Source organism: Muribaculum intestinale, assembly GCF_002201515.1.
Lineage (GTDB): Bacteria > Bacteroidota > Bacteroidia > Bacteroidales > Muribaculaceae > Muribaculum > Muribaculum intestinale.
The window spans coordinates 2,304,242-2,419,584 of the sequence record NZ_CP021421.1 but is presented as its reverse complement, the minus strand read 5'-3'; the positions used below and the strand labels follow the sequence as shown (position 1 = coordinate 2,419,584).

The following is a 115,343-nucleotide window of genomic DNA, read 5'->3' as shown; positions in this document are numbered from 1 at the left end:
ATACCGACCCGCTGGTCAGGCAAAGTGGGCGAGCAGTTCGGAGCCACACTGCGTATCATCGGAAACGACGACATCGGTATCGTCACCTCGATTACCTCCATTATCAACAAGGAATCCTCGACCACCCTGCGCAGCATATCCATCGACAGCAACGACGGAATTTTCCAGGGATTTCTCGGAGTCGGTGTCAGAGACACAGCGGCTCTCAACACTTTAATAAAGAAACTCAAAACCGTAAAAGGCGTAAAAGATGTACAACGCAGCAAATAAACCGCTATTCATTACCACCATCGCATCGGCCATAATATCGGCCGGGATATTGGCAACATCATGCTCCGGCTCTTCGGCAAATGAAGAGAAGGAAGCCTCACTCCTACTGCAACAGGCCGACAGCGCCGCAACAACTCATGATTTCACTCTTGCGCTTGAACTGCTTGACACCATTAAAAGCAAATATCCCGCACAGATTGATATCCAGCGTCAAGCTATGGCTCTGCGGCCCAAAGTAGAAGAGGGCGCCATCATACGCGAAATCGAACAGACCGACTCCCTCTCTGCATATATCGCTTACCGTATCGACTCCATTATGCCGCAGTTTCAGCTCGTACATGACCCTTCGCTCGGAGAAGACTACGACTACTACGTCATAAAGCAATATGCCAAGTCCAACCTATTTTCACGCACGGGTGTAGAGGGACGCGTAGAACCCTCGGGACAATACAAGATACTCTCTTCCCTCACTGCATCGCCGGTCAAACACACATCGATTGCACTCTCTGGCTCCGCAGGAGAAGTCGCGTCAGCCTCAGTGCCCTACGACGGCGAACGCAACTACCGCTCCGGAGGCACCGAGATGATAACCTTCATCGGCGCGGATTGTGACACTCTCGGATACTGGCTCAACAACTCAGCCACTTCCGGCACGGTGAAGCTCATATTCAAAGGCGAGCGCAATTATTCCACCCCGCTTGCAGCCAACGACCGACGTTCGCTTGCCGAAAGCTGGAAACTTGCATCATTCATGAAAGAGCGCCGCATGCTCTCGGTAAAACGCGATTTTCTTGAACGTAAACTGGCTCTCACACGCGACCAGATGGCGCGCACAGCCGGCGAACACAACGTACAGTAACATACACAAACTACGCGCAGCGACATACGGACTCTTCCGGGATGTCGCTGCGCATGCTATAGTTAGTCAGACATGGAAAAATGGACCACTACCGATAGCCGCTACATAATAAAGCGGCCATGGCTCACCGCCAGATGCGATACAATGCGCATGCCCGACGGGCAAATAAAGGATGAATTCTATGTGCTCGAATATCCTGACTGGGTAAATATCATAGCAATCACCACCGATGGAAAGATGGTGCTTGTAGAACAGTATCGCCACGGTCTCGACGATATATTCATGGAATTATGTGCAGGCTGTGTAGAACCCGGAGAGGATCCCCTCGCCGCAGCAAAGCGCGAACTGGCCGAGGAAACAGGATTCGGAGGTGGCGAATGGGAGCTAAGTATGGTGCTCAGCGCCAATCCCACAAGTATGAACAACCTAAATTACTGCTACATCGCCACCGGCGTGGAACTCATAGGCGAGCAACACCTCGACCCGACAGAAGACATCAATGTACATGTACTCGAGCCCGACGAAGTAAAGCGCCTTCTCGTCAACGACCGCATCAAGCAATCGCTTATGGCAGCTCCGCTATGGAAATACTTCGCCCAGCGAGGCGAATGCCCCATAAAATAAGACCCCGTTCCCCAATATTTGTTAACGCTGGGGTCGCATATCTCTGAGTGATTTTTGTCTTGTGATGAAGGAGCGTAGCCGTAGCTACGTGACTGAAGAACAGGGCAAAAAGCGCCAGAGATATGCGATGATAAGGTAATTTTATACATCAGCACACAATTAATTTCACCCCAATTCAGTTATATGATTTTAAGCATTTATAACTTGTTGGATTAGGTTGGGATATACTACAGATTTGACACTTAGACAGCGCAACTTTATTTTAGAAAAATTTCCAGAAATTTTCAATACGAAATCAAAGGCTGATATATTTAAGATTATTAATGCCTTGTTTTTCTTAATCAAAACAGGGAAGTCATCTTGACTTTTTGAGTCTGTTAATGTGTTTAAGAAATATCACATGGAATGCCAGAAGATTCCACCCTTTCCAGCTGGAAACCGTTTTGTCGAAACGATTGAGCACGGATCGGAAAGAGTCCATCCAGGCATTTGTCCTCTCAATGCTATATCTGAGAGACAGGAGTTTTCTGTCCAAAAGATATTTCTCATCGTTTTTGGTATGATTGTTGAATCTACATTAGCAATGATTCCGGCACTGTCACATTTTTTCTGAAATCGCGACAATCAAATCCGGCATCGGCATTGAGGAAAAGGCCGTCAATGGAAATTCCTGCGTTATCCATCATGCTAAATATGCACTGGATGACCTCGCAAAGGTCTCCCTTGCATGGGTAGCCTCGTTTGACGGTTGTCAGATACGGCAGGATTTCCATTCTTATGGTGTCTTTATCTATGAGTTCTATCAATTCAAGGAGTGTTTAGGTGTGTTTTTATCATTACACTTAACACTCCTTATTGTATTTTGTATGTTTAAAATAAGTCAAGATGACTTCAGGGTGTCAATGGAAACTTCTGCCAAATGATTTTCCAAAATGGCGTACCGTGTATGAATTTTACCGCAAGTGGATTTCTATAGGATTTTTTGACTGTTTGACCCAAGAATTGAATGTCACGGCAAGGGATTCGCTAAGAAAATCGGCTCAACGACTGTTGCCGTCATAGACAGCCAAAGCGTGCGTACCGGACTGGACCAATCAGTAAAGGGAATAGACGGAGGAAAGAAAATCAATGGTATAAAAAGACATCTTGCCGTAGATTTAAATGGATTCCCGCTGACTATATTTAGGGATATTCAGTTAATGGCTTGATTTTTCAAGCTGAAAATGGAGCGTGGTCGCCCTATGGCGGTGCTGTTTTGATTATGAGGGCAAATTTTCAATTCTCGGCGCATAAAATATGACATTTCGGACAGATAGGGATACACTGATTCGCCTCCGATATGTTTCGGAGGTGAGGTGACAGTATGATTTTTCACGCTCGCTGTTTCTTCTTTTCTTCGATGGCGAGTTGTCGGGCGGCAAGCGTTGCGGCATTTGCCATGTGGATGCCGAAAAAGAGCAGCAGCGTCTCGCTGCGGGAGTTGCGTGCAGCAATCCGGCTGACACCGTAGTGCTGTTTCTGGTTTCCGAAGCTGCCCTCCATGGCGGTAGAGCGCAGTGTCCCGATTATTCGTCGGGCTGTGCTTATGTCGGTGTTTTCATCCTTTGGCTTCGGGCCTTTGCGGACAAAACATGTCGTTATGCCGTTTTCGGTACAGTACCGCCGGTTGTCGTTGTTGGCATAGATGGTGTCAGCTCCGACTTTGGCGACTTTGACTCCGGTCAATTCCTGTTGATATTCAATACACTCCTGTAATCTCACGCCCTCGTTGAAGGCTTCGAAGGAATGATGCTCGATGAATGATATTCCATCAATCTGGATGTTGTTGACCTTGGCTCCGAACTCCACTCGCTTGTTCTCCTTGCCTCTGACGATGGGCCGGATGTACGGACGGTCTATGCTGACGATGCGTTTCTTCACCTCCTTTTTCTGAGCAAGCGCTCTCTGCTGTCGATACACCTCTTTAAGAGCGAAGAGACGCTTGCTTTGCTCGGCGGTGAGCGCGATGTCAACGGTGTGTATCTTGCAGATTCTGTTCCATTGCCCTATCTGTTTGGAAAGCAAGCCGAGCAATCGACGGCGGAGTTTGACAGTGGCCGCCCTGCTGTGTTTGCGATGCTTGGCATAGGTGAGTCTGGCGCGGTCAATATCACGATACTTGTTGCGCGGCAGCCGTTCCTTCAGCGCCTTACAGGTCTTTGCAATTAGAGATTGAAGCCACTCGCAGCATTCCCACAACAGTTTTACATCTGTCGGGAACCGCAGATGGCTCTCGTAGCAGGTGGCATCGGTCAGACACAAATCCTTGTTTCTCAGCGAGCCGCCCCATTTGCCATACAGGATTTTCTGCAGTTCTCTGATGTCCAGAACTCCGGCTATGCGCTGACGGATAGCACTGACTATCTTGCCGTTCTTTATGGGCTTGGCGGGATCTATGAGCACCCCGCAGAACATCTGCATGTGTATGTTGCCGTTGAGCATCTCGATCAGGCCGTCATCCGATTGTCCGGTATATGGTTTGAGGAACATCAGCGCCACCTCTCCCTCCGGCGGGAACATCGGCGTGTTGCCTTGAGGATGCGTTTTGGGAAAATGCGAGCGGATTTTCTCTGCCAGCTCCTTCAATGGCAGTTGCGCATGGATGCGCCCGAGCTCGCTTACGGCAAAACTCTCGCGATATTTTTGCATAAAATCGAACTCGGTAAACGGCAACGTGGCCGTAATCTCAGATATTTTCCGTAACTTCACGAACATTTATTTTTAAGAATTACCCCCGAATAAGCCCGTGATGGGTTCATCGGGGGTTCTTTGTAAAGTTACAAAATATCTATAACTCTGCCAAATAATCAGTTAGCCATTAACTGAATATCCCTATTTATATCACGCGCAAATGTCCACGACAGCAAGGGGGCGATTGGATTGGCAATTGACACGGCCTGCAAATATCCGACGATCAGATTATTAAAGGCAGACAACGGCTATCGCGGACCTTTAGTAAAAAACTTGAAAGAGGGATTGCTTGTGGAATTGGAGTGTGTGAAATCGAATTTCGTCACATCGGAATTCAAGCCGATTAGCGGCAGGTGGGTTGTGGAACGTACCTTCTCGTGGCTTGAATCTTTCAGACTATTAAATTCTTCACACCGCCAACGCGATTGCGATGGCAGCGTGTGCAATGTTTATGTTGCGGTTCCTTTAATTCAACTTCATCCCGAGTTCATCACAGACATATTTATTCTCGGCTGTCCGTGGCAGAAATTACCTTCGCCTCGGCCAATCGTCATACATCTGCGTCCGCTTGTTTCGGTCACAATGCAACCGCATTGCTCCCTCACTGCGCGAACACATCTGCTCGATGCTTGACCGCCCCAGCGTTAACAAATATTGGGGAACGGGGTCTAAGCCCGTCACATGATTGCAGTCGCATAATACGCTCCTCAGCGCTTACGCAACTGCCAGAAAGCCACGGCCGATGCAGCGGCTACATTGAGCGAATCCACACAATGATGCATCGGTATTTTTACCACATAATCAGCGCTATCGATGACATCGCGTGGCAAGCCGTCCCCCTCGCTGCCCATCACTATGGCCAGACGCGGCTCAGCCATCAACTCCGCGTCATCGATACTGACAGAGTTGTCGCTCAGCGCCATTGCCGCCGTCTTGAATCCCATCTCCTGAAGGCTACGATAGCCCTCGGCAGGGAGCCGGCCCCACGGCACAAGAAATACCGAACCCATCGACACACGTATCGAGCGACGGTTGAGCGGATCGCACGAGGTCGAGGTAAGGAGCACCCCGTCGATACCGAGGGCCGCCGCCGACCTGAATATGGCGCCGATATTGGTAGTGTCGACCACCCCGTCGATGACAACTATACGCGACGCGCCATCACACACCTCGCCCACACTCTTCTCTACGGGGCGACGCATGGCGCACAGCACACCGCGTGTAAGCGTATATCCGGTGAGGGCTGCAAGAAGCTCGCGGCTACCGGTGTATACCGGCACCTCATCGCCACATCGGGCTATAATGCCCGCAGCATCTCCTGCGATATGCCGCTCCTCGCATAACAGCGACACAGGTTCATAACCCGCGTTCAAGGCTACATCAATGACCTTCGGACTCTCTGCGATAAACATCGCCTGCGCAGGGTCAAGACGATTGCGCAACTGTGCCTCGGTAAGAGAAGCAAACACCTCCACTCCGGCGGCGTCAAGGCTATCGATTCTGACTATCATCTATTTAGAGCTTGTTTAATAATAAATGAGAAATTGCGACCCGAAGCCACACCCAGAGCGCGGGCTGAAAAATACCGGTCGCTCCGGCATCGCGTACACTCTCCGATATCGGTTATATTTTCTCTTGGCACACCCTTTGACACGAGTATGCGCACAACCGCGGCAGAAAGGTTTACATGAGGTTTCTCATCTGCAAGATGCACCACATCTTCCGGATGAAACCTGCACGCCACCTCGTCGCCTACCTCGAAACAGCACACACCGATATGAGGCGCGATAAAGCCATGTATATCGCCGGCAGACGCACCGGCACGCACCATACAGTCTACCGCATTTTCCACGACGCCGCCCACAGTACCACGCCATCCGGCATGCACCGCACACACCACACCTGCCTTCTCATCGCAAAGGAGCAGAGGCAGGCAGTCGGCTGTATTCACACCTACAGCCACTCCTTGCAATGCGGTGACCACAGCATCGACACCATCAATATCACGGCTATCGACAGGCACACTGTCAACCACCGCCACACGCGCGCTGTGTGTCTGTCTTGGCACCACAACCATATCAGCGGATATACCGAGACATGACGCGAGCTCATCCCGACACTGCTGCCAGTGCGATGCCTCATCACCGACATAGTGGCACAGCGAAAATCCGGAGTAAGCATCATCAGCCTTGCTCAATCCACGGAAAGTAGTTGCAGCATACACCTCGCCTGAATCGTAAAGAGACACAAGCGGAACAGAGGTTACAGCAACGGAATCAGCCGCCATACTCATCAAGATATGCCTCACAGGCCAATTTCAGTTCGTCGTACCACTCCTTTCCGAAATATTCTGTAAGCGGCCCTTCGAGGAACTGATACAGGCGTATCCCCTCTTTGCGGCCAAGCACCTCGGCGGCACGGCACACCTTCCAGCGATGATAATTCACAGCGGTAAACGACGGATACCGGGTGAGCCTCACAGGATACAGAGCACACGACGCCGGTTTGCGGAAATCCTTGATACGGCCTTCGCGATAAGCCTTCTCGACAGCACACAGACAGACGCCACCGGGACCGTATGTGCAGAACGCGCAGTCGCGTCCGTTGACAATCGTAGTGACAAGGTCGCCCTCCTCATCCACATAACCCACACCGCGCTCCTCAATCTCCTTGCGGCCGGCCGGAGTAAGGTCGTCGCTTACAACCGGCAACACCTCCTTAAGTTTCTCATATTCCTCGCGGGTAATGGGTGCTCCGGCATCGCCCTCGATGCAGCATTCACCCATGCATTTCGAAAGATCGCAGCAGAAAAAACGCTCTGCAAGGTCAAGCGACACCAATGTATCCTGAATCTGTAGCATTATTACTTCGTCCTCTTTTGTTTCCATCATTGTATTGACATTACGGTACTGCTTCCGAGCAGACGGTCGTAGCGAGAGCCCGGCGCACGGTAGTATACGTCGATTCGGTATTCGTCGGCAGTCTGGGCAAAATTGCCCTCGACAGGAGCCGTAAGCCCCGAACTTTGTCCGCGCGGCACCACTACATACTGGTAGTTGTAGCTACCCTGCTTAAGAAGCATGGCATGACGATACACACCGGCATCATTGTCATAGTGCATACGCGACGTCGCGTCAAGACGACGGTTTGCAAGATCACCGTCGATATATATTTCGCTATCGGCAAGTTCGGGCATGGCGAGAGTGAAATGCACCACCACATAGTCGGCGTCAAGTTCCGGCTCGGCTGCATTTATTTCTCTCACTCTATAGCGCCCCTGTTGGGTGCGGTCGTAGGTATATTCCCTCCGCGGCGAGTCATCTGTCAATCGGAAATGATAGTACGGATCGGCATACACCACCTCGGCCACTCCCATATTGGGATGGTCGACCGACACAGTCTCAAACCTTCGGTATTCATTGCCGGCGCTGAATATCAGCGGACGCATATGGGTATAATGCGCGCATACTCCACCGTTGCTCCCTCGACCGTCGACATATTGCGGACGCTGCAAGGTACGTATATCATCCTCGCGGCCGTTCTGTCTCACTTTCACTATCAGACGGTTGTTGATATCCTCCATATTGAGCATATCGCCACCGTCGACACTGATTTCAAGTTGCTGGTGGGCCTGCATGTAGTCAATGTCGGTAACACCCGACACCTTGGCCGAAATACCTACAGCACCCTCCTCGATTGCAAACCGTGCCTGGAGCAATATGTCGTCAGGCTTCCCGTCCTCATATACTTTCAGCAGATAATTACCGGAAAGCAGAGGATTCATGTTACCGTCGGGAATCACTATACGATAGTGAACATAAGGCACCGTAGTGGCACCTGAGAACGCCCAGTCCTCGACCTCAGCGTCATTGAATCCATCAAGATATTCGCTCCCCACCAGCGCATCCGGCTGCCAGTCGGCATTGCAATGCACAAGAGTGTAACGCAGATACTGACGGTCATCGCCAATCATGTCAAACGACACTTCTATCGAGCGCCCGCTGCCAAGTCTCACTACCGGAGGGAGCATATCGGCTCCGGACGGATGGACTTTCAAGGCACCTACACGCGAGTCAAATGCACGTGTACGGGTATCATCGGCATACGCCATCAATCCCGACAGCATGACAGCCAGCACGGCAAACGCAAAATGTGTTACACGCCACATCAGTTGCCGACAGCTTCAACAGCATTATGCAGTATAGCCACAGAGTCCTCTATATACTGCATGCAAGGTTTACGGTTTGCCCTATCGGCAAGCAACTCGCCACATACAATGGAGCCGTTACTCTCCGCAAAACGCGAGCACATATCTTTTATCGAGGCGTAGACTTTCTGTTTTTCAGCCGGATTGCCTGCAACCATAAATCCGCTTACGACAGCCATGCCGGTTATAGTGCCGCATGCCTGATGCTGTCCTCCGACTCCACCACCCAGACCTATAGATACGGCAGCGGCAGCTTCTTCTGAGAGATTGTGCACATCGTCAAATACCATGACAACACATTGCGAACAGGTATAGCCCTGTTTCCTCAATTCACGGGCGCGCTCAAGGCGCGATTCAAGTGTATGCTTCATCTTTTTTATTTCCGGTTTATCTCCAGTCGACAGGTGTCTTCCCCTGCTTTATAAGATAGTCGTTGGCGCGGCTGAACGGGCGAGAGCCAAAAAATCCACGGTAAGCCGACAGAGGAGACGGATGTGCCGACTCAATCACCAGATGACGGCTACGGTCGATAAATGCACCCTTCTTAATGGCATAGCTACCCCAGAGAATGAACACAAGCCCGTCGCGGTCATCATTCAGCCGATGAACTACAGCATCGGTAAACGTCTCCCAGCCTCGCCCCTGGTGCGAAGCAGCACGATGCGCCTCCACAGTAAGAGTAGAGTTAAGCAGCAAAACTCCCTGACGTGCCCAGCGCGATAAATCGCCATCGCCCGGCACTGACTCAAGCGCAAGATCATCCTTCACCTCTTTAAATATATTTATCAGCGAAGGAGGTAGCGGCACACCGGCATTCACCGAAAAACACAGCCCGTTGGCCTGCCCCGGTCCATGATAAGGATCCTGACCGAGAATCACTACCTTAACCTCCGGGAAAGGACAACTGTCGAACGCTGCGAATATTTTACCCGCAGGAGGGAATACCGGCGCAGCGCCATTACGGTATTCATGCCTGACAAAATCGGTCAGAGCCACAAAATACGGCTTTTCCCATTCGCCGGAAAGTTCTTCCCGCCATGTAGGTTCAATTTTTACATCCATCAAGCTGTATCGTTTTAATTAGGTAGCCAAATTTATTTTTGCAAATATACAAAATAATTCGTAGTTTTGTCGAAGATTTTAGAAACCGCTATCCGCCCGAAGCGGAATTGCATCAAAATCAACACAGCAATTATGCGCCCGTAGTTCAATGGATAGAATAATGGATTCCGGTTCCATCGATTGGGGTTCGACTCCCCACGGGCGTACCAAGGCAGCTTCCAGCTGCCTTTTTTATTTACATTTCATGCAAATACATCTTAATCTAATCATGTTCTTTTTTACACCACATGATAAATCTACGAATATGTAAAAAAAATTCAACATTTGTTTACGCCTTTATTATTCTTTTTGCCTAACTTTGCAAAAAACACAACAACTATGAAATATCAAACCATTTCATTACCACTCATCACTTTAACACTTGCCATCACTGCCGACGCACAGACTATGGTTAAGGAAATGGACAATGCGCACACCCGATTTATCCCCGGTGCATTTATGAAAAACGGAAAAGCTGCCATCTATTTTTCCGATGATGATGAATATAGCTCCCGACATGGATATAATGGATATGAGGCCCAGATATTCGACTTTGATTTAAATCCATTGAAATCTTTTAATTTCCAGATACTTCATCCATACACAGTAACAGAAAAGCGTGAATCGACCGGCTCTGTAGTAAAGACCAAAGTCATAAAAGAAGAACGCATGCAATTGTCAGATATAGTACCTCCAATATCAGATACGAATGAACTTCCGTCTACGGCTGATATGGAGTCCCGAAAATCACATTTCATAAATTGGTTTTACGAGCACAACAAATATCTGGATTCGACACTTTCTATTGAAAGTCTCACGTCTAATTGCTATATTGACGGCACCACAATCTATATCTCTCTGCAAATCCAACCGGAAGGTTATTACGAATACTCCGAGTATCTGACTAAAATCGAGACTTATATTGACTCCTCCGACATGTGGGGTTTCATATATACCTATTCTACACAAGTACCTAAATATGATGGAGAATGGGTCAGGATAACATGGTATGATGTCCCCGTCAGCACTTTATGCACTCCCCGCTGCATAGACGTGGCAAGCATGAATGTTGGTATATACCTGCCATTCTCACAGACGTTTTTCAATGAAGACTCAAAATTTGAGTATGTAAGATACATAGCTGAGGTACGTGAAGATGACGGCGCTGTTGGTGGTGACATTATTAATACATCAAATCCTGACGCCGCTGAATATCTGTTTGGCATCACAGCATCTGACCGTGATGGAGACGGTGAAGAAGATTTCCGACAGAAACATTACGGAGTTCATTATACCGGACTTGAAATCGTTTCAGAAGACAACAATACCATCTATTCATTCCATATTCCCGACAATTGCGAAGGGGATGCGTCAATCGAATTCTTTAAATCTGACAACAGTATTCTCGCACAAGCCGAATTCAGCTGGTACAACGAGAATAATGAATATTTAAAAACTACACGATTTTACCGCATGGATAAGTCATCAGGTGTAGCCGATGTTATACGTGACGAAAATCGCATATCGGCATCACCCAACCCGGCTGTCCACGGAGTTCCTGTCGTAATAACCGTTCCAAACGCCGATAAGGGCTCGCGCGCCATATCAGTCACATCATTAAATGGAGTCAACGTATATAACCGGGCTATCAATCCCGATGCAGATAGAATTTCAATCCCGACACAAGGATTCACCCCGGGAATGTACATTTTCACATTGACAGAGAATGGCAGAAATATCGAAAGTTGTAAAATAATAATTCGATAATAAAACGGCAACGCATATCACAAAGGAATAGTGAAAACCGACTGTGACACGCGTTGCCGTTAAAATTCAAGCTCTCGTTCCCCAATATTTGTTAAGAGATAGCTTAGAGCTTGTTGTCACGTTGGGTAATCTCGGCGTCGGTCATGGTATAGCCGCCAAGGCTACCCTCCTTAGCCTGAATGCAGATGTAAGTCATCGGCTCGGCGGATGAGCATTTAAGATTGCGGTCACAGCCCGTAGCTACCCTGACCACCGAACCCTCAGCGATATCAAACACATCGCCGTCGACCTGGAATCGGCCTTTCCCGGAGAGAATTATGTAGTTCTCCTCATTCTCCTTATGACTGTGGAAAAACGGCACAGACTCTCCCGCAAGAAGAGTACCAAATGAAATCTCACATGATGTAGCTGCACTGGCATCCTTTACAAACTGTTTCCCCACGTGTGTGTGTAGGTCGCCTACCGATACATGAGCATACTTATCACCACAGGCGATTGTCTTTAATTCATTCATAATCTAATTTCTTTGGAAAGTATTCATTATCTTTGCAGCCGTAAGCCGCGTTTATTTCAGTGACGCAAAGTTAACACGTACATTCCACGCATACAAGACGTTACACCAAAGTAACGCACTTACCTGCCAGTAACTATTTTTGAAAATGAACAAGTTGCCGTTGAAAGAAAATTTTGAAAAATATACCGGTATAGATTCATGCCCGGTAAGGAATGTGATTTCGCGATTCTCCGGAAAATGGTCGATGCTCATTCTGTGCGTGCTCGCCGACAACGAAGCCACACGCTTCAACGCCATAGGTAAAGCCCTGCCCGACATTTCTCCTAAAGTGCTTACCGAAACTTTGAAAAATCTTGAAAACGACGGACTGATTGTGCGCCGGCTCTATCCGGAGATACCCCCACGGGTAGAATACTCGCTATCGACGCTCGGCAAAAGTCTCATGCCACATATCTCCGGACTCGTAGGCTGGGCAATCGAACATTTCGACGAAATTATCGGTAATAAGAAATAACAGTTATTTGCCCATACTTACCCACAACAATTATGGAACGAAAATTGACATATCCGGCATGACAGGCAAAGAAGCAATTGAACTGAAAGCAGCCCAACACCAAAACAATGCTACCGGCAATTCATAAAAAGAAAGTTAGAGCTTGTAAGGTAAAGGTAAATGCAAAATATATCAACGATATGAAACAAATTACTGACCGCCCTGACGGTAACATTTATTATTAAACAAGATCTTAGAGCATCCCTACAATGGCAAAGTCGTCGACACTATCCGCTGTTACATCTGAAAAGAAGCGTGTGATATCACAAATGATAGCCATATATTGCCACAAACACCATGGCACCGCCGGCCGCACACTCTGTCCCGAGTGTGCCGACATGCTCGCTTATGCTTGCTCCAGACTTGATAAATGTCCGAGAACGCCGGCCACGCATTCAAGTTGCAGGAGATGCACAATCCACTGCTATTCACCCGCATACCGCGACAAAATAAAAAAGATAATGAGGTATGTCGGGCCTCGCATGCTTTTCATCCACCCCATATCTGCCATACGCCACTTCATATCCGAAACAAGAGGCGAATGACTTGCATAATTCATACCAACGATTTTACCCCACAATAATATATGGAAAATAAAACCGATATTCCCGAGATAAGAATAGATGTCACCCGACAGACTCCCGAAGAACTGGCTCTTGCCACCCGACAGTCGCAACTGATTTTCAAATTCAACCACACCATGCCGGGCACAGAAGAATATGACCGGCTGATGCACGACATATTCCCCACGCTGGGCAAATCAAGCATTATCCACTCCCCCGTTACCGCCGTGCGCCCTCATATGGTAAGTATCGGGAAAAACGTAGTGATAATGCCCGGATGTCTGATGATGGCTGCCGGAGGCATATCAATCGACGACGGTGCCATGATTGCCGCCAACGTTCAGCTTATATCCAACAACCACGACCTCTACGAACGCCATATCATAACCTGCAAACCGGTCAGGATAGGAAAAAATGCATGGATTGGCGCTGGAGCGACAATCCTGCCTGGTGTCACAATCGGCGAAAATGCTGTGGTCGGAGCCGGCAGCATAGTGACCAGGGATGTCGAGGCCGACACCATCGTCGCCGGCAATCCTGCCAGATTCATAAAACGCATACCGCAACATCCGGAATGTGCAGCCATGCCTGACCCTGACGAAGAATTGCAACAGCTCGGCCTCGACAGCTGCGGCGACTGACCCGAAAACATCCATACGCCTAAACTTCGGGCGGGCAATAACACAGGCAATAAACCAATCATTTTCGCTTGTTTCATTGAAATATTATCCTATTATTGCTTAACTTTGCAAGCAATGAAACCAATCACTCATACATTTCTGATTGCTGCGATTGCTATGGTCACAACCGGATGCATACGCAAAGAGCCGCTCAACGCCGAATGCGATATAATTGCGGCGACACTCCCTGGAGACGTGATGTCGCAGAACGCTGCGATACGCAACTCTGAAGTGACCCTTTTTGTAAAGAAGGGAACCGACAAAAGCGCCCTCGCTCCTGAATTCATACTCACCGAGGGAGCCACTATCGACCCGCCAAGCGGCACAGTACGCAACTTTGACGTACCCCAGCGATACACCGTTACAGCCGAAGATAAAATCTGGCAGAAAACGTATACCGTATGGGTCAACGAGCCCGGCATAACACTCTCCTATGATTTCGAGCATGTCAGACAGCAACAGTCCAGCCGATATAGCTACGATATTTTTTACGAGATAGGACCCGACGGAAATGAGAGTTTCTCATGGGCAAGCGGAAATGCCGGATATGCAATGACAGGCCAAGGCTCATCTGACCCCGCTTCATTCCCCACCTACCAGTCCGACAACGGAATCGATGGCAAATGTGCGGCAATGACCACACGCATTACCGGACTCTTCGGAAATCTACGCAATTCACCACTCGCCGCAGGAAGCCTCTTTATAGGTGAGTTCAAAGTAAATCTTTCCAATACGCTGCTGTCAACCCGATTCGGCCGTCCGTTCGACCGCAAGCCGTTGCGCCTGTCAGGATATTATCGGTATACTCCCGGCGAAATGTATTACAAACTGAACGAATCTCTGTCAAACAAACTCGAAGCCGTCCCTGGAAAAATTGACGAATTCAACATATACGGAGTCATGTTTGAACGTACAGCAGATGTGGAATACCTTAATGGCACCAACGTTCAGACATCGCCCAACGTTGTGGCGCTTGCACGATTCAACGACGGCGAAAGGATTCCAACAGAAACATGGCGCACATTCTCGCTGCCGTTTGTCTACCTTAAGGAGATTGATATGGAGAAACTCGAGAATGGCCAATACTCCATATCGATTGTAATGTCATCAAGTATCGACGGCGACCTCTTCTCAGGAGCCCCGGGAAGTACCTTGATGGTCGACCAAGTCGTATTAACCTGTGAAGAATAGTCTAAAATGAAATTCAAGATAAACGCCATACTTATAGCGGTCCTGGCCATAATAGCTCCAATCCAGGCTCAAGCCCAGAAAGAGACAACCCATGCGCTTGAATGGTCAATACTCCATGGACTGGAATATGAAATTTACGCCGGTGTAAACATCGGAGGTACGGCACCCATACCTCTACCCTCGGAAATCAGAAAAATCAACGGATACAATCCTATGCTGAACCTCGCCATCGGAGGCAATGTCACAAAATGGATTGACACCGCACCGAAATGGGGATTCTCAATCGGCATCTGCTTTGAGAACAAAGGAATGGATACCAAATCGACGGTAAAGAACTATGGAATGGAAATCATACAGGACGGCTCGCGCATAGCCGGAAACTGGACTGGACGCGTAGACACAAAATATCAGGCGTCGCTGATAACATTCCCCGTGCTTGCACGTTGGCGACCGTCATCCCAATGGAACTTCCATCTTGGTCCCTACATCGGCGTAAGCCTCAACCATGAATTCTCCGGAAATGTACATGACGGATACCTCAGAGAAGGTGACCCCACAGGCGAAAAAGTGGAATTCGAAGGAGAAGCCAGCGCTCCATACGAATTCAACAGCGACCTGCGCTCATTCCAGTACGGACTGCAGGGCGGAGTTTCATGGCGCGCATTCAAGCACCTTGCCCTGCGTGCTAACCTCAGCTGGGGATTCAACAACATCTTCAAAGGTTCATTCAAGACTGTAAACTTCCCCCTATACCCCATCTATGCCAATCTTGGATTCAACTACATATTCTAAGGGCATAGCGAAAGACAATACACCGAATCCTGACCACAAACAATAATTACAACCCACATATGATGGATTTCTCAGACATGACTGCCCGTGAAGCAGAAGGACTGATAGACTTTCTCAACGCATCCCCCTGCAACTTCTGGGCTGTAGACACCATACGGCGCATACTCGCCGACAACGGATATACCGAACTCGACATGGCCGACTCGTGGAGCGGAAAACTTAAGCCTGAAGGCCGCTACTTTGTCGTCAAAAACAGTTCGGCAATCTTCGCGTTCAGAATCGGCGACGGCACTCCGTCAAGCAGCTTCCGCATAATCTCCGCTCATAGCGATTCTCCCGGATTCCGCATCAAGCCGGCTCCGGAAATGAAATGCGACGGCGGTGTGGTAAAACTCAACACCGAGGTCTACGGTGGCCCGATTCTGTATACATGGTTCGACCGTCCGCTATCGGTAGCCGGACGCGTGATGTTGCGCGGCATCGACCCGCTCCATCCAGCCACACGCCTTGTGAGATTTGATGACCCGATGCTGACAATACCTCATCTCGCCATCCACTTCAACCGCTCTGTCAACGAAGGCAACCCCTTGTCGAAGCAGAAAGACATGCTCCCGGTGATAGGCATCATCGACCGGCAGACCAACGCCGCAGGGATGGTGCTGCGCATGGTTGCCGACCGACTCGCAGTCGACCCAGAACAGATACTCGACTGCGATTTGTCGCTCTACGACACCACTCCGGCACAACGCTGGGGCTCCAACGGCGAATTCATATCCTCCGGTCGTCTCGACGACCTGTCGATGGCATATGCCGCCATGCGAGCCATGCTGCTCTCTACCGATACCATCAAACCCGAGCCGACAGTAAGGGTAATGGCAATATTCGACAACGAAGAGACCGGCTCAGGCACAAAGCAGGGAGCAGCTTCCCCAATACTGCACACTATCATGATGCGCATAGTCGAGGCATTCGGTGGCACATTCGAAGACTTCTCGCGGGCTGTTGCGGAGTCATTCATGATATCGGCCGACAATGCTCATGCCGTACATCCCAACTACGTCGAGAAACATGACCCTACCAACCATCCCGTAGTAGGCGGAGGTCCGGTAATCAAAATAAACGCAAACTGCAAGTACATGACCGATGCCGACTCGTCGGCCGTGTTCCGCGCCATATGCGAGCAGGCTGAAGTGCCATACCAGTATTTCGTCAACCACAGCGACGTAGCCGGCGGCTCGACCCTCGGCAATATCCTAACATCCAAGATTGATCTCAGAGGTGTGGATATGGGCGCTGCAATCTGGGCAATGCATTCCGTGCGCGAGACTGCGTCCGCTGCCGACAATGCCCACATAATCCGTGCATTCACCCAATTCTACACATGCTGACACCCCAACAGCATCACTGTAAACGAGTCAGAGCGTCATTGACATGACGCTCTGACTGTTTTTTATATATTCATGACAAGCACACTACCTGACTTCTCCGGCAAGAGCCTGCCAGAGGTTGTCATGGGGCACCGGTGCGGTTATATCGATTGAATTGCCGCTTACCGGATGAATGAAGCGTATGTGATGGCTCTGGAGCGAGATGCTGCCGTCGGGATTGGAGCGCTTGTCACCATATTTCAAATCGCCCTTTATCGGACATCCGATTGAAGAAAGCTGCACACGTATCTGATGCTTGCGTCCGGTAAGCAAGCGCACTTCCAGCAGATGATAACGGTCCGATGAAGCAATATGCCGGTATTTGAGCACAGCCTTTTGGGCGCCCTCCTTTGGCTGCAGCGACGCATACGATTTATTATTGCGCTCTACCGAGGTGATATAGTGGACAAGCGTGCCCTCCGGCTCAGGAGGAACATTGCGGGTGATGGCCCAGTAGGTTTTCTCAACTTCGCCTTTGCGGAATAGATCGTTCATGCGAGTGAGAGCCTTGGATGTCTTGGCAAACACGACCAGGCCCCCGACAGGTCGGTCAAGACGATGCACCACACCGCAGAATACATTGCCGGGCTTGTCATACTTCTCCTTAAGCCAGCGCTTCAGAGTCTCGACAAGCGGCTCGTCACCGGTCTTGTCGCCCTGTACAATCTCGCCCGGGGCCTTGTTGACCACAAGCAGATGGTTATCCTCGTAGACTACTTCCATTTCAAAACTTACTTAGAGCTTGTTTAAGAGCTTGTTTAATAATAAATGTTACCGTCAGGGCGGTCAGTCGGCGAGCAGATTTCGCTTGTGATGAGGGAGTTATGGGGCTCCATAACGACCGAAGAGCGGGTGGAAATATGCCGGCGAATGACCGACTGGAAGTAATTTGTTCCATATTGTTAATATATTTTTACATTTGCTTTAAAGCAGGCAAGAGATTGAATGGTTATAAAGCTACCTTTTGTCTCGTATATCTTGGCCGCTTTTCGCCATGACCCTCAGTCATGTACATAAAGTACACTCCTTCGGCACATGTCGAAAATCGACTCAAGCTATACGACCCTGGCGGCAACATTTATTATTAAACAAGCTCTAATAAAGCGGAGACGCATCCAATACACATGTTGGGCGCGTCTCCGCTGAATATTATCTATAACGCTATAGTGATATCATCAGTCGATACCGAGATCTTTCTTGATAGCCTCGATTTTTGCATCGGCCTCTTCGATAGCCTTGCCGTAGTCCTCGGGCTTCTCCATCTTTCCGCGCACCTCAACGTAGAACTTAATCTTAGGCTCTGTGCCTGAAGGACGCACACTGACCTTTGTACCGTCGGCAGTGAAATACTGGAGCACGTTGGAGGTAACAGGCATATCCATCTTCGATACATTGCCTGTAGTCACGTCGGTGAGGTTGAGGTCGGCGTAATCCTTGATAGTCACAATGGGGCTGCCGGCAAGCTGCTTGGGCGGATTGGCACGGAAATTCTTCATGATGGCGATAATCTCTTCAGCACCGGTCTTGCCTTTGCGCACCAGAGAGATACCTGCCTCACGCGAGAATCCGTAAGTCATATAGATATCCTTCAGCATCTGGAGGAAATTCATATTCTTTGTCTTGGCCCATGCGAGCGCCTCGGCCATAAGTGAGATGGCGCTTACAGCATCCTTGTCGCGGCAGAAATCCTCGGCAAGGAAACCGTAGCTCTCCTCGCCACCGCCGAGATAACGACCGGTACCCTCGTTCTCACGGATTACAGCGGCAATCCACTTGAAGCCTGTGTAGCAGTCGTACATCTTGAAACCATTCTTGTCGGCAATCGACTTGATGGTCTCGGTAGTAACGATGGTCTTTACGATATACTCATTGCCTGTGATACGGCCAAGCTCCTTATTACGGGTCATGATGTAATTGAGGAGAATCATCACAATCTGATTGCCGTTAATCAGCACGTACTCGCCGTTGTCGTCGCGGAGCACACATCCGATACGGTCGGCATCGGGGTCGGAAGCAAGAATAAGGTCGGCGTCCACCTCCTTGGCCTTGGCGATAGCCATTGCCATAGCCGATGGAACCTCGGGGTTGGGAGAAGCCACGGTCGGGAAATCACCGGAAGTTACATCCTGCTCAGGCACGTTGATGATGTTGGTGAAGCCATAGTTGCGAAGCGAGTCGGGGATGAGCTTCACACCGGTGCCGTGGATAGGAGTGTACACGAGTTTGAGGTCGTGGAACTGCTTTACGGCTTCCGGACTGAGCTGAAGGCCCTTGATGGCGGCCAGGAACTTCTGGTCCATCTCATCGCCGATGATGGTGATAAGCTCGGGATTGCCCTTGAACTTGATTTCACCGATACCGCTGATGCGGTTTACATATTCGATTACGTTTACATCGTGAGGAGCGATAAACTGTGCGCCGTCGCTCCAGTAAGCCTTGTAACCGTTGTATTCCTTGGGGTTGTGGGAAGCGGTGATATTAACGCCGCTCTGACAGCCGAGCTCGCGGATAGCGAACGACAGCTCGGGAGTGGGACGGAAACTGTCGAAGAGATAGACCTTGATTCCGTTGGCCGAGAATATGTCGGCGACAATTTCGGCAAACTTGCGCGAGTTGTTGCGCACATCGTGGCCTACGACTACAGATATCTGGGGCTCATCCTTGAAAGCGACCTTAAGATAGTTGGCAAGCCCCTGTGTGGCGGCTCCTACCGTATAGATGTTCATACGGTTTGTGCCGGCACCCATGATACCGCGCAGACCGCCGGTACCGAATTCGAGGTCACGATAGAAACTGTCGATAAGTTCGGTTTTGTCGTCGGCGTCAAGCATGCGACGCACCTCGGCACGAGTTTCTTCATCGTAACCGTCGGCGAGCCATCCTTGGGCTTTTTCGGTCACCATCTTGATGAGGTTTTCATTTTCCATATCTTGAAATTTTTTGGTATTAAGGTATTTGGACAATTCTGTTAAGAGAGGTATTTCACAAAGGTAACGTTTCGCGCCAACTTTCGCAAGAAAAAGATGATGATAATTACAAAATATTATCTCGATTTACAGGTAATTTTACATTTTACCCTCGTCACAATAAGAAAAATATCCTCCATGGGTGATTATTATATGGTCAAGCACCCTTATGTCGAGCAATGCGCCTCCATCTCGCAACCGACGTGTGAGCGCATCATCCTCCTGACTGGGTCGCAGATTGCCCGAGGGATGGTTATGCACGAGTATGATTCCCGCCACCATGTCGCCGCGCTCCATCACCCGCTTGAATATAATTTTCGGATCCACTACCGTAGCGGCTGTGCCGCCGCTGCTTATCTGCACGCGGTCAATGACACTGTTGTTGCGCGACAGCATTACTATCCAGAATTCCTCATGATGAATATGCTGTAGCTGCCGGCGCATAAGGGCATACACTGTGTCGCTCCCCTTTATCACAGGCTTGCGCTCAACTTCCTCGTCGCGACACCGCATGCCCAGCTCGAATGCGGCAAGGAGACTGATTGCCTTGGCCGGGCCGACACCGGGATTATCTCGCACAATCTCACGCACAGAGCGCGAGGCGATATCCGACAGCTGACTGCCGTAACGGCGCAGCAACTCCTGACTCATTGTCAGGACCGATTTTCCACGCATGCCGTTGCCGAAGATTATGGCTACAAGCTCGGCGGTCGACAATGAACCGATACCGTCGCGCATGGCCTTTTCACGCGGGCGGTCGGACGGCGCGATATCCTCGATAAGGATATAGTCGCGCACTTCGGGTTGAGGAGATTCCATGTTCAAGAAAGTTTTTGATGTTATTACCGACATGCAGATACACGGCTATTTGCCGCGGCGCATGTCGATTTCTTCCGCGATATTACGCCCGCGGCCGAGCAATATCTTTGTAGTGTATGCCTTAAGGAAACCACATCCGTATCCCCCAAGCTGTATTATGCTTGCGGGGACAGCAAGCGTGGCGATTTTCACCGAATGCGTCGACACAAGAGCGGCCACCCATATCGCAAGCAGATAAAGGGCCAACGGAAGCAGGAACCATGGCGACACCAATATACCGAGCAGCAACAGAGTCATGCCACCTGCCACAGCCACCGCAGGGAGCCAGTGCACGAGTTTGAGCGAGTCGGGATACAGAAGATACAGTGTGATACGCGACATTCCGAACACGTATACCTGACGCATGAACTTGCGGAAATCGACACGTCGCTTATGATATACCGGTGCATCATGTATCAGGCCTATCGAAAACCCGGCATTGCGTATACGGGTACTCATGTCGATATCCTCGGAGAACATCTCACGGAATCCCCCTATCCGCTCGTAAACCTTGCGCGAATATCCCATATTGAACGTACGCGGAGTAAACTTTTCCAGACTTATCTTCCCGCCACGTATGCCTCCTGTGGTAAGGAACGATGTCATCGAATGATTGATTGCCTTCTGGGTAGGAGTAAACGAGTCGTGAGCGGCATCCGGACCGCCGAAGCAGTCGAGAGGACGCTCTCCCAATGCCTTGTCGAGATGCTCGAAGTATCCCGGAGGAATCACACAATCGGAATCGAAAAATATAAAATATTCACCCGATGCGCGGTCCATTCCGTAGTTGCGCGCAATCGAACGCCCCTCATTTGATTTGTAAAAGTATTTCACATCAACGCTGTCGGCATAGCGTTTTACCACCCCGTCACACGGCTGCGACGAACCGTCTTCCACAATTATTACCTCAAAGTCGGCAAACGTCTGTTGCGAAAGGCTTTTAAGCAAATCGTCGACCTCGTCAATACGATTGTATACCGGTATGATTACAGAATATTTAGGCATTGTGTATGGTAAAAGTCAATATCTGGTATTCAGGTTGCAGGCTACGGCATCTCCGGATTGGTGTCAGGCTCAGTCCATGCGATTCTTATAGTCCTCGTAAGTGAAATGGCGCAGGACCGAACATTCACCGCCGGCGTCGCACCATACGATATCGGGATGCTGTATCCCGTTGAACATCGTGGTCTTTACTGTCGTGTAGTGGTTCATATCCTCCAGGGTAAGAATATCTCCTATTTTCAGAGGCTTAGGAAAAGTCCACTCACCGACAAAATCACCGCTCAGACAGGAATTGCCCCCGAGACGGTAAGAAGGCATCCCTTCGCACGTCTCCACACTCTCTGTTATAGCCGGCTTGTAGGGCATCTCCAGACAGTCGGGCATATGACACGCGAATGAAGCATCGATAATCGCGGTCTTTACTCCCTGGTTCTCCACGACGTCAACAACTGAAGTAATCAGATCGCCGGTACGCCACATAAACGCACTTCCCGGCTCAAGGATTACCTTCAGCCAGGGATAGCGCTCACGAAATGCACGCAGGAGTCCGACAAGATGCTTTGTGTCATACCCCTCGCGGGTCATAAGATGACCGCCACCCATGTTTACCCATTTAACCTGCGGCAGATACTTTCCGAACTGTTTCTCAAATGCTTCGAGCACCTTTTCAAGATCATGTGAGGTAGACTCGCACAGAGCATGGAAATGCAGCCCCTCGATACCCTCCGGAAGAGAATCGCCAATCTGCTCGGCTGTAGCTCCGAATCTGGAGCCGGGAACAGCCGGATTGTATATGTCTGTCTCGATTACCGAACACATGGGATTGACCCTCAGTCCGGGGCTGACACGCTTGTCGGGATGCGCGGCGCTATACTCCTCCACATCCTTGCGAAACCGCTCCCACTGAGAGAGTGAGTTGAATGTAAGATGGGTGCTCCCCGCCAGAAATTTACCGATAGTGTCGGGGGTATAGGCCGGACAATAAGTGTGTACCTCTCCGCCAAGCTCATCGTTGCCGAGACGCATCTCGTTGAGAGAGCTCGCCGTGGAGTCACGCACATACTCGCGCACTACAGGGAATGTACGCCAGAGGGCATTGGCCTTGAATGCCATTATTATCTCTACACCGGCATCGCGCGCAACCGAGGTAATCAATTCAAGATTGCGGCGTATACGGTCTTCATATACTATATAATATGGTGTGGTGAGCTCAGTGGCTTTCATATATACTTATATACTTTTATTTTGAGTTATCACTTACCTGGTTCAGCTGTCGAGTATAGTAAATCTGGCGAACTTCAGAAGGAGTTTCTTCTCGCCTACGACATTGAATGCAACGGTAATCGTCGGACTTGGTGCATTTGATGTGACGGCCGAGATAGTGCCGACTCCAAAGCGCGAGTGCTCGATACGCATGCCTACTTTTATGTCTGCCACATCGTGGGTGCCGCCATCAGCCTGAGTCCCGCCACTGCTACCGACAGGATTTGATGACAGATTTACAGGATGGATATTTGACCTTGCCGGCTCGTCATCGACAAGCGGGTGGCGGAACGAACGGCGACGGTCGTCAGCCATTCTGCCCCCCATCGAATCTCGGTAATTGTCGAGAGGATTTATTACACTGTCAGAGCGGGAGAACTCACTGCCGGGCGAAATATACAGATATCCCCGGTCTATGTCTCCTATGAATCTTGAAGGGCGTGTCGGGGCTGTCTGCCCGTTGCGGTAGCGGCTCGCGGCATATGTAATCACACAATGGCGGCGCGCACGAGTTATCGCTACGTACAATAGCCGGCGCTCCTCCTCTATACCGCGCAATGTGTCGCAGCTCATTGCCGAGGGGAATAGTTCCTCTTCAACTCCTACTACAATCACATTGTTGAACTCCAGACCTTTCGCGGCATGGACAGTCATCAGTGTGACAGCCTCACCGTTGCTGTCGCTCATATCCTGGTCGGAGGAAAGCGACACGTTGGCAAGGAAATCGACAAGAGTCGTCTCCTGTGCAGACTGTTCCATGCGCTCGCCGACAAACTCCGATATGCCTTGCAGGAGCTCAAGAATGTTCTCCTGCTTCGAGATACTTTCCGGAGTATTGTCATGTATGAGGGAGGCAAGCATGCGGGTATCCTCGACGATACTGCGGGCAACATCGTAAGCCGAGGCGTTGGCAGTGATCATTCCGACGAATTTCTGCACCAGTTCGACAAAACCCGTCACCTTCTTGATTGCAGCCGATTTCAGTCCGGTATCGTAGCAATCGAGCGATGTAGCCACATTCCACATACTCACGCCACAGTGCATGGCTGTATGTATCAGCCTGTTTACGGTCGTGTCCCCTATGCCTCGGGCAGGAGTGTTTATAACCCGCTTGAAAGCCTCGTCGTCATCAGGATTGACAGCCAGACGCATGTATGCCACGATATCCTTCACTTCCTTGCGCTGATAGAATGACAGGCCGCCGTAGATACGGTAAGGGATATTGCGGTTACGCAGCGACTCCTCAAGGCGTCGCGACTGAGAATTGGTACGGTAAAGAATGGCAAACTCATTATAAGGGTCGTGGCTACGCATCTGCATCTGCGACACCTTGTTGGCCACAAGTATGGCCTCCTCATAGTCGCTGTAGGCCTGCACGACCTCTATGCGCGAGCCGACATCGTTGCGCGAGAATACCTGCTTGGGTATCTGCTCCTTGTTTTTTGCAATCAGAGTGTTGGCGGCATTTATGATATTCTGGGTCGAGCGATAGTTCTGCTCAAGTTTGAATGTGCGCAATGCCGGAAACGACTTATGCAGATTGAGTATGTTGCTGATATTGGCTCCACGAAACGAGTATATGCTCTGAGCGTCATCGCCCACAACACACAGGGCCTTTGACTCCTCGCAAAGCTGACGTATGATGACATGCTGGGCAAAGTTGGTGTCCTGATACTCGTCGACAAGCACATATCTGAAATACTCCTGATATTTCCTGCGGATATCCGGATTATCACGCAGCAGCACGTTCGTGTAATACAGCAGGTCGTCAAAATCCATGGCTCCGGCATGGCGGCAACGCGCGCAGTATGCACGGTATATAGCACCGAGCGCCGGGCGCTTCGCTCTCTCGTCGGCCGACATCTGAGCGGAATCGGCAATATACATGTCCGGCGATATCAGCGCGTTTTTCGCATTGGATATGGCAGCGATAACGGTGGCAGGCTTGTATACCTTGTCGTCAAGCTCCATATCACGCAGTATAGTCTTTACCAACGATTTGGTGTCGGCCGCATCATATATCGTAAAACTGCTCTTAAACCCGATAAGGTCGGCGTTGAAGCGCAGCAGTCTGGCGAAAATACTGTGGAATGTCCCCATCCACAGCTGCGAGGCCACAGCAGGGCCGACCATCTGCTGGATGCGCTCCCGCATCTCTTTGGCGGCCTTGTTGGTAAATGTAAGAGCCAATATACGCCATGGCTCATAGCCATGGTGCAGCAGATGTACAATCTTATATGTGAGCACACGTGTCTTGCCCGACCCGGCACCGGCGATTACCAACTGCGGGCCATCATTGTAGACTACGGCGTCGCGCTGCTGGTCATTCAGCTGCAAAAGATAGTCATCTTCTTTGGTCATATCACTTCAAGATTGCCGGCAAGTCGCTGGCGCACTACTTCATATATGATGACACCGGCCGCCACCGACACATTGAGCGAGCCGATATGCCCGAACTGTGGTATGCTTACAAATGTGTCGCACTGTTTGAGCACCTCAGGCGATATGCCAACATCCTCGGCACCCATCACGATGGCTACCGGACCGGTATAATCGGCCTGGGTGTAATTGATATCGGCCTTCTCCGACGCAGCTACAATTTTGTAGCCGTTATCCTTGAGGAAACGCACGGCTCCCGCGGCGGAACGCTCGCGGCATACAGGGATATGAAGCAGCGCGCCGGCAGAGGTCTTAACAGCGTCGCCTCCGACACTCACACTCCCGCGCTCGGGAATCACGATAGCATCGACTCCGGCACACTCGCATGTGCGGGCTATCGCTCCGAAGTTGCGCACATCAGTAATGCCGTCAAGCACTACCACAAAAGGAAGCACGCCATCCTCATACAATGCAGGCACTATATGGTCAAGACGATGATATGTGACAGCCGACAGCATCGCGAGCACACCCTGATGGTTTTTCCTTGTTATACGGTTGATGCGCTCGACCGGCACTCGCTGCACCGGCACACGGCTCCGGTGCAACTTGTCGAGCAACTCTTTGAGAAGGGCCTCCCCCTGGAGATCCTTGCGGATAAATACCTTGTCAATTTCTTTTCCGGCCTCTATGGCCTCGATTACGGCGCGTATGCCGAATATATAGTCGGTTGATTCCATTATATTTTTTGTTAGACAGTTATAACATGCTCTTATAAACTGTTTCTTAGTTATTGCTTGCACTTAACAGAGAGAGGGCGTTGGCACGGGCGGCAGCATCGACGGTAGACCCACTCAGCATTACGGCAATCTCATCGATACGCTGCTCGCGGTCGAGCTGGCGTATATGGGTATGGGTCGCGTCCTCGTCGTCAATCTTATACACCTTATAATGCGCATTGCCCAAAGCAGCCACCTGAGGCAGATGTGTGATAGCCATCACCTGGATAGAGCGTGAGATATCGCGCATCATAAGACCCATGCGGTTGGCCACATCGCCCGACACGCCAGTGTCGATTTCATCAAAAATAATCGACGGCAACTGCATGCGGCTTGCGATAATGCTCTTTACCGACAGCATCAGACGGGAAATCTCGCCGCCCGACGCAGTCGAACCAACAGGCATAAGCGGCTGGTTCTTGTTGAACGCAAACTTAAACTCGACAGTATCCATACCGGTCGATGACATGTCGCCTGTGGTAATCTCCACTTGTGCGCGCAGATTCTTCATGCCGAGCGGAGAGGCAGTGTCACACAGCAGCTTCTCGAAGCGGCGGGCCTCTTCAGTACGACGGCGTGTAAGCTCGGCGGCAATCTCCTTGGCCGCAGCCTTGGCGCGCCGAGCTTCCTTCTCCAGCTCCTCGATGGTATAAGAACTGTTTTCGAGCGAGGAGAGCTTTATCCTGAAATTCTCGCGCAGCTCGATAAGGGCTTCGACTGAACTGACATGATGCTTCGACTGCAGGGAATATATGTCGTTGAGACGCTGCTCCACGGCCTCGAGCTCGTCGGGGTCGGCATTGAGGTCGCGGTCGAAATCAGACAGGGTATCTGCTATGTCGCGTAGCTCGATATGAACTGTATTAAGCCGCTCCACGATATTGTCGGCATCGTCGAGCACCTGAGAAAGCTGCTCGCAATATTCCATAGCATCGCCAAGAAGGGCAATGGCATTGCTGGTACCGTTGGAGAGAGAATCGAGAGCACCGCCAAGTGTCGACTTTATCTCGGTGATATTGGCGAGCACGTCGCGGTCCTTTTCAAGCTGATCCTGCTCGCCTGCCTCAAGATTCATTGCATCGAGCTGTTCAAGCTGGAAGCGGGTGAAGTCCTCGTCCTGACGGTTCTGCTCGATAAGTTTCTTTGTATCACGCAAGCGCTTCAATGCGCGCCTATAGGCGACAAAGCGCCGCGAGTAGTCGGCAAGCAGCTGTTCATTTCCTGCAAGAGTGTCGATAATGCTAAGCTGAAACTCCGGCGACGCAAGCAGACGGTTGTTATGCTGGGAATGGATATCTACCAGAAGCATGGCCACGTGGGAGAGGAGGTCGAGCGTCACCGGCGAGTCGTTGATGAAGGCCCGCGAGCGTCCGGCAGGGGCAATCTCCCGGCGCAGGATACAGACATTATCATCCCACTCGATATCATTTGCCACACAGTACTCTTTCAGCCGCTTGTAGTCGTGAAGTTCGAAAGTGGCCTCGATTACCGATTTGCGACCCGAATCGCGCACAGCTTTCAGGTCGGCCCTCTCGCCAAGTATGAGCGACAGAGCGCCGAGCATGATTGACTTACCGGCGCCGGTCTCTCCGGTGATTATGTTGAGCCCATTGTGGAATGTGATATCGACAGTGTCGATAAGAGCGTAGTTTGATATATGAAGAGATCTTAACATAACGTTGGGTCTTCTAAGTCAGTCGCTGTGACGCGGCTCTATTTGTTTTTACCCTTCTTAATCTGGTCCAGGCGCTTACCCTCGGTAGGATAGAGACTGTAAAGCAACTCGTATACACGGTCGCGCTCATCCTGAGGTGCCTTGGAGTAGACATTTACCAGCTCGTCGAGCTTAGCGTCCTTGAACATGGATATCCCTACCGACATCGGAGCCACCCGGCTTACATCAGAAAGGATATCAAGCGACTGAGTGATGCGCTGGCGTCCTTTGTCGGGGCTTACCGACATCTCGTCAAGACCTGTGCGATGGTAGGCATACACCATGTCGCGCAACTTCTGTGTCGAGGGTTCGGTAAACGCGTTGAGCACCGCGGCACGGTTCTTTGTATCCTCGAATGCCTTCCATCCGCTTTCTCCGGCCGACTGTGCCATCTGCACCACATTCTTGAGCATCTCCCAGTATTGGTCGCCGCCACGTGGTGAGAAACTGTCGAAGTCGATAGCGAGAATCAGATAGACATAGTAGTTTATTATAGCGGTAAGATTGCTCTCCATCGTGTTTTCAGAGAAAATCAGCGGCTCGCCCTGCGAATAGTCAAATTCAATTTTTGTGTCCTTGAAATTGATTAACGTAGTGGTATAGTTGCTGTTGTAGACAGGTCGCGACGACTGTATCTGAAGTTCGCCGGTGATATGCGGGTCCTCATAGGTCTTGACAGTAAGGAAGAGCTTGCACTCTATCTTTTCGTTTGTCGAAAACTGGGCATTGGTCCACTTGCGGGTATTGATATATTCCGACAAGGCGTCCTGAAGAGTTGAAAACACCGCGGTATTTGTACCTGCCACCTGCGAATAGTCAATCTCGACCTTACAGTTGAGTTCCTGGGCTGCAGCCGACAGCGAGGCTGCCGACAGCATGGCAACAGCCATAACATAGCGTAAAACGAGGAGAACACACTTCATATGTCAGAGCGTAAGCATTATATCAAGAATATCGTCGGCGACCTCGCGCTTGTCCTTCAGCGGGAATGGAACAGTGCGTCCGTCGGCAGTATATATCGTAATCTTGTTGGTATCTGTCGAAAAACCTGCGCCGGCATCACGCAATGAGTTAAGGACAATCATATCAAGATTCTTGGATTTCAGCTTGGATATGGCGTTGTCACCTTCATGGTCTGTCTCCAGGGCAAATCCTACAAGTATCTGTCCGGAGCGTTTACGCTCACCAAGAGTGCGGGCGATATCCGGATTCTTTACAAGCCTTATCACCGGAGGCTCATTGCCTTCACGCTTAATCTTTGTATCCGAAGGGGCGGCGGGCGCATAGTCGGCCACAGCCGCACACATGATGGCCGCATCGGCATCGGCAAAAGCCGCCTCGCAGGCATCAAGCATCTGACGGGCCGACTCCACGCGTACTACATCGACCGACGGGCTGAAATCATGCGCGATACTTACGTGGCCACTCACCAGAGTGACCCGGGCACCACGCGCCGCGGCCTCTTCGGCAAGAGCATATCCCATCTTTCCGGAGCTGTAATTGCCGATAAAACGCACAGGGTCGATACGTTCGTAGGTAGGACCGGCAGTAATCAGTATGTGCTTACCCGCCAGGTCGAGACTCTTCCCGAAGAAACGGTCAAGCACCTCGACTATACGCTCAGGCTCTTCCATGCGGCCCTTGCCTGTAAGGTGGCTCGCCAGCTCTCCGGCTCTGGCCTCGATGATATGATTGCCATACGAACTTAGCAGCGCGAGATTGCGAGTTGTCGATGGATGGGCCATCATATCGAGATCCATCGCAGGCGCCACGAATACAGGAGCCTTCGACGAGAGATATGTGGTCACGAGCATATTGTCGGCCACACCGTTGGCCATCTTTCCTATTGTCGATGCGGTAGCGGGGGCTATGACCATAGCGTCGGCCCACAGACCGAGGTCGACATGGCTGTGCCACTCACCGGTGTTGGCGGTAAAGAACTCGCTTATTACCGGCTTTCCGCTGAGTGTCGACAATGTGACAGGCGTGATAAACTCTTTTGCATTGGGAGTCATCACCACCTGCACTTCCGCTCCGGCCTTGACCAGCAGTCGCAAAAGCATGGCCGACTTGTAGGCGGCTATGCCCCCGGTGATGCCGAGTATGATATGCTTGCCTTTTAGAGGGTGTGTCATTATTTTAGGCGCATTTTTATAGCAGTAATCACCTGTTTGGTATTGGCAGGAAACTCGCCCTGCATCATCCAGGAATAATATCCGATATCGCGGCGAAACACTTCTTCGACAGGCTGTCCCTTGTATTTTCCGAAATTGAACACCTCGGTGCCTGCGTCATTACGGATTATGCGTCCCATAAGATCCACATTCCTGTTTTGTGTGGAGAACTCGGCAAGATATGCTACATCGTTTTTCAGCGTGTCGTAACAGTCGAGCTGAGCCTTCAGCACTTCGTATGTGGCCCGTGTATCGGCATTTGCGGAATGGGCTTCGGTGAGATCCTTTCCACAATAAAATTTGTATGCGGCGACAAGTGTGCGCTGCTCCATTTTGTGGAATATCGTCTGCACGTCGATAAAACGGCGTTTTGACAGGTCGAACGCAATTCCGGCACGCAGGAATTCCTCGGTAAGGAGAGGCACATCGAAGCGGTTGGAATTGAATCCGGCGATATCCGCGTCGGCAAAAAGCTCCATAAGTTCGGCGGCAATCATGCTGAAGGTAGGAGCATCGGCCACATCGGCGTCAGTAATGTGGTGTATGGCGGTAGCTTCGGCCGGAATTGGCATACCCGGATTCACACGGAGGGTACGTTCTATCTCCGAGCCGTCGGGCATGACCTTTATAATCGAAATCTCCACAATGCGGTCGCGCATGATGCTCGTGCCTGTGGTCTCGAGGTCGAAAAATACTATCGGGCGGGTAAGTACAAGATTCATTTCTTAGAATTCAGAAACAGTCATTGGCATGAGCAACATTAGCAAGTCGGAGTCGGCGCTCTGTTCTGCGGGAACAAACACACCGGGACGGCTCGGGTCGGAGAGCTTGAGAAGCACATTTTCGGTAGAGATTGTATTGATAATCTCTATCAGATATGGCGCGCTGAATCCGATTACCATATCACTGCCTGTAAAGTCGCAGGGCACCTCCTCGCGGGCTGAAGTGCAGAAGTTGTTGTCGGTAGCCTTCATTGTGAGCTTGTCGGCGTTGATACGGAACTTTACCAGACCGTGGCCCTGGTCAACGAATACAGCCACACGGCGTATTGCGGTAAGGAACTGCTGACGGTCGAGAGTGACAACATAAGGATTGTTCTGAGGTATCACTCGGTTGTAATCGGGGAAGTTGCCTTTGATAAATCGGCAGTTGAAGCGATATGAGGGGCTTTCGAAAGTAACGCTCTTGGGCTCTACCGTAATTTTGATAGCCTCTTCCTTGGCAAACACATTCTTGATTACCGTGGCAGGCTTTACGGGCAATATAAACGAGCCTTCCTGTCCGGGCTCTGACATGTTGTTGCGATAGCGCACGAGCTTGCGTGTGTCGGTTGACACAAATACGATTCCATCAGGCTTGATATCCCAGAGGATACCCATCATCTGCGGACGCAGGTCATCGTTGCCTACTGCAAACAGAGTGTTGTCGATGCCTTTCAGCACCTGCTCGGTAGGACATACAAACGAGAAGTTGGCATCGGAAGCCTCGGCATCGGCTTCGTTGGAGGGATATTCCGAGCCGTTGAGAGCGATAAAACTGTAATTGCCGGTGGCATAAGTCAGTTCTACGGAAAGATTCTGATCATTGATGTTGAATTCCAGCCCCTGGTCAGGCATCTCTTTGAGGAGGTCGACCAGACGGCGTGCGTCGACACAGAAACGACCCTCGCCCTCAGCGTCCATAACTTCCATATGGGCTACGAGAGTATTTTCGAGGTCGGAGGCTGTGACAGTAAGTGTGTCACCGGATAATTCGAAGAGGAAATTATTGAGGATAGTCAACGCATTCTTCGAATTAATCACCTTGCTGACGGCTGACACAAATGTGTAGAGTGTCTTGCTGGAAACATTAAATTTCATGAGGCGGTATTTAGTTGATTTTTTTATTCAGTATGTGATAGTATAGAACTATTGCGGTTAAATTAACCAACCTACAAAGATACACCTTTTCCGGCACAAATCCATATACGCCGGGCAGTTTTATCATATGCGGCAGTCATCACGGGAACGGGGAACGGGAACGATGCCGGGACATAGCAGTCAGACCGGTCTGTCCCGGCAGTTCACGGTGGTAGTGGTGTGTGTAGTCATAGTCAGATGATATTAACTTTTGTTTTCCACAAAGGTACACAGACACCTGTGCAACAAATCGGCACTACAACGTTAAATAATACTAATAGCCAATTTTGATTTTTCTCTTTCTAACAGTGCCTTCACTCCATAGGTAAATAACAGCCAAATGGCTCCGTTAACATTATTTACATATCAATAACCCGAGATTAAGCCAATAGCATTTGGCTATTTTCAAAAAATATCTGTAACTTAGAGCATATTTAGAACTTGTTTAATCATAAATGCGAACTGAAGAATGCATTATAACATATTTTATTTTGCCCATGAATATGCTTTATGAATAATTATCTCATTCCTGCCATATTTTTGTAAAAATCCAACAGGATGAAATTTGCATTTATTTTCAAACATGCCCTTAGTGAATCGTTTTATAAAAGGAAAGTATACAGCTATGAAGGATCTCGACCAATTTCTCAACCGCATAGATCTGCCGCGCATCAACCCCTCGTCAGGAGCCTTACTTGTGGCCGAGCCTTTTTTACGCGAAAGCTATTTCAACCATGCGGTAATATACCTCGTAGATTACGGCGACGGAGAGTCATCGATGGGTATTGTCATGAACAAGACTACCAACTATCTGCTGTCGGATTTATTGAATAATGTGACGCGCCGCGAACCGGTACCGGTATACTGCGGTGGGCCGCTTTCGGGCGACAGGCTTTATTTCATACATCGCCTCGGTGACATAATTCCCGGAGCCAAGCATATAGCCGACGGGATGTATATAGGCGGAGATTTCGACTGCATGATAGACTATGTCAACGCAGGGTATCCGCTGGAGGGATTCGTACGGTTCTGTCTGGGCTACAGCGGCTGGGATGTGGGGCAGCTTGACGACGAGCTGAAAAACAACGTGTGGGCTGTAACCAGCATGAAGGATGCCGATACAATACTTCAGGGTTCGGAGGACGGATACTGGCACGGCCAGGTGCGTACAATGGGTGCGAAATACCGCGGATGGCTTTATCACCCACAATATCCGTCGCTCAACTGACCATGCGCCGCAACAGAGTCACATCATCACAAACATCGCGCCCCTGCATGGACAGTCCATGCAGGGGCGCGATGTATTATATTCTAACTTAATCAGGCGGGCACTGAAACTTTATTCTTGTCGCAACTCTTCACCGCACGGGAAAGAGCCATATTGGCAAGCGCCCAGAATGCGATGTCGAGAATAATCAGAAGAGTGATGTTGAGCATATTGGCAAGACAAATGTTAGCCACCGAGAAAAACAGTGCTACTCCAACGATTGTAACCATAGCTCTGCGCGAAGGCATGCCTAAAGAAAGGAGTTTATGATGGATGTGGGTACGGTCGGGGAGGAACGGATTGTTGCCTTTGCGCACACGTCCGATAAACACACGCACTACATCGAAGCAAGGCACGATAAGCGGAGACACGGCTACAACGAACGAGTTGCAGTAGAATCCTTCGAGATTGAGCGTCGGGGCTGTAAACAGATGCAGGCTCAGGAATGAGAGCAGGAGGCCTACAGTAAGAGAGCCGGCATCGCCCATAAATATTTTCTTACGCTTTGCAGGGTTGCCGAATACGTTGTAATAGAAGAACGGCACAAGCACTCCGAGCGAAGCAAACGAAAGCATGGCATATACATACTGTCCCAAAAGATAGAATGTGACGCCATAGATAATGAAGCCTGTCATTGCCAGACCGGAAGCGAGACCGTCGATTCCGTCGATAAGATTAAGAGCATTGCATACGAATACGATATACAGCACGGTCAGAGGCCACCCGAGCCATGCAGGAATGGAATCTATCCATAAAAATCCATGGAACGAGTTAATCCAGAAGCCGCCCATGATGATAAATACGGCACAAAGTATCTGAGCCACAAACTTGGCACGATAGCGCACTCCGACAAGGTCATCGCCTACTCCGACAATATACATTAGGAACAGGGAGCAGAATCCCATTGAGAGGGGAAGAGTCTGCGCCTCGACAAGCGACATGAGCCTGGAGTCGCCAACAAGCATAGTAATGCCCAGAATGAGCGATACGGTAAAACATATCACAGGAGTGAATGCGATGCCTCCGAGCCGAGGCACGATACCCTTGTGGATCTTGCGCTCATCAGGCATATCGAAAAGATCTTTCTTGAAAGCGACAAGCAAAATCTGCGGAATAAATATACCCGCAAACATCACGCAAAGTACAAATACGACAAAATTACATAGTAACCAGAAATTCATAACATTAGTGTGTAGTATTATTAATTAGTAAAGTTGAATCTATATTAACTTTTTACTGTGGGTAAAACATCAATTTAAAAATCACCGGCCGATACCATAATATATAAAGCCTTCCGATTCGACTTCGGAACGGTCATATATGTTACGGCCATCGACAATCAACGGATTTGTCATAACACGGCGCAATACAGGCCACGAAGGCATGCGGAACTGTTTCCATTCGGTAAGCAACAGCAAAGCACCGGCTCCAAGAGCGGCATCATACATATCGGATGCATATTCGATACGCCCGTCGCCAGGCAGAGAACATCCATCACCCAGACGCCGACAGCATTCAGCCATAGCTACCGGATCATATACACGGACAATCGAACCAGCTGCGACAAGGCTTTCAATCACCACCAGAGATGGCGCCTCGCGCATATCGTCGGTCTCCGGTTTGAAAGCAAGACCCCATACGGCCACGGTCATCCCGGCCAACTCAGTACCGAGCGCAGAACTGAGCTTTTCAAAAACGACTTTTTTCTGAGCCTCGTTGGTGGCCTCGACAGCCTCGACCACACGCATCACGCATCCGTTTTCGCGCGCCGTGCGGGCGAGAGCCTTTACATCCTTAGGGAAGCACGACCCTCCATAGCCACAGCCGGAGTACAAGAACTTGCCACCGATGCGAGCGTCGGTACCGATACCTTTGCGCACCATATTGACATCGGCGCCCACACGGTCGCACAGATTGGCAATATCGTTCATAAAGGAAATGCGGGTAGCGAGCATCGCATTGGCCGCATACTTTGTCATTTCGGCCGAGGGAATATCCATGAAGTAGACACGGAAATTGTTGGTAAGGAAAGGACGGTAAAGTTTTGTCATAACAGCTTTTGCCCGCTCGCTCTCCACACCGACAACCACTCTGTCGGGCGACATGAAATCCTTGATAGCGGCTCCCTCCTTGAGAAACTCGGGATTGCTTGCAACCTCGAAATCTATATCTACGCCTCTCTCGGCAAGCCGAGCGGCTATCTCGGCCTTAATCTTTGCAGCGGTGCCAACCGGTACAGTCGACTTGGTGACAAGCAGAGTGTATCGGTTGATGTGGCGTCCGAATGTACGGGCTACATCAAGGACGTAGCTCAGGTCGGCGCCTCCATCCTCGTCGGGAGGGGTGCCTACCGCGGAAAACACCACCTCCACATTGTCGAGACATTCGGCAAGCGAGGTGACGAAATGGAGGCGTCCGGCCTCTACATTACGACACACAAGCTCCCTGAGCCCCGGCTCGTAGATAGGTATCTCACCGGCATTAAGCCGCGCTATCTTTTCAGTATCTATGTCGACACATGTCACATCAACCCCCATCTCGGAAAAACATGCTCCCGAGACAAGACCGACATAACCTGTTCCGACTATCGCTATATTCATTACAATAATTGTCTATTCAAATCCTACAGCACAAATTCTCCAAGATAAGAGTCGCAACATGATGCCATAAAAAGGCATCCGAACCCCTATCCGAGAGGTAACGACGACAAAATTACCAATTATGCCGCACTTGTGCAAATTTTAAGGAATTCTATCACACTATTTCAAGCAGATATGTCCGTACAACAGCGTTTACCTCAGCCGTTCAAGCACCGACAGCATCTCTTCCGGATTGACCGCGGCAGCTCTGCATACAGCTACAATCACATCGCGAGGATAGCAATTGGCCCGCAGCCATTCCATTGACAAGGCTCTGTCGCGCTTGGACAGCCTCACGCCATCGGAATTTTTAAGAAGTGGAAGATGAGCGTATACCACAGGCTCCGGCAGTTCCAGCAATGACATGACATAACGCTGAGGGGCTGTAGACATAAGCAAATCATCTCCACGCACCACCTCCGTGACACCCATATCGGCATCGTCGACAGCCACGGCAAACTGATACGCCCAGTCACCTCCCTTGCGCCGGAGCACAAAATCGCCGAAATAACAGGACAGCGCCACATTCTGACGCCCACAAATCAAATCGTCAAATGACACCTCATCACTATCCGGCCCGCCCGGACAGGGGGGCACCATGAGACGTAGATTCGCCTCTGCGGCGACAGCACCATAGCATGGCGTCGACGGGCGACAACGCCCGGAGTAAGCCACATGTCCGTCGGAAGCATGTGGAGCCCTCGATGCCATCAGGTCGGCGCGCGTGCATACACATGGATATACAAGTCCCATCCCCGCAAGGCGCTCAAGATATGACATATATGCGTCATCGCGTGCACTTTGATATATCGGACCCTCATCCCAGCCCAGTCCAAGCCAGTCGAGATCAGACATTATCATATCGGCCCACATCTGCCGCGAACGCTGACGGTCAATATCCTCTATGCGCAGAAGCCAGCTTCCGCCCTTAGCTTTGGCCGACACATACGACATCAAAGCGGCATAGACATTGCCGAGATGCATCCGCCCGGAGGGAGAAGGCGCAAAGCGGCCTTTCCAACGTCCGCATCCGGCAGAAACAGCAGTATTACAGAGTATATCAAGCATTCCAGTCAATTTCTCAATTTATCACGGCTACTACAGAATAGCCGGGGAGCAAAGATAATCATTTTCACCGATATGCCTTCAGCAGGGATGATTGACTGGATATATCAGGCGGACAGTGAAGATTCCAAATCGAAGTGCAAAACTTTGAGATGGGCATTAGTCATTCTCCTCTCTCCTTCTGGCGAGGGGATGCCCAAGCGGCGGGGGCGGCCTAAACCGCCCCCAAGAGCGAACAGCAGCAGAACATACTGGCAATACAAAATAAAAAGGGAGACCGAAGTCTCCCTGAGATTAACTAATTTTGTATTGCTTATGTACAGACAATTAACCTCGCAGCAAAGGTCGCAAATTTTCGCCTTACTGCAAAGAAAAACTTCGAGAGAAGAAATTGCCCTCATAGTAGGGTGCAGTCAGTCAACGCTTTGTCGTGAACTGAAGCGCAATTCCACAACCAAAGGCCACTATCTGTGGGAAAAGGCTCATGCCAAAGCCCTTGAACGCAGAAAGCGCACCACATCCAACAAGAAGCTCGACAGCGTGTTGGTGTGGCGTATAAAACAGATGATTATTGACCACCAATGGTCACCAGAACAAATTCGTGGCGTGTTGGCCAAGGAAGGTGTTTCCGTATCCATACAGACCATTTACAACATTATAAACGCTGATGAAAGCGGAGAACTGCGCCGTCACCGCAGACATCCCGACTTCCGACGACGACCAAAAGGCGAACGCAAACCCACTAAAGCCACCAACATACCAAACCGCACAAGCATACACGACAGACCGGCCGAGGCCGACGGCAAACGCTTTGGCGATTTTGAGATGGATCTTATTGTTGATGCCTACGGGCACGCGATTCTAGTGCTGCTTGAACGCATGACTGGCTTTGTGATGATGGAGAAACTACCTTACGGAAAAAGAGCCAAGCCATTGTCAAAGACTGTCGTGAGAATGCTGTACGCATACCGTAAATATCTTAAAACCATCACTACTGACAACGGCAGCGAGTTCGCGGCACACCTCGACATAACCGCCGGATTACGCATCAAAGGTCTCGATGATGTGACTGTTTACTTTGCCGACAGCTACTGCTCATGGCAGAAAGGAGCGGTCGAAAACATCAACAAACTCATCCGTCAATACATCCCCAAAAAGTCAAATTTCAATGATTTCACTGACCTATACATCAAGAATGTCGCAAAGAAACTAAACCTCAGACCACGGAAAAAACTCGGTTTTTCAAACCCGAAAACCGAGTTCTTCAAACAAATCGCTAATTTTGCACTTGCCAGTTGAACCTGCGTATCAGGCGGACAGCCATAACTGACATTAAATTAACTATCATTAATTTTGTGCTTCCACATTTAACAGCTATATTTGCACGTTGAATTACGGCGGGTCGCCATAATCAGGCATATGGTACGCGCCATTTTACCGAATGAAAATCAAAAATCAACCAATAACCATACGTCATTAAATATGAAAAAATTAAGTATCTTAGGTCTGTGCCTTGTGGCCGCGCTTTCCGCATCGGCCCAGAAAAGCCTTGTAAAAGAGGTAGAAGGAAAGGCCAAAGGCTTTAACGCCGACTTCGCGGCAGCACGCGACATGCTGAAGCCCGCCATGACCAATCCGGAAACCGCCAACGACGCTCAGACATGGTATGTAGCCGGCACTATCGAATACGGCGACTATGACAATCTGCTCGGCAAGAAAGCCGTAGGCCAGAACGCAGACGGCCAGATAATGGGCAACGACCTGCTGCTCGGCTACGACTACTTCATGAAAGCCCTTCCTCTCGACTCTATCGTAGAGACCGACAAGACCGGCGCTCCCAAGCTCAACAAGGACGGCAGCAAGAAAATCAAGACCAAATACTCTAAGTATATGGTCAAGAAAATGGCCGCACACCATCAGGACTATGTATCGGCCGGACAGTATCTGTGGGATGCCAAAGATTTCGACGGCGCATATCGTGCATGGGATATCTATCTTAACATGCCATCCAACAAGATGCTCGGAAACGATGCTCCCGCAGCCCTTCCCGACAGTGTATCGGCCGAAATCTCTTATTTCCAGGCCCTCGCCGCATGGCAGGCTGAGAAACTCGACGCCGCCCTCAATGCTTTTGACTATGCTCTGAGCAAAGGGTACAACAAGAGCGACCTGTATGACTACGCAGTATCTGTAGCAGCCCAGAAAGCAGCCGCCGAGACCGACAGCGTAGCACAGGAAAAAGCCAACCGCAAGGTTGTATACTATGCCGACCTCGGCAACAAGGCTTGCGGTGACACTACCGTGAAGTATCTCAACATCATCATCAACGACAAAATCAACAACCGCAAATACGACGAGGCCAAGGAACTTCTTGAAAAAGCTATCTCCGTATCGCCCAACAATGCCGAACTTTACGATGTGCTCGGTATCCTCTATCAGAGCCAGAACGAACTCGACAAAGCTCAGGAGTATCTGACCAAGGCCGTCACCATCGACCCCACTTTCCCCAAAGGCCAGCTTGACATGGGCCGCGTGATATACGCACAGGGTGCAAAAATCGACGAGGCTTCGGCCACACTTCCCAACGCGGAATACGCCAAAATCCGCAAAGAGAAAGTAGATCCCCTGCTCCGCGAGTCAATCCCCTATCTGGAGAACGCCCTCAAGAACGAGTCGACAGAACAGGAGGCCCGCCGTCTGCTCCGCAGCATCTACTACAGCCTTGAGGACGAAGCAAACCTCAAGCGCATCGAGTCGATGTAATAAATACCCCGAAACCGTTTATACATATTACAAAGGAGGTGGCCGATACCCGCCTCCTTTGCTTTTTCTCTCAATATATTATGCCGCTCACCAACAACGACCGCAAGCTGTATGCCGACCTCGACAGAGCCAAAACACGCCGTGAACACGGACTCTTCATGGCTGAAGGCACAAAGTGTGTGCTCGATACCATCGGCCATTTCGAGGTACGGTCGCTGTGCGCCACAGATAAATGGCTTGCCATTCACGGACACGAAATTCCACATCAAGTAGAGATTATTACGGTAAAGCGTAATGAACTCGAACGCATGAGCCATCTCTCTACCGCACCTGAAGTGGTAGCGATATACCGCATTCCACAGTACACCATAGACACAGAGATGCTGTCGCCCGGCATCACACTGCTGCTCGACCGAGTGCAGGACCCGGGTAATCTGGGCACAATCATACGGATTGCCGACTGGTATGGAGTGCGCCAGATTATCTGCTCGCCGGACACAACCGATGTATGGGGTCCAAAAGTCGTGCAGTCGACAATGGGAGCAATATCCAGGGTGAAATGCCATTACACTCCGCTGCCTGATTTTATAAGCGAGCACCGGGGCATACCGGTGTACGGGACATTTCTTGACGGAGACAACATATACTCATGCCGCCTTACCGAAACGGCAATGATAGTAATGGGCAATGAAGGCCAGGGGATATCACCGGAAGTAGAGCAAGCCGTGTCGCGACGTCTGCTGATACCCTCCTACCCTCCCGGCGCCCCGACAAGCGAATCGCTTAATGTCGGTATGGCTACAGCCATAACATTGAGCGAATTCCGCCGTAACCTGCTTGAATAATAATCAAGAAACCTTACCATTTATGGCCAAACAACAGAAAACGGCATGGTTCTGCAACAACTGCGGCACCGAATCGCCCAAATGGGTGGGACGCTGCCCGGGATGCGGTGAATGGAACACCATGATTGAGGAAAAACTGCCGGCGGGCGGCTCCAAAAGCAAAAGTGCGACTTTCGACCCGTCGCGAAAAAGCGTGCCGAAACCCATCTCGCAGGTAGAGACTGTAAGCGAGACACGCATACACATGCCAAGCGAAGAACTCAACCGTGTGCTTGGCGGAGGGCTTGTAGCAGGCTCGATAGTGCTGATAGGCGGCGAGCCGGGCATCGGAAAATCGACACTTGTATTACAAAACATATTATCGATACGCGGCAAGCGCATATTGTATGTAAGCGGCGAAGAGAGCACAAGCCAGCTTAAGATGCGTGCCGACCGCATAGGGCGGCTAAGCGATAATTGCTACATAGTGTGCGACACCTCGCTTGAGAATATCCTCGGACACGCCGAGTCGCTCAATCCGGAAATCATGGTGGTCGACTCGATACAGACCATAGCTTCAGATTCCATTGAGTCGTCGGCCGGAAGCGTAAGCCAGGTGAGGGAATGCGCGGCACAACTGCTGCGATTTGCCAAATCGACAGGTACGCCTGTGCTCCTTATCGGCCACATAAACAAGGAAGGCTCTATCGCAGGACCCAAAGTGCTGGAACATATCGTCGACGCCGTGTTGCAGTTTGAAGGCGACCGGCATTATATGTACCGCATACTCCGGTCTATTAAAAACCGGTTCGGATCGACATCTGAACTCGGCATATACGAGATGGTGCAACGTGGTCTGCGGGAAGTGACCAACCCGTCAGAACTGCTTGTATCGCAATCGGGCGAAGGGGTATTGTCGGGAACGGCCATCGGCGTCACGCTCGAAGGCGTGCGCCCGTTCCTCATCGAGACCCAGGCTCTTGTGTCGACGGCCGCATACGGTACCCCACAGCGTTCGGTAACAGGCTTTGATGCCAAACGGATGAACATGCTGCTCGCTGTGCTCGAGAAGCGTGTCGGATTCAAACTGGCCCAGAAAGATGTGTTTCTCAACATTGCAGGCGGCCTTAAAGTCAATGATCCGGCGCTCGACCTCAGTGTAATATGCGCCATATTGTCATCAAACGTAGATATGGCTATAGCACGCGATGTATGCATGTCGGGCGAAGTGGGCCTTACGGGGGAGATACGACCTATCACCCGTATCGAACAGCGCATACTTGAAGCCGAAAAACTCGGGTTCAGCAACATCATAGTGCCTCGCCATAATCTCAAGGGATTCGATACGTCGAAACTCAAGATACAGATTACCGAAGTGGCGAAAGTCGAGGAGGCTTTCCGTGCACTGTTTGCATGACACTCTATACTATACGACCTACATTAGGCAATAACAGAAGCGCACCGCCGGGACAATGCTCCACTGCGATGCGCTTTTTATTCGTAAAACTAAGAGCTTGTTTAATAATAAATGTTGCCGACAGGGTCGTATAGCTTGAGGCGATTTTCGACATGTGACGAAGGAGTGTACTTTATGTACATGACTGAGGAATAGGGCGAAAAGCGGCCAAGATATACGAGACAAAAGGTAACTTTATAACCTATACAATCTCTTGGCTGCTTGTAAGGTAAATGCAAAAATATATCAACTATATGAAACAAATTACCTCCCGTCGGCCATTCGCCGGCATATTTCCGCCCGCTCTTCGGTCGTTATGGAGCCCCATAACTCCCTCATCACAAGCGAAAATCTGTCCGACGACTGACCGCCCTGACGGTAACATTTATTATTAAACAAGCTCTAAGACCCCGTTCCCCAATATTACTCTTTAATCAAGGCGTTGGGGTCGAACTCCCGCACTACCTTGACGGTCATTTTGTCAAGATTCACACGAATGCCACCTTTTTCCTCGATACTTTTCAGCTGCTCGTCGCGAAGCTCGGCAATCATTTTGGCTGCTTTCTTCGGCTGGTCGGCCATCACTTTCTTCAACATGCGTGTGTCAAGAGCTATTTTATAGAACGCGACATTGATAAATTTCCAGTTCTGGTCGGTAAGTCCATACTTCTTCTGAAGAGTATTTGCGATAGCAGCTCCTTCGGCCATTGCCTCGGCATTGTATACACCACGCCAATATTGCTGAATCTGCTCATCGTCAAGAATTGATTTCAGAGTGTTGTCGCGCATCTTTCCGAGTTGATTGTTGCCCTTTGTTGTAAGCACACCTTCATTATCATTAATCGCCTTGATAAAAAAGGCATTTTCCTTTTCTATGGCTTTGGCAAGTTTCACCTGCTGCTCGGGTGTAAGTTTCACATACCTGCACACATCAAATGTCTGGCGCATAGTAGCAGGGGAGAATTCCGCAAGAGCCTTTGTGTCGAGAGTCTGCGCAGAGACAGAGGTGGCACAGATTAATACCAATGTCGAAATGATGGCTTTAAATTTCGTCATGACTAAAATTACAGCTAATAATGTTATGTTTTGAAGAAAAATTGTATCTTTGTGCAAAATTAGCAAAAAGGGTTAATAAATTCAAAAAATTTTAGCGCCTAATCATGAATTACAGAAAAAATTTAAACCGATTGCTTTGCGGAGTCAATGTAGCAGCCATGGTGCCGGCCGTAGCCGATGCCAAGCCGGCCGACACAAAAAAGGCCGATGACCGGCCCAATGTACTTCTTATCGCCATCGACGATATGAAGCCATGGATTGGCCCTTACGGTGACCCTATCGCCAAGACACCTGCAATGGACGCACTGGCATCTCGAGCCACTACATTCAACAACGCTTATTGCCAGGTATCGCTCAGCGGGCCTACACGTTCGTCGCTTCTGACAGGCCTAAATCCCGACCATACGGGAGTATGGTGGCTCATGGGCTCATTCCGCAAGAACAACCCTGACATCGTGACCATGCCTCAGGCGCTGAAAGACAACGGCTATGAGACAGTCGGTGTAGGCAAGGTGTACCATCCTCTAAAAGACAAGGAGGTAAAAGATGACCCCATATCATGGAGCCTGCCTTATATAAAGACTTCGGGGTCGCAATATGCCCTCTCCAACGGCCGCGTAGCCACCGAATGCGCCGACGTGCCCGACAACGGCTATGTCGACGGAGTGATTGCCGAAGAGGCCGTGAAAGCCCTTGGAAAGCTAAAGAACAGTGACAAGCCGTTTTTCCTGGGTGTCGGCTTCAAAAAGCCCCACCTGCCATTCTGCGCTCCGAAAAAATACTGGGACATGTATGACCGCGAGTCGATGCCGGTGGCCGAGTTCCAGGAGATGTCGACCGACCCGGTGGAATATGCCTATCATAATTCACTGGAGCTGAAAGGATACTCCGACATACCCCCGTTTGAGAGCTTCGTCGACACCAAACATCTTGACACCGAGACTCAGAAACGTCTTCTCCATGCATATTACGCATGCATATCATATACCGACGCCCAGATAGGCAAGGTGCTTGAAGCGCTTGAAAAAGAAGGTCTGGCCGACAACACTATCGTAATCATGTTTGGCGACCACGGATACCACCTTGGCGACCACGGTATGTGGAACAAACTATCCGACTTCGAGCAGTCGACCCACGTGCCACTAATTGTATCGGCTCCGGGCATGAAGAAGGGCGTGAAGTCGGATGCCATAGTAGAGTTTCTCGACATATTCCCTACTGTGTGTGAACTTACAAAGACAGAACATCCACAGCAGCTCGACGGAAAGAGCCTCGTGCCTATCCTTAAAAATCCGAAAGCGAAGACCAAGGATTATGCCATCAGCCAGTTCTCGCGAAGCTGCACCGAGAATTATACCATATCGACCGACACCGATTTGAAAGGTAAAGCCAAGGAACTTGAAGAAGACATCACAGGATACGCATTGCGTGACTCCCGCTACCGCCTTGTAGAATGGACCAAAGGATTCAAGACCTATATGCCTTTTGACGAATCGAAGGTAGTGGCCTATGAGCTTTATGACTACAACAAGGACCCAGAGGAACGCCACAACGTAGCCAACGACCCGGCATATGCGTCAGTAGTGAAGAATCTCAAAAAGAAGCTCCACCAATACTACGCAAAAAGCTACTCCTCGCCCATGAGCGCCCCTATTGCCAAAACAGCAGCAGGCGAATAATAATACCGAGGGTTTCAATCAACTATAATAAGAGTTTTTTTCAACAAGCTCCAAGTCCCGGAGGCTGTCAGTGCAGTCTTCGGGATTTCTTATATCTCCATCCTTGAGTAAAAAAATAAGGCCGTCCACCTATGCGGCTTGCACACGGGTGGACGGGCTTCATTCTCTATATGCGGATTTTGTCAGTTGCGGAAAATCAGTTCGTCATCCTTGGCATCAATAATGATAGGATGTTCGCGATCCACCTTCTGTGCAAGTATATCCTTCGACAAGCGGTTGAGCACCATACGCTGCAGAACACGTTTGACCGGACGGGCGCCAAATTCAGGGTTATACCCCTCTTTTGCCAGATAGCTCAGAGCCGACGGTGTGACTTCAAGGTTTACACCGTTGGTAGCCAGCATCTTCTTTATAGAATTCACCTGAATACCAACGATATCCTGAATCTCTCGCTCGTTGAGCGGGGTAAACATTATAATCTCGTCGATACGGTTGAGGAATTCAGGGCGTATTGTACTCTTAAGCATTTCGAGCACCTGCTCTTTTGTTTTCTCAACGACCTCATCGTGGTTTCCGTCGGTAATCGACGCGAAGTTCTCACGTATCACATTGGAGCCCATGTTTGAGGTCATGATTATAATCGTATTCTTGAAGTTGACCAGACGTCCCTTGTTGTCGGTAAGACGGCCATCGTCGAGTACCTGAAGCAGGATGTTGAATACATCGGGATGTGCCTTCTCTATCTCGTCGAACAATACGACCGAATAAGGCTTGCGGCGCACGGCTTCCGTAAGCTGACCGCCTTCGTCATAACCTACATATCCCGGAGGCGCTCCGACAAGCCTGCTCACGGTATGCTTCTCCTGATACTCGCTCATGTCGATACGCGTCATCATATTCTCATCGTCAAAGAGGTATTCGGCGAGAGCCTTGGCCAACTCGGTCTTTCCTACACCGGTGGTTCCAAGAAATATGAATGATCCAATAGGCCGTCGCGGGTCATTAAGTCCGGCACGGCTACGGCGCACCGCATCGGCAATGGCTGCTATAGCCTCGTTCTGTCCGACCACTCTGCGATGAAGTTCCTCCTCAAGATGTAGCAGTTTCTCCTGCTCGCTGCGCGCCATCTTGGTCACTGGGATACCGGTCCATCGCGATACAACGTCGGCGATATCATCGGCATCGACCTCCTCCTTTATGAGCGACTTCTCGCCCTGCATGGATTTCAGCTGCTCCTGCACATCGGCGTTCTCTTTTTCTTTCTGCTGAATCTTAGAGTAACGGATTTCTGCCACTTTGGCATAGTCGCCTTCACGCTCGGCCCTGTCGGCTTCAAATTTAAGCTGCTCGATATCAATCTTATTCTGCTGAATGCGATTGATCAGTTCTTTCTGCGACTGCCATTTTGCCTTAAACTCCTTCTCAGTGTCGCGCAGGTCGGCAAGCTCTTTTTCAAGAGTCTTTACCTTCTCCTTGTCACCCTCGCGCTTGATGGCCTCACGCTCAATTTCAAGCTGGGCAATCTTGCGTGTGATTTCGTCAAGAGCCTGAGGCACACTGTCGCGCTCCAGACGCAGCTTTGAGGCGGCCTCGTCGATAAGGTCGATAGCCTTGTCGGGGAGGAAACGGTCGGTAATATATCGCTCGGAGAGCTGCACGGCTGCAATAATCGCCTCATCGCGTATTCTCACCTGATGATGGTTTTCGTAGCGTTCCTTAAGGCCACGGAGTATGGATATGGCACTCAGTTCGTCAGGCTCGTTTACCATTACTTTCTGGAAACGACGTTCAAGAGCCTTATCTTTCTCAAAATATTTCTGATACTCGTCGAGCGTGGTGGCGCCGATACTGCGCAACTCGCCGCGGGCAAGAGCCGGCTTAAGAATATTGGCGGCATCCATGGCTCCCTCGCCTTTTCCTGCACCTACGAGAGTATGGATTTCGTCAATAAACAATATAATGTCGCCGTCGGCCTGTGTGACTTCATTCACGATGGCCTTGAGACGTTCTTCAAATTCACCTTTATATTTTGCACCGGCCACAAGCGCTCCCATATCCAGAGAGTAAATCTGCTTGTCTTTCAGATTCTCAGGCACATCGCCACGCACTATACGATGGGCAAGCCCCTCGGCAATAGCGGTCTTTCCGGTACCCGGCTCACCAATCAGCATAGGATTGTTCTTTGTGCGGCGGCTTAGAATCTGCAACACGCGGCGTATCTCGTCGTCACGTCCTATGACCGGATCAAGTTTGCCGGAACGTGCGCGTTCGTTAAGGTTTATAGCGTATTTACTGAGCGCATTGTAGGTGTCCTCCGCACTTTGGTCGGTGGCTTTCTTGCCTTTGCGCAGTTCCTCTATCGCTGCGGTAAGCTCATGCTCGGTAAGTCCGGCATCCTTAAGTATCTGCGAGGCTGAACTCTTCACCAGGAATATGCCAAGAAGTATAGCCTCTATTGTGACATACTGGTCGCCCTGCTTTTTAGCGACATCAAGTGCTTTCTGGAGAACATCGTTCGAGGTACGGCTCAGATAAGGTTCGCCGCCCGACACTTTGGGTTCACTTTCGATAGACCTGTCAATCGAGCCTGCCACCTGCGATGCATTGGCACCTACCTTCTGGAATATGAAGGTAAGCAGCGAATCGCCTTCCGTAAGGATTCCTTTCAGCAGATGTACCGGTTCTATGGCCTGGTTTCCTGCCCCTTTGGCAATCTCGACGGCTTTTTGGATAGCCTCTTGCGATTTGATTGTGAAGTTATTGAAATTCATAATTACAGGATAATATGAATGTATTGTTTTATGATTCTGTTTTATTAACAAGCCACTCCTTTATAAAGTTAAGAGAGTGTTTTAAATTTTAACAGTATTTTTTAATGGCGCCACGATGGGGGTGTTTTGCCGTTTGTATGAAGTTTCGTATCTTTGTTTTCAAAAATCATGCCAATTATGCGCCGAATACTATATACTCTTGTTTTTATTGCCGCAACAGCCGCAGGATATATCAGCGCCGCCGCGGAAAACAACGACAACAGCCACCGAATGCCGGCTACACCGTTTGAGTATCCGCAGGCTCCCGACACGCTCAATTCGCTTGAAGCACGCACGAGCTACGTCATGACCCACTTCTGGGACAAGGCCGACATGAAGAAGATAATGGCCGACACAGCAAAATTCCATAAAGCGTTTTCCGATTTCGTAGGCTTCATCCCATATGCCTCAAAGGACAGTGTGCGCAGTTCCATCTCGTCTCTTACCGGACGATATGCCAATGACCCGAAAGCCCTGTCGCTGATTGCCTCGGAGGCCGAGCGTACACTTTTCGGCCCGCAGGCGGAGTTCTGGAGCGAAGACTGCTACCTGATGTTCCTGCGTCCGCTTTTAAGCCACAAAAAGATAAAGCCGGCTGAAAAGGAGAAATATCTCACACAGATACGCATGCTCAACTCCTCGCAGCCCGGAAGCAACATGTCTGCATTCGACTACACTACCCGCCACGGTGCGAAACACGCTCTCTACGACAACAAGGCAGAGTACGTAGTAGTGATGTTCCAGCCCGAGAGCTGTAGCGACTGCTCGATGAGCCGTCTGCGACTGAATGCCGATGCGGCTACCACACGTCTGGTGAAAAACGGCACAGTAAAAATCGTGCTGATCAACCCCGAAGAGCCTACGGCAGGATGGCGCAAAGACATGGAAGGCTATCCGTATGAATGGGAAATCGGCAGTGCGCCCAATGTAGGCGACCTTGTCGACATACGAGTGCTCCCCGCCACCTATCTGCTTGACAAGGATTTTCATATCATAGCAAAACGTCTTGACATCAACCAGCTGATCGGGCTTATGGCAACCATCAACCATAACCAGGTACTGAACCCCGACGGCGACCGCACTGATGCAAAGGGTGCCGGGGCCGAACAATAACCGTCAACAAGAAGTTAATATGTATGTCCGGAGGCCGATTTACACCACCGCGCCCCATACATTTATTATTTCAATCCAACGTCAACAATATTGCCTATTATGAAGCGCTTTTTCGAGTCTCTGTTTCTTTGCGGCACCGGCTACACCTACACAAACATGGCACGCCTGTTCATGCGTCTTTTTGTAGGAGTGATGCTACTGCAGTTCGGCATACGCCATCTTATCAACTTCGATATGCTGCGCACCACATTTCCCAACGCCCTGGGTATGGATAGCGAGACTGCGCTTATAGTGATGATTTGTATCGAGGTGATATGCTCACTATGCATAATGGTGGGATTCCTTACGCGCCTTTCGCTGATACCACCATTGGTGGCCATGGTGATAGCCGAGTGCCATATACTCAATGTGCTTATGCCAGACACCAACATATATACCATATCAAGCACCCAGCCGGGATATCTGCCACTGATGTTTATCGGCATATACCTGTTTCTTGCGCTTGCCGGTCCCGGCAAAATATCGCTTGACTATTTCATATCGCTGTATATAGTGTCGACAAGAGGCAAAGACGACACCCAGACAGAAGAGCTTGAAGAAGTATAACCATAATCCCATAACCAATCAAATATAGAAAATCCACCTCCGACGATGAATATCGCAGTGTTGATTTCCGGCGGCGTAGACAGCGCCGTGGTTGTGCACCGCCTGAAGGAAGAAGGGCACGACCTTCACCTTTTTTATATACGCATAGGACTTGACGACGGCTCAGGCGACTGCTCGGCCGAAGAAGATATAGAGATGTGCCGCCTTATCGCACGTCAGTACGGACTGCCTTTCGATGTAGTGTCGCTACATCAGGAGTATTGGGACAATGTTATGGAATATGCGCTCCGCACAGTGCGCGAAGGGCTTACTCCCAATCCCGATATCATGTGCAACAAGATGATTAAATTCGGATTCTTCGAAGAGCGCTGGGGCCACGAATTCGACCAGACCGCCACAGGCCACTATGCCTCGACCGAAGTAATCGGAGGCACCAAATATCTTGCAACGGCAGTCGACCCGGTAAAAGACCAGACCGACTTTCTCGCCCGCATATCCTACAGCCAGCTGTCGCACCTGATGTTTCCGCTCGGCACTATGCCCAAGGCCAAGGTGCGCGAGACAGCCATCGAGGCACGCCTTCCCAATGCTTTCAGAAAAGACAGCCAAGGGATATGCTTCCTCGGCAAAATCAATTACAACGATTTTATCAAGCGCCATCTCGGCATCAGGAAAGGAGCTATCATCGAGCTGGAGACAGGCCGCAAACTGGGCGAGCACAACGGATTCTGGTTTCACACAATCGGCCAGCGCAAAGGGCTCGGCCTGAGCGGAGGCCCATGGTATGTGGTAAAGAAGAATGTGCACGACAATGTAGTGTATGTGTCGCAAGGCTATTCCACCGAAAAGCAATATGGCCGCACGCTTCATCTCGACGAGATGCACTTCATATCGGGCAATCCGTGGGAAGATGTATCGTCGCCCGTAAGGATTACATTCAAGAACCGTCATATGCCGGAATTTCTGTCAGGCACGCTCACCCGCCTTAACGAAAGAGAATATGTAATCGAATCGGAAAGCAAGGTGCAGGGCATAGCCCCGGGGCAGTTCGCCGCCATATACGATGCGTCGTCACGGCTGTGCTACGGGAGCGGCATCATTACCGGTCAGAATGTAATCATATAGACGCCTGGCAATCCCCACCATACAGATAAAAAGACTACAATGGAAAGCGAGAAGATAAGATTAAAGGTGCTCGGCATATCCTATAGCCAGATACAGTCGGGGGCATACGCACTCATACTCGCCCAGGCCGACGGGCCATACCGCATACCGGTAGTAATCGGTGCGAGCGAGGCTCAGTCCATCGCCATACGCATGGAAGGGATAATCCCGCCACGCCCGATGACCCATGACCTTTTCGTGAGTTTCGCCCACGCATTCGGGGTAAAGCTGAAAGAGGTGTTCATCTATAAGTTTGAGGATGGTATATTCTCGTCGGAACTTACTTTTACCGACGGAGAGAGGGAGGTGGTGCTTGACTCGCGCACTTCCGATGCCATAGCCATCGCAATGCGCACGAAGTCGCCCATATTCACTACACGGTCAATACTTGACGAGACCGGATTCATCATGGAAGAGACTTCTGCCTCCGACTCCGACACAACTGACGACAGCACTCCGCCGTCAGAGCGTAATCATGAGGAGGAGAGCGATGAAAGCCCTATGTTCAAAGAGCCCCGTGTAGAACAATATTCCATTGAAGAACTCGAGAAGACCCTCGCTCGCCTTATCGAACAGGAAAACTACGAAGAGGCCGCAAGAATCTCAAAAATCATCGCGTCGAAGAGAGAGAACGACAAGATGTAGCAGACCAATGAAACAAAAACTTTAAGTCAAAATACTTGCAATGAATACATCAACATTAAAAGTGCGCCTGGCGATACTCAATTTCCTTGAGTTTGCCGTATGGGGCAGCTACCTGATTTCGCTCGGCCAGTATCTGGCCAACATCGGGATGGGTCAAGACATATTCTGGTTCTACGCCGTACAGGGAATAGTAAGCCTGTTCATGCCGGCCGTAGTGGGCATTGTGGCCGACCGATGGATACAGGCCCAGCGTATGCTTTCGCTATGCCACACACTTGCCGGGGCTGCTATGATTGCATGCGGCATTTACTGCATGATGATGCCCACGCCTCAGTTTGCCCATCTGTTTGCGCTGTACACAATATCAGTGGCATTCTTCATGCCAACAATCGGACTGGCCAATTCAGTAGCTTTCAATGCCCTCACTAAAGCGGGCCTTGATACCGTGACCCACTTCCCTCCAATCAGGGTGTTCGGCACCGTCGGCTTTATCTGTGCGATGCTGTTTGTCAACTTCACACAGTTCCAGATGGACTACAATCAGTTTTTCACGTCCGGAGCAATAGGCATCATACTGGCCATGTATGCCCTCGGAATGCCGCAATGTCCGGTCAACAAAGGTGAGTCACGCTCTGTGAGCGATATGCTCGGGCTAAAGGCTTTCCGTCTGTTCAAACAGCGCCGCATGGCCATATTCTTCATTTTCAGCATGCTTCTGGGCGTGTCGCTGCAGATTACCAACAGCTACGGCACATCGTTTATCAACAGTTTCGGCCTCATACCGGAGTTTGCCGGCGACTGGGGTGTACGCAATGCTACAGCCATCATCTCCATATCGCAGATAAGCGAAACTCTGTGTATCCTGCTCATACCGTTCTGTCTGAAGCGTTTCGGAATAAAGGGAGTGATGCTCATATCGATGTTTGCCTGGGTGTTGCGTTTCGCCTTCTTCGGTCTTGGCGACACAGGCGACGGTGTATGGCTGCTCGTGCTGTCATGCATAGTCTATGGTGTGGCCTTTGACTTCTTCAACGTGTCGGGAGGCCTGTTTGTAGACAAAGAGACCGATCCGTCAATCCGGTCAAGCGCCCAGGGCCTGTTTATGATTATGACCAACGGCATCGGAGCTACCGTCGGCACATTCATTGCCGGCAAATATGTTGTCAACCGTCTTGCGCTCGCCGACGGCCTGACACCCCTGCAACAGCTTGAGGGATGGCGGGAGTCATGGTATATATTTGCCGCATATGCTCTTGTGGTAGCCCTGTTGTTCATATTCATCTTCCGCGACTCGAAGGAGAAAGTGACCAAACGCGACATAATCGAAGCCGAGGACTCAGCAGCCCTGTAAACAGAATCATGATACAGTTTTTCGCGCCCGACATAGCGTCCACCCAAATGCTTCCGGAGGAGGAGGCGCGCCATGCCATAAAGGTGTTGCGCTCACATCCCGGAGATATACTCACAATAGTCGACGGACGGGGCATGCGCTATACATGCCGCCTTCTGTCAGACAATCCGCGCCACGCCGATATCGAAATCATCTCGACCGAGCCTCAGCCGCCGGTATGGCACACCGATATAACCCTGGCTGTAGCCCCGACTAAAAATGCCGACCGGATGGAGTGGCTTATCGAGAAGGTAGTTGAAATCGGAGTCAACAGAATCGTGCCGCTGCTCTGCCGCCATTCGGAGCGTAAGGTGATGAAGACCGACCGTCTTGAGCGGATTGCGGTGTCGGCCATGAAACAGTCGCTGAAAGCCACGTTGCCGGTGATTGCTCCACTCACTCCCATAGGCGAGTTTATCGCGGCTGAGAGAGCCGACAGCCGGTTCATATGCTATTGCGACGACTATATCGAGCGGGTGCCGCTGGTAAGGGCCTACACTCCGCAGGCACGCAGCGCTACGGTGCTTATCGGCCCTGAGGGCGACTTCGACCCTGTGGAAGTGAAGAGCGCTCTTGACGCCGGCTTCCGCCCCGTGACACTCGGCGACAACCGACTCCGCACCGAGACCGCCGCACTTGTCGCCGTCGACACAATCCATATTCTCAATCAATTGTCAGAAACCCAACAGAAATAATGAATACTTTAGAATACCTCAAATCCTCATCGTCCGACAATTTCTTCCTGCTCGCAGGCCCTTGTGTGATAGAAGGCGAGGAGATGGCTCTCGACATTGCCGAGAACATATGCGCAATTACTTCGGAACTCAACATACCCTACGTGTTCAAAGGCTCTTACCGCAAGGCCAACCGCTCGCGCATCGACTCGTTTACCGGCATAGGCGACGAAAAGGCTCTACGTATCCTGCGAAAAGTACGCGACACCTTCGGTGTGCCGGTAGTGACCGACATACACACTGCCGAAGAGGCTGAAATGGCAGCCGAATATGTGGATATACTCCAGATTCCGGCGTTTCTGTGCCGACAGACCGACCTGCTTGTAGCCGCAGCAAAGACAGGCCGTATGGTTAACATCAAGAAAGGCCAGTTTCTCTCTCCCGAAGCCATGGAGCATGCCGTGACCAAGATTCGCGACGCAGGCAATGACATGGTGGCCGTGACCGAGCGTGGCACCACATTCGGCTATCAGGACCTTATTGTCGACTATCGCGGCATACCTGCGATGCAGAAGTTCGGTGTGCCGGTAATACTCGACGCCACCCACTCCCTGCAGCAGCCCAACCAGCCGGCGGGAGTCACCGGCGGACGTCCCGACCTCATCGAGACTATCGCCCGCGCAGGCATAGCCACCGGTGTCGACGGTCTGTTCATCGAGACCCACCGCAATCCGTCATGCGCCAAGAGCGACGGCGCCAACATGCTGCCTCTGGCCCAGCTCCCCACCCTTCTGCGCCGCCTCTCGGTGATACGCGCTGCAATCAACGGATTCTGAGCTCATCATAAGAATTCATTCTAAGATATACACATTTACCCGGGTTGCAAGCCTAAGTGCAGGCTGCAAGCCCGGGTATTTCTTTTGCTATTGCTCAGGGTTACACTCCCGGAAGAAAACGCGACAGCTCGGCGGGAGCAACGCCACGGCGGGAGGCATAGTCCGACAGGCGCACGGCGTCGACATGCCCGACCACAAAGTAGTGGCTCCCGGGATGGGAGAACAGCAGTCCTGAAGTCGAGGCGGCAGGGTGCATCGCTCCATTCTCCGTGAGAGTTATGCCCATAGACGCATAGTCGAGCACATTGTCGGCAATGAAAATCAACGACTGGTCGGGGAGACTCGGATAGCCGAATGCCGGGCGGATGCCGCGGTAGGAGTTGTCGGCAAGAGCGCCCTTGGGCATAGCCTCGTCGGGAGCGTATCCCCACAGGGTTGTGCGCACATGCCAGTGAAGCCATTCAGTGGCTGCTTCTGCGAGACGGTCGGCGAGTGTGCGGTAGAGCAGCGAATGGTAGTCATCGCCGCGCTCCTTAAGCATTGCGGCCCGCGCCTCCACTTTATTTCCGGTGGTGACAGCAAAGAGACCGGCATAATCCACAGGGTGTCCATCCGGGGAAAGCGGGGCGACAAAGTCGGATAGGGCCATAGAGGTGTCGCCCGGTGTCGACGGCACACGGCGCAGTGTCGGGAAGGTCAGCGCTTCATCACCGCGTCCGATTATGATGTCATCACCGCGGCTTCCGGCGGGAAGGAGTGCCACACGCGCCGCAATGCCATCAGGGAGCAATGTGCGCTCTATATAATCGAGAGCCACACGTGCCTCCTTGGCGAGCTGCATGGCCTCGGCGGCTTTAGCCACACGTTGCTGCGGTACGGATGCGAGCCACTGAGCACGGCAATGATCGCAACCTTGAATCTCGGCGACAGCCGACAACGATGCGTCGAGCCCCCAGGCCGTCATGAATGCACGCCAGTTGATGAGGCGGCGCGCTTCCGCCACAGGAATCCTTACGTCGGTAAGGCCCGGGCATGAGGGTTTCTCGATAGGGAAATCCCATACAGGGCGCATCTCCAGTGCTTTATCGGGAGAGAGCGTAATACCGGATGCTTTCGAGCGACGCCTCAGCTGCTCGGCCTCGTACTCCTCACGCAGTCGTCGCTGCGCCTCGGCATTCTCATTGACAAAAGAGGCACACGTGGATTCATTCAGCAGCGACTTTACCACCGACGGAAGCATAGCGGCATCGCGGGTGTAGACTACCGGCCCGGAATAGCATGGCGCTATCTTCACCGCCGTATGCACAGCCGATGTGGTGGCGCCACCTATGAGCAACGGAATTGTCAGACCACACTCCTCCATAAGGCGTGCGACACCGCACATCTCCTCAAGCGAGGGGGTGATAAGTCCGCTCAAACCTATCATCACAGCTGAGTCGGCAATAGCGCGGTCTACGATATCCTGCGCCGGAACCATTACTCCAAGGTCGGTTATCTCCAGTCCGTTGCAGCGCAACACGGTAGCCACGATATTCTTTCCGATGTCGTGCACGTCGCCCTTTACAGTCGCAATCACCATGGTCTGACGGGCGGATACAGCGGTGTCGGATTGACCGGAGGCCTCTTTCGACTCCGATTCGATATAGGGAGTAAGCCACTCTACGGCACGCTTCATGGCATGGGCGCTCTTGACTACCTGGGGCAGGAACATGCGTCCCTCGCCGAACATTGTGCCCACGCGGTCCATACCCTTCATCAGCGGGCCGTCAATGACTGCTGACGGACTGCCGCCACACTCGGCAAGCACTTCGGCAAGCACCTCGTCGATGCCCTCTGTCATTCCGCGCTCCACCATTTTCTGCAACTTCTGCGAAGGGGTCTGCACAGCGGCGGCATCCTCCTTTTCCGCGGCAGTGGCGCCGGATGTCGCCTGCGGCTCCATCATCCGGGCCGCAATCTCCATAAGTCTTTCGGTGGCATCGTCGCGCCTGCACAGCAAGAGGTCGTCGATAGCCTCGCGGAGGGGAGCCGGAATGTCGTCGACAGGGATAGCCTCGGCGGCGTTCACAATGGCCATGTCCATCCCCAGCCGTATGGCATGGTGCAGGAATATGCTGTGCATTGCCTTGCGCACATACTTGTTGGCGCGAAAAGCGTACGACAGATTGCTTATGCCGCCGCTCACCTTAGCTCCGGGGAGATTGGTCTTTATCCACTCTACCGTGCGCAGGAAGTCGAGGGCCGAGCGTCGGCTCTGCATCAGCTCGTCGGCATCGGTAGAGCCATCGCCGCTGTCGACCACCGCGCCCACAGCGAGCACGTTGGGGTCGAAAATTATGTCGTGGGGCCGTATCCCCGCCTTATCCACAAGCAGACGGTAGGCCCGAGCACACACCTCGGTACGGCGCTGGAATGTCACAGCCTGGCCATTCTCGTCGAATGCCATCACCACTACGGCGGCACCCATGTCGCGCACGTCGCGGGCATGAGCCAGAAATGCCTCCTCGCCCTCTTTAAGGCTTATGGAGTTTACGACAGGGCGTCCCTGTATGCGCTTGAGTCCCGACATTATCGCCTCCCATGACGATGAGTCGACCATGACCGGCACCCGGGCCACATCGGGCTCGGCGCCGAGCCGGCTGATGAAGCGGGCCATCTCCTGAGGAGTGTCAAGCATGCCGTCGTCCATGTTCACATCAATCACCTGGGCGCCTTTCCCCACCTGAGAGCGCGCTATGTCGACAGCTTCCTGTATCGAGCCTTCCTTTATAAGCCTGAGAAACTTACGGCTTCCGGCCACGTTGCACCGCTCGCCTACATTCAGGAAATTGCGCTCGCGGCTTACCTCAAGAGGCTCAAGTCCGGCAAGAGTCATCACGCCGCCATCGTGCGGTATGGGGCGTGGCCGATAAGATGCCGCCGTACGGGCAAACTCACGGATATGGTCGGGGGTAGTGCCGCAGCAACCGCCCACGATATTGACCAGCCCGCGCTCCATCATGCGGCGCACCTTTGGCGCCATCACCTGGGGAGTCTCGTCGTACAGCCCCATTTCGTTTGGCAGACCGGCATTGGGATATACCGACACGGCAAACGGATAGCGCGACAATGACTCAAGATAGGGCATCATCCCTTCTGCTCCAAACCCGCAGTTAAGCCCCAGGGCAATAGGGTCGGCATGGGCCACAGTGGCGACAAATGCCTCCAGAGTCTGCCCCGACAGGGTGCGTCCGCTCTCGGTAAGCGTGACAGATATGATGAGAGGAACACGCACAGCAGTTGCCTCCATGGCACGGCGCGAGGCGAATATAGCCGCTTTGGCGTTGAGAGCGTCGAATATGGTCTCTATGACAAGGATGTCTACCCCACCCTCTATCAACGCTTTCATCTGGTCGAAGTAGGCGGCGGCAAGCACGTCCCAGTCAAAATCCGTGTCGGCATCGCCAATCGACTGTGCCATCGACAGCGACTTGCTCGTGGGGCCTACACTGCCCCCCACCCATACCTCTTGGCCTGGATTCTGCTGCATGAAGCGGTCGGCTGCATCACGCGCAAGCCGTGCGGCCGCCAGACTGATACGTGCCGCCTCACCTTGCAATCCGTATTCCGACAAGGATATCGCATTGGAGTTAAACGAGTTTGTCTCTATAATCCTTGCTCCGGCATCGAGATATGCCGTGTGTATTTCGCTGATGACATCGGGGCGGGTCACACACAGGATGTCGTTGCACCCTTTGAGATTGACCGGGCTGTCGGCCCACTCCTGTCCGCGGAAGTCGCTCTCGGTCAGCGCATAATCCTGAATCATAGTGCCCATTGCGCCATCAAGCACTATTATTCTTTCCTTAACTGAAGCAACAAGCCTCGCTGAGGCATCTTTCATTTTCAAGCTGTCTATATATGCCATAACACCACAAAGTTACACCTTTGCCACGAATTAAGAAACTGTCTAATCATAAATGTTGCCGATTCAATCGCCGAGGCAGGTTGGTATGATGTTTTGTCGCCGGGTGGTTGGAGAGTGTCCTGTCCTAAAACTGTGTGGACAAACCCGGACAGTTGGACAAAACCGGGACAGTGTCCACAATTGTCCACATAGTTTTAGGACAGGACAGACGGTGATTCAGGGCATGATGGACCGAAATGATGCGACACACCACACATGGCGGGAGTCACAAGGATGTGCCGTCGATGTCGAGCAAACGGGCGGTGAACCGCTCCATATCGTCGGAGGGCATGGCCACGGTCATCGAGCATGCATTGTCAAACTCCTGGCTCACTACCTTTACGCCGGTATCCTTTACCAGACGCATCACATCGTTCATCGACAGGTAGGGAAAGGTAAACGACAGCTGTGCCATTTCGCTCCGCTGTATTATGCTCCCGGCCTCTATTGCCTCTCTGGCCGCCTCGCGATAGGCCGCGATAAGCCCTGAGGTGCCGAGCTTGATGCCGCCGAAATAGCGCACCACCACAATCACCACATCGGTGAGGCCAAACGAGTTGATCTGCCCGAGTATAGGCTTGCCGGCGGTGCCCGATGGCTCGCCGTTGTCGTTGCTCTGATAGTCGAGACGCCGTGCGTCGAGCATATAGGCCCAGCACACATGGCGTGCGTCGTGGTACTTACGGGCGTATCCGGCAATCACGGCCTTGGCTTCCTCGGTGCTCTCCACGGGATGGGCAAAGGCGAGAAATTTGCTCATTTTCTCGGTATATTTTGCTTCGGAAGGCTCGGCCAGGGTGAGGTAGTCCATATATGTGTGGGGGTCTTCGTTAAAGCGTTGATTATATGATAAACGATGCTCCCTGATATACCAGGAATGCCACCAGCCACGCCACCATAGTGTTGTAGATGATGGAGAATGCCCCATAGCGCCATGAGCCTGTCTCTCTGACGATAGCCACCACAGTGGCCATGCAGGGGAAGTAGAGCAGCACGAACACCATCAGGCTGAGGGCGTTGGCGGCGTTGAAGTCGGGGCGGCCGGTGGCGCAATTGGGGGCTGTGAGACGGGCCGACAGCGCTGTGTCGTCAATCTCCTCGTCGCCGGTGTACAGCACTCCGAGGGTCGACACCACAATCTCTTTGGCGGGAGCACCCGCAAGCACGGCCACTGTAGAGCGCCAATGGAAGCCAAGAGGTTCCATCACGGGGTTGACGGCCTTGCCGAGCATCTGCAGGTAGGAGTCGCGGTCGGGGTCAATGCGCGAATCGTCGCCGGGAGCGAGCTGCACGGTGGTGTCGGCTGCCGGAGCGTCGTGAATCGGGAAATAGTTGAGCACCCACACGATGATGCTCGCCACCAGTATGATGCCGCCCATCTTTTTCAGATACTGCTCTCCTTTGCCCCACATATGGCGCAGCGACGACTTCATGGTTGGCAGACGGTATGGCGGCAGCTCCATTACAAACGGAGTCTCATCGGTCTTGAACCAGAAGCGGCGCAGCAGTCGGGCGGTGACTACGGCCACGAGTATCCCTAGCAGATACAGCGACAGGAACACCAATGCCGCATGCTTTGAGAAGAATGTGCCTACGAGCAGCACATATACCGGCAGGCGCGCCGAGCATGACATGAACGGATTGATGAGCACGGTGATGATGCGGCTTGAACGGCTCTCGATGGCACGGGCGGCCATGATGGCGGGCACGTTGCAGCCGAATCCCATCACCAGGGGTATGAACGACTTGCCGTGGAGGCCGATGCGGTGCATTAGCTTATCCATGATGAACGCCGCGCGGGCCATGTAGCCAGAGTCCTCCATAAACGATATGAAGAAATAGAGGATGAGGATATTGGGCAGGAACACGATGACACCGCCTACACCGCCGATTATGCCGTCGGCCACGAGGTCTTTCAGCGGTCCTTCGGGCATGTATGTCTCCACCAGGGCGGCTATCCACGCCACGGCGCTCTCTATCCATGCCATGGGATATGAGCCTATCTCGAATGTGCACCAGAACATGAAGAGCATGATGGCGAGGAATATCGGGAAGCCAAACAGACGGTTGGTGACAAAGGCGTCGATGATATGTGTGGTCTTGGCTTTCTCTTTGGTTGAGTCGACAAATGTCTCGGCCAGCGCTCCGTCGATAAATCCGTACTTCTCGCTCGCTATGATGGCCGACACGTCGTCGCCTGTACGTTTCTCGATGAGGGCGTCGCACCGGTCGCGCAGTTCCAACAGCTTCTTGTGGTCGGGCGACTCCTTTACGATTGCCTCTACCTCCGAGTCATGCTCAAGGAGCTTTATGGCAAGATAGCGCGGCGAGAAGTGCACCCCGATAGCAGGGTCGGCCTTGATGGCGTCCTTTACCATGGTGACGCTCGGCTCGATTTCCGGGCCGAGATTCACATGCACATGGCGCACTACCTGCTCTTTCCCTTCGTATACCCGTATTATGGTGTCGAAAAGATTGTGAAGGCCCTCGCCCGTGCGCGACACTGTGGGCACCATCGGCACTCCGATCATCTCGCCGAGCATGCGGTAGTCGAGAGTGGCACCAGAGTGCTCCAGTTCGTCGTACATGTTGAGGGCGATTACCATCGAACGGTCCATGTCGATAAGCTCGGTGGTAAGGTAGAGGTTGCGCTCAAGGTTGGAGGCCACCACTACGTTGACCACTATGTCGGGCATCTCGTCGCGCAGATAGCGTCGCACATACAGCTCTTCGGGCGAATAGCATGCGAGGGAGTATGTGCCGGGGAGGTCTACGATATTGAAGCGGTAGCCTCCGTAGCTGAAGTGGCCGCGCTTGGCGTCGACAGTCACTCCGCTGTAGTTGCCCACATGCTCCTTGGCTCCTGAGGCGATGTTGAACAGCGACGTCTTGCCGCAGTTGGGGTTGCCCACAAGGGCTATGTTGATGGTGCGCTGGGTGCGCCTTGCATGTTCATGCGGGTCGGCGGCGGCAGAGCCGTCGGTATCCTCCTGCATGGATTCGGACATGTCGGCGCCCTGCTGCGCACGCGGCCTTGCATCCATGTCGCATGCTTTGAGCCTCACCACCTCCACCAGGTCGGCCTCGCTGCGGCGCAGCGACAGCTCGTAGCCCATGATGCTGTATTTTATGGGGTCGTTCAATGGCGCGTTGAGCAGCGATTTTATTTCCTGCCCTTTGACGAAGCCCATCTCCATCACGCGTTTGCGGAATGCACCATGGCCCAATATCTTTACTACCACTCCGGTCTCGCCGGTCTTTAATTCAGATAGACGCATATTCTCAGTTGGTTACCGCAAAGTTCCGAAATTCATTTCAATTCTCATCCGGCAGAGAGGGATATTATTTAAAACCAGTATAAATAATAACATTATTTAACAGCAGACACTATTGAAGACGCCGGTAATACACGAGGGAGTCGGCGGGCAATATGCCGGGGTGGAATATGGTGATGAGGTCGCGGAGTATGAGGTCGGGGTGCATTATGCCCGACTCGTAGTAGTCGTTGCCTCCGGCCTTGGTAGTGCGCAGGTTGTTGTTGTAGACCTGTGCGTTGCGGTAGCATCTCGTGTCGGTAAACTTTGGGCATGCCGCCTTTACCTGGGCGAGAGTGGTGGCGGTGCCGGTGTTGATCCACATGTCGGCCGAGGATGTGAGCATATATGCCTCCTCAAGGTCAATAGGGCGCGAAGCGTTGCCGCTGTTTTTCTTGTATATGTAGTCGCCTCCGGCGTCGGCTATGAGGCGCACGGTATAGTTGTCGGTCGAGGGCATGAACCATGAGTCGCCGTAGGGCATGTTGAGCATCACCGTCGGAGCTTCACCGACGGTGGAGTCAACGCGTGCCTTGAGGTCGTTGTATCTTTGTGGTATCCCGATGAATACGCTCTCGCCCTTCTGGCGTTGCCCGGTTATCTCAGCCAGTGCCACCACCCATTCGGCCTTGCCTAAAGGCGACTCCTCGAGATAGTCGCCGATGTATATGTAGGGGATGCCGAGCTCGCGCAGTTTGCTCTCCATCGGATTGGGACCGTTGACCCCATAGAGCATCACCAGGTCGGGGCCGGCGCCTGTCAGACGCTCGTAGTCTACGGCACCCTCAAAGCCTACGTCGGCTATGCTGTCGCGGCGCGATTGTATGGCGGGGTTGTAGATATAGTCGATGCCCGACACTCCGCAGACTCTGCCAGTAGCTCCGATGGCATCGAGCATGGCAATCTGGGTCGACGACATGGTGACGATGCGCCGTGCGTTGCCGCTGATTACCTGCCCGTCGAAATCCGCCGGAGCCTTTTCTCCGCCACGCTCTATGAAGAGGCGGCGCACTATGCTGTCGGCTCCCTGCCAGGGGTTGACCGACTCGATTATCACACTCTCGTGGGCCGAGTCGCCGAGTATGCGGAATCCTCCGGCATATTCCGGAGTATACATCTCGGTGGTCAGGACATCGGACACGGCAGAGGCGTTACGGCTGCCGCACGAGGCCATGGTAAACAGAAGAAAGAGAGAGGCGCTGAGTATCGTAAATCTCATATGACGGTTATGATGTTGTTATGAGCATATCTTGATTATGCTGCAAAGGTAGCAAAACTCATTGTTTTGTATGCCACAACTCACGATTATATCGGGTGAATCGGACAAAATGCAAACAAAACCGCTCATGCAGTTGCATAATGATGCGCATTTGATTAAATTTGATAAATTTTAACTTCTTTAATCTAACCGAATGAATAGAATCTACACAACGTTGTCGTCTGTCGCATTGTCTGTTGCGGCATTTACCGTGAGCGCGGAGCTAAGTCCCGTGCAACTTGCTGTCGGCGCGTCGCCCGCTGCCGTGGTGCCTGCGTCTCCCTCACGTGCCGACGAGGCCGCCAAGAAACCGGGCGAGGTCGACGAGGCCATAGTAAAAGGCGGATGGAAGAATATCGGCAAGGGCATGTGGTATGAGGACCTCCTCTGTGCCTACGAGGACTTTATGGACGCCACCGGCACCAACTGGCAGGTAGACATCGAGGAGAGCGAGACCGTGCCGGGCTACTACCGCATACTGCCCTACTATGAGGGCACAATAATAGCCGAGCTCAACTGGGAGGCCGACTGGAACTACATCTATATCGACGCAACCGATCCGGAGAAGGTGGTGGCCAAGGACTTTGCTCCGTATGACTATTTCCTTATGAGCCATACCGTGCCTGAGAACGGATGGAGCGAGGATGCCTCCAAGGGGTATGGCAAGCTGGAGGAGGGGATAATAACCTTTCCGCGCAATGCGTTTTCGGCATATATCGACATCTATGGAGAGTGGATGCTCACATCGTTCAACGATGGCGTGAGGATTGCTCTTCCGGGAGCAAAGATTACCGATTACTCCATACACTATTCGCTCGATTTCTGCCAGGTGAGCTCCGACGTGGAGTTTACACTCACTTATGGCGCCTCTGCGGCCAAAGCGGTAGGCGGGGTATACAAGGGATTCTATGCAGGCAGTGAGGAGAATATCGCGTCGGTGGCAAAGACCGGCAAGGAACTGACCGGCGGCGAGCAGAGCTACAGTCTCTCCGACGGCATGTACACATTCTTCGTAATCCTGCTTGACGCCGACGGCAATGTGGCCGCAAGCAAGGTGAGCAACTTCTTCGTATACAACGACGACAAGTCGGCATGGGAGGATATCGGCACGGTAGATTACTCCGACGATATCTATGGCTCGGCGTATGAGTCGGTGATACCGTTCACACAGTCGCACAAGGTGATAATAGAGCGCAACATCAAGAATCCCGGTCTTTACCGTCTGAAGAATCCCTACTACACGAGCTGGGAGTACTATACGCGCTTCAACCTGCATCTCGACCGCCACTACCACACCCACTACATTGAGATTGACGCCTCTGACCCCGACAAGGTGGTGATGCGCAGTTCCAATCTCGGTGTCAACGTCACCTTTGCCGGATATGGCATTGTGGAGTCGCTGCCGACATTCAATGAATCGCTCGGATGCCCGGCGGGAAACCTTTACGGCACACTGAAGAATGGTGTGATATCATTCCCGGCCAACAGTCTGGTATTCTACGAGCATGGCAATCCCAATGCATATGTGGTCAACCGCAACGCACGTATGAATTTTGTGCTCCCCGCCACCTCGGCAATCGAGGATGTGGAGGAGGATACCGAAGGCGGCATGTCGGCCCCGGTGTACTACGACCTGACGGGACGCGTGACGGCCAATCCGGTAAAGGGCTCGCTTTACATAAAGCGCATAGGCTCCAAGGCTGAGAAAGTAGTGTTTTAATCAATCTCGACTATAGTGGTGTCGCCGGCATATATGTGTGTGCCGGCGACATTTTTTTCGTAACTTTGCAGCCTCTTTACCGATTGTCGATGGGCCCGGCACCTGTCAGCGGCATTGACAACGATAAATTTTAGGTATGGCACAATTTCAAATAAATTATCTCGGATGTGGCTCCGCTACTCCTACCCTCAGGCATCTGCCCAGCTGCCAGGTGATTGACTTCCGCAACAATCTGATGATGGTCGACTGCGGCGAGGGCGCCCAGCTGTCGATGCGGCGTGCGCGTCTGAAGTATTCGCGCCTGTCTCACATATTTCTGTCGCACCTACATGGCGACCATTGTCTCGGGCTGCCGGGGCTTCTGTCGACTCTTGCTCTTACCGGCAAGGAAGGGGGCACCATCACCATACACACCTTCAAGGAGGGTGCCGCGATATTCCGCCGTATAATGGACTTTTTCTGCCGCGAGACTCCGTTTGACATACAGTATGACATCATCGCACCGGGCACCAACGATGTCATCTGGGAGTCGGATGCGCTTGAGGTGCGCGCTTTCCCGCTCATCCACCGTGTGCCGACTACAGGATTCATTTTCAAGGAGAAACCCAAGTTGCGCCATATCATAGGTGACGCAGTGGCATTCCATCAGGTGCCGGTACGCGAGATGCAGGCGATAAAGGCCGGGGCCGATTTCGTAAAGCCCGACGGTACAGTCATTGCCAATGAGCGGCTGACACGTCCCGCCGACCCGTCGATGAGCTACGCCTATTGCTCCGACACCGTTTTCAGCGAAGCCGTGGCCCGTGCCGTCGAGGGGGTGGATGTGCTGTACCACGAGGCCACCTACCTCGACGCCGAGCACGAGAAAGCCCATATGCGTTTCCACTCTACAGCCGCCGAAGCCGCACGGGTGGCGCAGCTTGCGGGTGTAAAGCGCCTTGTGCTCGGACATTTTTCAAAGCAGTATGCCGACGAGGAGGGGCATCTTGCAGAGGCTCGTGCCATATTTCCAGACACCATAGCCGCCAATGAGGGCCTGCGTATCGATTTATTGTAATGCATTATGGGACAGACTATTGATATACGCCATACGGGAGATGACGAGCGATGGATGCGCGCAGCCCTTGACGAGGCTCGCCGGGCCATGGAGGCCGACGAAATACCCATCGGAGCTGTGATAGTGGCCGGCGGACGCATTATCGGCCGAGGACACAATCTCACCGAGACTCTTTCCGATGTCACAGCCCATGCCGAGATGCAGGCGATTACCGCGGCCGCATCGACACTGGGAGGCAAATATATGCCTGACGCCACACTCTATGTCACCGTAGAGCCATGCCCTATGTGTGCCGGCGCTATCGGCTGGAGTCAGATACGCAGAGTGGTGTACGGAGCCTCGGATGAGAAACGGGGCTACTCCCGTATCATGTCGCGTTCGCCCTTTCATCCGAAGTGTACGGTTACATCCGGTGTGCTTGCTGAGGAGTGCGCCTCTCTGATGCGCTCATTCTTCGCCTCCAAACGATAAACACATCTACGGGATTTCCGCCTAAGCACGGCAATCTCGGTCGCTTCCGCTTATCCTGAAGCATACCACAAACGCCACCAGCACAAGCATGCAGTAGCCGGAGAATATCCACCACACCGTGCTCCAGTCGCCCATGAAGTAGCGTTGACCGTCGGCCGCTATCTCCCATCGACAGAACCGGTTGACCACCCATCCGGCCACAATCATGCCTACCGACGCTCCCACGCCCTTTGTCATCATCATAAGGAGTCCCTGTGCAGCACTTCTGTCAGACGCAGGAGCCTGGCGGTCGATAAACAGCGCGCCGGCCACATTGAAGAAGTCGAACGCCACGCCATACACCAGCATCGCCCCGACTATCAGCCATATGCCTCGCCCCGTGTCGCCCATGGCAAACAGAGCGAAATTGGCAACCCATGCGAATATGGCCATCGCTACCGTGCGCTTTACCCCGGCACGCGCAAGCACACACCCCACCGGGAGAATCCACAGCGCCTCGGATATCTGCGAAAGCGACGAGAGCAATGTAGCGTTGCTCGCGCCAAAAGTGCCGGCAAACTCCGGCATGCCGCGGAAGTGGGTGAGGAATGGCGCCACATAGCCATTGTTGATCTGCAACGCCACACCTATAAGCATCGAAAAGAGGAAAAACGGCAACAGACGCGCATCGCCGAGCAGACGCAGCGACCCTACTACTGGCCACGTACGCCAGTCGCCGGATATAGTATTGCGTCGGCACACCGCCACCTCAGGCAAGCAGGCTGCATACACCGCAGTGACCACTCCTGTCACGCCGGCGGCGAAAAGCTGCATTACCGTATACTGAAAGCGCTGCATGGCATGCGGGCTGCTCTCAGACAGGGTAAAGCCCACGGCACTTCCGTCGGTCCAGATGGAGTTGACAGTCCACATTGCGGCCACGAATCCCACTGTGCCCCACACCCTTATCGAGGGGAATGCCCTCACGGGGTCAAGGCCACGGCTCTTGAGCAGGGCGAACGACACCGAGTTGCACAGCGCCACCGTTGGTATGAAAAACAGTTCCGACAGGGCGAAAAGTGTAAAAATCACAGCGAACCGCGGGTGGGGATGCGTGTAGCCGTAGTGCCATGTGAGCATCATCATCACCGCAGCCACGGCATGACACAGCCCCAGAAGCCTCTGGGCGGGGACAAACCTGTCGGCCACGGCGCCCATCAGTGCGGGCGCAAACAGGGCGGCAAAGCCACCTGCGGCGTAAAACCACGGTATGCCCGAGCCAAGCCCTGCCGCACCAAGATACTGCCCTAACGACACGAGATAGCATCCCCATACGGCAAACTGCAAAAAAGTGAGTATCGACAGTCTTGTCTTTATTCCCATAACCGAATTGGTCAAAAACGGAAGTCGACGCCTCCCATCATGGTGAATCCGGGCATCGGACATCCGTAGGTGATTTCGTAATGCTTGTTGTTGATATTGTCAAGTTTCAGAAAGAGGGTCACAGGGCCGTCGCTACGGTCGAGTGTATATGCTCCTCTGAGATTGACCATGGCATAGTCGCTCTTCTCGGGGCCACCTGTCAGCAGCCCCCATATGCTCACCGCCTCGGCCGAGAAATCCCACTGCCCAGGGGTATATCCCACTCGGGCGAACAACTTGTTTTTCGGAGCATAAAGCACCTCGGCGTCGGTGTGGAGATAACTGTAGTTGGCCATCACATGCCATCGGCTGTTGATAAGGTATGAGGCATCAATTTCGAATCCCTTGTTGATAAACCGACCCACATTCATGTTGCGTGGACGCCCGTCGACACGCTGTGTCTGTATCATATCCTTGCCGTCGATGAAGTAGAAGCTCACCCCCATGTCGAGATGACCGCCGAGAGCCTTCTGGCGCAACTCCACCTCATAGTTCCACAAGCGCTCTGGACGCAGGTCGGGATTGTGGGGAGGATAGAGATACAGCTCGCGCAGATTAGGCGCACGGAATCCCTTGCCCCATGAAAATTTGACCGACGAACCATCGGTAGGCTTGACGATGAAGCCGGCCTGAGGCACCCACACGTTGCCGTACTGCGAGGAGTGTTGCAGACGCACACCGGCGTTGACATCAAGTAGGTTGTCGAAAAATCCCTGCTGCACCATCACATATCCGGCAATCTCGTTTTCATACTCCTTGAATCTGTCGTCGCGCATGCCGGGGTCGGCTTTGGGCGAGTTCCACGTACTGCCTCCCCAGTGCACGAAATCGATTCCCGCCGATATGTCGCCCGCTTCCCAGGGATGTATGGTCTGAAAGGCCGTGACACCCATATTGTAGTCATGGGAGTGGAAGAGATAGTCGGTAGGCTCCTCTCCTACGCTCCAGCCATCGTCGACCGTATGCGCCCCCCAGCTTATATAGGCCTGCACGCCGCCGTTGGCAACGCCATAGTTGTCATGGACATACACAGAGGCGGTGCCGCGGAATATATCGGTCCACATGCTCTCAAGCGGCTCCTGAAGAGTGCCCGGATTGTGGGCCTTGGTCTGTGTCATGGTGACATTGGAGCCCACCTGCCAGTTGCGGTCTAAAGTATAGTACAGTTGCAGATACTCGTTTGCGAGCCAGAAGTCGCTCCCCTTGCGGTTGCCGTTGCTGCGGTCGAGCTGACCGGAGGCTGTGGCTCCGAAACGCCCCTTGCGGTATGATATCCCGGTACGGAACTTCTGTGTATTGAACGAGCCGAACATGGCCTGCCCGCGACCGTTTATGCCGTCGGCGACAGCACGCCTGGTGATGATGTTGACCGAGCCGCCCATGGCGTTTGAGCCATAGAGAAGCGACGAGGGTCCACGCACTATCTCGACACGCTCCACACCGTTGGCCACATAGGTGTCCGACAGGGCATGGCCGAACACTCCGGCCCACTGCGGCTGGCCGTCAATCATGAAAAGCACCTTATTGCCCTGCCCTACTCCACGGATGCTGACCGAACCTGCTGCGCCGCCCGACACTCCATAGCCGGCAAATCCGCGCTCGCTTACAAACAGACCCGGAACCTGATTCTGCAGCACCGGCAAGAGCGACGACTCGCCGCTCTTCTCTATGGTCGACGCCGTAACAGTAGTAACAGTGAGAGGCGTAAGCTCTACGGTGGTCTTATACGGAGCCGACACGACAACATCCTTAAGCGATACAGTATCATTCAACATGCTATCCGCAGCAATGGCAGTGACATCCCACATGCCGAACAATGTCATGGCGCAAACAACGACTTTATTCATACTAACTTTTTCTTGAATTTTGGCTGTCAGACTATAATCTGACATATAAATAATAAATGGGGTGCAAATGTACATATTTTTTATGTAACACGCATATATGCTCGCCACTCCGCGTGTATGTTAATAACCGTCTGTTCAGAAACGGTAAGACACAAATCCGCGTAATGCAAACGGAGTGCCCGGTGTGAAGCATATATCCGTCACGGGAGCATCATCGCCGGGTATCATGGTTTCGGTGGCAAACTGTGCCTCACGCCACTTCACATCAAACAGATTCTCCACAGCAGCTCCGAAAGTAAGTTTACCGATTGTGTATGAGGCATTGATATCGGTTATGCAATAGCCCTTGGCCGTGAGTGAATAGTCCTCATTTGCCGGACGGTTGCCGAGCCACCTGCAATGCACGCCGGCAGAGAAACGGTCGGTCTTGTATGTCAGTCCGGCAAGCAGGGTGTTGACGGGAGCGAGGGGTATATAGTCAGCCCCCGAAGGCTCCTCGGTCATGCGGGCATTGCTGTAGGTATAGTCGGCCTGGAAATAGAAATTCTTAAGAAACTCCCATCGCAAGCCCACATCCAGACCAAGTCGGCGGCTCTTCCCGGAAGGTTCCACGACAGCCTCATCGCCCACATAGACAAACTCCTGATTCATGTGCAGATACCAGCAGGCGGCATTCAGCATCACCGTAGGCACAGGCTTCCAGTGAATGCCAAGGTCGGCACCCCACGTCTCAGGAATAACATCCTTACCGTCGCGCACCACTACCACACGGGCATCGTTGCTGTGAAAGCCACGGCCACCTTTGGCATATAGCTGCACGGTGTTGCTCGGATTGTATATGATATTCAGTTTGGGACTTACAAAAGCCTGGCCGACACCGGGATCGGTATATTCGGCGGCAGTCTTCTCGGCATAATTGAAGTGGAACCAGTCGACACGTACCGACGGGTTTATCATCCAGTTGCCGAGATTTATCTCCACGCCTGCATAACCAAACAGATTGCTCTGCCCGATGTCGCCAAGGGAATATGTGCCGATTATCTCACGCTTTCGTGCGTGGTACAGGGCGATATCCCTGATGTCGTCGTATCTGAATCCGGCACCTCCTGCCCACCGCCACATACGGTCGCCGACATAGAACGTGTTGCTCAAATCGACATGCCCTCCACCGAGCATCCGCTTCTCCTTCTGGTTTATTTCATCCCAGTTGTAGGGGTCGTTAAGCTGAAATGTAAAATCGGAGAAGAGGTTGAACGTATAATATGAGAGATAGAACTCGCTGTTGACGATTGTGCCGTCGGACAGGTCGACATGGTGTAGAAACTGAAGATTTGTGCGCGACGTCGAGCCGCCCTCGCTTGCATCAAGCGCCCCAAACCACCCTATCATGCCATTGTCGACAGCACGCTCCGGTATCTGGCCCGAAGCGTTCCACGAACTGTTGAAGTGCGACAGGATTATATTGAACCTAGACGTCGAGTTCCACTTAGTATATTTGGCCATAGCATTCAGACGTTTGAAATGCTGCGGACTGTCAAAGAAGCCATTGTCGGTAAGGAAGGCGCCGGAGAAATACATGCTCTCGCTCCGATTGTTGATGAGCGACATCGACGCGCGGTAGCGCTGATAGTCGTGCATGCCGATTTCGACACCCACCTCGTTGGGCATTCGGTCGCGCGTCTTGAACGCCACATAACCGGCTGTGGCAAGGTCGCCTTTGGTCATATCGTAGGAGCCTTTGTCAAAATCAATCTTCTCTATCACCTCGGGTTGCAGAAAATGCAGGTCGGCATACCCCTGCCCGTGGGCATGGCTCACCATATTCACCGGCATCCCGTCGACCGACACGTTTATGTCGGTGCCATGGTCAAGGTCAAATCCACGCAGAAACATCTGTTCGGCCTTACCTCCGCCGGCATGCTGGGCTATGAACAATCCCGGCACCGAACGCAGTATCTCCTGCGATGATTTCACAGGGTTGGCGGCAAGGTCGACCCGGGAGACCTCGCTCAGATGGTTCACGCGTGCTACTACGTCGACATCCTTAAGCGAAACACGCATGGCTGCCGTATCCTGTTCCGCAGGCGAAACCTCGGCGGGATAATCTGCGGGCTCATGTGGCGCGGCAACCACTGCCGACGCACATCCGGCAAAAATGGCAGTAACAAGACTTCTCGATAAATCAATCATTAGAGCAATCAATTAATGTGTGTGCAGTGAATAAAATATAATGATGTAACACACCGAAGTATAAAATGTTTGCAACAGCCATCTCTAAGAGCTTGTTTAATAATAAATGTTGCCGTTAGGGTCGTATAGCTTGAGTCGATTTTCGACATGTGCCGAAGGAGTGTACTTTATGTACATGACTGAGGAACAGGACGAAAATCGACCAAGATATACGAGACAAAAGGTAACTTCATAACCGATACGATCTCTTGCATGCTTGTAAGATAAATGCAAAATATATCAACGATATGAAACAAATTACCTTCCTTCGGTCATTCACCGACATCTTTCCGCCCGTTCTTCGGTCGTTATGGAACCCCATAACTCCCTCATCACAAGCGAAAATCTGCTCGCCAACTGACCGCCCTAACGGTAACATTTATTATTAAACAAGCTCTAAACATATCCGCCGACGGCGATGTTTAATTAGGTAAATATAATACGTAATTCGACTCCAAAAAGATGCACATGGCTGATGCTTTGGTCTCGCCGGCGGTAGCAGGCGCGGCCGCAGCAGTGTCGGTGACGCTGCTTGCAGTGTCCGCACGAAAGATAAAGCGTGGGGACAGCGAAAATATCGTTCCACTCATGGGGGTGATGGGTGCATTTGTGTTTGCGGCACAGATGATCAACTTCACCATACCCGGCACAGGCTCAAGCGGACATATCGTAGGCGGCATACTCCTCGGCGCTATCCTCGGGCCTTGGGCGGCATTTCTGACACTCGCCTCGGTAATTGTGGTACAGTGTCTGATATTTGCTGACGGGGGACTGATGGCTCTCGGTTGCAACCTGCTCAACATGGGCGTATGCTCCACGCTAATAGCGTATCCCCTGGTATACCGGCCCATAGCGGGCGCAAGCACAAAGAGCTGGCGCATAGCGGCGGCAGCCATAACGGCTTCGGTTGTAGGACTGGAACTCGGAGCGCTGCTGGTCACGGCAGAGACCGAACTGTCAGGTGTCACCGCTCTGCCGACAGGACAATTCCTGACACTGATGAGCTCGATACACCTGCTTATCGGACTTGGCGAAGGGCTTGCCACAGCCGCCGTGCTATATTTTGTGAAACAGTATCAGCCATCGCTGCTTACCGACTACCGGAACGGCACGGGAGGTAAGACGGGCAGCTACCGCAAGGCAGCACTAATATTCCTGTCGATAGCGGCAGTGCTCGGTGTGGCATTCACATGGATAGCCTCGTCGTACCCCGACGGCCTTGAATGGTCGATAGCCAATATCGCAGGCGAAAACGGACTTGGCGCATCCGCAAGCGCAGTGGCACACACGATAGGCCACGTGCAGGAGGCCACATCGTTTCTTCCCGACTACGGAAGCACTTGGTCAGGGATAATAGGCTGCATAATCGTGGTGGCTCTGGTGTGGATTGTCTGCACGCTGGCCACCCGCAGGGCCCGTAGTGTAAAATCCAACTGATACCCACGCCACTATGACGGCTCTCGAAAAGGCATTGACCGAATTCCGCTCTGTTGAGCATACCGCACAGGGCAAGAGCGTGCTCCACTCGCTCGACCCACGTGCCAAGACCATCGTGACCGTCGTGTATATTGCCACTGTGCTTTCTATATCACTCGACTCCCTCCCAGCTCTGCTGCTCTTCTGGATATTTCCTATCATAGCAAGCGCAATGGGTGGAATCGGCTACGGTGAGGTAATGCACAAATCACTCTACACACTCCCTCTCATCGCATTCATAGGCATATTCAACCCCATGCTGCATCGCGAGCCTGTGCTCTATGCCGGAACTATAGCCATATCGCGCGGATGGGTGGAGTTCATCGCCATACTGCTGCGCGGATTATTCACCGTGCAGATGGTAATAGTGCTGATTATGACCACCGGATTCTACAAGGTGTGCCGCGGACTCAACCGCATTGGTGTGCCGGCTGTGTTCACCACCCAGATGCTCCTTGTATACCGCTATATCTACGTTCTGGTCGACGAGGCCATCGATATGGACCGCGCACGCAAGTCGCGTAGCTACGGCAAGAAAGGCTATAGGCTCAGGATGTGGGGCATATTCGTAGGGCAGTTGCTTATACGCACCGTAAACCGCGCACAGCGCATACATATGGCCATGCTGTCGCGCGGATTCTCCGGCGAGATACGTTCGGTTGCCCGTACTGAATGGCATAGCAGCGACACATGGTTTCTGATAGCGGCATGCGGGTGTATCATAGCATGCCGGCTTGTCGACATAGGAGCCATCATAAATATTCCGGCATGATAATATTCCTCAAAAGTATCTGCAATGAGCCACCATTACATAAAATTCGACCATGTGACATATACATATCCCAACGGTATGAAGGCCCTCGACGATGTGTCGTTTTACATCACACACGGAGAGAAAGTCGGGATTGTGGGTGCCAACGGTGCCGGCAAGTCTACCCTTATACTCCACACCAACGGGCTACTCACCCCCTCGGAGGGTAATGTGGTCATCGGCGATGTGCCGGTAACAAAACAGACTCTCCCGATAATACGCCGCACGGTGGGCATCGTGTTCCAGAATCCCGATGACCAGCTGTTCATGCCTACCGTAGAGGAGGATGTGGCTTTCGGACCTGTGAATATGAACCTCCCGGACGAAGAAATAAAGCGGAGAGTGAGAGACGCACTGAAAGAGGTGGGTGCATACGAGCTGCGCCAACGAGCCACATACGAGCTGTCGGGTGGCCAGAAGAGAAGCGTGGCGATAGCCGGAGTGCTGGCTATGGAGCCCGACGTACTGGTGCTCGACGAACCCTCAAGCAATCTCGACCCTCACGCCAGGCGACTGCTTCTCGACAGGCTGGCGGGCTTCACTCACACCTGTCTGATTGCGACACATGACCTCGATATGGTAAGGGAGCTGTGTCAGCGCACAATAGTCATGTCGCACGGCCACATACTCGCCGACGGACCGACTGCAACGATTTTCGAAAACCGCGACCTGCTTGAGCGCGGATGTTTGGTATAAACACACACCTATTATGGATGAACGCAATTTTTTCGACCGTCTGGCCCCTACATGGGACGCCAACGAGACTCTCTCTACTCCGGCACATGTACGCCACATTCTGTCACATGCCGGCATAAAGCGCGGCGACCGTGTGCTTGACCTCGGCACAGGCACAGGGGTGCTACTCCCCGCAATAGCCGAAATTACAGGCCCAGGCGGCTTCATAACAGCCGTGGATTACTCGACAGGGATGCTCGACATCGCGCGAAGCAAGTTTGCCGACCTTATTCCCCGACCGGAATTCAGATGCATGGATTTCGAGACAGAGACTATCCCGGGAGAATACGACCACATAATCCTCTACTGTGTATACCCCCACCTGCACACACCTGTCGACACACTCAAATGGCTGCGCGGGGTCAATCTGGCCGATGGTGGCACGATTACTGTGGCATTCCCCTCCGATGAGAAGTTCATCAATTCCATCCACCGCCACAAGCACTCCGAGAGCGACATACTGCCTCCCGCATCCGAGCTGGCGGCATGGCTACGTCTGAACGGGCTCAGCGCCGATGTAGCCGAATCCACTCATGACAACTACATAATCAACATCGCCAAAACGCCTTGCTGACTGATCGTGCTATCTGCCAATCCGGCATGTCAGCAGACACACGGCTCTGCCACCTCCGCATCACACCGATTAAGAGAGACGGTATGAATTATCACAGAAGCAACAGAGCCGTATATTATGTATCTATAAGTGTGACGACTGTCAATCGACAATGAGCATGGCATCGCCGTATGCTCCGAAGCGGTATTTCTCTTTGATGGCCTCGTCGTAGGCATACATCACCAGGTCGTAGCCCCCGAAAGCGCATACCATCATGAGCATGGTGGAGTACGGAAGATGGAAATTGCTCACCATAGCATTGGCCACTGTAAAATCGTAGGGAGGGAATATGAACTTGTTGGTCCAGCCGGCATATGTCTTCATATGACCGCCCATGCTTACAGCGCTCTCAATGCCGCGGAGCACGGATGTGCCTACCGCACACACATTGCGGTTCTCATCCTTTGCAGCGTTTACAATATCGACAAGCTCCTGGGTGACAACCATATCCTCTGAGTCCATGCGATGCTTGGTGAGGTCCTCCACGTCAATGTCGCGATAGTTGCCGAGACCGGAGTGGAGCGTAAGATATGCATCCTTCACCCCCTTGATTTCAAGACGCTTCAAAAGCTCGCGGCTGAAGTGCAGACCGGCGGCAGGAGCCACTACTGCACCCTCTTTCGCAGCGAATATACACTGATAGTCCTCGGCGTCCGACGGAAGCGACTCGCGCTTGATATATGGAGGCAGCGGAGTCATGCCAAGTTTATACAGAGCTTCCTTAAATTCCTCATGAGGCCCGTCGTAAAGGAAACGCAGTGTACGGCCACGCGAAGTGGTATTGTCGATTACTTCGGCCACCATCGACTCGTCGTCGCCGAAATACAGTTTATTGCCTATACGTATCTTGCGGGCGGGCTCTACAAGCACATCCCACAGCTTATGCTCCTCGTTGAGCTCTCTCAGCAGAAATACCTCAATCTTGGCGCCTGTCTTCTCCTTGTTGCCGATAAGTTTGGCCGGAAACACCTTGGTGTCGTTAAACACCATCACATCGCCGTCGTCGAAATAATTGATTATCTCTTTGAAAATACGATGTTCGATTTCACCTGTAGATTTATGTACAACCATCATACGCGCCTCATCGCGTACGGGAGTCGGCTCGGTGGCAATCAGTTCTTCGGGAAACTTGAATTTGAATTGTGAGAGTTTCATATTTATGGGGTGAGAGATTCAGAGGGACGAATCCCCTCTATTATATCTGTTACATTAATTCTCAGGAATGGAGTCATCATCCGATTCGATGACAACGGTATTCAGCAGCTCTACCGCCTGCGGCACTGTCAGACAATCGGATACCGACACATCGCCTACTCTGGTGCGGCGCAGGGCCGTAAGATGGCCTCCACTGCCTAAGGCGATTCCTATATCGCGGGCCAGAGCGCGGATATACGTACCCTTGCTGCACACTACCCTTACAGTGATGCTCTCGGGAGAAAACTCCATGAGCTCGATTTCGTCGATTACAAGCAATTTGGGACGTATCACTACCTCCTCGCCGCGTCGAGCCATCTTATAGGCCCGCTGGCCGTCGACCTTACATGCGGAAAACGCCGGAGGCACCTGCTCTATTGCGCCGGTAAATTTCTTCAACGTCTCCTCCACAAGTTCGCGGGTTATGTGGGACGTAGGGTAAGTGGCGTCAATCTCTGTCTCAAGGTCAAACGAAGGAGTGGTGGCGCCGAGCGCTATCGTAGCCACATATTCCTTTACATGAGCCTGCAGAGTGTCAATCTGCTTGGTTGCCTTTCCGGTACACACGAGCATTACCCCGGTAGCGAGCGGGTCAAGAGTGCCGGCATGGCCGACCTTAAGTTTCTTAATTTTCAAACGTCTCAGCAGCGTGCTTCTCAGGCGCTTCACCGCGTCAAACGAAGTCCAGCCATGAGGCTTGTCGATATATAGAATCTCGCCTTTTGTAAAATTCATATATGTATTAACGCAGGGGTTATTACCAGCACATGCACACGATGCCCATCACGGCGCAATACACGGCAAACCATACGAGCTTGCCCTTCTTGACGATGGAAATCATCCACTTGCAGGCGGCACATCCGACAAGAAACGCAGCCACAAATCCTACAATAATAGCTGTCAGTGAAATATCGGCGCCAGAAGCCTGAGTCACTGCGTCGGCGGCAGGAGCAATCATCTTCTTCATGTCAAGAAGTCCCTCTCCGAGGATAGGGATGATGACCATGAGGAATGAGAACGACGCCATCTTCTTGCGGTTGTCACCAAGGAGTATACCGGTAGCTATAGTGGTGCCCGAACGGCTCAGACCGGGAAGTACGGCCACAGCCTGGGCGCAACCTATCACGAATGCGTCAATCCATGTGATGTCGCGGCCCTCCGCGGTATGGCCAAGCAATGCCGGACGAGTGCGGAAGAAATAGGCAAAACACAGAAGCAGGGCTGTGACACACAGACACACGCCTACCACAAACAAATCGCCGCCAAAGAACGACTCTACAAAATCCTTGAAGCATAAGCCCACGATAGCCACCGGTATGCATGATACAAGTATCTTGCACACATAGTAGAAGTTATAGTCGCGCCTGATGGTGAAGAACGATACACACAACGGATAAAATTCGCGCCATAGCACAACGATAGTGCTAAGCACTGTAGCGACGTGGAGCATCACACTGAACTCAAGCGAAGAATCCGGATCGAGATCCAGACCAAGTATCTGCTTGAAAATTTCAAGATGTCCGCTGCTGCTTATAGGCAGATATTCGGACAATCCCTGCACTACGCCAAGAATAAGAGCGTCAAGCCAATCCATAAGTTGAATATAAATGGAGTTTTGATAAAAAAATACTACAGAGATGATTCATGAACAGAGACCGCAGGAGTCGGGATTACACCTCTTCTTCCCGGACATGAGAGGTCTTCGGACGCCATACTATAGCGACTGCCATAGCCACAAATCCAAGAAATGCGATTGTAGGTCCTACAACAATACGGCGAGTGGAGAAGATATCGGGATTGAACGCTTCGGTAGTGGTACTTCCGCCCAACATCAGACAGAACCCGAGCACAATCATTACAGCCGCCGCTATCATCATGATGAAATTGACACGCATCAGTGGGAACTGCGACGGAAACTCACGTTCGATAGCTGTGCCGGTATCGGCTCCGGGCTTTGTTGCAAAAGGCTTTGTTGCCATATCTTAAAGTTTTATTATTGCTGAATTAAATACGGGTTATTTAAACATGTCGTCGTACGACGCATATAGATAACGGTTGGTCGAGAACACTGATGCCACAAGGCATATAAGCATACCCGCCAGTACCACTCCGGCCAATACGACAGCTACCTCGTTCCATGTCACCAGCGATGAAATCACAGGATCGCCCGAGCCTATGGCCACGATGCCTCCTGCAAGTATCATATCCGCAATCAGTCCGGCAATCAGTCCGCTGATTACATTGCTGACAAGGAACGGTCGGCGTATGAACGCACCCGTAGCGCCTACAAGCGTCATTGTGTGTATGAGGAACCGTTGAGAGTATATATCAAGATGCACAGTGTTGTTGATAAGCGCAAGCGATATCACAAGCAATATCAGCGCCACCACTCCCAGCACCACAAACACCGCACGCAGATTGCGGTTGACATCGTCAATCATACGGGCATTGACCGTGACCTTCTTTACACCGGCCATTTTTGCCACAGGCTTTATGATAAGAGCAAGCGAGTCGGTAGCCGCATATTGTGGCCTTACCTTTACCTCAATCTCTCCATTAAACGGATTCACGCCAAGCACCTCCATGAGATCTTCACCGGTGTCCTGCTGCCATCGGGCCATAGCGTCGTCACTCGACCGATAGGCCACGCTCAAAGCATATGGAGATGAAGTCAACACCTGCTTGAGAGCATTGACCTCGGAAGTCTTGACGCTGTCGGAGAGCACTACATCAAAACCGACACTACTACGTATGCCGTCGGTCACCGTATGTGCGCCGATACCAAGCAGAGCTATCAAGCCGAGCAACAGCAATACCATCGCTACGCTCAGCGTAGCGGTCAACTGGGATGTGAATATAGGGATACCTTTGCGACCTTGTTGTCTCATAAATCAGATATCACAGCACACCGATAAGCGGCATACCGAAAATTCGCCACAAAATTAATACATAAAAAAGCCGATGTCAAGTATTTCACAAAAAATTCACATTCTCGCAACAATTACATATTGGGTGTATGTAAAGAATTGCATATTTTTGCACTTTCATAACTTATGGAACTACAATCAGAAACAGCATGTACACACAGAATCAGCCTCAGCTCCCTCAAGGGATAGTAAAAAAAGCAGTAATCGCAATAGTATGTATCGCCGTATTTATAGTGGCCATGCTTTTCATGGTGCCCTGGTACAATGTATGGCAACAGGAAATGGCCGGAAAGGCCGAATTCGCCAAAGCCGAGCAGAACCGCAAGATAAAAATCGAGGAAGCACGCGCCAATCTCGAAGCTGAAAAGCTGAACGCGCAGGCCGAGATAGAACGCGCAAAAGGCGCTGCCGAAGCCATACGCATAGAGAATGGATCGATAACACCCACATACATACAGTATCTTTGGGTACGACAGCAGTCTGACCTCAGCAACAAGACGGTAATATATGTGCCCACAGAAACCAATCTGCCCATACTCGAAGCGACACGTCCGATTCTTAATCAAGCCAATTGACACAACGACTCATCCACCCTGTGATTCACACTGACATGAATAACATCACTCACCCGAAAGGGCTTACAGACAATCAAGTAGAACAAAGCCGGCTCCAACATGGCATGAACATACTGACACCACCGGAGAAAACACCTCTGTGGCGACAGTTTCTCGACAAATTCAGCGACCCGCTTATAATAATATTGTGCGTGGCAGGAATCCTGTCGATAGGAATTTCAATATACGAATATACCATGCTCGACGAAGGGCCCGGCGTATTCTTCGAGCCTGTAGGCATATTCATAGCCATAATCCTCGCCACCGGACTCGCTTTTTTCTTCGAAGTAAAAGCCAACCGCGAGTTTGCCCTGCTCAACCAGGTCAACGACGATGAGCCGGTGCAAGTGATTCGCAACGGAAGCGCCACAACAGTGCCGCGTAAAGAGGTCGTTGTTGGCGACATCGTGATACTCAACACCGGCGAAGAGATACCGGCCGACGGAATATTGCTTGAAGCAGTGTCGATGAATGTCGACGAATCCACTCTCACCGGTGAGCCGGTTGCCCACAAGACCACAGACCCTGCTCAGTTTGACAAGGACGCCACATTCCCATCCGACCATGTGATGCGCGGCACAAAAGTTATGGAGGGACACGGCATGATGGAAGTATGCGCCGTCGGCGACCACACCGAAAACGGACGCGTGTTTGTAGCTTCCCAGATTGACAACTCGGTAAAGACTCCCCTCAACGAGCAACTTGATGGCCTTGGCAAACTCATAACCCGAGTGAGCTACACCATAGCCTCACTGGTGGTGATTGGAAGAACAATCATGTATTTCACTTCGCTGACAGCCGATTTTGAATGGATTCATTTCATAGCATACCTGCTACAGACATTCATGATTGCCGTCACGCTGGTGGTAGTGGCCGTACCCGAAGGGTTGCCCATGGCCGTGACTCTGTCGCTCGCCTACTCTATGCGCCGTATGCTCCGCACCAACAACCTCGTCAGGAAGATGCATGCATGCGAGACAATGGGCGCCACGACTGTGATATGCACCGACAAGACCGGCACCCTGACGCAGAATCGTATGCAGGTGGCCGACATCACTTTCTTCGGACTTGGAGAAAAGAGATTCGCCACCGACGCCCTCAGCCTTATCAGAGAGGGTATCGCCGTAAACTCTACCGCACTTCTCGACATGTCAGAGCCTCAGACACCAAAAGTGCTTGGCAATCCCACCGAAGGAGCCCTGCTGCTGTGGCTCAACAAGGCAGGCATCGATTTCACACAAATAAAGGAAAGCATGCGCGTCATCGCGGAAATTCCCTTCTCGACCGAGCGCAAATTCATGGCTACACTTGTGGAAAATCCCTCGGGAGAGCGCATGCTGCACGTAAAGGGAGCTCCGGAGATTGTCTATGACATGTGTACCGACTACCCTCTGACAGCCACACCCGACAATGTAAAACACATATTGTCGGAATACCAAAACCACGCCATGCGCACGCTGGCATTCGCATGTGCGAAAGTAGCCGACGGAGCCAACCCAATCGATGGCACCAGACTCGACACCTCGGGCCTGACATTCCTCGGCGTAGTGGCCATAGCCGACCCTGTCAGAACGGATGTTCCCGATGCTGTATCGGATGTAATCCGCGCTGGAATACAGATAAAAATAGTCACCGGCGATACCCCGGCCACCGCCAAGGAGATAGGCCGACAGATCGGCCTGTGGCAGTCATCCGACAACGAAAGCAACATAATAACAGGCCCGGAATTTGAGCAACTCTCCGACGAAGAATTGCGCCGGCGTGTCAAGAGCCTAAAGATAATAGCCCGCGCACGTCCGCTCGACAAAAAACGTCTCGTCGAGGCTCTTCAGGCCAATAATGAAGTGGTGGCAGTAACAGGCGACGGCACCAATGACGCCCCGGCACTGAAAAGCGCACATGTCGGACTGTCGATGGGCGACGGCACATCAGTGGCCAAGGAAGCCTCCGACATCACCATCGTCGACAACTCTTTCTCGTCAATCGGAAGAGCCGTGATGTGGGGTCGCTCTCTATATCGTAATATACAGCGATTTGTAATGTTCCAGATGACGGTAAACATCGTGGCCTGCCTCATTGTGCTTTCCGGGGCATTCATGGGTTTGCAGTCACCGCTTACCGTAACCCAGATGCTGTGGGTAAACCTGATTATGGATACATTCGCGGCCATGGCTCTCGCATCTCTGCCACCATCGGCATCAGTTATGGACGAGGCCCCGCGCCGGCGCACTGCGTTCATAATCAACCGCGCCATGTGGCAGAGTATAATAAGCACCGGCCTCCTGTTCTTCATATTCCTATTCGGACTAATGTGGTACATGGAGCATATCGACATCGACTCTCTGACCGATATTTTACATGCCGGATTCATACCTGACAACAAAGGCCTGGACCCTTACGAACTCAGTCTGTTCTTCACCACATTTGTCTTCCTGCAGTTCTGGAACATGTTTAATGCACGCGCATTCGCCACCGGACGTTCGGCACTGCATATGAAAGGGTGTGGAGGATTCATTGCTATAGCTGGCGCCATATTTGCCGGTCAGATTCTTATTATAGAAATCGGCGGCCAATTCTTCAACGTCGTACCCCTTAAGCTGACCGACTGGGTGATTATCATCACCACTACATCGTCGGTATTGTGGATTGGCGAACTGATTCGGCTGTTCCACAGCAAAAAGCACAACTGATTTATCATTTATTAACACAGCAGTACATCATAGTCGCCCACCCTCGGAAATACATTTGCAGTATCAATCTAAAATACTGCAAATATGGGCGCTATCCACACTTCCGACATAATTTATGCCACCCTCTCACAGCATGGGAGGGAAATCGCCGCCTATCGTTTCAGCGGCATGACCACAATGACCGATCTCCTGCGTCAGATTCGTAACGCTGCCGCAGGATGTATCGGCCTTGTGAATGTAAGGCTACGCAACAGCACCCAGGGCTGGACTCTCGCCCGCTCGCTTATGCTTGCGCCTACCGCCGCATCTGTGCAGTTATCGCTATTCTGACAGATACTCACTCGTGTGCGCACCCACACAAAATGCACGATGTTCTTTATGATATATCGGCAAATGAGTAACTTTGCGCCATGAATGTCCAGAATGAAGATTCAAAGGAGCCCACTACCGACTCGCTCCATGTCGACGTAGAAGCCGTTATAAACACCAGGCTTCCACGCTACAGGCGCTTTATTCCGCGGTGTGCCATCAACTGGCTGAAAAAAACCATCTGCCAGGATGAACTGAACGGAATCCTTGACCGTACAAAAGGTACACGCAATGCTCAGTTCTGCGGATCTGTATTGCGCGACCTCAATGTAAAATACACTACTGAAGGCACACTGCCCGACCCCGCCAAGCAAAAAGTGATAATCGTGTGCAACCACCCGCTTGGCGCTCTCGACGGAATCACAATGATACATTGGGCAGCCGCGACCTATGGACCCGACATACATTTCATAGTCAACGACATACTTACGGTCATCAAACCGCTGGAGGACATATTCCTGCCGGTAAATCTCTACGGACGCCAGTCGCGCCACTCCTCCACCGACATCGACGCCGTGTTCCGCAGCAACACCCCGATAATAATGTTTCCTGCCGGGCTGGTAAGTCGCAAACGCCGCAATGGAATAATCAGCGACCTGAAATGGCACAAAATGTTTGTCAATAAAGCCATTCAGTATGAACGCGATATAATTCCTGTATATTTTGATGCGCAGAATTCGCCGTTTTTTTATAATTTTGCAAAATTCCGCCTTAGAATCGGCCTGCGGTTCAATTTCGAGATGATGTATCTCCCTCGCGAGATATTCCGCAGCCGCAACGCATGCTTCAGGCTGGTTGTCGGCGACCCCATCGCATGGCAGTCGCTTGAAGGCGGACGGAAAGCCTCACGACAGGCGCAGAAAATAAAAAAGATATTATATAGTTTAAGCAATCAACCATTCCTACCTGATGATGACGACGACCAATCAGAATGTGATTGACCCTGTACCTGTAGAGCTCCTCGAAATGGAACTCACTCCCGACAGGCTGTTGCGCGACACCAACAAGGGTGGCAACAAGATATATATCATCGACGCCTTTTCGGCGCCCAACGTAATGCGCGAGGTCGGACGACTCAGAGAAATCGCCTTTCGTGCGGCCGGGGGCGGAACCGGCAAAGACTGTGATATCGATGAATTTGACACAATGGAGCCTCCATGCCGCCAACTGGTAGTGTGGGATCCGGAGGCCCGAGAGATAATCGGCGGATACCGCTTCATACCCGGCAACGAGATAAAGATGCGCCCCGACGGCATGCCTCGTATCGCCACAAGCCACATGTTCTCTTTCTCAGAGCGATTTCTGAAAGATTACCTACCTCATACAATCGAACTTGGCCGCTCATTTGTCAGACTTGAATATCAGACTACACGCGTAGGCGTAAAGGCACTGTATGCCCTCGACAATCTCTGGGACGGTCTCGGCGCGCTGACGGTAATATATCCCGACATGCGTTATCTCTTCGGTAAGGTGACCATGTATCCGAGCTACAATGCCGACTGCCGCAACATGATTCTGTATTTCCTTACAAAACACTTCCCTGACCCTGATCGTCTTGTGTGGCCCATGACCCCTCTTACCACACATATGGACAACGAGGCAATGCGCAAGCTCTTCATCCACGACACATTCAAGGATGACTATAAAATTCTCAACAAAGCCATCCGCGACCACGGATACAATATCCCTCCGTTGGTCAACGCATATATGAGTCTGTCGCCATCCATGAGAATGTTTGGGACCGCGATAAACGACGAGTTCGGCAACGTCGAGGAAAGCGGCATCTTCTTTGTTATCGACGAGATATTTGAGGAAAAAAAAGGACGACATATCGGCACCTTTATCCCCATAAATCCATCTCCGGAAGATAAGTAACGGCCATTACTTTACTCTTTCCGCAACAATGAAGCGTAAACTTCATGCCGGATTATACTGTTATTAATGTGAGGGATAACAATATCGTTACATCAGGTGGCCCTCAGTGCCCGAATCCGGATTAAGCAAAAACGGCAAGAATCCGTATTTTGATATTCAAAGAATTGACCCATCTGCCGTTGACTCTATATTGTTTATAATTTTACGGTTTGAAAATATCACATAACATAGGTATTTATTGTCTTTTGTCCGGTTTAATCGCCGCCACTCCGGCCCATAAAGCCTTGTCGCAGACTTCTGTCGACTATCGAGGCGAGATATGGCTCAATGCCGGAAGCGGAGATTTTGCGCCTTACGGTATAATGTCGAACCGCTACGGAGTGACAACCCAGCCATCATCGATAATGGTGCGTGGTGCCTTAAAGCATGAATGGAACACAACTGCAAGATGGAGCTGGACAGCCGGTGCCGACATAATAGCGCAGGCATCTTCGGCAACAGACTATGCCCGCTACCAACAATCGTCGAAAAGCTGGATCGAACGTGATCTGCGCCCGTCGGCAGCCCATATACAGCAACTGTTTGCAGGCATAAGATACCGTAGTGTATTTGCTATCGTCGGACTCAAAGAATATCCCTCGGCCATCCTCAACGACTCCCTGTCGAGCGGCGACTTCACACGCGGCATAAACGCGCGTCCGATGCCGGGAGTATCATTCGGATTATGGCGATTTGTCGACATTCCATTTACACGTGGAGCACTACAGATTTCAGGCGAGATATTTTATGGCCGGCCTACTGACAGCGGATGGCTTGAGGACCATTACAACTACTATTCCTCATTCATAAACACCAATTGGTGGTACAATTATAAACGGCTATACTTCCGTACCAAACCGTCGCTTCCGGTAAGCGTAACATTCGGCATGCAGGCTGCATGTCAGCTCGGCTACAACATCCGACACTATTTCGGCGGCAACTTCGGTTATTCATTGGTCGACCATGTAAATCTCTGGGAGACTCTCGAAATGCTTCTGCCAAGCTCCGGCGAAGGATACTGGCGCGGAAACCATCTCGGCTCATGGGATTTAATGACCAGGTGGCAAATGCCGTCCGGACATCAGCTGAAAGCATATTTCCAGTGGCCCTGGGAAGACGGCTCAGGCATCGGACGCCGCAACGGATGGGACGGAATCTGGGGCATAGAATATGTGGCCGCATCCCCGAGAAGCATAATCAGCGGAGCTGTAATCGAATATCTCGACTTCACCAACCAGTCAGGTCCGACACACTGGGCGCCTCATGACCGTCCGGGCACAACAATCACTGACGAAGCCACCGGTTCCGACTCATATTACAACAATGCAAACTACAACGGCTATACATATTTCGGCATGGGACTCGGCACCCCATTTCTTCCCGGTACGATATACAACCGCGACGGATACATGTGCTACGTCGACACCCGTGTCAGAGGTTTCCATATGGCGGCAAAAGGATGGCTTGCATCGAATTTCGACTACAGAGTAATGCTGTCCTACCGACAAGGATGGGGCGATTACTATGCACCGAGAGCCCACAAAGTACATGACTTCTCATGGATGCTCGAAGCAGCATGGCATGTCAGCAATGTTCCCGGACTGAAAGTCTCGGCCATAGCGGCCATGGACCACGGAGATATGATTGGAAACAACATCGGAGGAGCAATATCTCTTACTTACACCGGATCTTTCACTCTCGGCAATCATGGCAAATAAAAAAACTTCAACACATAACCCGGCAATAATCCTGCTTGCAATGATATTGCTTGCGGCAACCGCATGCACACGCAATAACGGCGACATAGGCCCATGGTTCGGAGCGTGGACGATGACCTCAATCAAAGCCGACGGAATTCCGGTCACAGATTATTCTACATCCACCATTACATGGAAATTCCAGTCCACGGTAATAAACATGATTCAGATAAATCCACACCACGAGTACATAAACTCGTTCGGTACATGGCGCCAGATTTCTGACAATCAACTCGAACTGAATTTCAGCCACAGCGACCTAGAACGTCCTTCCGGCACGGACGTATATGCGCCACTACCGGCCACACATCTTCCCGCATCCGTATCATTGCTTGATATAGTGTCATTCTCCTCAAAACGTATTGTTCTTGAATACTCCTCCCCCGCCGATGGCATCGTATATACCTACACACTTGACCGCTGACACTTTCCACGATAAATACCGCCATGTATTACTCACCCGCATGAGCAATGTTAAAATCATAAAAATACACTTAAAATAATAAAACATTTCATTACCTTTGCACTCTCATTCCGCGGCGAATAGAGATATTCGTCACACAACCAACCAATTATCACTTATTTATTGTGCAAAGATGAATCTATCAGGTACAATTGACTTCCGACCGAAGTTACTATCCACACTATCCAATTATTCTCTTTCACGCTTCAAGGACGACCTTATTGCAGGCATCGTGGTAGGCATCGTAGCCCTGCCGCTCGCCATAGCATTCGGTATAGCAAGCGGTGTAAGCCCTACAATCGGCCTAATCACTGCCATTATCGGAGGCTTCCTTGTATCGGCTTGCGGAGGCAACTCCGTGCAGATTGGAGGCCCTACTGGAGCTTTCATCGTGATTGTATACTCAATCATTCAGAACTACGGACTGCAAGGGCTGGCAATAGCCACTCTCATGGCCGGAATGATATTGATTCTCCTCGGGCTTTTCCATCTTGGCACGGTCATCAAGTTTATACCCTATCCTATCGTGGTAGGCTTTACAAGCGGTATCGCATTGACGATATTCTCTACTCAGATTAACGATTTCTTCGGACTCGGACTGACAGACGTACCTTCCGAATTTCTATCTAAATGGGGTGTATACCTGGCCAACTTCGGAAATATCGATCCCGTGACATTGGGTGTAGGACTCGCTTCTCTGGCAGTTATCATCATAACTCCTAAAATATCGCGAAAACTGCCGGGCTCACTCATAGCAATCGTGCTGATTACCGCTGTGGTATATATCCTAAGCAATGCAGTCCCGGGCATACATGTAGAGACTATAGGCGACCGTTTCGGAGCTCTATCGACCGACATCCCCACACCGGAAGGTTTCGATCTCTCGATGAACACCATCAACCTCCTCCTCCCCTCTGCCTTCACAATCGCCATATTGTGCGCTATCGAATCGCTGCTGTCGGCCACTGTTGCCGACGGTGTGACAGGTTCGCGTACAAACTCAAACACCGAGCTTATCGGACAAGGCATAGCCAATATCGTGGTACCGTTCTTCGGAGGTATACCGGTGACAGGTGCAATCGCCCGCACAATGACCAACATCACAAACGGAGGCCGCACACCGGTAGCGGGAATCGTGCACACTCTCGTGCTGCTGCTCATATTCCTTTTCCTGATGCCTCTGATTAACCTTGTGCCGATGTCATGTCTTGCCGCCGTGCTTATTGTAGTATCATACAACATGAGCGGCTGGCGCACTGTAGTCGGCATATTCAAAGCGCCCAAAAGCGACATATCGGTACTGGTAGTCACATTCCTCCTTACTGTGATATTCGATCTCACCATCGCCATCGAAATCGGACTGCTTCTGGCCATAATCCTATTCCTGCGCCGAGTCATGGAAAACACGCAGATACGTGTCTACTCCGAGCAACTTGATGTAGCCGAAGGCACCGAGGCCACAGCCCATGAAGTGCTCGACGTAGCACCGGGTGTGGAAGTATATGAAATCGACGGTCCATTCTTCTTCGGTGTCGCTACAAAATTCGACGAAATGATGCGCACCTCGATGGGCAATGTACCGGCAGTACGTATCATACGCATGCGCCGTGTGCCTTTTATCGACGCAACCGGTGTGCACAATCTCGAATTGCTGATTCGCTCCTCGCAGAAAGTAGGCATACATATCGTGTTGTCAGGTGTCAACGACCAAGTACGTCAGACCCTCATCAAGAGCCATATCGACGACCTCGTAGGCCACGACCACATCTGCGACCACATAACCAAAGCCGTAGCCATGGCCAACCGCATTGCCGAGTCGCGCAGGGCATCTCTCAACCGCTCTGTAGCAAACGCCTGATTTTTCCATAGTCCTTATACACACCATGCGCCGCATTATCAGAATGGCTGATAATGCGGCGCATGGTGTGTACAGTAGCCGGCTGACTACATCTATTCCGCCAATGGATAACGCTGCGGACGCAAAAGCAACGGATAAGGCGTCTTTGAAAATACACGTTTGTCGGCCTTGACAATCTCATATGCGGCCCCCGCCTCTTCTGCCGAATCGGTAGTTACGGCAATCACATAATATAACGGCTCGGCAGTTTCTACCAGCGTAGCCGTATTGTAGCCGTAACCACGAAGACGCTCCATAAGCGAGCGAGCGTTAAACACCTGCTTAAACTGAGCCACAGCAATATTGTAAGACTTTATATCTGCCGGGAGCGACACCCCTTTCACACACTTAACAGCCACAGTAACTGTAGGCACTGTGTCACGCCCGATTACCGTATGCGAATTCACAGACTCCTTGCGTATCTTTTCATATATGGTACCCTCGATACCCGAATCCGTCTCAGTCTTTTCCTTTACAGCTTCGTAAGCAGCCTTATAATTGGCTTCATTTGTCTTGCACGACACAAATGGCACAGCCACGATTGCCGCGGTTGCCAGCATATGATATATTTTCATCTTTGTGTATAATTTTTTGAAAGTTCTATTACCTCCAGGTCGCGAGGAGCACCATGGTCAAGAGTAAATCGCACAAGAGTGCGCACCTGCTGCCAGCCATGCACCCCGGCCGCACCCGGGTTGATATGCAGCAATTCCAGTTCATGATCATACTTTACACGCAGAATATGGCTGTGTCCGCTAATCATGAGGCGCGTACCATTTTCCCTTAAGAGTTGCTTGATTCCTGTCGAATACTTGCCGGGATATCCACCTATATGAGTCATCAGTACACGCACTCCCTCCACCTCAAAAGCCATCATTTCCGGACATTTGCGGCGCACCTCGCCATGGTCTATATTACCGGCCACAGCCCTTACTGTAGGAGCCACCTCAAGAAGACGCCGGATTATAGACATGTCGCCGACATCACCGGCATGCCATATCTCGTCGCAATCCTTAAAATGCAGGGCATACCTGTCATCCCAGTAGCTGTGGGTATCTGAAAGAAGTCCTATACGTTTCATAATAGCAAGTAGCGCTAATTCATCATACGCAATAATGAGTAACTGATATTAGTACGTACAACGGCCTCGATTATTGCACACGGATTACTCGCGCATAACGTATAAGCGCTCGGTTGACCTCTCCATTCATATTATCCATATCCAGACGAAGAGACATGTCATTCCTCCCCTTGCGGAGTTTCACACGCAACATATTCGACAATCCGGTCGACATCCACTCGCCACTGCCGCGCTGAGGCATCACTATAGCTCCCGCCTCCGCATCATTGACATACAGGATACGCAACGCGCAGCGGTTGTCGGTATTTACAGGGCCCGAACCGTTGGCATAGAGGAAATCTACAAAATAATCGCCACTGTCGTCGACTGTTACAGAAAAATCCATACGTCTGTTACGTTTCTTTGAAGTTTCAACAAACTGTGAGGCCCTCTTTCTGTCAGCGATAAGCTCAGTTCCGGCGACTCCCATACGGGAAGCCGGCACTGTGATAAGAGCACCATCAGGGATATACTCATAAGGCTTGCAGGTATATCCCACATAATGTTCCTGACTTACCGGCACCACGTCCATCAGAGTATAGCTGTCCTGCGGCACAAACGCTATTGAAGATGTTGATATCTCCTGCAGCATGTTGGAATTCATATACTCCTCATATTCTACTCCTTCAGTATAGTTTTTTATCTCACCCTGCAGGCCGTTCCAGTTGATTTCCGGAGTCAAAGGCATCCATGCCTGTGGCTGATTGTTTACCGACTGTTTCTCTACAGTGTTGCCGGCCATCTCTATCACAATCTCGACATCACCTTCCGTATCGGCCGGAAGCATAAAATCCGATGATTCCTTGCCGTTGATTGTAAACGATTTCACCTGATTGCCGGTACCGTTGACCTGAATGGTGAGCGTAGCATCGCGGTATTTCAGTCCGGTGAGAGTTTTTGGCCCGGTAAGAGACGACGGGACAAACGGACTGAAGTACATGCCGTCGGTCTTAAGTTCTATGCCCATTATCACTCTCATTATCATACCCGCCATACCGGTACAACTCCACAATTGTGCGTCGGAGTTGACGGCTGCACCGCTGTAATCACCGTTCGACGCCACAAAAAGCTCTTTATGACTGCCAAACAATGCCGCAGCCCTGCACATCGAGGCAAACCCTTTTTCAAACGCCGCCATGTTGCCGGCTTTTTTTGCGGCCAGATTCCAGTAAGCCTGCACGAAAGGCCATACGGCGTCATTATGGTAAGGTTTAATATCCGGCAACTGCGGATATACCGAGGATATGCCGTAAGGGGTATAAGGGGTCTTGCTAATGATTGAGCGGGCCATATCGTCGTTGGCCACTCCGAAAAGTATCGCCAATGCCTGTCCGAGGTTGTCGGTAGCCTGCGACTGTATAGGATATACCCCTCCATAGAGATATTCCGAATAATATCCGAGATTGGGAATCCACAGATTATTATTTATCGCATTGGATATCTCGCTGTCAATGCCGTTCCATAGCGGAGCCACATCATCGTCCGGAAGAGCCTCAATCATAGCGTCACGCACCCTGAAAGCCTCGACAAACATCACATTCGTCCCCAGACACATCGACTCATAGATATCCTTGGGCTGCATCCAGCGCGGATAAGTCTGCTCGCGCCAGTCGAGATACGACTGTTCGCCGCGCATCATCTTGAAATCCGGATTCCACACCACTCTCATATCGGCATTAAGGGTATTCTCTATAGCCTTGAGTGATTCTTTTAGAATTTCATTATCGCCGGTTGCCTTGTATACCTCCCAGGCGGCCATAGCCCATACCACACGGTCGGAACTCACAGGCCAGGAGCCGCCCGTGCCGGTGTCCTGCACGATAACCTTGCCGTCGGGCGTGTCTTTCAACTTCGACTTCAGCGACTTCCATGTGCCATAAGGGTCAATCAAAGCAAGCGACAGATATGCCGAATAGCTTATATCGCGGGTCCATACTCCATCCCACTCCTTACCGGCGCGGTATGTGCCGTCCGAGCGCTTGTTTGAGGCAATCTCATGCATGGCCATATTATTGAGAGCGTTGACAAGCGTCTGGTTCGAGGAATATGTCGGAAACTTCACGTCAAGCGAATCAATATGCCAGTGTCCGGAATCTGCGCGACGGGCACTGTCCGGATTCAAAGTCAGCGTCACCTCATATATGCCGTTACCCTTGTCCTTCAACTGCTGTGCCGGGCGTGCATGAAGGTTTTCGAAATCCCATGTAAGAGGCGGTATGTCTCCTGCCACCCATACACCCTTGAAATCGTCCTTGTATATAGTGTCGTTGGTAGGTGTCACATAATATCCATACCTCTTGAAGCTGTCGAACACAGGGTTCATATTCACTTTAAGAGTCCATCTGGTATCATGCGCCAGATGTGCATTTTTAGCCTTCAGAGAATCCACTTCATGGAGCGCCTCGCCGAAAGTAAACACGGTATCGGCGCCTACCTCTACCGTATGCGACACACCACCGGGCAACTCATTGTCGCGACTGTTGATTGATAGACGGAAATGCAATAGTTTTGATATCGTGCCCTCCTCCGTACTCTTATAGTCAGTAACTATCTCATACGGGCTCACAGCATAAGCCTTATATCCATCCTGGCACACACTGTCGGTATATACCGAAAACTCATCCGACTGATAGATGACATTGCCCTGAGGTGTCGACCCCCCACAAGAGGCAAGTGTCGCACCGACAATGCCCGATATGGAAATTATAGCATAAATTGACTTCATCTGAGGCTAAATTATATGCTAATTTAATGATTTTATGTCGATAAAGTTCAGTCAGCATAATTAAATCAGGATTTTTGGTTAATTTTGTACCGTATTAGCCGTAAAACTCATGCGCCTCATCCCCGGCATCCTGAATTACATCGTTCATGAATTCCGGGAAATTTACGGTTTAGTGACGCCCTCGCCAATGAACTTTGGGCCGGGCTTACTCCTTATAACTAAAATTATAAAGTATATCTGTCATGGCTGAGTCCAATTTCATAGATTACGTAAAGATTCTTTGCCGTTCAGGCAAAGGAGGTGCGGGATCGCGCCATTTCTATCGTGCGAAATACATCCCTAAAGGAGGTCCTGATGGCGGTGACGGCGGAAGAGGCGGCCACATCATACTCCGTGGCAACAAAAACATGTGGACCCTGCTACCGCTTAAATACCAGCGCCATGTATTCGCAGGCAACGGCAGTTCGGGCACCGGCAACCGCAGTTCGGGCAAAGACGGTGAGGACAAGACTATCGAAGTACCCTGCGGCACAGTGGTATTCGACGCGGAAACGGGAGAATTTCTGTGCGAGGTAACCAACGACGGCGAGGAGATAAAGCTCCTCAAAGGTGGTCGTGGCGGCCTGGGCAACTGGCATTTCAAAAGCGCCACAAACCAGACTCCACGCTACGCGCAGCCAGGAGAGCCAGCTATCGAGAAAACCATAATCATGGAGCTTAAGCTGCTTGCAGATGTCGGTCTGGTAGGATTCCCCAATGCCGGCAAGTCAACCCTGTTGTCGGCGATATCTGCAGCCAGACCAAAGATTGCCGACTACCCGTTCACTACCATGGAGCCTCAGCTGGGTATTGTGAGCTACCGCGACAACAGATCATTCGTGATGGCCGACATACCGGGTATTATCGAAGGGGCAAGCGAAGGGAAAGGACTCGGACTCCGATTCCTGCGTCATATCGAACGCAACGCCGTACTGCTCTTCATGGTGCCTGCCGATGCCGACAACATCCGCGAGCAATATGAGATTCTGCTTCGTGAACTCGAACAGTTCAACCCCGACCTCGTCGACAAACCCAGAGTACTCGCCATCAGCAAGTCCGACCTTCTTGATGATGAGCTCATAGCAGAGATGGAGCGCGAACTACCCGACGACCTTCCGCATGTATTCATATCTGCCGTATCCGGTATGGGAATAAACACACTGAAAGACATGCTCTGGAGCGCCATAAACGATGAAAGCAACCGTATCGAAAACGCTACAATCACCCATCGGCCGCTCGACGGACATCATCGCGTACGCGAAGAAGATGAATTCATATTCCAGCTCCCCGAGGATGAGACCGCTCCCGAACTCGAAGATGACGACGAAGAGTTTGACTGGGACGAAACCGCCTGGGAATATGGCGATGACAAGTAATACCCGCATCTGACCTTCACCATCAGAGATTGCATCTCTGCAAACATATCGGCTGTATGGAATACGTTCTGACTCGATTCCATACAGCCGTCGGTTGTAAAGCAACATACCGACAACCAATCTATTATCACACACCGGCCATGCGCCTTAATGAATTATTGGAATGGAAATTATAAGCAACAGTGAATTCGGTGGCGAACGTCCGCTTTTCGCCTCCCGACATCTGCATCTCATCAATGTCACCATCCACCCCGGAGAGTCGGCCTTGAAGGAATGCTCCGATATCATAGCCGAAGAATGCCGTTTTGAAGGCAAATATCCCTTCTGGCATGTTGATGGATTTATCATAAGAAAATGCCTCTTCACACCGGGGGCACGCGCCGCCTTATGGTACTCCTCCGGACTTGAAATGACCGACACCCGTGTCGAGGCGCCAAAGATGTTTCGCGAAATGCATCGTCTGAATCTCACGCGTGTCGTGATACCCGACGCACAAGAGACATTGTGGCACTGTTCAGATGTCAGAATGCGCGAGGTGGAGGTCCACGGAGCCGACTACCTGTTCATGCACTCATCCGACATCGACATTGAAAGCTACCGACATCAGGGCAATTATTCGTTTCAGTACTGCCGTAATGTCGAGATACGTAATGCCGCAATAGACTCCAAGGATGCCTTTTGGAATACGGAAGATGTCACCGTGCGCGATTCGACCCTCAGAGGCGAATATCTGGGCTGGCACTCCAGGCGTCTGAGACTGGTCAATTGCCACATATCCGGCACACAGCCGTTATGCTACGCCCACGACCTCGTTCTTGAGAACTGCACGTTCGACACCGATGCCGATCTCGCTTTTGAGGGCTCGACCCTGAAGGCCGATATCCGAGGCTGTGTGACAAGCATCAAGAATCCGACTTTTGGCCATATCATCGCCGACAATATAGGCGAGCTAATCATTGATGAAAATATCCACAGTCCGGCCGACTGTAAGATAGAAATACGCAAGTGAGCACGGGGAGCAAAAATACCGAACAGCTGCTCGCACTGATACGCAACGGGCATCCGATGGACTTTCGCACACAGCTGAGGCTCACGGCCCTGCTCAGTCTTCCGGCTATCGTGGCACAGCTGTCGTCGATAGCCATGCAGTACATCGATGCGTCGATGGTTGGCTCGCTCGGGGCTAACGCATCAGCGTCTATCGGCCTGGTATCGACCACTACATGGCTCTTCTGGGGCGTACTTAGCGCCGCAGGTACCGGATTCTCCGTACAGGTAGCCCACCTCATCGGCAGCGGCGACTTTGAGAAAGCTCGCAAAGTCGTACGGCAGGCATTCGCATCACTTCTGATATTCAGCACCGCGATAGCGCTGTTGGGCGTAGCTATAAGTCCTTTTCTACCGGTATGGCTTGGAGCCGAGGAGATAATCCATCGCGATGCCTCACGCTACTTCCTTATCTTCGCCTCGTTCCTACCCGCATTGCAGATAAGTTTCCTTGCAGGTTCAATGCTGCGGTGTGCCGGAAACATGAAGATACCGAGCATGCTCAACGTGATGATGTGCCTTATCGATGTCGTACTCAACTTCATTCTTATTTTCCCTGAGCGCGACATCGCTTTAGGCCCGTGGCACATACACATATGGGGCGCAGGCATGGGAGTCGAGGGTGCGGCTCTCGCCACAGTACTTGCCGAGACTATTGTGGCCGCTATAATGCTATGGTACCTATGGTGCCGTTCGCCGATACTCGGACTGTGGAAACGTCCCGGCAGTTTTATGCCACAAGCCTCCACTCTGCGCAAGGCCTTGAAGATAGGGATGCCCATGGGGCTCGAACACATAGCCATATGCAGTGCCCAGATAATCATAACCACCATAGTAGCGCCACTCGGAGTTGTTGCAATAGCGGCCAATGCATTCGCAATAATAGCAGAGAGTCTGTGCTACATGCCTGGCTATGGCATAGGCGAGGCTGCAACAACTCTCGCCGGACAAGCCTATGGTGCCGGAAGACACAAGTTGGTAAGACGCTTCGGCTACATTACAGTCGGGGCAGCCATGGCCGTAATGGGACTTATGGGTGTGGCACTTTACCTATTCGCGCCTCAGATTATCAGTGTCATGTCGCCCGTAGAGGAAATCTGGATTCTCGGAGCAGAAATCCTGCGCATCGAGGCCTGGGCCGAGCCTATGTTCGGGGCCGCGATAGTAAGCTACGGATTTTTCGTAGGACTCGGCCGCACCGTCCTGCCAAGCATAATGAATCTACTGAGCATATGGGGCGTACGACTCACTCTCGCCACACTTCTGGCACCGGCCATGGGACTGAAAGGCGTATGGCTCGCCATGTGTATCGAGCTCTGTTTCCGTGGCCTCATATTCCTTGAGCTACTGGCATTCGGGCGATGGCGCAAAGAGACAGATACTTAGAGATTGTCTAAAATTCATATTACTTTGCTTTTGAGAGTCTTGTCCGCGTCTTTTTGTTTATTCTTCGGTCATGTAGCTACGGCTACACTCCCTCATCACAAGCAAAAATCCATCAGACAATCCTTCTCAAAATCGGTATCATATAAATTTAGACAATCTCTAAGAGATTGTCTAAATTTTATTGATTAAAAATTTTATGGCAGCGAAATCAATCATTTCTTCCGCTGATTCATTCAGTATCTCATAGTTCCGGGCGAGTCTGCGGCAAGAGTCAAGCCATGCGAAAGTCCTCTCAACCACCCATCTGAGCGGCTTTGGCAGGAATCCCTTAACTCCATTGGGGGTATTGGATACCTCAAGCTCGATGCCGAAGTCTTTTTCAATGTCTTTGTCCACGTCTCCCCGATACCCTCGGTCGGACAATACCTTGCGCAGGTCTTCCCATACATCATCCGCCAGTCCGCATAGATCATGAGCCATTTTTGAATCGTGAATACCAGCGTTACAGACTTTCCTCGCAAGGATGAAGCCATTGCGGTCGGTGATGATATTCCTTTTGACACCCTTGACTTTTTTGTTGCCGTCATATCCGTTATCTCCCTGTCTGCTACCCCATCTGACACTTTGGGCATCCATCGCGCCAACACTCGGACTTGATGCCTGGCCGCGTTTGCGACGTATCTTTCTGACGAGTTTCTCAAGGAAATGCTCGACACGACCCTCTTGTCTCCATTTATGGTAGTAATAATAGACACTTTTCCACGCGGGATAGTCGTGAGGCAACCTTCGCCATTGACAACCGCTGGCCAATAGGTAGAGGATAGCTTCAAAAACTGATTGTAGTGAATATTTTCTCTTGCGTCTATCATTTTCAAGGAATTCTTTGTTTATATAAGACCACTGACCCTCGGTCAGATGTGTCTGATAGAGATTGATTTCGTGCATAATATTAGCCTTTTCTCTTTCAACACTCTGATTGAGGGTTTGTTATGCCTAATAACATTATTTCGCACTAATTTTTAGACAATCTCTTAGAGTTTGTTTAATACAAAAAACAATCATGTGATGAAATACAACTTTGACAAAATAACCGAGCGCCGCAACAGCGGCTCTTACAAATGGGATACTCCGGAGCGCGACAACCTGCTTCCTATGTGGGTGGCCGATATGGACTTCCCAACAGCCCCTGCCGTAATCGACGCTCTGCGCAAACGCGTCGAGCATGGAGTATTCGGCTACACACACGTGCCGGAAGAATATTACCGGTCAGTTATCGACTGGTTCCACAATCGCCACAGTTGGGAAAGCGACCGCTCATGGTTTATCTATACTTCAGGAGTCGTACCCGCGATATCAGCAATCATAAAGGCGCTCACCGAACCCGGCGACAAAGTAATCATACAGACCCCGGTCTACAATTGCTTCTTCTCCTCAATACGCAACAACGGATGCATCCCCGCGCACAATCCTCTTATATACACCGGCGACAGGTATGAGATTGACTTTGACGGGCTTGAGGCAGCGGCATCCGACCCTAAAGCCAAGATAATGTTGCTCTGCAATCCTCACAACCCCGGAGGCAGAGTATGGACATCCGGTGAACTGACACGCATTGCCGAAATATGTCTGCGCAACAATGTGTATATAGTGTCAGACGAAATACACTGCGAGCTGACATACACCGACAGTGGATATACCCCTTACGGTACTCTGCCTGAACCATTCCGCAGCAATGCCTCCGTATGCATCTCCCCCTCCAAGGCCTTCAACATCGCCGGGCTTCAGATTGCCAATATTATCACACCCGCCCCCGCTGTAAGGCGGCGCATCGACAGGGCGATAAATATCAATGAAGTATGCGATGTAAATCCATTCGGTATAGCTGCCACAATCGCCGCATACAGCTACGGCAGCAACTGGCTCGGACAGCTCGTGGAGTACCTTCATGGCAACTATACGGAAATATGCGATTTCATTGCCAAAGAAATGCCATCACTGAAGGTAATGCCTCTGGAGTCAACCTATCTTGCATGGATTGACATACGCGACACAGGCATGACATCGGAAGCATTCACCGACATGCTGCTTCGACACACCGGCCTGATGGTGAATCCCGGCACAATGTATGGCCCTCATGGAGAAGGATTCATTAGACTCAACTTCGCATGTCCCCGAAGTATGGTTATCGATGCCATGCACCGGCTTAAAACAGCTATCGACATGCATTTTAATGCCTGACACCCCGATACCCGGTCCATAAGCCGCATTTTTTTTGCAAAAAGTTGATTTTTTTGCGGATAATAAGTAACTTTGCAGCGGTTTTTTCAATAAAATTTCTTGTGGGAAAGTTTTCAGCATACAAGCTCCCTCTAAAGACACTGCCTCATGGCAGTCATGCCTTCGACTACAAGTTGCAGAAGCAGTTTTTCGTCGATATGGAAAGCGCCGACATCCGCGATGCCGACCTTGACGTACATGTTGATGTAAACTACAAAGGCGACTTGTATGAAATCACTCTTACCGTCAAAGGTGAGATTACGCTCATCTGCGACCGCTGTCTCGACGACCTTCAATGGCCCGTCGATACCACTTTTCACATCTTTGTAAAATACGGCCCTGATTACAACGACGATTCCGACGAGCTTCTGGAAATACCGGAAAGCGACGCCGAGCTCAACATCGCCTACATGATTTACGACACCGTAGCTCTTACAATACCCATCAAGCACGTGCATCCGCTCGGAAAATGCAACCGCGCTATGAGTTCGCTGCTGAAAAAGCACCGCGCTCCCGGACATATCGAGTCGGACGGCGACGATGACGAAATGATGGACGAGATGATTGAGGAAGTGGAGACAGAGCAGATGCAGCCTGACACTGCCGATGACGACGACGTACCTACCGATCCAAGATGGGACGAATTAAAGAAACTAAAGTGACAATAAATTAAAAACTCATAAAACGAAATGGCACATCCTAAACGAAAGCAATCCAAGACCCGCACCGCAAAGCGCCGCACACATGACAAGGCCGTAGAACCCACGCTGGCAATCTGCCCTCATTGCGGATCATGGCACATCTACCACACTGTATGCCCCGCTTGCGGATACTACCGTGGTAAAATCGCCATCGAAAAGCCGGCTGCAGTATAAATCAGTGCTATGGCATAGTAGAGCCGTAACAACGTGCTTGCATATACCATGCCCGACCCGTCTGCGAGTCAAAAAAGAAATATACACATATCCCCGGGTATGAAAAAGATGCCCGGGGCGATATGTGTATTATCCGGCTTGTAGGCGGCAACAGCTCACAGCAACTGTGCCACACCCAACTTTGCAGAACATAAATCAATCATTCCAAATGCTTTACCCAAGAATCGCGGGCGTTGCGTCATATGTGCCCGATGACATCCTCGACAACGAGATGCTGTCGAAAATGGTTGACACTTCCGACGAGTGGATTACAACCCGCGTAGGAATCAAGGAACGCCGAATCCTCAAAAAAGATGCCGGCTCCTCATACCTCGGCATAAATGCTGTAAACAAGCTCCTGGAATCTACTTCAACATCTCCCGAAGAGGTCGACCTTCTTATCTGCGCCACTTCCAATCCTGACTACCGTTTCCCCTCTACAGGTTCGATAATAGCCCATGGATGCGGCTTAAGCAACGCTTATGCCTACGACATCCAGGCTGCCTGCGCAGGCTTTCTCGTCGCCCTTCAGGACGCAGCCGCCTATGTGCGTTCAGGAATGTACAAGAAAGTAGTGGTAGTAGCCGCAGAGAAGATGTCGTCGATGGTCAATTATGCCGACCGCACTACATGCACACTCTTCGGCGACGGCGCCGCATGCATGCTTATAGAGCCAACCGAAGAAAAAACAGGCATTATCGACGGCGTATTCCATGTTGACGGAGAAGGACTGCCTCATCTGGTAATGAAAGGCGGAGGTTCAGCACATCCAGCCACACAGCAGACCCTCGACGAAGGATGGCACTATCTCTATCAGGAAGGACGTGCGGTATACAAACATGCAGTAACCGACATGCTCAACTCCTCAATGGAGGTTGCCGAACGCAACAATATCAATGTTGCCGATGTCGACTGGTTCATACCCCACCAGGCCAACATGCGCATCATCGAGGCTGTAGCCGAACGTGCCGGCCTCGGCCACGACAAGGTGCTTGTAAACATCGAGCACTATGGCAACACATCAGCCGCTTCAATCCCCCTGTGTATCGACGAATACAAGGACAAACTGAAAAAAGGCGACAAGATTATCCTTACCGCATTCGGTGCCGGATTCACATGGGGTGCGCTATACGTTATCTGGGATCTCTGATTCAGACACGCAAGCATCTACTAAAATACTCACACGAACACCGTATCGGCATCTGACCGATACGGTGTTCGTGCTTCATGCATACTCCATACACTGCGGCAGTATGTTTGCAAAATAACCCGTTATATGTTATCTTTGTAATCAGTTTCAACAGATACCCGGGTATGAAAGAGTCACTGAATATCTCATTGCAGCAGAAAATGCAACAACGGCTGTCGCCCATGCAGGTGCGCTACGGGCGTCTGCTGGAAATGAACGGTCCGGAATTTGAGGATGAGATACAACGTGTGCTTGACGACAATCCCGCCCTCGACGTTGACGATACGATAGCCGACACAAGTGCCGAGGAATTCAAAGAAACCGCCGAAGACATACAACTGGCCGATTACCGGGATGATGACATACCTTCATACCGACTTGAAGCGCCGGGGCGCTCCGACAGCGAACGCACATACGAACCCCTCGCCGCCGACTCGGCCCAATCACTCTTCGACACACTTGGCGCACAGCTTTCAGAACACAGCCTTACCGACACACAACGGTCGATAGCCCTGTATGTGATAGGAAATCTTGATGACAACGGATATCTCACCCGCGACGCCGCGAGTATGGCTTACGACATCGAAGCCCATACGGGACTTACCGTCACCACTGCCGAAGTGCAAAGGATGATTGCGCTTGTGCGCACGATGGATCCTCCTGGTGTCGGAGCCGTCGACCTGCGCGATTGTCTGCTCATACAGCTTCGCCGCCGCCCGTCTACTCCTAACACAAGACTTGCCATTGAGATTGTCGACCATTATTTCGACCTCTTCTCGCTCAAGCACTACGACCGTCTGGCGACAAGCCTCGGAGTAGACCAGACAACACTGCGCGACGCAATGCATGTAATCCGCTCTCTTAATCCCAAACCGGGAGGTGACATTGACTCAGACATAGCCGATGAACGCACACGCCATATCATACCGGATTTCCAGGTAGAGACCGACGGACAAACCCTGACTCTCACCCTGCTCAACAACATACCGGAACTCGTAATCGAGGAAAGTTTCCGCGACGATGCCACTGCGGCCGCCACCTCGGTAGTAGCACGTCACAATCAGGAAGCCGCAGTATTCATAAAGCAGAAACGCGACGAAGCACGCGACTTCATACGCCTGGTAAGCATGCGACAGGAGACTCTATTCAACGTGATGAGCGCAATCGTAAAGATACAGCGCGACTTCTTTACCGGAGGCGAGAATGAAAGCCTCATACACCCGATGATATTGAAAGATATCAGCGCCATGACAGGATACGACTTATCGGTGATATCGCGTGCGACAGCCGGGAAATATGTGGCTACTCCACGAGGCGTGTATCCGCTAAAGCTATTCTTCAACGAACGTCCGACCGACGATACCGACACCTCTACCCATGCTATCCTTGCCGCTCTGCGCGACACAATAGAGAATGAGGACAAGAAACATCCGCTAAGCGACGAAGCCCTTACAGCATCCCTCGCCGGGAAAGGATATGAAATCGCACGCCGTACAGTAGCGAAATACCGCGAGCGCCTTGGATACCCTGTAGCACGCATGCGACGCGAAATCTAAACATAACACTACGGCCAATGTTAATATTACAGAACATATTCCGTCTACCTCGACCAATTGCCACATGAACCGAATTGCACATATATTATCGTGGGTGCTAAGCCCGATACTTATTCCTACATATGCCGTGTTTGCCGCCCTGTGGATTACACCGCTGGCCATGCTTCCTGCCGATATCAGATGGAATGTAGTGATTGTAACGGCACTCGTCACATGCGTATTGCCGGCATTTGCCATAATGCTCCTATATTGGATGAAAATCATATCGGATCCAGGACTGAACAACCGCACCGAACGCCTTGCACCATATGTGCTGACGATATTATGCTACTGCGCATGCGCATGGTATCTCTACTCAATTCATTCTCCCCACTGGATGTGGATGTTCATGGTAGCAGGGGCATGCACGGCTGTAGTATCGTGCATCATCAACACATGGTGGAAAATCTCGGCGCATGCCGCAGCAATGGCCGGATTCACAGCCATGCTTTTCCGCATTGCCGCCGACCACATCGCCATAGTGCCCATATGGCCATACATTGCTGCATCGATTTTTCTCTGTGGAGCACTCTGTACATCCAGAATGCTGCTTGACCGTCACACATTCTGGCAAGTCACTGCAGGCTCGGCCAACGGCTTCCTGATGGTCTACCTCCTCACAATGTAACATCACGCAACATAATAAACCCAATATCACATACATCATGACCCCGATAGTAAGTATCATCATGGGGAGCACTTCCGACCTCCCCGTAATGGGTAAAGCAGCCCAGCTTCTCGACGATTTTGAGATACCGTTTGAAATCAACGCATTGTCGGCCCATCGCACCCCGGCTCAAGTAGAGGAATTCGCATCTGGAGCCGCCGCCCGCGGCATCAAGGTGATAATCGCCGCCGCCGGAATGGCCGCCGCCCTCCCGGGCGTAATCGCCGCAAACACTACACTTCCGGTCATAGGTGTGCCTATCGCATCTACCCTGGGAGGAATGGACGCACTTCTGGCCATCGTACAGATGCCTCCGGGCATACCGGTAGCCACTGTCACCATCAACGGTGGCCTCAATGCCGCGTTACTCGCCGTAGAGATGCTCGCCATTGGCGACAAACGTATAGCCGACCGCCTGAGCGAATACAAACAGTCGCTCTCCGGTAAAATCGTAAAAGCCAACGCCGAGCTTGCCGAAGTAAAGTATAAGTTCAAGACAAACTGAGCAAAAGGCAATCATAATGTCGAAATACAGTTATAAACGCAGACTGAGCCGCCAGGTGCCTATAGGCAATGTCAGTATCGGCGGCAGAATGCCTATAGCGCTACAGTCGATGACCAACACATCGACCAACGACCTCTCCGCATCCGTGGAGCAATGTATCAGAATTGCCGAGGCCGGAGGCGACATCGTGCGCCTTACAGCCCAGGGTATCCGAGAGGCAGCCAATATCGGAGAGATACGTCAGGAGCTGCGCAAGCGCGGATATGACATTCCGCTGGTAGCCGATGTCCATTTCAATCCGAAGGCAGCATTTGCCTCGGCGGAAGCCGGCGTAGACAAAGTCCGCATCAATCCGGGCAATTTTGTAGATCCGGGACGCACATTCATCAAGCTGGAATATAACGATGAAGAGTATGCCGGCGAACTACGTAAAATCGAGGAGGCTTTTGTGCCGTTTATCGACACTTGCCGTCGCCACAATACGGCTATCCGCATCGGTGTGAACCATGGAAGCCTCAGCGACCGCATAATGAGCCGCTATGGCGACACTCCCGCAGGCATGGTGGAAAGCGCCATGGAATTTCTGCGCGTAGCCGTACGCCACGACTTCTTCAACATTGTGATTTCAATAAAGGCCAGCAACGTCGTCATAATGGTCGAGACTGTGCGCAGACTTGTTGCTGCGATGGAGGCGGAAGGCATGGACTTCCCGATTCATCTCGGCGTCACCGAAGCCGGCGACGGAGAGGATGGCCGCATAAAGAGCGCCGTCGGCATTGGCACACTTCTTTCCGAAGGCATTGGCGATACAATCCGCGTGTCTCTCAGCGAAGCCCCAGAAAACGAAATACCTGTGGCAAAGGCCCTCGTCGACTACATCGCCGGATTCAGCGAGACTAACGGCGACAGCGGGTTTAAGTCCACCTCCGACTTCTCGCCCAAACGGCGTATATCAGAAACGGCAGGCAACATCGGAGGGAGTAATCCTGTCGTTGTAATATCGCCTCTTGAGGTTGCCTCGGTGCCCGAAGGCGTGACCTTGGTGACCGGCAGCGGAAAAAATCCGGCAGCCGATATCCTCGACAAAGTGTCCCGCATGGATAATGAAGGGAAAAATGTCCCCGTAGTGGCATGTATCGCCTACGACAACCTGCCAAAGGATGAAGTGAAACTTCGGGCCGCGACCGACTTCGGCCGACTGCTCCTCAGCGGACTACAGGATGCCATCATGATTCAAAGCAATTCGATGACCGACGACGAACTGTATTCCCTCGCACTCAACATACTTCAGGCTACCCGTCTGCGCTTCAGCCATACGGAATACATCGCTTGCCCCGGATGTGGCCGCACTCTTTTCGACCTGCAAAGCACCTTGAAAGCGGTGCGCGAGGCCACCGGCCATCTCAAAAACCTGAAAATAGGGGTTATGGGGTGTATTGTCAACGGCCCCGGAGAGATGGCCGATGCCGACTACGGTTATGTAGGTGCGGCTGCGGGCCACGTCAGTCTGTACCGAGGTAAAGAGTGCATTCGCAAAAACATTCCTCAGAGCGAAGCCATCGAGGCTCTGGTGTCCTTTCTTAAGGAAGAAGGGGTATGGCAGGAGCCTTGACCGACACATAGAATCCATACCTATATATTACTGTCCGCTAAACTTTTTTTGAGCGATTGAAAAATTAGGGCTGACACCTATTGCAGGAGTCAGCCCTAAATGGTTATTTTGGTGTCGCCAAACAATCCATGAATAACCATGAGTAAAAGTAGTAATTTCTTCGGACAGCCGATATATGGACAGCTGATAAAATCACTCAATCGTGAAAAAATTGTTGAATTCAGCCGAAAACACGGCGGAGAGAAGTATGTAAAGAGCTTTGACGGCTATACGCATCTGCTTACGATGCTCTATGCCGTGATCCAGCGCTTCGACTCATTGCGTGAGATAGAGACATCTATGACAGCGGAGGTTCGCAAACTGCACCATGTCGGAATTGATACTGTACCAAAGCGCAGCACCCTGTCGGATGCAAATGCCCGACGGTCAGAGAAGTTCTTTGAGGATGTCTATCGCGACCTGTATGCAGCCAACAAAGACATTCTTTCATCGGACAGCAGACGCAACGGCACGGAAGAGTGGATAAAGCAGCTTAGGATTATCGATTCCACTACAATCACATTGTTCTCCAACGCCATTTTCAAGGGTGTTGGCCGACATCCCAAAACCGGAAAGAAGAAGGGAGGTATCAAGGTACACTCGGTAATACATGCCAACGAGGGCGTCCCCTGCGACGTGCAGTTCACTTCGGCGGCGACCAATGACTCTTTCATGCTTGCTCCGAGCCATTACAGCCACAACGAGATAGTCGCTCTTGACCGCGCCTATATCAATTATGCCAAATTCGAGGAACTGACGGACCGTGGCGTTGTATATGTCACCAAAATGAAGAAGAACCTAAGTTATGAGGTACTTGTAGACTGTATGCATCAGAACCCGCAGGGACTGATGGAATACCGTGAACAGGTCGTGGTGTTCCGTAAAGACGGCATAAACCACATCGCCAGAATAATTACATACGTTGACATCAAGAAGAACGGGAAGCCAAAACTCATATCGCTTCTGACCAACGACTTCGACATGCCGCCAGAGACAATCGTGGCGATATACCGCCGCCGATGGCAGATAGAGTCTCTTTTCAAGCAGATCAAACAGAACTTCCCCTTGAGATACTTCTATGGCGAGAGCGCCAACGCCATCAAAATCCAGATATGGGTTACACTCATCGCAAATCTGCTGCTGTCAGTACTTCAAAGCAAACTCGAAAGACGTTGGAGCTTCTCCGGGCTGGCTACAATCGTCAGAATTGTGCTGATGTATTACCTGAATCTCGAAAAGTTCCTCAATCAGCCCGATGCAGACCTGAAAATCATGCTCGCCGAAGCATCGGAATCGCCTCCCGAAGTTCCTGAAAACTGCTGAGGGGGCTTGTCAAATACAAAAAGTAAGCCCAACTTCTGCCGTTCAGGAAGTTGGACTCGCCTTTTTATGGTTTAGCGGACAGTAATAATACCTATAGCATTACGGCGCCGGAATTCCGGCGCCGTAATGCTATAGGTATGGATATCTTATATCGTGTAGAAACAGAGGATGTGGAGGCATCGAGGTGCCGGCGGCACAGCGGTCGCGGGAGTCTATAACCTTGCGAAATCCGTCGACGGTCAACTTGCCTCGCCCTACGTCGACCAATGTCCCGACAACCGCACGAACCATATTCCGGAGGAAACGGTCGGCAGTAATGACAAATGTATGTCGTGAGGAATCGCCCGCCACGGTTTCAATCCACTCGGCGCGGGTGACACGGCATATATTTGTCTTTGCGTCGGAATGCAGTTTTGCAAATGATGTGAAGTCATCGACCTCAAGAAGCATGGATGCCGCCCTGTTCATTGCATCGAAATCAAGCCCGGCGACAGGTTCCTGCCATGCAAGAGCATAGAGAAACGGTGAGCGTCCGCTGTATGTATAATAATGATACGTACGCGATACAGCGTCGAAGCGCGCGTGCGCGTCGTCATGTACAGGTATTATGTCGTAGACTGCGATATCGGGACCAAGCATCGAGCACAGCGCACGCACCATTCCTGCACGGTCGGCAATCTCGCGGCAGGTGTCGAAATGCGCCATCATCATTGAGGCATTTACTCCGGTATCCGTGCGTCCGGCCCCTACAACAGGCGTAGGCTCGCGCAGTAATGCAGACAACGCTTTCTCTACCGACTCCTGCACACTGACAGCATTTGGTTGTATCTGCCATCCGTGGTATGGAGCGCCACGGTAGGCAAGTTTCATAAAGTAGCGCACGCCGTCGGTCAGTCTTTTTCGAGATATGTATATCCATACAGTCCCGAACGGTATTTGCTCAGGAACTCACGACCCTCTTCGGGAGAAATCTTGCCGTTTTTCATCGATGATGTAACCCATGTCTCAACATTCCTCACAAGGCGTTTCGGATTATATTGCACATAGTCAAGCACCTCGTCTACTGTCTCGCCATAGATAATCTGGTCGATTTCATAGCGATCTTTGTAGACACTTATATGCACGGCATTGGTATCTCCGAAGAGATTGTGCATGTCGCCGAGAATCTCCTGATAGGCTCCGACAAGGAATACACCGATATAATATGGTTCCTTTTCGCGGAGAGGATGCACGGGCAATGAGTTAGAGTTGCCGTGTGAAGAGATGAAGTTGGCAATCTTCCCGTCGGAATCACATGTGATATCCTGAAGAGTAGCCGTGCGGGTAGGCTTTTCGTCGAGACGGGATATCGGCATTATCGGAAACACCTGGTCGATAGCCCATGAGTCGGGAAGAGACTGAAACAGGGAGAAATTGCAAAAATACTTGTCGGGGAGCATTTTTGATATCTTGCGCAACTCTTCAGGAGCATGCTTAAGCGTACTTGCGATATCGCCTACTTCTCGTGCGATAGACCAAAAGAGTTTTTCAACCTGCGCCCGCGAACGAAGGTCAAGCATTCCGAGGCTGAACAGGTCGAGCGCCTCCTCCCTTATCTGAAGAGAATCGTGCCAGCTTTCGAACATACGCGGCTGATTGAGCTTGTCATATATATCGTAGAGCTCTCTTACAAGTTCGTGGTCATCGGGTCCGGCCTCCTCGCGATCATCCCATGCCGGTAGAGACGTTGCAGCCAAAGCCTCAAATATAAGCACCGAATGATGGGCGGTAAGCGAACGGCCGCTCTCGGTAATGATATTGGGTTGCTTCAGACCATTTTTCACACACGCATCCACAAGCGCCGACACAGAGTCGTTGGCATACTCCTGGATTGAATAGTTCATCGAACTCTCACTTGACGACGAGCGAGTGCCGTCATAGTCCACACCCAGACCTCCTCCGATATCAATAAAGTCGATATTGTAGCCAAGACGTGAAAGCTGTACATAGAACTGTGTAGCCTCACGCAAAGCATTCTTTATACGGCGAATCTTGGTAATCTGGCTTCCGATATGGAAATGTATCAGCTTAAGGCACTCCTTCATCTTGTGACGTTCAAGAAAATCGAGTGCGGTGAGGAGTTCCGACGAGTTGAGCCCGAATTTAGACTGATCGCCGCCTGATTCCTCCCATTTTCCGGAACCGGAACTGGACAGTTTGATTCGCATGCCTACGTTCGGCGATATGCCAAGACGCTTCGACACCTCGGCGATAGCCTGCAACTCATTGAGTTTCTCTACCACCAGATATATGTTGCGACCCATCTTCTGTGCAAGCAGCGCAAGCTCGATATACTCGTTGTCCTTATATCCGTTGCATATGATAAGGGCATTTTCGGCTATATTGGTAGCAAGCACAGCATGAAGCTCAGGCTTGGAGCCTGCCTCAAGACCGATATTGAATTTCTTACCATGACTCACAATCTCCTCAACTACCTGCCGCATCTGATTTACCTTGATGGGATAGATAATGAAATTTTTGGCCTCGTAGCCATACTCATCCGCAGCCAGGCGGAAGCATCGTGAGATTTTCTCGACACGGTTGTCGAGAATGTCGGGAAAACGCAAAAGCACAGGCGCGGCCACATCCCTTACCTGTAGCTCGTCAAGCACATCCTTAATATCCACCGCCGCACAACCCTCGCGAGGCGTTACGGCCACGTGACCTTTCTCGTTGATGGAGAAATACTTCATACCCCATCCGGTGATATTATACAGCTCCGCGCTGTCCTCGATACGCCATTTTCTCATTGGCAGAAAACGTATATTTAATTAATAATTATTTAACACACAAAGTTAATACATTTTTTCCATACAACATTCTGAGGTATATTCAAAATTTAGCGGAGTCGTCTTATTCTACCTAAATTAATATATTTAACATTTTATTGCAATTTTATCCACCCTAAAATGCTGTATTGATAGGAAAAAAAAGTAATTTTGTGTTGTCGAATGTCAAAGTGGAGCCAGGTCGCGACAGACCCGTCTTCCTTGGCGCGGCAAGCCATCTGCTCAACACTAATTACCAATACATTTATCACATCATGAACAGCAAAGTATGCTATTCAATCATCCTCGCCGGCACCGTGATGCTTACCGGTTGCGGCAAGAAGATGAATCAGTTCAAGTCCGACTACTTCTCGGTAAATCCCAATCCTCTTGAAGTAGTAGGTGACAAAGTTCCCGCAACTGTTACCGGCAATATTCCGGCCAAGTTCTTCCAGAAGAACGCCGAGGTGACCGTAACTCCTTACCTTGAATTCAACGGAATGGAAGTAGCTTCCGCTCCCTACACTTTCCAGGGCGAGAAAGTACGCGGTAACAACCCGGTAATCAATTACAACAACGGAGGCTCTGTCACTATTCCCGTACAGTATGTATACAACCCCGAGATGAACCGCAGCGATCTTACTCTTGCGTTCACCGTGCGTCAGGGCAACAAGCAGTATGCACTTCCCCGCGTGAAAGTGGCCGAAGGCGTTGTGGCTACCGCAGCCATCGCCGATGCCGGCACTGTGACACCCGCCATCGCAAACGACAAGTTCCAGCGCATCATCAACGAAAAATACGACGCCGACATCAAGTTCCTCATCAACCAGGCCAACCTGCGCAAGGGTGAACTCGGCTCCAAGTCTATGCTTGACCTCCACAAAGAACTCGTGGAAGCCAACGACGACAGCCGCCGCGAAATCAAGGAAATCAACATCAAGTCGACTGCATCTCCCGACGGTGGTGTAAAACTCAACACCAAACTCGCTGAAAACCGCGAGAAGAACACTCTCGCATACATGCAGAAGAGCCTCAAGAAGGACAATATCACCGAATTCGGCGAACTTACCGCCAACTTCACTCCTCAGGACTGGGAAGGCTTCCAGAAGCTCGTTGCCGCCAGCAACATCCAGGACAAAGACCTTATCCTCAGCGTACTCTCCATGTACAAGGATCCCGAACAGCGCGAGAAGGAAATCCGCAACCTCAGCTCGGTATTTGACCAGCTCGCCGAGACTATCCTTCCCCAGCTCCGCTACTCACGCATCACTGCCTCTATCGATGTTATCGGCAAGAGCGACGAGGAAATCATGAACATCTTCCTCTCCAACCCCAAGGCTCTCACTGTCGACGAGCTCCTCTATGCCGCCACACTCACCGACGACAACAACAAGCGCCTCCAGATTTACGACAAGGCTGTAGAGCTCTACCCCAACGACTACCGCACATACAACAACCTCGGTATGTGCCAGTATATCGACAAGGACTACGAGGCTGCAGCCGCCAACTTCGCACAGGCCGCCAAACTTGCTCCCAACGCACCCGAATCGCAGATGAACCTCGGTCTGGTATCTCTTCTCAACCAGAACTACAAGGACGCATCCTCTAAATTCGGCAATGCAGCCGGCGTAGATGCCCTTGGCGATGCTCTCGGAGTATATTACCTCAAGCAGGGCGACTACAACTCGGCAGTACGCGCTTTCGGCGACAGCAAGACCAACAATGCCGCTCTTGCCCAGATTCTCAACAAGGACTACAGCAAGGCAAAGAATACACTCGCCGGCGTAAAGAATCCCGATGCTACAACATTCTACCTTACTGCTGTACTCGGTGCCCGCACTAACAACAACAACATGGTGTACAACAACCTGCGTCAGGCTGTAAAACTCGACAACAACATGCTCAAGCGTGCTCAGAACGACCTCGAGTTTGCCAACTTCAACCTCAGCGCACTCTGATAATATTATATCATAGTCAAAAAATAAGCCCGGCCAACATGGTCGGGCTTATTTTTGCTTGTCACTCTATCTGATTACGAATTATATCACTTCCCTTCGCATGAGCATCCGCAACCTCCGCCGGCCTTAGCCTTTATACTCTTCTTAAAGGCATCGAGAGCAGGAGCAAAAGCCTTGATAATCTCATTGTCAGGATACTTCTTGGCGACATGATGAAGCAGACGCAGACCGATGACAAGCTCCCTGGAATGCTTGTCAGAGAACATACCGGTTGCCTCAAGTTTCTTCACCATAACAGCTAAATCATGATGACCTCCGAAGTTGAAGTTCATAACTTCCTGGATTTTACCATCCTGTACCTCAGTGATATTGAAATGATAAGATTTCTTTTCTTTGTCCATAATAATAGAATTAGAGTTTTACCTTGTTTATATTCACTTTCAGATAAAAAAACGACTGTGACGACAGTTAGGTTGAAATAAAAAAGCCAAAGAAATTATAATCTATATTAACCCTCTATGGAATAATATCGATTATCAGTATCGACATACATCACAGGTTTTACCAAACGATTCATTGTATAATCGGGGTATACTTTGTAACTTTGCACATGCATTTTGAAGATCTTGATTTAAGCGACGACATACTCGACGCAATTTATGCGATGCACTTCGACGAGTGCACCCCCATACAGGAACAGGCTATACCTCTTGTACTGGAAGGACACGACCTTATAGCGATAGCACAGACCGGAACCGGCAAGACAGCCGCCTACCTGCTGCCGGTAATTGACCTTCTCGCCGACCTGCCGGCGCCCGCCACAGGAGTAAACTGTATCGTGATGGCTCCGACCAGAGAACTTGCACAGCAGATTGAGCAGCAGATGGACGGATTTTCATATTACCTCCCTATATCATCGCTCGCAATCTATGGCGGCACCGACGGAGCCACATTCGCACGCCAGCAAAGGGCAATGAAAGAAGGCACCGATGTAGTCATCGCCACTCCCGGCCGTCTCCAGGCTCTGTTGCAGATGGGCGGAATCGACCTTAGCCAGGTAAAATACTTCATACTTGACGAAGCCGACAGAATGCTTGACATGGGATTCTATGACGATATCATGCGCATAGCCACCCAACTTCCGTCAGAGCGACAGACACTACTGTTCTCGGCCACAATGCCACCGCGCATACGGAAACTCGCCAAAGATATCCTGCGCAATCCAGCTGAAGTGAAGATTGCCCCGTCAAGACCTGTAGAAAAAATCGTACAGTCGGCCGTAATGTGTGGTGACAATCAGAAGGAAAGCATCCTCCGACAACTGCTTAAGGAGCGCCATGGCTCAAAAGTAATCGTATTCGCATCGTCCAAACTCGGAGTGCGCGATCTCACACGCTCACTGCGCAGGGCAGGCATAAAAGCGGCAGAGATACACTCCGATCTCGGACAAAAGGAACGAGATGACACTATCCACGATTTCAGAGCCGAACGCCTGGATGTGCTCGTAGCCACCGACCTTCTGGCCCGCGGCATAGATATCGACGATATATCCATGGTTGTAAACTACGATGTGCCGCGTGAACCCGAGGATTATGTACACCGCATCGGACGCACAGGCCGCGCCAACGCCGAGGGAATGGCCGTAACAATCGTTTCTCCTCGCGACCGACGTGCATTCTCCCGGGTAGAGTCGACTCTAAAAATAAAGATTCCTCTCGAAGACCTTATCCCCGGCGCAGACACCGGGCGCAGCGACCGCAACAGCGGAGACCGCCGTCAGAACAAAGAACGCAATACACATCGCCGCGGACAAAAAGGAAAAGACGGAAGGAATAAACCATCACCGGACACTATCGGCGATACGCCCAATGGCCAACCTGCAATATCCGACCAGACAACGGGCAACAACGGAGCCGACAATAAGAAGAAACCTCGCAATCGACGTTATAAGCCCCGCCGCCGTCCATCCGACGGCAACAACAGAAGCAGCAAGGATGCATAAATATCTCTAAAAACAAAGCGGAGAACGTAAGGTTTCATCTACGTTCTCCGCTTTGTTTTTAGAGATATTACGACGTTATCCGAAGTTTTTAGAAAGGAAGGTCGTCGTTTGGTTCCGGACTAAGATCAGGCATTGGAGCTGCAGGTGCTGACGGTGCGCCATATGCAGGAACGGCAGATGCCGGCATACCACCGGGAGCCGCAGGTGCGGCCACAGGCTCTACTTTCCATCCGTCGATAGATGTAAACCAACGGCCATTGTATTCACGGCTATTGATATCAAAGCTAAGACGGATCTCATCACCGACATTGAGAGGATACTGATCGGCACGGTCACCAAACAGTACGAAAAACACTTTCTTGGGATATGTCTCGTGCGTTTCAAGCACATACTCACGCTTCTTCCAGTTATTGCCGGCACGCGAAACGCCCGACTGCTCCGGAAGAGCCAATATGATTTTGCCTTCTACTTCCATTTTGTATATATTATTATATTTTAATGATTCTGAAATGAACCGAATATCTTGTCAAAGTTAGTCAATTTCACTTCGAGCCACAAATTTTGGCCTTACAAATTGCTCACTTTTTATCTATGCCTATGTATTGTAACATTGTGTATAGGTCACTCTGTAACGCCGGAAAACCACGGAAGAGGCGCGGGAGACGTAAATATTTTATCACAAAGCCGGCTGTAAAGCCTCCTGGCCTTGGAATCGTTGCCGACTACATGCTCGGCCCTGAAAAATACCACACCACTCACGCCGTTCATTTTTCTGGCCTTCGCTATCTGATCAACAATTACATCATCGCTCCATCCCGCGTCCATCATCTTGTAAGCGGCAAGTCCGGCCGCCACAGGAGCCGAATTGGCCGCCTCGCGCACCCATGTCTCAAGATTTACAGAATAACCGAATTTTTCATCCCAATACATCTGTGGGGCGATAAAGTCATGATGACCTGAAGAAATCCATTCAACCGGATCCTGATAAAACGAATCGTAGGCAGTGGAATTCCGCAATTTTCCGACATTCTTATATGTGCCGATAGGCGCCGACCCTACCATCATCTCGGGTCGCTCTTCAGCAACCATATCATACAATTCAGCGACAAAACTATTGAGATTAGTACGCCGCCACTCGGCAAGCGACATATGTTTAGGCGCATATCTTTTATATGTACGGCTGTCGGGAAAATCCGCGCCGGGATAACGGGTATAGTCAAGACTCAGCCCATCGAAATCATAGGCGCGCACAAGTTCACGATAAAGACCTACAAGCCATTTGCGGTTATCGGGCACTCCCGGGTCAAGCCACATTGTGCCGTGATAGCTCACACAATATTTCCGTCGTGACTGTCCGGGATGCTTAACTGCATTATCCTTGTATCGGGCGATGTGTGACGATGAGCCCATACGGAAGGGGACTATCCATGCATGACATTCCATACGACGTTTATGACACTCATCTATGACAAAGCGACACACATCAAAATCAAGAGCCGAACTGCCGTTGCCTGTAACGGCTTCCATAGCGGGCTCACGGCGCGACTTCCAGAGCACATCACCGTTGGCCTGCACCTGAAACAGAACAAGATTGAAATGCGCCTTCTCCAATCTGTCAAGCATATCTACAAGAGCCTTCTTCTGCGCCTCGGCACCTTTTTCACCACGCGGCCAATCGAGACCGCCATTGGTGGTAAGCCATACACCTCTTACTTCGGGAGATACCGCAGGATTCTCAGCAACCGCCGTCACCCCACCGACTAC

At 51.3% G+C, this 115,343-nt stretch carries 102 protein-coding genes, 1 tRNA gene and 1 pseudogene (2 of these 104 running past the window's edge); 56 read left to right on the top strand and 48 right to left on the bottom strand.

Annotated elements, in window-relative coordinates; translation table 11 throughout:
* The 3 genes from ADH68_RS09785 to ADH68_RS09775 all read left to right on the top strand — a co-directional run.
* Positions 1-270, top strand: partial view of a RelA/SpoT family protein gene (locus ADH68_RS09785; RefSeq protein WP_068960973.1) — the end only. Its footprint begins 1,938 nt before the window's first position; 270 of the gene's 2,208 nt are visible here — the last part of the coding sequence; its start codon lies beyond the left edge, outside the window; the stop codon is at positions 268-270.
* Positions 251-1,129: a hypothetical protein gene (locus ADH68_RS09780; RefSeq protein ID WP_068960974.1), complete on the top strand. Its 879-nt coding sequence runs from the start codon at positions 251-253 to the stop codon at positions 1,127-1,129. Before ADH68_RS09785 ends, ADH68_RS09780 begins: the two co-directional genes overlap by 20 nt.
* 72 nt (positions 1,130-1,201) lie before the next feature.
* A complete protein-coding gene (locus ADH68_RS09775; protein ID WP_068960975.1) occupies positions 1,202-1,753 on the top strand; it encodes an NUDIX hydrolase in 552 nt (183 codons plus the stop codon).
* A 355-nt stretch (positions 1,754-2,108) separates the two neighbouring features.
* On the opposite strand, the pseudogene ADH68_RS14280 reads toward ADH68_RS09775, so the two are convergent.
* Together ADH68_RS14280 and ADH68_RS14160 are read right to left on the bottom strand one after the other, a co-directional pair.
* Positions 2,109-2,270 (bottom strand): annotated as a pseudogene (locus tag ADH68_RS14280) (IS5/IS1182 family transposase); the annotation flags it as partial.
* Between the two features lie 55 nt (positions 2,271-2,325).
* The gene (locus ADH68_RS14160; RefSeq protein ID WP_068960976.1) at positions 2,326-2,526 is read right to left on the bottom strand and encodes a hypothetical protein; all 201 of its coding nucleotides are present in this window, start codon (positions 2,524-2,526) and stop codon (positions 2,326-2,328) included.
* A 112-nt stretch (positions 2,527-2,638) separates the two neighbouring features.
* Between ADH68_RS14160 and ADH68_RS14275 the strand changes: the two genes are divergently transcribed.
* Both ADH68_RS14275 and ADH68_RS14270 read left to right on the top strand, forming a co-directional pair.
* Positions 2,639-2,815: a transposase gene (locus tag ADH68_RS14275; RefSeq protein ID WP_084274042.1), complete on the top strand. Its 177-nt coding sequence runs from the start codon at positions 2,639-2,641 to the stop codon at positions 2,813-2,815.
* Positions 2,740-2,961 carry a transposase gene (locus tag ADH68_RS14270; RefSeq protein ID WP_107033555.1) on the top strand — a complete coding sequence of 74 codons (222 nt, stop codon included), beginning with the start codon at positions 2,740-2,742 and terminating at the stop codon, positions 2,959-2,961. The genes ADH68_RS14275 and ADH68_RS14270 overlap by 76 nt, the downstream gene beginning before the upstream one ends.
* A 163-nt stretch (positions 2,962-3,124) precedes the next feature.
* Here ADH68_RS14270 and ADH68_RS09760 read toward each other — a convergent pair whose 3' ends face one another.
* Entirely contained in the window at positions 3,125-4,507 is a 1,383-nt protein-coding gene (locus ADH68_RS09760) for a transposase (RefSeq protein WP_068960596.1), read from the bottom strand.
* 111 nt (positions 4,508-4,618) lie between these two features.
* On the opposite strand from ADH68_RS09760, the gene ADH68_RS14265 reads away from it, so the two are divergent.
* Entirely contained in the window at positions 4,619-5,116 is a 498-nt protein-coding gene (locus ADH68_RS14265; protein WP_394370497.1) for a transposase, read from the top strand.
* Positions 5,117-5,190: 74 nt separating this feature from the next.
* Here the strand turns inward: ADH68_RS14265 and ADH68_RS09755 are convergent, their stop codons facing one another.
* From ADH68_RS09755 to ung, 6 genes are read right to left on the bottom strand one after another with little or no spacing between them, the layout of a single operon-like run.
* A complete protein-coding gene (locus ADH68_RS09755) occupies positions 5,191-5,994 on the bottom strand; it encodes a TrmH family RNA methyltransferase (RefSeq protein WP_068960977.1) in 804 nt (267 codons plus the stop codon).
* Complete coding sequence (locus ADH68_RS09750) at positions 5,991-6,770, bottom strand: polyphenol oxidase family protein (RefSeq protein ID WP_157755887.1); 780 nt, start codon at positions 6,768-6,770, stop codon at positions 5,991-5,993. The genes ADH68_RS09755 and ADH68_RS09750 overlap by 4 nt, the downstream gene beginning before the upstream one ends.
* Positions 6,760-7,344, bottom strand: a complete 585-nt coding sequence (locus tag ADH68_RS09745) for a DUF3109 family protein (protein ID WP_068962071.1) — start codon at positions 7,342-7,344, stop codon at positions 6,760-6,762. The genes ADH68_RS09750 and ADH68_RS09745 overlap by 11 nt, the downstream gene beginning before the upstream one ends.
* Positions 7,345-7,370: 26 nt before the next feature.
* A complete protein-coding gene (locus ADH68_RS09740) occupies positions 7,371-8,651 on the bottom strand; it encodes a type IX secretion system plug protein (RefSeq protein ID WP_068960979.1) in 1,281 nt (426 codons plus the stop codon).
* Positions 8,651-9,061, bottom strand: coding sequence for a C-GCAxxG-C-C family protein (locus ADH68_RS09735; protein ID WP_068960980.1), 411 nt, complete (start codon positions 9,059-9,061; stop codon positions 8,651-8,653). The genes ADH68_RS09740 and ADH68_RS09735 overlap by 1 nt, the downstream gene beginning before the upstream one ends.
* Positions 9,062-9,077: 16 nt before the next feature.
* Complete coding sequence (ung, locus tag ADH68_RS09730; protein WP_068960981.1) at positions 9,078-9,752, bottom strand: uracil-DNA glycosylase; 675 nt, start codon at positions 9,750-9,752, stop codon at positions 9,078-9,080.
* A gap of 134 nt (positions 9,753-9,886) precedes the next feature.
* Between ung and ADH68_RS09725 the strand changes: the two genes are divergently transcribed.
* Positions 9,887-9,961 (top strand) — tRNA-Arg (locus ADH68_RS09725).
* A 115-nt stretch (positions 9,962-10,076) separates the two neighbouring features.
* Positions 10,077-11,558 (top strand): T9SS type A sorting domain-containing protein, encoded by a 1,482-nt coding sequence (locus tag ADH68_RS09720; protein WP_133165723.1) that lies wholly within the window; start codon positions 10,077-10,079, stop codon positions 11,556-11,558.
* A gap of 103 nt (positions 11,559-11,661) precedes the next feature.
* Here the strand turns inward: ADH68_RS09720 and ADH68_RS09715 are convergent, their stop codons facing one another.
* Positions 11,662-12,072 (bottom strand): cupin domain-containing protein, encoded by a 411-nt coding sequence (locus ADH68_RS09715; RefSeq protein WP_068960983.1) that lies wholly within the window; start codon positions 12,070-12,072, stop codon positions 11,662-11,664.
* A 145-nt stretch (positions 12,073-12,217) separates the two neighbouring features.
* On the opposite strand from ADH68_RS09715, the gene ADH68_RS09710 reads away from it, so the two are divergent.
* The 6 genes from ADH68_RS09710 to ADH68_RS09685 all read left to right on the top strand — a co-directional run bounded on the left by ADH68_RS09710 (position 12,218) and on the right by ADH68_RS09685 (position 17,239).
* On the top strand, positions 12,218-12,586 hold the full coding sequence (locus ADH68_RS09710; RefSeq protein WP_068960984.1) for a winged helix-turn-helix transcriptional regulator: 369 nt from the start codon (positions 12,218-12,220) through the stop codon (positions 12,584-12,586).
* Positions 12,587-12,834: 248 nt separating this feature from the next.
* Positions 12,835-13,170 (top strand): nitrous oxide-stimulated promoter family protein, encoded by a 336-nt coding sequence (locus ADH68_RS09705; protein ID WP_068960985.1) that lies wholly within the window; start codon positions 12,835-12,837, stop codon positions 13,168-13,170.
* A gap of 41 nt (positions 13,171-13,211) precedes the next feature.
* The gene (locus ADH68_RS09700) at positions 13,212-13,829 is read left to right on the top strand and encodes a DapH/DapD/GlmU-related protein (RefSeq protein ID WP_153061647.1); all 618 of its coding nucleotides are present in this window, start codon (positions 13,212-13,214) and stop codon (positions 13,827-13,829) included.
* A gap of 114 nt (positions 13,830-13,943) precedes the next feature.
* Positions 13,944-15,059, top strand: a complete 1,116-nt coding sequence (locus ADH68_RS09695; protein ID WP_068960986.1) for a PCMD domain-containing protein — start codon at positions 13,944-13,946, stop codon at positions 15,057-15,059.
* Between the two features lie 6 nt (positions 15,060-15,065).
* Entirely contained in the window at positions 15,066-15,851 is a 786-nt protein-coding gene (locus ADH68_RS09690; RefSeq protein WP_068960987.1) for a porin family protein, read from the top strand.
* Between the two features lie 59 nt (positions 15,852-15,910).
* Positions 15,911-17,239, top strand: a complete 1,329-nt coding sequence (locus tag ADH68_RS09685; protein WP_232321346.1) for a M18 family aminopeptidase — start codon at positions 15,911-15,913, stop codon at positions 17,237-17,239.
* Positions 17,240-17,323: 84 nt separating this feature from the next.
* Here the strand turns inward: ADH68_RS09685 and ADH68_RS09680 are convergent, their stop codons facing one another.
* The 12 genes from ADH68_RS09680 to dnaN form a co-directional block, all read right to left on the bottom strand.
* Positions 17,324-18,001 carry an RluA family pseudouridine synthase gene (locus tag ADH68_RS09680; RefSeq protein WP_068960988.1) on the bottom strand — a complete coding sequence of 226 codons (678 nt, stop codon included), beginning with the start codon at positions 17,999-18,001 and terminating at the stop codon, positions 17,324-17,326.
* A gap of 452 nt (positions 18,002-18,453) precedes the next feature.
* Complete coding sequence (locus tag ADH68_RS09675) at positions 18,454-20,205, bottom strand: phospho-sugar mutase (RefSeq protein ID WP_068960989.1); 1,752 nt, start codon at positions 20,203-20,205, stop codon at positions 18,454-18,456.
* A 138-nt stretch (positions 20,206-20,343) separates the two neighbouring features.
* Positions 20,344-21,063 carry a RadC family protein gene (gene radC / locus ADH68_RS09670; protein WP_068960990.1) on the bottom strand — a complete coding sequence of 240 codons (720 nt, stop codon included), beginning with the start codon at positions 21,061-21,063 and terminating at the stop codon, positions 20,344-20,346.
* 45 nt (positions 21,064-21,108) lie between these two features.
* On the bottom strand, positions 21,109-22,107 hold the full coding sequence (locus ADH68_RS09665; protein ID WP_068960991.1) for a glycosyltransferase: 999 nt from the start codon (positions 22,105-22,107) through the stop codon (positions 21,109-21,111).
* 69 nt (positions 22,108-22,176) lie between these two features.
* Positions 22,177-23,328, bottom strand: coding sequence for a carboxynorspermidine decarboxylase (nspC, locus tag ADH68_RS09660; protein WP_068960992.1), 1,152 nt, complete (start codon positions 23,326-23,328; stop codon positions 22,177-22,179).
* A gap of 42 nt (positions 23,329-23,370) precedes the next feature.
* Positions 23,371-25,728, bottom strand: a complete 2,358-nt coding sequence (locus ADH68_RS09655) for an ATP-dependent helicase (protein WP_068960993.1) — start codon at positions 25,726-25,728, stop codon at positions 23,371-23,373.
* On the bottom strand, positions 25,725-26,483 hold the full coding sequence (rlmB, locus tag ADH68_RS09650) for a 23S rRNA (guanosine(2251)-2'-O)-methyltransferase RlmB (RefSeq protein ID WP_068960994.1): 759 nt from the start codon (positions 26,481-26,483) through the stop codon (positions 25,725-25,727). Before rlmB ends, ADH68_RS09655 begins: the two co-directional genes overlap by 4 nt.
* 46 nt (positions 26,484-26,529) lie before the next feature.
* Positions 26,530-28,197, bottom strand: a complete 1,668-nt coding sequence (recN, locus tag ADH68_RS09645; protein ID WP_068960995.1) for a DNA repair protein RecN — start codon at positions 28,195-28,197, stop codon at positions 26,530-26,532.
* A 38-nt stretch (positions 28,198-28,235) separates the two neighbouring features.
* Positions 28,236-29,159, bottom strand: coding sequence for a type IX secretion system protein PorD (gene porD / locus ADH68_RS09640; protein ID WP_068960996.1), 924 nt, complete (start codon positions 29,157-29,159; stop codon positions 28,236-28,238).
* A 3-nt stretch (positions 29,160-29,162) separates the two neighbouring features.
* Positions 29,163-30,371: a bifunctional phosphopantothenoylcysteine decarboxylase/phosphopantothenate--cysteine ligase CoaBC gene (gene coaBC / locus ADH68_RS09635; protein ID WP_068960997.1), complete on the bottom strand. Its 1,209-nt coding sequence runs from the start codon at positions 30,369-30,371 to the stop codon at positions 29,163-29,165.
* Positions 30,371-31,132, bottom strand: a complete 762-nt coding sequence (locus tag ADH68_RS09630; RefSeq protein ID WP_068960998.1) for a 3'-5' exonuclease — start codon at positions 31,130-31,132, stop codon at positions 30,371-30,373. Before ADH68_RS09630 ends, coaBC begins: the two co-directional genes overlap by 1 nt.
* Positions 31,133-31,135: 3 nt before the next feature.
* On the bottom strand, positions 31,136-32,269 hold the full coding sequence (gene dnaN / locus ADH68_RS09625; RefSeq protein ID WP_068960999.1) for a DNA polymerase III subunit beta: 1,134 nt from the start codon (positions 32,267-32,269) through the stop codon (positions 31,136-31,138).
* Between the two features lie 631 nt (positions 32,270-32,900).
* On the opposite strand from dnaN, the gene ADH68_RS09620 reads away from it, so the two are divergent.
* On the top strand, positions 32,901-33,536 hold the full coding sequence (locus tag ADH68_RS09620) for a YqgE/AlgH family protein (protein WP_157755886.1): 636 nt from the start codon (positions 32,901-32,903) through the stop codon (positions 33,534-33,536).
* A 92-nt stretch (positions 33,537-33,628) separates the two neighbouring features.
* Here the strand turns inward: ADH68_RS09620 and ADH68_RS09615 are convergent, their stop codons facing one another.
* From ADH68_RS09615 to gluQRS, 3 genes are all read right to left on the bottom strand, one after another.
* A complete protein-coding gene (locus ADH68_RS09615) occupies positions 33,629-34,756 on the bottom strand; it encodes an MraY family glycosyltransferase (protein WP_068961000.1) in 1,128 nt (375 codons plus the stop codon).
* Between the two features lie 81 nt (positions 34,757-34,837).
* Positions 34,838-36,175, bottom strand: coding sequence for a UDP-glucose dehydrogenase family protein (locus ADH68_RS09610; RefSeq protein WP_068961001.1), 1,338 nt, complete (start codon positions 36,173-36,175; stop codon positions 34,838-34,840).
* 192 nt (positions 36,176-36,367) lie between these two features.
* A complete protein-coding gene (gene gluQRS, locus ADH68_RS09605; protein WP_084274045.1) occupies positions 36,368-37,282 on the bottom strand; it encodes a tRNA glutamyl-Q(34) synthetase GluQRS in 915 nt (304 codons plus the stop codon).
* Positions 37,283-37,594: 312 nt separating this feature from the next.
* On the opposite strand from gluQRS, the gene ADH68_RS09600 reads away from it, so the two are divergent.
* From ADH68_RS09600 to radA, 4 genes are all read left to right on the top strand, one after another.
* Entirely contained in the window at positions 37,595-38,578 is a 984-nt protein-coding gene (locus tag ADH68_RS09600) for an IS30 family transposase (RefSeq protein ID WP_068960594.1), read from the top strand.
* 183 nt (positions 38,579-38,761) lie between these two features.
* Positions 38,762-40,042: a tetratricopeptide repeat protein gene (locus ADH68_RS09595; RefSeq protein ID WP_068961003.1), complete on the top strand. Its 1,281-nt coding sequence runs from the start codon at positions 38,762-38,764 to the stop codon at positions 40,040-40,042.
* 80 nt (positions 40,043-40,122) lie between these two features.
* Positions 40,123-40,887 carry a TrmH family RNA methyltransferase gene (locus ADH68_RS09590; RefSeq protein WP_068961004.1) on the top strand — a complete coding sequence of 255 codons (765 nt, stop codon included), beginning with the start codon at positions 40,123-40,125 and terminating at the stop codon, positions 40,885-40,887.
* A gap of 22 nt (positions 40,888-40,909) precedes the next feature.
* Entirely contained in the window at positions 40,910-42,283 is a 1,374-nt protein-coding gene (gene radA, locus ADH68_RS09585; RefSeq protein ID WP_068961005.1) for a DNA repair protein RadA, read from the top strand.
* A 462-nt stretch (positions 42,284-42,745) separates the two neighbouring features.
* Here radA and ADH68_RS09580 read toward each other — a convergent pair whose 3' ends face one another.
* A complete protein-coding gene (locus tag ADH68_RS09580; RefSeq protein ID WP_068961006.1) occupies positions 42,746-43,378 on the bottom strand; it encodes a hypothetical protein in 633 nt (210 codons plus the stop codon).
* A 104-nt stretch (positions 43,379-43,482) separates the two neighbouring features.
* Between ADH68_RS09580 and ADH68_RS09575 the strand changes: the two genes are divergently transcribed.
* Complete coding sequence (locus tag ADH68_RS09575; protein WP_068961007.1) at positions 43,483-45,057, top strand: sulfatase; 1,575 nt, start codon at positions 43,483-43,485, stop codon at positions 45,055-45,057.
* Between the two features lie 182 nt (positions 45,058-45,239).
* Here ADH68_RS09575 and clpB read toward each other — a convergent pair whose 3' ends face one another.
* Positions 45,240-47,828, bottom strand: coding sequence for an ATP-dependent chaperone ClpB (gene clpB / locus ADH68_RS09570; RefSeq protein ID WP_068961008.1), 2,589 nt, complete (start codon positions 47,826-47,828; stop codon positions 45,240-45,242).
* A 177-nt stretch (positions 47,829-48,005) separates the two neighbouring features.
* On the opposite strand from clpB, the gene ADH68_RS09565 reads away from it, so the two are divergent.
* From ADH68_RS09565 to kdsA, 7 genes are all read left to right on the top strand, one after another.
* Entirely contained in the window at positions 48,006-48,980 is a 975-nt protein-coding gene (locus ADH68_RS09565) for a DUF5106 domain-containing protein (protein WP_157755885.1), read from the top strand.
* Between the two features lie 99 nt (positions 48,981-49,079).
* Entirely contained in the window at positions 49,080-49,586 is a 507-nt protein-coding gene (locus tag ADH68_RS09560; RefSeq protein ID WP_068961010.1) for a DoxX family protein, read from the top strand.
* A 45-nt stretch (positions 49,587-49,631) separates the two neighbouring features.
* Positions 49,632-50,711, top strand: coding sequence for a tRNA 2-thiouridine(34) synthase MnmA (gene mnmA, locus ADH68_RS09555; protein WP_068961011.1), 1,080 nt, complete (start codon positions 49,632-49,634; stop codon positions 50,709-50,711).
* Positions 50,712-50,750: 39 nt separating this feature from the next.
* Positions 50,751-51,395 carry a bifunctional nuclease family protein gene (locus ADH68_RS09550; RefSeq protein WP_068961012.1) on the top strand — a complete coding sequence of 215 codons (645 nt, stop codon included), beginning with the start codon at positions 50,751-50,753 and terminating at the stop codon, positions 51,393-51,395.
* A gap of 40 nt (positions 51,396-51,435) precedes the next feature.
* A complete protein-coding gene (locus ADH68_RS09545) occupies positions 51,436-52,746 on the top strand; it encodes an MFS transporter (RefSeq protein WP_068961013.1) in 1,311 nt (436 codons plus the stop codon).
* Positions 52,747-52,754: 8 nt separating this feature from the next.
* The gene (locus tag ADH68_RS09540; RefSeq protein WP_068961014.1) at positions 52,755-53,480 is read left to right on the top strand and encodes a 16S rRNA (uracil(1498)-N(3))-methyltransferase; all 726 of its coding nucleotides are present in this window, start codon (positions 52,755-52,757) and stop codon (positions 53,478-53,480) included.
* Positions 53,480-54,295 carry a 3-deoxy-8-phosphooctulonate synthase gene (kdsA, locus tag ADH68_RS09535; RefSeq protein WP_068961015.1) on the top strand — a complete coding sequence of 272 codons (816 nt, stop codon included), beginning with the start codon at positions 53,480-53,482 and terminating at the stop codon, positions 54,293-54,295. The genes ADH68_RS09540 and kdsA overlap by 1 nt, the downstream gene beginning before the upstream one ends.
* A gap of 100 nt (positions 54,296-54,395) precedes the next feature.
* On the opposite strand, the gene metH is transcribed toward kdsA, so the two are convergent.
* The 4 genes from metH to ADH68_RS09515 form a co-directional block, all read right to left on the bottom strand.
* The gene (metH, locus tag ADH68_RS09530; RefSeq protein WP_232321348.1) at positions 54,396-58,202 is read right to left on the bottom strand and encodes a methionine synthase; all 3,807 of its coding nucleotides are present in this window, start codon (positions 58,200-58,202) and stop codon (positions 54,396-54,398) included.
* A gap of 265 nt (positions 58,203-58,467) precedes the next feature.
* Positions 58,468-59,052 carry an IMPACT family protein gene (locus ADH68_RS09525; protein WP_068961016.1) on the bottom strand — a complete coding sequence of 195 codons (585 nt, stop codon included), beginning with the start codon at positions 59,050-59,052 and terminating at the stop codon, positions 58,468-58,470.
* Between the two features lie 31 nt (positions 59,053-59,083).
* On the bottom strand, positions 59,084-61,519 hold the full coding sequence (gene feoB / locus ADH68_RS09520) for a ferrous iron transport protein B (protein WP_068961017.1): 2,436 nt from the start codon (positions 61,517-61,519) through the stop codon (positions 59,084-59,086).
* Between the two features lie 109 nt (positions 61,520-61,628).
* Positions 61,629-62,774: an ABC transporter substrate-binding protein gene (locus ADH68_RS09515; RefSeq protein WP_068961018.1), complete on the bottom strand. Its 1,146-nt coding sequence runs from the start codon at positions 62,772-62,774 to the stop codon at positions 61,629-61,631.
* Between the two features lie 193 nt (positions 62,775-62,967).
* Between ADH68_RS09515 and ADH68_RS09510 the strand changes: the two genes are divergently transcribed.
* The 3 genes from ADH68_RS09510 to ADH68_RS09500 all read left to right on the top strand — a co-directional run bounded on the left by ADH68_RS09510 (position 62,968) and on the right by ADH68_RS09500 (position 66,061).
* Positions 62,968-64,533 (top strand): hypothetical protein, encoded by a 1,566-nt coding sequence (locus ADH68_RS09510; RefSeq protein WP_133165703.1) that lies wholly within the window; start codon positions 62,968-62,970, stop codon positions 64,531-64,533.
* Positions 64,534-64,669: 136 nt separating this feature from the next.
* The gene (locus ADH68_RS09505; RefSeq protein WP_068961020.1) at positions 64,670-65,590 is read left to right on the top strand and encodes a ribonuclease Z; all 921 of its coding nucleotides are present in this window, start codon (positions 64,670-64,672) and stop codon (positions 65,588-65,590) included.
* Between the two features lie 6 nt (positions 65,591-65,596).
* Complete coding sequence (locus ADH68_RS09500; RefSeq protein WP_068961021.1) at positions 65,597-66,061, top strand: nucleoside deaminase; 465 nt, start codon at positions 65,597-65,599, stop codon at positions 66,059-66,061.
* A gap of 21 nt (positions 66,062-66,082) precedes the next feature.
* Here ADH68_RS09500 and ADH68_RS09495 read toward each other — a convergent pair whose 3' ends face one another.
* The 3 genes from ADH68_RS09495 to ADH68_RS09485 form a co-directional block, all read right to left on the bottom strand.
* The gene (locus ADH68_RS09495) at positions 66,083-67,423 is read right to left on the bottom strand and encodes an MFS transporter (RefSeq protein WP_068961022.1); all 1,341 of its coding nucleotides are present in this window, start codon (positions 67,421-67,423) and stop codon (positions 66,083-66,085) included.
* A gap of 11 nt (positions 67,424-67,434) precedes the next feature.
* Complete coding sequence (locus ADH68_RS09490; protein ID WP_068961023.1) at positions 67,435-69,309, bottom strand: TonB-dependent receptor plug domain-containing protein; 1,875 nt, start codon at positions 69,307-69,309, stop codon at positions 67,435-67,437.
* A gap of 135 nt (positions 69,310-69,444) precedes the next feature.
* Positions 69,445-71,499, bottom strand: coding sequence for a TonB-dependent receptor (locus tag ADH68_RS09485; protein ID WP_068961024.1), 2,055 nt, complete (start codon positions 71,497-71,499; stop codon positions 69,445-69,447).
* Positions 71,500-72,006: 507 nt separating this feature from the next.
* On the opposite strand from ADH68_RS09485, the gene ADH68_RS09480 reads away from it, so the two are divergent.
* The 4 genes from ADH68_RS09480 to ADH68_RS09465 are packed head-to-tail and all read left to right on the top strand — an operon-like array spanning position 72,007 to position 75,134.
* Positions 72,007-72,975, top strand: coding sequence for an energy-coupling factor ABC transporter permease (locus tag ADH68_RS09480; RefSeq protein WP_232321351.1), 969 nt, complete (start codon positions 72,007-72,009; stop codon positions 72,973-72,975).
* Between the two features lie 13 nt (positions 72,976-72,988).
* Positions 72,989-73,786: a cobalt ECF transporter T component CbiQ gene (gene cbiQ / locus ADH68_RS09475; RefSeq protein ID WP_068961026.1), complete on the top strand. Its 798-nt coding sequence runs from the start codon at positions 72,989-72,991 to the stop codon at positions 73,784-73,786.
* Positions 73,787-73,810: 24 nt separating this feature from the next.
* A complete protein-coding gene (locus tag ADH68_RS09470) occupies positions 73,811-74,521 on the top strand; it encodes an energy-coupling factor ABC transporter ATP-binding protein (RefSeq protein WP_068961027.1) in 711 nt (236 codons plus the stop codon).
* Between the two features lie 13 nt (positions 74,522-74,534).
* Entirely contained in the window at positions 74,535-75,134 is a 600-nt protein-coding gene (locus ADH68_RS09465) for a class I SAM-dependent methyltransferase (protein ID WP_068961028.1), read from the top strand.
* A 141-nt stretch (positions 75,135-75,275) separates the two neighbouring features.
* Here the strand turns inward: ADH68_RS09465 and queA are convergent, their stop codons facing one another.
* From queA to ADH68_RS09440, 5 genes are all read right to left on the bottom strand, one after another.
* Complete coding sequence (gene queA / locus ADH68_RS09460) at positions 75,276-76,328, bottom strand: tRNA preQ1(34) S-adenosylmethionine ribosyltransferase-isomerase QueA (protein WP_068961029.1); 1,053 nt, start codon at positions 76,326-76,328, stop codon at positions 75,276-75,278.
* 54 nt (positions 76,329-76,382) lie between these two features.
* The gene (gene truB, locus ADH68_RS09455) at positions 76,383-77,102 is read right to left on the bottom strand and encodes a tRNA pseudouridine(55) synthase TruB (RefSeq protein WP_068961030.1); all 720 of its coding nucleotides are present in this window, start codon (positions 77,100-77,102) and stop codon (positions 76,383-76,385) included.
* Between the two features lie 22 nt (positions 77,103-77,124).
* Entirely contained in the window at positions 77,125-77,961 is an 837-nt protein-coding gene (locus ADH68_RS09450; protein WP_068961031.1) for an undecaprenyl-diphosphate phosphatase, read from the bottom strand.
* A gap of 76 nt (positions 77,962-78,037) precedes the next feature.
* Positions 78,038-78,346, bottom strand: coding sequence for a DUF3098 domain-containing protein (locus ADH68_RS09445; RefSeq protein ID WP_084274049.1), 309 nt, complete (start codon positions 78,344-78,346; stop codon positions 78,038-78,040).
* Between the two features lie 36 nt (positions 78,347-78,382).
* Positions 78,383-79,255 carry a cell division protein FtsX gene (locus ADH68_RS09440; RefSeq protein ID WP_133165704.1) on the bottom strand — a complete coding sequence of 291 codons (873 nt, stop codon included), beginning with the start codon at positions 79,253-79,255 and terminating at the stop codon, positions 78,383-78,385.
* 278 nt (positions 79,256-79,533) lie between these two features.
* Between ADH68_RS09440 and ADH68_RS09435 the strand changes: the two genes are divergently transcribed.
* The 8 genes from ADH68_RS09435 to ADH68_RS09400 all read left to right on the top strand — a co-directional run bounded on the left by ADH68_RS09435 (position 79,534) and on the right by ADH68_RS09400 (position 88,959).
* Complete coding sequence (locus ADH68_RS09435) at positions 79,534-79,869, top strand: hypothetical protein (protein WP_232321557.1); 336 nt, start codon at positions 79,534-79,536, stop codon at positions 79,867-79,869.
* 35 nt (positions 79,870-79,904) lie between these two features.
* Positions 79,905-82,598 (top strand): calcium-translocating P-type ATPase, PMCA-type, encoded by a 2,694-nt coding sequence (locus ADH68_RS09430; RefSeq protein ID WP_068961034.1) that lies wholly within the window; start codon positions 79,905-79,907, stop codon positions 82,596-82,598.
* 84 nt (positions 82,599-82,682) lie between these two features.
* Positions 82,683-82,928, top strand: a complete 246-nt coding sequence (locus ADH68_RS09425; protein ID WP_068961035.1) for a hypothetical protein — start codon at positions 82,683-82,685, stop codon at positions 82,926-82,928.
* Between the two features lie 80 nt (positions 82,929-83,008).
* Positions 83,009-83,908 (top strand): 1-acyl-sn-glycerol-3-phosphate acyltransferase, encoded by a 900-nt coding sequence (locus tag ADH68_RS09420; RefSeq protein WP_068961036.1) that lies wholly within the window; start codon positions 83,009-83,011, stop codon positions 83,906-83,908.
* Positions 83,877-84,842, top strand: coding sequence for a GNAT family N-acetyltransferase (locus tag ADH68_RS09415; protein ID WP_232321353.1), 966 nt, complete (start codon positions 83,877-83,879; stop codon positions 84,840-84,842). Before ADH68_RS09420 ends, ADH68_RS09415 begins: the two co-directional genes overlap by 32 nt.
* A gap of 245 nt (positions 84,843-85,087) precedes the next feature.
* Complete coding sequence (locus ADH68_RS09410) at positions 85,088-86,599, top strand: hypothetical protein (RefSeq protein ID WP_068961037.1); 1,512 nt, start codon at positions 85,088-85,090, stop codon at positions 86,597-86,599.
* The gene (locus ADH68_RS09405; RefSeq protein WP_068961038.1) at positions 86,589-87,062 is read left to right on the top strand and encodes a lipocalin-like domain-containing protein; all 474 of its coding nucleotides are present in this window, start codon (positions 86,589-86,591) and stop codon (positions 87,060-87,062) included. Before ADH68_RS09410 ends, ADH68_RS09405 begins: the two co-directional genes overlap by 11 nt.
* Before the next feature lie 172 nt (positions 87,063-87,234).
* A complete protein-coding gene (locus tag ADH68_RS09400; protein ID WP_068961039.1) occupies positions 87,235-88,959 on the top strand; it encodes a SulP family inorganic anion transporter in 1,725 nt (574 codons plus the stop codon).
* Between the two features lie 92 nt (positions 88,960-89,051).
* On the opposite strand, the gene ADH68_RS09395 is transcribed toward ADH68_RS09400, so the two are convergent.
* The 3 genes from ADH68_RS09395 to ADH68_RS09385 all read right to left on the bottom strand — a co-directional run bounded on the left by ADH68_RS09395 (position 89,052) and on the right by ADH68_RS09385 (position 92,843).
* Positions 89,052-89,573 (bottom strand): SPOR domain-containing protein, encoded by a 522-nt coding sequence (locus ADH68_RS09395; RefSeq protein ID WP_068961040.1) that lies wholly within the window; start codon positions 89,571-89,573, stop codon positions 89,052-89,054.
* The gene (locus ADH68_RS09390; RefSeq protein WP_068961041.1) at positions 89,570-90,079 is read right to left on the bottom strand and encodes a metallophosphoesterase family protein; all 510 of its coding nucleotides are present in this window, start codon (positions 90,077-90,079) and stop codon (positions 89,570-89,572) included. The genes ADH68_RS09395 and ADH68_RS09390 overlap by 4 nt, the downstream gene beginning before the upstream one ends.
* 70 nt (positions 90,080-90,149) lie before the next feature.
* Positions 90,150-92,843 carry an alpha-L-rhamnosidase-related protein gene (locus ADH68_RS09385; protein WP_068961042.1) on the bottom strand — a complete coding sequence of 898 codons (2,694 nt, stop codon included), beginning with the start codon at positions 92,841-92,843 and terminating at the stop codon, positions 90,150-90,152.
* A 242-nt stretch (positions 92,844-93,085) separates the two neighbouring features.
* Between ADH68_RS09385 and obgE the strand changes: the two genes are divergently transcribed.
* The 3 genes from obgE (at position 93,086) to ADH68_RS09370 (ending at position 96,691) form a co-directional block, all read left to right on the top strand.
* The gene (gene obgE / locus ADH68_RS09380; protein WP_068961043.1) at positions 93,086-94,258 is read left to right on the top strand and encodes a GTPase ObgE; all 1,173 of its coding nucleotides are present in this window, start codon (positions 93,086-93,088) and stop codon (positions 94,256-94,258) included.
* A 163-nt stretch (positions 94,259-94,421) separates the two neighbouring features.
* Positions 94,422-95,267, top strand: a complete 846-nt coding sequence (locus ADH68_RS09375) for a DUF3737 family protein (RefSeq protein ID WP_068961044.1) — start codon at positions 94,422-94,424, stop codon at positions 95,265-95,267.
* Positions 95,264-96,691, top strand: a complete 1,428-nt coding sequence (locus tag ADH68_RS09370) for an MATE family efflux transporter (RefSeq protein WP_394364964.1) — start codon at positions 95,264-95,266, stop codon at positions 96,689-96,691. The genes ADH68_RS09375 and ADH68_RS09370 overlap by 4 nt, the downstream gene beginning before the upstream one ends.
* Before the next feature lie 171 nt (positions 96,692-96,862).
* On the opposite strand, the gene ADH68_RS09365 is transcribed toward ADH68_RS09370, so the two are convergent.
* On the bottom strand, positions 96,863-97,636 hold the full coding sequence (locus tag ADH68_RS09365) for an IS5 family transposase (protein ID WP_068959933.1): 774 nt from the start codon (positions 97,634-97,636) through the stop codon (positions 96,863-96,865).
* Between the two features lie 120 nt (positions 97,637-97,756).
* Here ADH68_RS09365 and ADH68_RS09360 point away from each other — a divergent pair, with 120 nt between their 5' ends.
* The 9 genes from ADH68_RS09360 to ADH68_RS09320 all read left to right on the top strand — a co-directional run bounded on the left by ADH68_RS09360 (position 97,757) and on the right by ADH68_RS09320 (position 106,812).
* Complete coding sequence (locus ADH68_RS09360) at positions 97,757-98,929, top strand: MalY/PatB family protein (protein WP_068961045.1); 1,173 nt, start codon at positions 97,757-97,759, stop codon at positions 98,927-98,929.
* A 101-nt stretch (positions 98,930-99,030) separates the two neighbouring features.
* Positions 99,031-99,630: a YceD family protein gene (locus tag ADH68_RS09355; protein WP_068961046.1), complete on the top strand. Its 600-nt coding sequence runs from the start codon at positions 99,031-99,033 to the stop codon at positions 99,628-99,630.
* A 27-nt stretch (positions 99,631-99,657) separates the two neighbouring features.
* Entirely contained in the window at positions 99,658-99,843 is a 186-nt protein-coding gene (gene rpmF / locus ADH68_RS09350) for a 50S ribosomal protein L32 (RefSeq protein ID WP_084274050.1), read from the top strand.
* Between the two features lie 208 nt (positions 99,844-100,051).
* Positions 100,052-101,032, top strand: a complete 981-nt coding sequence (locus ADH68_RS09345; protein WP_068961047.1) for a beta-ketoacyl-ACP synthase III — start codon at positions 100,052-100,054, stop codon at positions 101,030-101,032.
* A gap of 164 nt (positions 101,033-101,196) precedes the next feature.
* A complete protein-coding gene (gene rpoN, locus ADH68_RS09340) occupies positions 101,197-102,627 on the top strand; it encodes an RNA polymerase factor sigma-54 (RefSeq protein ID WP_068961048.1) in 1,431 nt (476 codons plus the stop codon).
* Between the two features lie 64 nt (positions 102,628-102,691).
* Positions 102,692-103,294: a hypothetical protein gene (locus tag ADH68_RS09335; RefSeq protein WP_068961049.1), complete on the top strand. Its 603-nt coding sequence runs from the start codon at positions 102,692-102,694 to the stop codon at positions 103,292-103,294.
* A gap of 37 nt (positions 103,295-103,331) precedes the next feature.
* Entirely contained in the window at positions 103,332-103,838 is a 507-nt protein-coding gene (purE, locus tag ADH68_RS09330) for a 5-(carboxyamino)imidazole ribonucleotide mutase (RefSeq protein WP_068961050.1), read from the top strand.
* Between the two features lie 16 nt (positions 103,839-103,854).
* A complete protein-coding gene (gene ispG / locus ADH68_RS09325) occupies positions 103,855-105,450 on the top strand; it encodes a (E)-4-hydroxy-3-methylbut-2-enyl-diphosphate synthase (protein WP_068961051.1) in 1,596 nt (531 codons plus the stop codon).
* 138 nt (positions 105,451-105,588) lie between these two features.
* A complete protein-coding gene (locus ADH68_RS09320; protein WP_068960910.1) occupies positions 105,589-106,812 on the top strand; it encodes an IS4 family transposase in 1,224 nt (407 codons plus the stop codon).
* A gap of 129 nt (positions 106,813-106,941) precedes the next feature.
* Here the strand turns inward: ADH68_RS09320 and truA are convergent, their stop codons facing one another.
* Together truA and speA are read right to left on the bottom strand one after the other, a co-directional pair.
* On the bottom strand, positions 106,942-107,682 hold the full coding sequence (gene truA, locus ADH68_RS09315) for a tRNA pseudouridine(38-40) synthase TruA (protein ID WP_084274052.1): 741 nt from the start codon (positions 107,680-107,682) through the stop codon (positions 106,942-106,944).
* Between the two features lie 20 nt (positions 107,683-107,702).
* A complete protein-coding gene (gene speA / locus ADH68_RS09310) occupies positions 107,703-109,601 on the bottom strand; it encodes a biosynthetic arginine decarboxylase (RefSeq protein ID WP_068961053.1) in 1,899 nt (632 codons plus the stop codon).
* A gap of 293 nt (positions 109,602-109,894) precedes the next feature.
* On the opposite strand from speA, the gene ADH68_RS09305 reads away from it, so the two are divergent.
* Complete coding sequence (locus ADH68_RS09305) at positions 109,895-111,577, top strand: tetratricopeptide repeat protein (protein ID WP_068961054.1); 1,683 nt, start codon at positions 109,895-109,897, stop codon at positions 111,575-111,577.
* An 86-nt stretch (positions 111,578-111,663) separates the two neighbouring features.
* Here ADH68_RS09305 and ADH68_RS09300 read toward each other — a convergent pair whose 3' ends face one another.
* The gene (locus tag ADH68_RS09300; RefSeq protein ID WP_068961055.1) at positions 111,664-111,978 is read right to left on the bottom strand and encodes a DUF3861 family protein; all 315 of its coding nucleotides are present in this window, start codon (positions 111,976-111,978) and stop codon (positions 111,664-111,666) included.
* A 209-nt stretch (positions 111,979-112,187) separates the two neighbouring features.
* On the opposite strand from ADH68_RS09300, the gene ADH68_RS09295 reads away from it, so the two are divergent.
* Positions 112,188-113,579 carry a DEAD/DEAH box helicase gene (locus ADH68_RS09295; protein WP_068961056.1) on the top strand — a complete coding sequence of 464 codons (1,392 nt, stop codon included), beginning with the start codon at positions 112,188-112,190 and terminating at the stop codon, positions 113,577-113,579.
* Between the two features lie 88 nt (positions 113,580-113,667).
* Here ADH68_RS09295 and ADH68_RS09290 read toward each other — a convergent pair whose 3' ends face one another.
* Positions 113,668-114,054, bottom strand: a complete 387-nt coding sequence (locus ADH68_RS09290) for a DUF3127 domain-containing protein (RefSeq protein ID WP_068961057.1) — start codon at positions 114,052-114,054, stop codon at positions 113,668-113,670.
* Between the two features lie 146 nt (positions 114,055-114,200).
* Positions 114,201-115,343 carry the 3' portion of a glycoside hydrolase family 10 protein gene (locus ADH68_RS09285; protein WP_068961058.1) on the bottom strand. Its footprint extends 108 nt past the window's final position, so only the last 1,143 of its 1,251 coding nucleotides appear in the window; its start codon lies off the right edge, out of view — the gene reads right to left on this strand; the stop codon is at positions 114,201-114,203.

Excerpts from the sequence above, each read along its gene's own strand:
- ADH68_RS09780 (WP_068960974.1), top strand. The coding sequence starts at position 251 with ATGTACAACGCAGCAAATAAACCGCTATTCATTACCACCATCGCATCG.
- ADH68_RS09775 (WP_068960975.1), top strand. The coding sequence starts at position 1,202 with ATGGAAAAATGGACCACTACCGATAGCCGCTACATAATAAAGCGGCCA.
- ADH68_RS14160 (WP_068960976.1), bottom strand. The coding sequence starts at position 2,526 with ATGGAAATCCTGCCGTATCTGACAACCGTCAAACGAGGCTACCCATGC.
- ADH68_RS14275 (WP_084274042.1), top strand. The coding sequence starts at position 2,639 with ATGACTTCAGGGTGTCAATGGAAACTTCTGCCAAATGATTTTCCAAAA.
- ADH68_RS09760 (WP_068960596.1), bottom strand. The coding sequence starts at position 4,507 with ATGTTCGTGAAGTTACGGAAAATATCTGAGATTACGGCCACGTTGCCG.
- ADH68_RS09755 (WP_068960977.1), bottom strand. The coding sequence starts at position 5,994 with ATGATAGTCAGAATCGATAGCCTTGACGCCGCCGGAGTGGAGGTGTTT.
- ADH68_RS09750 (WP_157755887.1), bottom strand. The coding sequence starts at position 6,770 with ATGGCGGCTGATTCCGTTGCTGTAACCTCTGTTCCGCTTGTGTCTCTT.
- ADH68_RS09745 (WP_068962071.1), bottom strand. The coding sequence starts at position 7,344 with ATGCTACAGATTCAGGATACATTGGTGTCGCTTGACCTTGCAGAGCGT.
- ADH68_RS09740 (WP_068960979.1), bottom strand. The coding sequence starts at position 8,651 with ATGTGGCGTGTAACACATTTTGCGTTTGCCGTGCTGGCTGTCATGCTG.
- ADH68_RS09735 (WP_068960980.1), bottom strand. The coding sequence starts at position 9,061 with ATGAAGCATACACTTGAATCGCGCCTTGAGCGCGCCCGTGAATTGAGG.
- ung (WP_068960981.1), bottom strand. The coding sequence starts at position 9,752 with ATGGATGTAAAAATTGAACCTACATGGCGGGAAGAACTTTCCGGCGAA.
- ADH68_RS09715 (WP_068960983.1), bottom strand. The coding sequence starts at position 12,072 with ATGAATGAATTAAAGACAATCGCCTGTGGTGATAAGTATGCTCATGTA.
- ADH68_RS09710 (WP_068960984.1), top strand. The coding sequence starts at position 12,218 with ATGAACAAGTTGCCGTTGAAAGAAAATTTTGAAAAATATACCGGTATA.
- ADH68_RS09705 (WP_068960985.1), top strand. The coding sequence starts at position 12,835 with ATGGCAAAGTCGTCGACACTATCCGCTGTTACATCTGAAAAGAAGCGT.
- ADH68_RS09700 (WP_153061647.1), top strand. The coding sequence starts at position 13,212 with ATGGAAAATAAAACCGATATTCCCGAGATAAGAATAGATGTCACCCGA.
- ADH68_RS09695 (WP_068960986.1), top strand. The coding sequence starts at position 13,944 with ATGAAACCAATCACTCATACATTTCTGATTGCTGCGATTGCTATGGTC.
- ADH68_RS09690 (WP_068960987.1), top strand. The coding sequence starts at position 15,066 with ATGAAATTCAAGATAAACGCCATACTTATAGCGGTCCTGGCCATAATA.
- ADH68_RS09685 (WP_232321346.1), top strand. The coding sequence starts at position 15,911 with ATGATGGATTTCTCAGACATGACTGCCCGTGAAGCAGAAGGACTGATA.
- ADH68_RS09680 (WP_068960988.1), bottom strand. The coding sequence starts at position 18,001 with ATGGAAGTAGTCTACGAGGATAACCATCTGCTTGTGGTCAACAAGGCC.
- ADH68_RS09675 (WP_068960989.1), bottom strand. The coding sequence starts at position 20,205 with ATGGAAAATGAAAACCTCATCAAGATGGTGACCGAAAAAGCCCAAGGA.
- radC (WP_068960990.1), bottom strand. The coding sequence starts at position 21,063 with ATGGAATCTCCTCAACCCGAAGTGCGCGACTATATCCTTATCGAGGAT.
- ADH68_RS09665 (WP_068960991.1), bottom strand. The coding sequence starts at position 22,107 with ATGCCTAAATATTCTGTAATCATACCGGTATACAATCGTATTGACGAG.
- nspC (WP_068960992.1), bottom strand. The coding sequence starts at position 23,328 with ATGAAAGCCACTGAGCTCACCACACCATATTATATAGTATATGAAGAC.
- ADH68_RS09655 (WP_068960993.1), bottom strand. The coding sequence starts at position 25,728 with ATGACCAAAGAAGATGACTATCTTTTGCAGCTGAATGACCAGCAGCGC.
- rlmB (WP_068960994.1), bottom strand. The coding sequence starts at position 26,483 with ATGGAATCAACCGACTATATATTCGGCATACGCGCCGTAATCGAGGCC.
- recN (WP_068960995.1), bottom strand. The coding sequence starts at position 28,197 with ATGTTAAGATCTCTTCATATATCAAACTACGCTCTTATCGACACTGTC.
- porD (WP_068960996.1), bottom strand. The coding sequence starts at position 29,159 with ATGAAGTGTGTTCTCCTCGTTTTACGCTATGTTATGGCTGTTGCCATG.
- coaBC (WP_068960997.1), bottom strand. The coding sequence starts at position 30,371 with ATGACACACCCTCTAAAAGGCAAGCATATCATACTCGGCATCACCGGG.
- ADH68_RS09630 (WP_068960998.1), bottom strand. The coding sequence starts at position 31,132 with ATGAATCTTGTACTTACCCGCCCGATAGTATTTTTCGACCTCGAGACC.
- dnaN (WP_068960999.1), bottom strand. The coding sequence starts at position 32,269 with ATGAAATTTAATGTTTCCAGCAAGACACTCTACACATTTGTGTCAGCC.
- ADH68_RS09615 (WP_068961000.1), bottom strand. The coding sequence starts at position 34,756 with ATGAATTTCTGGTTACTATGTAATTTTGTCGTATTTGTACTTTGCGTG.
- ADH68_RS09610 (WP_068961001.1), bottom strand. The coding sequence starts at position 36,175 with ATGAATATAGCGATAGTCGGAACAGGTTATGTCGGTCTTGTCTCGGGA.
- gluQRS (WP_084274045.1), bottom strand. The coding sequence starts at position 37,282 with ATGCTTGATATACTCTGTAATACTGCTGTTTCTGCCGGATGCGGACGT.
- ADH68_RS09600 (WP_068960594.1), top strand. The coding sequence starts at position 37,595 with ATGTACAGACAATTAACCTCGCAGCAAAGGTCGCAAATTTTCGCCTTA.
- ADH68_RS09595 (WP_068961003.1), top strand. The coding sequence starts at position 38,762 with ATGAAAAAATTAAGTATCTTAGGTCTGTGCCTTGTGGCCGCGCTTTCC.
- ADH68_RS09590 (WP_068961004.1), top strand. The coding sequence starts at position 40,123 with ATGCCGCTCACCAACAACGACCGCAAGCTGTATGCCGACCTCGACAGA.
- radA (WP_068961005.1), top strand. The coding sequence starts at position 40,910 with ATGGCCAAACAACAGAAAACGGCATGGTTCTGCAACAACTGCGGCACC.
- ADH68_RS09580 (WP_068961006.1), bottom strand. The coding sequence starts at position 43,378 with ATGACGAAATTTAAAGCCATCATTTCGACATTGGTATTAATCTGTGCC.
- ADH68_RS09575 (WP_068961007.1), top strand. The coding sequence starts at position 43,483 with ATGAATTACAGAAAAAATTTAAACCGATTGCTTTGCGGAGTCAATGTA.
- clpB (WP_068961008.1), bottom strand. The coding sequence starts at position 47,828 with ATGAATTTCAATAACTTCACAATCAAATCGCAAGAGGCTATCCAAAAA.
- ADH68_RS09565 (WP_157755885.1), top strand. The coding sequence starts at position 48,006 with ATGCGCCGAATACTATATACTCTTGTTTTTATTGCCGCAACAGCCGCA.
- ADH68_RS09560 (WP_068961010.1), top strand. The coding sequence starts at position 49,080 with ATGAAGCGCTTTTTCGAGTCTCTGTTTCTTTGCGGCACCGGCTACACC.
- mnmA (WP_068961011.1), top strand. The coding sequence starts at position 49,632 with ATGAATATCGCAGTGTTGATTTCCGGCGGCGTAGACAGCGCCGTGGTT.
- ADH68_RS09550 (WP_068961012.1), top strand. The coding sequence starts at position 50,751 with ATGGAAAGCGAGAAGATAAGATTAAAGGTGCTCGGCATATCCTATAGC.
- ADH68_RS09545 (WP_068961013.1), top strand. The coding sequence starts at position 51,436 with ATGAATACATCAACATTAAAAGTGCGCCTGGCGATACTCAATTTCCTT.
- ADH68_RS09540 (WP_068961014.1), top strand. The coding sequence starts at position 52,755 with ATGATACAGTTTTTCGCGCCCGACATAGCGTCCACCCAAATGCTTCCG.
- kdsA (WP_068961015.1), top strand. The coding sequence starts at position 53,480 with ATGAATACTTTAGAATACCTCAAATCCTCATCGTCCGACAATTTCTTC.
- metH (WP_232321348.1), bottom strand. The coding sequence starts at position 58,202 with ATGGCATATATAGACAGCTTGAAAATGAAAGATGCCTCAGCGAGGCTT.
- ADH68_RS09525 (WP_068961016.1), bottom strand. The coding sequence starts at position 59,052 with ATGGACTACCTCACCCTGGCCGAGCCTTCCGAAGCAAAATATACCGAG.
- feoB (WP_068961017.1), bottom strand. The coding sequence starts at position 61,519 with ATGCGTCTATCTGAATTAAAGACCGGCGAGACCGGAGTGGTAGTAAAG.
- ADH68_RS09515 (WP_068961018.1), bottom strand. The coding sequence starts at position 62,774 with ATGAGATTTACGATACTCAGCGCCTCTCTCTTTCTTCTGTTTACCATG.
- ADH68_RS09510 (WP_133165703.1), top strand. The coding sequence starts at position 62,968 with ATGAATAGAATCTACACAACGTTGTCGTCTGTCGCATTGTCTGTTGCG.
- ADH68_RS09505 (WP_068961020.1), top strand. The coding sequence starts at position 64,670 with ATGGCACAATTTCAAATAAATTATCTCGGATGTGGCTCCGCTACTCCT.
- ADH68_RS09500 (WP_068961021.1), top strand. The coding sequence starts at position 65,597 with ATGGGACAGACTATTGATATACGCCATACGGGAGATGACGAGCGATGG.
- ADH68_RS09495 (WP_068961022.1), bottom strand. The coding sequence starts at position 67,423 with ATGGGAATAAAGACAAGACTGTCGATACTCACTTTTTTGCAGTTTGCC.
- ADH68_RS09490 (WP_068961023.1), bottom strand. The coding sequence starts at position 69,309 with ATGAATAAAGTCGTTGTTTGCGCCATGACATTGTTCGGCATGTGGGAT.
- ADH68_RS09485 (WP_068961024.1), bottom strand. The coding sequence starts at position 71,499 with ATGATTGATTTATCGAGAAGTCTTGTTACTGCCATTTTTGCCGGATGT.
- ADH68_RS09480 (WP_232321351.1), top strand. The coding sequence starts at position 72,007 with ATGGCTGATGCTTTGGTCTCGCCGGCGGTAGCAGGCGCGGCCGCAGCA.
- cbiQ (WP_068961026.1), top strand. The coding sequence starts at position 72,989 with ATGACGGCTCTCGAAAAGGCATTGACCGAATTCCGCTCTGTTGAGCAT.
- ADH68_RS09470 (WP_068961027.1), top strand. The coding sequence starts at position 73,811 with ATGAGCCACCATTACATAAAATTCGACCATGTGACATATACATATCCC.
- ADH68_RS09465 (WP_068961028.1), top strand. The coding sequence starts at position 74,535 with ATGGATGAACGCAATTTTTTCGACCGTCTGGCCCCTACATGGGACGCC.
- queA (WP_068961029.1), bottom strand. The coding sequence starts at position 76,328 with ATGAAACTCTCACAATTCAAATTCAAGTTTCCCGAAGAACTGATTGCC.
- truB (WP_068961030.1), bottom strand. The coding sequence starts at position 77,102 with ATGAATTTTACAAAAGGCGAGATTCTATATATCGACAAGCCTCATGGC.
- ADH68_RS09450 (WP_068961031.1), bottom strand. The coding sequence starts at position 77,961 with ATGGATTGGCTTGACGCTCTTATTCTTGGCGTAGTGCAGGGATTGTCC.
- ADH68_RS09445 (WP_084274049.1), bottom strand. The coding sequence starts at position 78,346 with ATGGCAACAAAGCCTTTTGCAACAAAGCCCGGAGCCGATACCGGCACA.
- ADH68_RS09440 (WP_133165704.1), bottom strand. The coding sequence starts at position 79,255 with ATGAGACAACAAGGTCGCAAAGGTATCCCTATATTCACATCCCAGTTG.
- ADH68_RS09435 (WP_232321557.1), top strand. The coding sequence starts at position 79,534 with ATGCTTTTCATGGTGCCCTGGTACAATGTATGGCAACAGGAAATGGCC.
- ADH68_RS09430 (WP_068961034.1), top strand. The coding sequence starts at position 79,905 with ATGAATAACATCACTCACCCGAAAGGGCTTACAGACAATCAAGTAGAA.
- ADH68_RS09425 (WP_068961035.1), top strand. The coding sequence starts at position 82,683 with ATGGGCGCTATCCACACTTCCGACATAATTTATGCCACCCTCTCACAG.
- ADH68_RS09420 (WP_068961036.1), top strand. The coding sequence starts at position 83,009 with ATGAATGTCCAGAATGAAGATTCAAAGGAGCCCACTACCGACTCGCTC.
- ADH68_RS09415 (WP_232321353.1), top strand. The coding sequence starts at position 83,877 with ATGATGACGACGACCAATCAGAATGTGATTGACCCTGTACCTGTAGAG.
- ADH68_RS09405 (WP_068961038.1), top strand. The coding sequence starts at position 86,589 with ATGGCAAATAAAAAAACTTCAACACATAACCCGGCAATAATCCTGCTT.
- ADH68_RS09400 (WP_068961039.1), top strand. The coding sequence starts at position 87,235 with ATGAATCTATCAGGTACAATTGACTTCCGACCGAAGTTACTATCCACA.
- ADH68_RS09395 (WP_068961040.1), bottom strand. The coding sequence starts at position 89,573 with ATGAAAATATATCATATGCTGGCAACCGCGGCAATCGTGGCTGTGCCA.
- ADH68_RS09390 (WP_068961041.1), bottom strand. The coding sequence starts at position 90,079 with ATGAAACGTATAGGACTTCTTTCAGATACCCACAGCTACTGGGATGAC.
- ADH68_RS09385 (WP_068961042.1), bottom strand. The coding sequence starts at position 92,843 with ATGAAGTCAATTTATGCTATAATTTCCATATCGGGCATTGTCGGTGCG.
- obgE (WP_068961043.1), top strand. The coding sequence starts at position 93,086 with ATGGCTGAGTCCAATTTCATAGATTACGTAAAGATTCTTTGCCGTTCA.
- ADH68_RS09375 (WP_068961044.1), top strand. The coding sequence starts at position 94,422 with ATGGAAATTATAAGCAACAGTGAATTCGGTGGCGAACGTCCGCTTTTC.
- ADH68_RS09365 (WP_068959933.1), bottom strand. The coding sequence starts at position 97,636 with ATGCACGAAATCAATCTCTATCAGACACATCTGACCGAGGGTCAGTGG.
- ADH68_RS09360 (WP_068961045.1), top strand. The coding sequence starts at position 97,757 with ATGAAATACAACTTTGACAAAATAACCGAGCGCCGCAACAGCGGCTCT.
- rpmF (WP_084274050.1), top strand. The coding sequence starts at position 99,658 with ATGGCACATCCTAAACGAAAGCAATCCAAGACCCGCACCGCAAAGCGC.
- ADH68_RS09345 (WP_068961047.1), top strand. The coding sequence starts at position 100,052 with ATGCTTTACCCAAGAATCGCGGGCGTTGCGTCATATGTGCCCGATGAC.
- rpoN (WP_068961048.1), top strand. The coding sequence starts at position 101,197 with ATGAAAGAGTCACTGAATATCTCATTGCAGCAGAAAATGCAACAACGG.
- ADH68_RS09335 (WP_068961049.1), top strand. The coding sequence starts at position 102,692 with ATGAACCGAATTGCACATATATTATCGTGGGTGCTAAGCCCGATACTT.
- purE (WP_068961050.1), top strand. The coding sequence starts at position 103,332 with ATGACCCCGATAGTAAGTATCATCATGGGGAGCACTTCCGACCTCCCC.
- ispG (WP_068961051.1), top strand. The coding sequence starts at position 103,855 with ATGTCGAAATACAGTTATAAACGCAGACTGAGCCGCCAGGTGCCTATA.
- ADH68_RS09320 (WP_068960910.1), top strand. The coding sequence starts at position 105,589 with ATGAGTAAAAGTAGTAATTTCTTCGGACAGCCGATATATGGACAGCTG.
- truA (WP_084274052.1), bottom strand. The coding sequence starts at position 107,682 with ATGAAACTTGCCTACCGTGGCGCTCCATACCACGGATGGCAGATACAA.
- speA (WP_068961053.1), bottom strand. The coding sequence starts at position 109,601 with ATGAGAAAATGGCGTATCGAGGACAGCGCGGAGCTGTATAATATCACC.
- ADH68_RS09305 (WP_068961054.1), top strand. The coding sequence starts at position 109,895 with ATGAACAGCAAAGTATGCTATTCAATCATCCTCGCCGGCACCGTGATG.
- ADH68_RS09300 (WP_068961055.1), bottom strand. The coding sequence starts at position 111,978 with ATGGACAAAGAAAAGAAATCTTATCATTTCAATATCACTGAGGTACAG.
- ADH68_RS09295 (WP_068961056.1), top strand. The coding sequence starts at position 112,188 with ATGCATTTTGAAGATCTTGATTTAAGCGACGACATACTCGACGCAATT.
- ADH68_RS09290 (WP_068961057.1), bottom strand. The coding sequence starts at position 114,054 with ATGGAAGTAGAAGGCAAAATCATATTGGCTCTTCCGGAGCAGTCGGGC.